At 63.8% G+C, this 109,668-nt stretch carries 118 protein-coding genes, 3 tRNA genes and 1 pseudogene (1 of these 122 running past the window's edge); 42 read left to right on the forward strand and 80 right to left on the reverse strand.

The genetic code is table 11. From position 1 onward, the window contains the following. On the forward strand, positions 1–863 hold an 863-nt coding region (locus Q0C23_RS05330), incomplete at its 5' end, for a glycosyltransferase (RefSeq protein ID WP_291511349.1). Between the two features lie 88 nt (positions 864–951). On the opposite strand, the gene Q0C23_RS05335 is transcribed toward Q0C23_RS05330, so the two are convergent. The 5 genes from Q0C23_RS05335 to trmB form a co-directional block, all read right to left on the reverse strand. Then, positions 952–2,085 carry an FAD-dependent oxidoreductase gene (locus Q0C23_RS05335; protein ID WP_291511350.1) on the reverse strand — a complete coding sequence of 378 codons (1,134 nt, stop codon included), beginning with the start codon at positions 2,083–2,085 and terminating at the stop codon, positions 952–954. A gap of 132 nt (positions 2,086–2,217) precedes the next feature. Continuing rightward, positions 2,218–2,727, reverse strand: a complete 510-nt coding sequence (locus tag Q0C23_RS05340; protein WP_291511351.1) for a hypothetical protein — start codon at positions 2,725–2,727, stop codon at positions 2,218–2,220. Beyond that, on the reverse strand, positions 2,720–3,427 hold the full coding sequence (locus Q0C23_RS05345) for an MBL fold metallo-hydrolase (RefSeq protein ID WP_291511352.1): 708 nt from the start codon (positions 3,425–3,427) through the stop codon (positions 2,720–2,722). The genes Q0C23_RS05340 and Q0C23_RS05345 overlap by 8 nt, the downstream gene beginning before the upstream one ends. 124 nt (positions 3,428–3,551) lie before the next feature. Next, positions 3,552–4,232, reverse strand: coding sequence for a Crp/Fnr family transcriptional regulator (locus Q0C23_RS05350; protein WP_291511353.1), 681 nt, complete (start codon positions 4,230–4,232; stop codon positions 3,552–3,554). A gap of 19 nt (positions 4,233–4,251) precedes the next feature. Continuing rightward, positions 4,252–4,959 (reverse strand): tRNA (guanosine(46)-N7)-methyltransferase TrmB, encoded by a 708-nt coding sequence (gene trmB / locus Q0C23_RS05355; RefSeq protein WP_291511354.1) that lies wholly within the window; start codon positions 4,957–4,959, stop codon positions 4,252–4,254. A gap of 47 nt (positions 4,960–5,006) precedes the next feature. Here trmB and purE point away from each other — a divergent pair, with 47 nt between their 5' ends. Together purE and Q0C23_RS05365 are read left to right on the forward strand one after the other, a co-directional pair. Further along, a complete protein-coding gene (purE, locus tag Q0C23_RS05360) occupies positions 5,007–5,507 on the forward strand; it encodes a 5-(carboxyamino)imidazole ribonucleotide mutase (protein WP_291511355.1) in 501 nt (166 codons plus the stop codon). Further along, the gene (locus Q0C23_RS05365) at positions 5,504–6,655 is read left to right on the forward strand and encodes a 5-(carboxyamino)imidazole ribonucleotide synthase (protein WP_291511356.1); all 1,152 of its coding nucleotides are present in this window, start codon (positions 5,504–5,506) and stop codon (positions 6,653–6,655) included. The genes purE and Q0C23_RS05365 overlap by 4 nt, the downstream gene beginning before the upstream one ends. Here Q0C23_RS05365 and Q0C23_RS05370 read toward each other — a convergent pair. The 4 genes from Q0C23_RS05370 to smpB are packed head-to-tail and all read right to left on the reverse strand — an operon-like array spanning position 6,620 to position 9,906. Continuing rightward, positions 6,620–7,195: a disulfide bond formation protein B gene (locus tag Q0C23_RS05370; RefSeq protein ID WP_291511357.1), complete on the reverse strand. Its 576-nt coding sequence runs from the start codon at positions 7,193–7,195 to the stop codon at positions 6,620–6,622. The two genes, Q0C23_RS05365 and Q0C23_RS05370, sit on opposite strands and share 36 nt — an antisense overlap. Further along, entirely contained in the window at positions 7,168–7,794 is a 627-nt protein-coding gene (locus Q0C23_RS05375; RefSeq protein ID WP_291511358.1) for a thioredoxin fold domain-containing protein, read from the reverse strand. The genes Q0C23_RS05370 and Q0C23_RS05375 overlap by 28 nt, the downstream gene beginning before the upstream one ends. Further along, positions 7,791–9,455 carry a glycosyltransferase family 39 protein gene (locus Q0C23_RS05380; RefSeq protein ID WP_291511359.1) on the reverse strand — a complete coding sequence of 555 codons (1,665 nt, stop codon included), beginning with the start codon at positions 9,453–9,455 and terminating at the stop codon, positions 7,791–7,793. The genes Q0C23_RS05375 and Q0C23_RS05380 overlap by 4 nt, the downstream gene beginning before the upstream one ends. Further along, a complete protein-coding gene (gene smpB / locus Q0C23_RS05385) occupies positions 9,445–9,906 on the reverse strand; it encodes an SsrA-binding protein SmpB (RefSeq protein ID WP_291511360.1) in 462 nt (153 codons plus the stop codon). Before smpB ends, Q0C23_RS05380 begins: the two co-directional genes overlap by 11 nt. A gap of 158 nt (positions 9,907–10,064) precedes the next feature. Here smpB and Q0C23_RS05390 point away from each other — a divergent pair, with 158 nt between their 5' ends. Both Q0C23_RS05390 and Q0C23_RS05395 read left to right on the forward strand, forming a co-directional pair. Then, entirely contained in the window at positions 10,065–11,228 is a 1,164-nt protein-coding gene (locus Q0C23_RS05390; RefSeq protein ID WP_291511361.1) for a phosphatidylserine/phosphatidylglycerophosphate/cardiolipin synthase family protein, read from the forward strand. 11 nt (positions 11,229–11,239) lie between these two features. Continuing rightward, positions 11,240–11,710, forward strand: a complete 471-nt coding sequence (locus Q0C23_RS05395; RefSeq protein WP_291511362.1) for a type II toxin-antitoxin system RatA family toxin — start codon at positions 11,240–11,242, stop codon at positions 11,708–11,710. A gap of 15 nt (positions 11,711–11,725) precedes the next feature. On the opposite strand, the gene Q0C23_RS05400 is transcribed toward Q0C23_RS05395, so the two are convergent. Continuing rightward, positions 11,726–12,067 (reverse strand): outer membrane protein assembly factor BamE, encoded by a 342-nt coding sequence (locus Q0C23_RS05400; RefSeq protein ID WP_291511363.1) that lies wholly within the window; start codon positions 12,065–12,067, stop codon positions 11,726–11,728. Between the two features lie 57 nt (positions 12,068–12,124). Here Q0C23_RS05400 and fur point away from each other — a divergent pair, with 57 nt between their 5' ends. Further along, complete coding sequence (fur, locus tag Q0C23_RS05405; protein ID WP_367273184.1) at positions 12,125–12,625, forward strand: ferric iron uptake transcriptional regulator; 501 nt, start codon at positions 12,125–12,127, stop codon at positions 12,623–12,625. Positions 12,626–12,687: 62 nt separating this feature from the next. Here fur and Q0C23_RS05410 read toward each other — a convergent pair whose 3' ends face one another. Then, entirely contained in the window at positions 12,688–12,930 is a 243-nt protein-coding gene (locus Q0C23_RS05410) for a YMGG-like glycine zipper-containing protein (protein WP_291511365.1), read from the reverse strand. Positions 12,931–13,068: 138 nt separating this feature from the next. On the opposite strand from Q0C23_RS05410, the gene Q0C23_RS05415 reads away from it, so the two are divergent. After that, entirely contained in the window at positions 13,069–13,218 is a 150-nt protein-coding gene (locus Q0C23_RS05415) for a hypothetical protein (protein ID WP_291511366.1), read from the forward strand. Positions 13,219–13,319: 101 nt separating this feature from the next. Next, complete coding sequence (locus tag Q0C23_RS05420; RefSeq protein ID WP_291511367.1) at positions 13,320–13,757, forward strand: DUF2147 domain-containing protein; 438 nt, start codon at positions 13,320–13,322, stop codon at positions 13,755–13,757. Here the strand turns inward: Q0C23_RS05420 and Q0C23_RS05425 are convergent. The 15 genes from Q0C23_RS05425 to Q0C23_RS05495 form a co-directional block, all read right to left on the reverse strand. Further along, positions 13,754–14,434, reverse strand: coding sequence for a histidine phosphatase family protein (locus tag Q0C23_RS05425; protein ID WP_291511368.1), 681 nt, complete (start codon positions 14,432–14,434; stop codon positions 13,754–13,756). The two genes, Q0C23_RS05420 and Q0C23_RS05425, sit on opposite strands and share 4 nt — an antisense overlap. Continuing rightward, positions 14,431–15,690 (reverse strand): cyclopropane-fatty-acyl-phospholipid synthase family protein, encoded by a 1,260-nt coding sequence (locus Q0C23_RS05430; protein ID WP_291511369.1) that lies wholly within the window; start codon positions 15,688–15,690, stop codon positions 14,431–14,433. Before Q0C23_RS05430 ends, Q0C23_RS05425 begins: the two co-directional genes overlap by 4 nt. Before the next feature lie 410 nt (positions 15,691–16,100). Further along, positions 16,101–17,438, reverse strand: coding sequence for a proton-conducting transporter membrane subunit (locus Q0C23_RS05435; RefSeq protein WP_291511370.1), 1,338 nt, complete (start codon positions 17,436–17,438; stop codon positions 16,101–16,103). Continuing rightward, positions 17,428–18,879 carry a NuoM family protein gene (locus Q0C23_RS05440; protein ID WP_291511475.1) on the reverse strand — a complete coding sequence of 484 codons (1,452 nt, stop codon included), beginning with the start codon at positions 18,877–18,879 and terminating at the stop codon, positions 17,428–17,430. The genes Q0C23_RS05435 and Q0C23_RS05440 overlap by 11 nt, the downstream gene beginning before the upstream one ends. Then, entirely contained in the window at positions 18,879–20,738 is a 1,860-nt protein-coding gene (gene nuoL / locus Q0C23_RS05445) for an NADH-quinone oxidoreductase subunit L (RefSeq protein WP_291511371.1), read from the reverse strand. The genes Q0C23_RS05440 and nuoL (Q0C23_RS05445) overlap by 1 nt, the downstream gene beginning before the upstream one ends. After that, the gene (locus Q0C23_RS05450) at positions 20,731–21,045 is read right to left on the reverse strand and encodes an NADH-quinone oxidoreductase subunit K (RefSeq protein WP_291511372.1); all 315 of its coding nucleotides are present in this window, start codon (positions 21,043–21,045) and stop codon (positions 20,731–20,733) included. Before Q0C23_RS05450 ends, nuoL (Q0C23_RS05445) begins: the two co-directional genes overlap by 8 nt. Next, positions 21,032–21,532 (reverse strand): NADH-quinone oxidoreductase subunit J, encoded by a 501-nt coding sequence (locus Q0C23_RS05455; RefSeq protein ID WP_291511373.1) that lies wholly within the window; start codon positions 21,530–21,532, stop codon positions 21,032–21,034. The genes Q0C23_RS05450 and Q0C23_RS05455 overlap by 14 nt, the downstream gene beginning before the upstream one ends. Continuing rightward, the gene (gene nuoI / locus Q0C23_RS05460; protein ID WP_291511374.1) at positions 21,529–22,050 is read right to left on the reverse strand and encodes an NADH-quinone oxidoreductase subunit NuoI; all 522 of its coding nucleotides are present in this window, start codon (positions 22,048–22,050) and stop codon (positions 21,529–21,531) included. Before nuoI (Q0C23_RS05460) ends, Q0C23_RS05455 begins: the two co-directional genes overlap by 4 nt. Continuing rightward, a complete protein-coding gene (gene nuoH, locus Q0C23_RS05465) occupies positions 22,047–23,009 on the reverse strand; it encodes an NADH-quinone oxidoreductase subunit NuoH (RefSeq protein ID WP_291511375.1) in 963 nt (320 codons plus the stop codon). The genes nuoI (Q0C23_RS05460) and nuoH (Q0C23_RS05465) overlap by 4 nt, the downstream gene beginning before the upstream one ends. Then, positions 23,006–25,297, reverse strand: a complete 2,292-nt coding sequence (locus tag Q0C23_RS05470) for a 2Fe-2S iron-sulfur cluster-binding protein (protein WP_291511376.1) — start codon at positions 25,295–25,297, stop codon at positions 23,006–23,008. The genes nuoH (Q0C23_RS05465) and Q0C23_RS05470 overlap by 4 nt, the downstream gene beginning before the upstream one ends. Beyond that, on the reverse strand, positions 25,294–26,547 hold the full coding sequence (locus Q0C23_RS05475; RefSeq protein WP_291511377.1) for an NADH-ubiquinone oxidoreductase-F iron-sulfur binding region domain-containing protein: 1,254 nt from the start codon (positions 26,545–26,547) through the stop codon (positions 25,294–25,296). The genes Q0C23_RS05470 and Q0C23_RS05475 overlap by 4 nt, the downstream gene beginning before the upstream one ends. After that, positions 26,547–27,044, reverse strand: a complete 498-nt coding sequence (locus Q0C23_RS05480; protein WP_291511378.1) for an NAD(P)H-dependent oxidoreductase subunit E — start codon at positions 27,042–27,044, stop codon at positions 26,547–26,549. Before Q0C23_RS05480 ends, Q0C23_RS05475 begins: the two co-directional genes overlap by 1 nt. Next, a complete protein-coding gene (locus tag Q0C23_RS05485) occupies positions 27,019–28,716 on the reverse strand; it encodes an NADH-quinone oxidoreductase subunit D (protein ID WP_291511379.1) in 1,698 nt (565 codons plus the stop codon). Before Q0C23_RS05485 ends, Q0C23_RS05480 begins: the two co-directional genes overlap by 26 nt. Beyond that, the gene (locus tag Q0C23_RS05490; protein ID WP_291511380.1) at positions 28,716–29,204 is read right to left on the reverse strand and encodes an NADH-quinone oxidoreductase subunit B; all 489 of its coding nucleotides are present in this window, start codon (positions 29,202–29,204) and stop codon (positions 28,716–28,718) included. The genes Q0C23_RS05485 and Q0C23_RS05490 overlap by 1 nt, the downstream gene beginning before the upstream one ends. Next, positions 29,195–29,554, reverse strand: a complete 360-nt coding sequence (locus tag Q0C23_RS05495) for an NADH-quinone oxidoreductase subunit A (RefSeq protein ID WP_291511381.1) — start codon at positions 29,552–29,554, stop codon at positions 29,195–29,197. Before Q0C23_RS05495 ends, Q0C23_RS05490 begins: the two co-directional genes overlap by 10 nt. Positions 29,555–29,712: 158 nt before the next feature. On the opposite strand from Q0C23_RS05495, the gene Q0C23_RS05500 reads away from it, so the two are divergent. From Q0C23_RS05500 to Q0C23_RS05515, 4 genes are all read left to right on the forward strand, one after another. Beyond that, positions 29,713–30,018, forward strand: coding sequence for a hypothetical protein (locus Q0C23_RS05500; protein ID WP_291511382.1), 306 nt, complete (start codon positions 29,713–29,715; stop codon positions 30,016–30,018). A gap of 153 nt (positions 30,019–30,171) precedes the next feature. Further along, entirely contained in the window at positions 30,172–31,023 is an 852-nt protein-coding gene (locus Q0C23_RS05505; RefSeq protein ID WP_291511383.1) for a ferritin-like domain-containing protein, read from the forward strand. Positions 31,024–31,226: 203 nt separating this feature from the next. After that, a complete protein-coding gene (locus Q0C23_RS05510) occupies positions 31,227–31,586 on the forward strand; it encodes a glycine zipper domain-containing protein (protein WP_291511384.1) in 360 nt (119 codons plus the stop codon). Positions 31,587–31,601: 15 nt separating this feature from the next. Continuing rightward, complete coding sequence (locus tag Q0C23_RS05515; RefSeq protein ID WP_291511385.1) at positions 31,602–32,045, forward strand: HEAT repeat domain-containing protein; 444 nt, start codon at positions 31,602–31,604, stop codon at positions 32,043–32,045. Positions 32,046–32,251: 206 nt separating this feature from the next. Here Q0C23_RS05515 and Q0C23_RS05520 read toward each other — a convergent pair. The 32 genes from Q0C23_RS05520 to tldD form a co-directional block, all read right to left on the reverse strand. Continuing rightward, a tRNA-Pro gene (locus tag Q0C23_RS05520) sits at positions 32,252–32,328 on the reverse strand. A gap of 13 nt (positions 32,329–32,341) precedes the next feature. Then, positions 32,342–32,803, reverse strand: a complete 462-nt coding sequence (locus tag Q0C23_RS05525) for a MerR family transcriptional regulator (RefSeq protein ID WP_291511386.1) — start codon at positions 32,801–32,803, stop codon at positions 32,342–32,344. Continuing rightward, the gene (locus Q0C23_RS05530) at positions 32,778–33,077 is read right to left on the reverse strand and encodes an integration host factor subunit alpha (protein WP_291511387.1); all 300 of its coding nucleotides are present in this window, start codon (positions 33,075–33,077) and stop codon (positions 32,778–32,780) included. Before Q0C23_RS05530 ends, Q0C23_RS05525 begins: the two co-directional genes overlap by 26 nt. Positions 33,078–33,086: 9 nt before the next feature. Next, complete coding sequence (gene pheT, locus Q0C23_RS05535) at positions 33,087–35,471, reverse strand: phenylalanine--tRNA ligase subunit beta (protein WP_291511388.1); 2,385 nt, start codon at positions 35,469–35,471, stop codon at positions 33,087–33,089. 8 nt (positions 35,472–35,479) lie between these two features. Further along, a complete protein-coding gene (pheS, locus tag Q0C23_RS05540; RefSeq protein WP_367273186.1) occupies positions 35,480–36,487 on the reverse strand; it encodes a phenylalanine--tRNA ligase subunit alpha in 1,008 nt (335 codons plus the stop codon). A 35-nt stretch (positions 36,488–36,522) separates the two neighbouring features. Continuing rightward, complete coding sequence (gene rplT, locus Q0C23_RS05545; protein WP_291511390.1) at positions 36,523–36,888, reverse strand: 50S ribosomal protein L20; 366 nt, start codon at positions 36,886–36,888, stop codon at positions 36,523–36,525. Between the two features lie 46 nt (positions 36,889–36,934). After that, the gene (rpmI, locus tag Q0C23_RS05550) at positions 36,935–37,132 is read right to left on the reverse strand and encodes a 50S ribosomal protein L35 (protein WP_291511391.1); all 198 of its coding nucleotides are present in this window, start codon (positions 37,130–37,132) and stop codon (positions 36,935–36,937) included. A gap of 9 nt (positions 37,133–37,141) precedes the next feature. Further along, on the reverse strand, positions 37,142–37,660 hold the full coding sequence (gene infC / locus Q0C23_RS05555) for a translation initiation factor IF-3 (RefSeq protein ID WP_291511476.1): 519 nt from the start codon (positions 37,658–37,660) through the stop codon (positions 37,142–37,144). Positions 37,661–37,675: 15 nt separating this feature from the next. Further along, positions 37,676–39,610, reverse strand: coding sequence for a threonine--tRNA ligase (gene thrS, locus Q0C23_RS05560; RefSeq protein WP_291511392.1), 1,935 nt, complete (start codon positions 39,608–39,610; stop codon positions 37,676–37,678). Between the two features lie 66 nt (positions 39,611–39,676). Further along, positions 39,677–39,751, reverse strand: a tRNA-Val gene (locus Q0C23_RS05565). Between the two features lie 35 nt (positions 39,752–39,786). Beyond that, positions 39,787–40,098: a DUF2818 family protein gene (locus Q0C23_RS05570; RefSeq protein WP_291511393.1), complete on the reverse strand. Its 312-nt coding sequence runs from the start codon at positions 40,096–40,098 to the stop codon at positions 39,787–39,789. Continuing rightward, a complete protein-coding gene (gene nuoN / locus Q0C23_RS05575; protein WP_291511394.1) occupies positions 40,098–41,543 on the reverse strand; it encodes an NADH-quinone oxidoreductase subunit NuoN in 1,446 nt (481 codons plus the stop codon). The genes Q0C23_RS05570 and nuoN overlap by 1 nt, the downstream gene beginning before the upstream one ends. Before the next feature lie 11 nt (positions 41,544–41,554). Further along, positions 41,555–43,039, reverse strand: a complete 1,485-nt coding sequence (locus Q0C23_RS05580) for an NADH-quinone oxidoreductase subunit M (protein ID WP_291511395.1) — start codon at positions 43,037–43,039, stop codon at positions 41,555–41,557. A 3-nt stretch (positions 43,040–43,042) separates the two neighbouring features. Next, positions 43,043–45,025 (reverse strand): NADH-quinone oxidoreductase subunit L, encoded by a 1,983-nt coding sequence (gene nuoL, locus Q0C23_RS05585; RefSeq protein ID WP_291511396.1) that lies wholly within the window; start codon positions 45,023–45,025, stop codon positions 43,043–43,045. A 1-nt stretch (position 45,026) separates the two neighbouring features. After that, entirely contained in the window at positions 45,027–45,341 is a 315-nt protein-coding gene (gene nuoK, locus Q0C23_RS05590) for an NADH-quinone oxidoreductase subunit NuoK (protein WP_004868938.1), read from the reverse strand. Continuing rightward, positions 45,338–45,934 (reverse strand): NADH-quinone oxidoreductase subunit J, encoded by a 597-nt coding sequence (locus tag Q0C23_RS05595; RefSeq protein WP_291511397.1) that lies wholly within the window; start codon positions 45,932–45,934, stop codon positions 45,338–45,340. Before Q0C23_RS05595 ends, nuoK begins: the two co-directional genes overlap by 4 nt. Positions 45,935–45,946: 12 nt before the next feature. Further along, a complete protein-coding gene (nuoI, locus tag Q0C23_RS05600) occupies positions 45,947–46,438 on the reverse strand; it encodes an NADH-quinone oxidoreductase subunit NuoI (RefSeq protein WP_291511398.1) in 492 nt (163 codons plus the stop codon). 12 nt (positions 46,439–46,450) lie between these two features. Beyond that, a complete protein-coding gene (gene nuoH, locus Q0C23_RS05605) occupies positions 46,451–47,482 on the reverse strand; it encodes an NADH-quinone oxidoreductase subunit NuoH (protein ID WP_291511399.1) in 1,032 nt (343 codons plus the stop codon). Between the two features lie 10 nt (positions 47,483–47,492). Further along, the gene (nuoG, locus tag Q0C23_RS05610) at positions 47,493–49,823 is read right to left on the reverse strand and encodes an NADH-quinone oxidoreductase subunit NuoG (protein WP_291511400.1); all 2,331 of its coding nucleotides are present in this window, start codon (positions 49,821–49,823) and stop codon (positions 47,493–47,495) included. After that, positions 49,823–51,109, reverse strand: coding sequence for an NADH-quinone oxidoreductase subunit NuoF (nuoF, locus tag Q0C23_RS05615; RefSeq protein WP_291511401.1), 1,287 nt, complete (start codon positions 51,107–51,109; stop codon positions 49,823–49,825). Before nuoF ends, nuoG begins: the two co-directional genes overlap by 1 nt. Continuing rightward, positions 51,099–51,590, reverse strand: coding sequence for an NADH-quinone oxidoreductase subunit NuoE (gene nuoE / locus Q0C23_RS05620; RefSeq protein WP_291511402.1), 492 nt, complete (start codon positions 51,588–51,590; stop codon positions 51,099–51,101). Before nuoE ends, nuoF begins: the two co-directional genes overlap by 11 nt. 4 nt (positions 51,591–51,594) lie before the next feature. After that, positions 51,595–52,848: an NADH-quinone oxidoreductase subunit D gene (locus Q0C23_RS05625; RefSeq protein ID WP_291511403.1), complete on the reverse strand. Its 1,254-nt coding sequence runs from the start codon at positions 52,846–52,848 to the stop codon at positions 51,595–51,597. Then, the gene (locus Q0C23_RS05630; RefSeq protein ID WP_291511404.1) at positions 52,832–53,440 is read right to left on the reverse strand and encodes an NADH-quinone oxidoreductase subunit C; all 609 of its coding nucleotides are present in this window, start codon (positions 53,438–53,440) and stop codon (positions 52,832–52,834) included. The genes Q0C23_RS05625 and Q0C23_RS05630 overlap by 17 nt, the downstream gene beginning before the upstream one ends. Before the next feature lie 3 nt (positions 53,441–53,443). Beyond that, positions 53,444–53,920 (reverse strand): NADH-quinone oxidoreductase subunit B family protein, encoded by a 477-nt coding sequence (locus Q0C23_RS05635; RefSeq protein WP_004868919.1) that lies wholly within the window; start codon positions 53,918–53,920, stop codon positions 53,444–53,446. Further along, positions 53,911–54,267 (reverse strand): NADH-quinone oxidoreductase subunit A, encoded by a 357-nt coding sequence (locus tag Q0C23_RS05640; RefSeq protein ID WP_291511405.1) that lies wholly within the window; start codon positions 54,265–54,267, stop codon positions 53,911–53,913. Before Q0C23_RS05640 ends, Q0C23_RS05635 begins: the two co-directional genes overlap by 10 nt. Positions 54,268–54,386: 119 nt before the next feature. Beyond that, a tRNA-Leu gene (locus Q0C23_RS05645) sits at positions 54,387–54,472 on the reverse strand. A 34-nt stretch (positions 54,473–54,506) separates the two neighbouring features. Beyond that, positions 54,507–54,917 (reverse strand): preprotein translocase subunit SecG, encoded by a 411-nt coding sequence (gene secG / locus Q0C23_RS05650; protein WP_291511406.1) that lies wholly within the window; start codon positions 54,915–54,917, stop codon positions 54,507–54,509. A gap of 6 nt (positions 54,918–54,923) precedes the next feature. Then, complete coding sequence (gene tpiA, locus Q0C23_RS05655; protein ID WP_291511407.1) at positions 54,924–55,703, reverse strand: triose-phosphate isomerase; 780 nt, start codon at positions 55,701–55,703, stop codon at positions 54,924–54,926. A gap of 67 nt (positions 55,704–55,770) precedes the next feature. Further along, complete coding sequence (gene glmM / locus Q0C23_RS05660; protein WP_291511408.1) at positions 55,771–57,135, reverse strand: phosphoglucosamine mutase; 1,365 nt, start codon at positions 57,133–57,135, stop codon at positions 55,771–55,773. A gap of 3 nt (positions 57,136–57,138) precedes the next feature. Beyond that, entirely contained in the window at positions 57,139–57,948 is an 810-nt protein-coding gene (folP, locus tag Q0C23_RS05665; RefSeq protein WP_291511409.1) for a dihydropteroate synthase, read from the reverse strand. Positions 57,949–58,007: 59 nt separating this feature from the next. Beyond that, positions 58,008–59,927 (reverse strand): ATP-dependent zinc metalloprotease FtsH, encoded by a 1,920-nt coding sequence (gene ftsH / locus Q0C23_RS05670; RefSeq protein WP_291511410.1) that lies wholly within the window; start codon positions 59,925–59,927, stop codon positions 58,008–58,010. Positions 59,928–60,037: 110 nt separating this feature from the next. Then, positions 60,038–61,483, reverse strand: a complete 1,446-nt coding sequence (tldD, locus tag Q0C23_RS05675; RefSeq protein ID WP_291511411.1) for a metalloprotease TldD — start codon at positions 61,481–61,483, stop codon at positions 60,038–60,040. Between the two features lie 231 nt (positions 61,484–61,714). On the opposite strand from tldD, the gene Q0C23_RS05680 reads away from it, so the two are divergent. The 3 genes from Q0C23_RS05680 (at position 61,715) to Q0C23_RS05690 (ending at position 67,484) form a co-directional block, all read left to right on the forward strand. Continuing rightward, positions 61,715–64,552, forward strand: coding sequence for a ribonucleoside-diphosphate reductase subunit alpha (locus tag Q0C23_RS05680; protein ID WP_291511412.1), 2,838 nt, complete (start codon positions 61,715–61,717; stop codon positions 64,550–64,552). A gap of 25 nt (positions 64,553–64,577) precedes the next feature. Further along, positions 64,578–65,702: a ribonucleotide-diphosphate reductase subunit beta gene (locus Q0C23_RS05685; protein ID WP_291511413.1), complete on the forward strand. Its 1,125-nt coding sequence runs from the start codon at positions 64,578–64,580 to the stop codon at positions 65,700–65,702. Between the two features lie 297 nt (positions 65,703–65,999). After that, on the forward strand, positions 66,000–67,484 hold the full coding sequence (locus Q0C23_RS05690; RefSeq protein WP_291511414.1) for a mechanosensitive ion channel: 1,485 nt from the start codon (positions 66,000–66,002) through the stop codon (positions 67,482–67,484). 151 nt (positions 67,485–67,635) lie between these two features. On the opposite strand, the gene Q0C23_RS05695 is transcribed toward Q0C23_RS05690, so the two are convergent. The 7 genes from Q0C23_RS05695 to Q0C23_RS05725 all read right to left on the reverse strand — a co-directional run bounded on the left by Q0C23_RS05695 (position 67,636) and on the right by Q0C23_RS05725 (position 72,622). Then, positions 67,636–68,193, reverse strand: a complete 558-nt coding sequence (locus Q0C23_RS05695; RefSeq protein ID WP_291511415.1) for a YbhB/YbcL family Raf kinase inhibitor-like protein — start codon at positions 68,191–68,193, stop codon at positions 67,636–67,638. A gap of 74 nt (positions 68,194–68,267) precedes the next feature. Further along, positions 68,268–69,059, reverse strand: a complete 792-nt coding sequence (locus Q0C23_RS05700; protein WP_291511416.1) for an SDR family oxidoreductase — start codon at positions 69,057–69,059, stop codon at positions 68,268–68,270. Beyond that, positions 69,056–69,634, reverse strand: coding sequence for a DUF3833 family protein (locus Q0C23_RS05705; RefSeq protein ID WP_291511417.1), 579 nt, complete (start codon positions 69,632–69,634; stop codon positions 69,056–69,058). The genes Q0C23_RS05700 and Q0C23_RS05705 overlap by 4 nt, the downstream gene beginning before the upstream one ends. Positions 69,635–69,646: 12 nt before the next feature. Next, a complete protein-coding gene (locus tag Q0C23_RS05710) occupies positions 69,647–70,264 on the reverse strand; it encodes a hypothetical protein (RefSeq protein ID WP_291511418.1) in 618 nt (205 codons plus the stop codon). Positions 70,265–70,315: 51 nt separating this feature from the next. Beyond that, on the reverse strand, positions 70,316–70,519 hold the full coding sequence (locus tag Q0C23_RS05715) for a hypothetical protein (RefSeq protein ID WP_291511419.1): 204 nt from the start codon (positions 70,517–70,519) through the stop codon (positions 70,316–70,318). A gap of 13 nt (positions 70,520–70,532) precedes the next feature. Next, positions 70,533–71,594, reverse strand: a complete 1,062-nt coding sequence (locus Q0C23_RS05720; protein ID WP_291511420.1) for an FAD-dependent oxidoreductase — start codon at positions 71,592–71,594, stop codon at positions 70,533–70,535. Between the two features lie 83 nt (positions 71,595–71,677). Beyond that, positions 71,678–72,622 carry a MerR family transcriptional regulator gene (locus Q0C23_RS05725; protein ID WP_291511421.1) on the reverse strand — a complete coding sequence of 315 codons (945 nt, stop codon included), beginning with the start codon at positions 72,620–72,622 and terminating at the stop codon, positions 71,678–71,680. Between the two features lie 145 nt (positions 72,623–72,767). On the opposite strand from Q0C23_RS05725, the gene Q0C23_RS05730 reads away from it, so the two are divergent. From Q0C23_RS05730 to Q0C23_RS05745, 4 genes are read left to right on the forward strand one after another with little or no spacing between them, the layout of a single operon-like run. Further along, positions 72,768–73,166: a PAS domain-containing protein gene (locus tag Q0C23_RS05730; protein ID WP_291511422.1), complete on the forward strand. Its 399-nt coding sequence runs from the start codon at positions 72,768–72,770 to the stop codon at positions 73,164–73,166. Next, entirely contained in the window at positions 73,163–73,498 is a 336-nt protein-coding gene (locus Q0C23_RS05735) for a hypothetical protein (protein ID WP_291511423.1), read from the forward strand. Before Q0C23_RS05730 ends, Q0C23_RS05735 begins: the two co-directional genes overlap by 4 nt. Next, positions 73,482–74,891 (forward strand): AMP-binding protein, encoded by a 1,410-nt coding sequence (locus Q0C23_RS05740; protein WP_291511424.1) that lies wholly within the window; start codon positions 73,482–73,484, stop codon positions 74,889–74,891. The genes Q0C23_RS05735 and Q0C23_RS05740 overlap by 17 nt, the downstream gene beginning before the upstream one ends. Continuing rightward, on the forward strand, positions 74,888–75,631 hold the full coding sequence (locus Q0C23_RS05745) for an SDR family oxidoreductase (protein WP_291511425.1): 744 nt from the start codon (positions 74,888–74,890) through the stop codon (positions 75,629–75,631). The genes Q0C23_RS05740 and Q0C23_RS05745 overlap by 4 nt, the downstream gene beginning before the upstream one ends. A 48-nt stretch (positions 75,632–75,679) precedes the next feature. Here Q0C23_RS05745 and Q0C23_RS05750 read toward each other — a convergent pair whose 3' ends face one another. From Q0C23_RS05750 to Q0C23_RS05775, 6 genes are read right to left on the reverse strand one after another with little or no spacing between them, the layout of a single operon-like run. Beyond that, a complete protein-coding gene (locus tag Q0C23_RS05750; RefSeq protein ID WP_291511426.1) occupies positions 75,680–76,273 on the reverse strand; it encodes a DUF3833 domain-containing protein in 594 nt (197 codons plus the stop codon). Further along, a complete protein-coding gene (locus Q0C23_RS05755) occupies positions 76,270–77,580 on the reverse strand; it encodes an MFS transporter (RefSeq protein ID WP_291511427.1) in 1,311 nt (436 codons plus the stop codon). Before Q0C23_RS05755 ends, Q0C23_RS05750 begins: the two co-directional genes overlap by 4 nt. Continuing rightward, positions 77,577–78,131, reverse strand: a complete 555-nt coding sequence (locus Q0C23_RS05760; RefSeq protein WP_291511428.1) for a chalcone isomerase family protein — start codon at positions 78,129–78,131, stop codon at positions 77,577–77,579. Before Q0C23_RS05760 ends, Q0C23_RS05755 begins: the two co-directional genes overlap by 4 nt. After that, complete coding sequence (locus Q0C23_RS05765; protein ID WP_291511429.1) at positions 78,124–79,341, reverse strand: cyclopropane-fatty-acyl-phospholipid synthase family protein; 1,218 nt, start codon at positions 79,339–79,341, stop codon at positions 78,124–78,126. Before Q0C23_RS05765 ends, Q0C23_RS05760 begins: the two co-directional genes overlap by 8 nt. Continuing rightward, on the reverse strand, positions 79,338–80,069 hold the full coding sequence (locus tag Q0C23_RS05770; protein WP_291511430.1) for a DUF1365 domain-containing protein: 732 nt from the start codon (positions 80,067–80,069) through the stop codon (positions 79,338–79,340). The genes Q0C23_RS05765 and Q0C23_RS05770 overlap by 4 nt, the downstream gene beginning before the upstream one ends. An 11-nt stretch (positions 80,070–80,080) precedes the next feature. After that, positions 80,081–81,394 (reverse strand): NAD(P)/FAD-dependent oxidoreductase, encoded by a 1,314-nt coding sequence (locus tag Q0C23_RS05775; protein ID WP_291511431.1) that lies wholly within the window; start codon positions 81,392–81,394, stop codon positions 80,081–80,083. Between the two features lie 249 nt (positions 81,395–81,643). Here Q0C23_RS05775 and Q0C23_RS05780 point away from each other — a divergent pair, with 249 nt between their 5' ends. The 11 genes from Q0C23_RS05780 (at position 81,644) to dcd (ending at position 91,619) form a co-directional block, all read left to right on the forward strand. After that, entirely contained in the window at positions 81,644–83,191 is a 1,548-nt protein-coding gene (locus Q0C23_RS05780) for a cryptochrome/photolyase family protein (RefSeq protein ID WP_291511432.1), read from the forward strand. A gap of 155 nt (positions 83,192–83,346) precedes the next feature. Continuing rightward, entirely contained in the window at positions 83,347–83,583 is a 237-nt protein-coding gene (gene rpmB, locus Q0C23_RS05785; protein ID WP_004868860.1) for a 50S ribosomal protein L28, read from the forward strand. A gap of 25 nt (positions 83,584–83,608) precedes the next feature. Continuing rightward, positions 83,609–83,764, forward strand: coding sequence for a 50S ribosomal protein L33 (gene rpmG / locus Q0C23_RS05790; RefSeq protein WP_004868858.1), 156 nt, complete (start codon positions 83,609–83,611; stop codon positions 83,762–83,764). A gap of 150 nt (positions 83,765–83,914) precedes the next feature. Beyond that, a complete protein-coding gene (gene hrcA / locus Q0C23_RS05795; protein ID WP_291511433.1) occupies positions 83,915–84,955 on the forward strand; it encodes a heat-inducible transcriptional repressor HrcA in 1,041 nt (346 codons plus the stop codon). A 57-nt stretch (positions 84,956–85,012) separates the two neighbouring features. Next, positions 85,013–85,594, forward strand: a complete 582-nt coding sequence (locus Q0C23_RS05800; RefSeq protein ID WP_291511434.1) for a nucleotide exchange factor GrpE — start codon at positions 85,013–85,015, stop codon at positions 85,592–85,594. A 45-nt stretch (positions 85,595–85,639) separates the two neighbouring features. Continuing rightward, positions 85,640–87,556, forward strand: a complete 1,917-nt coding sequence (gene dnaK / locus Q0C23_RS05805; protein ID WP_291511435.1) for a molecular chaperone DnaK — start codon at positions 85,640–85,642, stop codon at positions 87,554–87,556. Positions 87,557–87,619: 63 nt separating this feature from the next. Continuing rightward, on the forward strand, positions 87,620–88,759 hold the full coding sequence (gene dnaJ / locus Q0C23_RS05810) for a molecular chaperone DnaJ (protein WP_291511436.1): 1,140 nt from the start codon (positions 87,620–87,622) through the stop codon (positions 88,757–88,759). Beyond that, positions 88,759–89,586 carry a 4-hydroxy-tetrahydrodipicolinate reductase gene (dapB, locus tag Q0C23_RS05815; RefSeq protein ID WP_291511477.1) on the forward strand — a complete coding sequence of 276 codons (828 nt, stop codon included), beginning with the start codon at positions 88,759–88,761 and terminating at the stop codon, positions 89,584–89,586. Before dnaJ ends, dapB begins: the two co-directional genes overlap by 1 nt. A 34-nt stretch (positions 89,587–89,620) precedes the next feature. After that, positions 89,621–89,932 (forward strand): antibiotic biosynthesis monooxygenase, encoded by a 312-nt coding sequence (locus Q0C23_RS05820; protein ID WP_291511437.1) that lies wholly within the window; start codon positions 89,621–89,623, stop codon positions 89,930–89,932. A gap of 37 nt (positions 89,933–89,969) precedes the next feature. Continuing rightward, complete coding sequence (apbC, locus tag Q0C23_RS05825) at positions 89,970–91,046, forward strand: iron-sulfur cluster carrier protein ApbC (RefSeq protein WP_291511438.1); 1,077 nt, start codon at positions 89,970–89,972, stop codon at positions 91,044–91,046. A gap of 6 nt (positions 91,047–91,052) precedes the next feature. Then, positions 91,053–91,619 (forward strand): dCTP deaminase, encoded by a 567-nt coding sequence (dcd, locus tag Q0C23_RS05830; RefSeq protein ID WP_291511439.1) that lies wholly within the window; start codon positions 91,053–91,055, stop codon positions 91,617–91,619. Between the two features lie 23 nt (positions 91,620–91,642). Here the strand turns inward: dcd and Q0C23_RS05835 are convergent, their stop codons facing one another. The 3 genes from Q0C23_RS05835 to coaBC are packed head-to-tail and all read right to left on the reverse strand — an operon-like array spanning position 91,643 to position 93,902. Then, positions 91,643–92,191 (reverse strand): YqhA family protein, encoded by a 549-nt coding sequence (locus Q0C23_RS05835; protein ID WP_291511440.1) that lies wholly within the window; start codon positions 92,189–92,191, stop codon positions 91,643–91,645. Positions 92,192–92,197: 6 nt separating this feature from the next. After that, positions 92,198–92,650, reverse strand: a complete 453-nt coding sequence (gene dut, locus Q0C23_RS05840) for a dUTP diphosphatase (RefSeq protein ID WP_291511441.1) — start codon at positions 92,648–92,650, stop codon at positions 92,198–92,200. A 10-nt stretch (positions 92,651–92,660) separates the two neighbouring features. Continuing rightward, on the reverse strand, positions 92,661–93,902 hold the full coding sequence (gene coaBC, locus Q0C23_RS05845; RefSeq protein WP_291511442.1) for a bifunctional phosphopantothenoylcysteine decarboxylase/phosphopantothenate--cysteine ligase CoaBC: 1,242 nt from the start codon (positions 93,900–93,902) through the stop codon (positions 92,661–92,663). 11 nt (positions 93,903–93,913) lie between these two features. Between coaBC and radC the strand changes: the two genes are divergently transcribed. The 7 genes from radC to Q0C23_RS05880 all read left to right on the forward strand — a co-directional run bounded on the left by radC (position 93,914) and on the right by Q0C23_RS05880 (position 97,671). Then, a complete protein-coding gene (gene radC, locus Q0C23_RS05850; protein ID WP_291511443.1) occupies positions 93,914–94,588 on the forward strand; it encodes a DNA repair protein RadC in 675 nt (224 codons plus the stop codon). Further along, positions 94,585–94,941, forward strand: coding sequence for a diacylglycerol kinase (locus Q0C23_RS05855; RefSeq protein WP_291511444.1), 357 nt, complete (start codon positions 94,585–94,587; stop codon positions 94,939–94,941). Before radC ends, Q0C23_RS05855 begins: the two co-directional genes overlap by 4 nt. Positions 94,942–95,029: 88 nt before the next feature. Next, positions 95,030–95,383, forward strand: coding sequence for a hypothetical protein (locus tag Q0C23_RS05860; RefSeq protein ID WP_291511445.1), 354 nt, complete (start codon positions 95,030–95,032; stop codon positions 95,381–95,383). A 48-nt stretch (positions 95,384–95,431) separates the two neighbouring features. Next, positions 95,432–95,794 (forward strand): YtxH domain-containing protein, encoded by a 363-nt coding sequence (locus Q0C23_RS05865; protein ID WP_291511446.1) that lies wholly within the window; start codon positions 95,432–95,434, stop codon positions 95,792–95,794. Positions 95,795–95,899: 105 nt separating this feature from the next. Beyond that, positions 95,900–96,277 carry a DsrE/DsrF/DrsH-like family protein gene (locus Q0C23_RS05870; RefSeq protein WP_004868827.1) on the forward strand — a complete coding sequence of 126 codons (378 nt, stop codon included), beginning with the start codon at positions 95,900–95,902 and terminating at the stop codon, positions 96,275–96,277. A 5-nt stretch (positions 96,278–96,282) separates the two neighbouring features. Beyond that, entirely contained in the window at positions 96,283–96,828 is a 546-nt protein-coding gene (locus Q0C23_RS05875) for a hypoxanthine-guanine phosphoribosyltransferase (protein ID WP_291511447.1), read from the forward strand. A 3-nt stretch (positions 96,829–96,831) separates the two neighbouring features. Continuing rightward, on the forward strand, positions 96,832–97,671 hold the full coding sequence (locus tag Q0C23_RS05880; protein ID WP_291511448.1) for an S-methyl-5'-thioinosine phosphorylase: 840 nt from the start codon (positions 96,832–96,834) through the stop codon (positions 97,669–97,671). An 8-nt stretch (positions 97,672–97,679) separates the two neighbouring features. On the opposite strand, the gene gorA is transcribed toward Q0C23_RS05880, so the two are convergent. The 4 genes from gorA to mfd all read right to left on the reverse strand — a co-directional run bounded on the left by gorA (position 97,680) and on the right by mfd (position 104,496). Further along, positions 97,680–99,041: a glutathione-disulfide reductase gene (gorA, locus tag Q0C23_RS05885; protein ID WP_291511449.1), complete on the reverse strand. Its 1,362-nt coding sequence runs from the start codon at positions 99,039–99,041 to the stop codon at positions 97,680–97,682. A 69-nt stretch (positions 99,042–99,110) separates the two neighbouring features. Further along, the gene (locus Q0C23_RS05890; RefSeq protein ID WP_291511450.1) at positions 99,111–99,854 is read right to left on the reverse strand and encodes a glutathione peroxidase; all 744 of its coding nucleotides are present in this window, start codon (positions 99,852–99,854) and stop codon (positions 99,111–99,113) included. A gap of 86 nt (positions 99,855–99,940) precedes the next feature. Next, complete coding sequence (serB, locus tag Q0C23_RS05895) at positions 99,941–101,050, reverse strand: phosphoserine phosphatase SerB (RefSeq protein WP_291511451.1); 1,110 nt, start codon at positions 101,048–101,050, stop codon at positions 99,941–99,943. Then, positions 101,047–104,496, reverse strand: a complete 3,450-nt coding sequence (gene mfd, locus Q0C23_RS05900; RefSeq protein WP_291511452.1) for a transcription-repair coupling factor — start codon at positions 104,494–104,496, stop codon at positions 101,047–101,049. The genes serB and mfd overlap by 4 nt, the downstream gene beginning before the upstream one ends. 122 nt (positions 104,497–104,618) lie before the next feature. Between mfd and Q0C23_RS05905 the strand changes: the two are divergent. From Q0C23_RS05905 to Q0C23_RS05920, 4 genes and pseudogenes are all read left to right on the forward strand, one after another. Then, a pseudogene (locus Q0C23_RS05905) lies at positions 104,619–105,166 on the forward strand (2-C-methyl-D-erythritol 4-phosphate cytidylyltransferase). Continuing rightward, a complete protein-coding gene (gene ispF, locus Q0C23_RS05910; protein WP_291511453.1) occupies positions 105,163–105,645 on the forward strand; it encodes a 2-C-methyl-D-erythritol 2,4-cyclodiphosphate synthase in 483 nt (160 codons plus the stop codon). Before Q0C23_RS05905 ends, ispF begins: the two are co-directional and overlap by 4 nt. Next, the gene (gene truD / locus Q0C23_RS05915; protein ID WP_291511454.1) at positions 105,638–106,702 is read left to right on the forward strand and encodes a tRNA pseudouridine(13) synthase TruD; all 1,065 of its coding nucleotides are present in this window, start codon (positions 105,638–105,640) and stop codon (positions 106,700–106,702) included. The genes ispF and truD overlap by 8 nt, the downstream gene beginning before the upstream one ends. 84 nt (positions 106,703–106,786) lie before the next feature. Further along, positions 106,787–107,248 (forward strand): heavy metal-responsive transcriptional regulator, encoded by a 462-nt coding sequence (locus Q0C23_RS05920; RefSeq protein WP_291511455.1) that lies wholly within the window; start codon positions 106,787–106,789, stop codon positions 107,246–107,248. A gap of 100 nt (positions 107,249–107,348) precedes the next feature. Here Q0C23_RS05920 and Q0C23_RS05925 read toward each other — a convergent pair whose 3' ends face one another. Together Q0C23_RS05925 and trxB are read right to left on the reverse strand one after the other, a co-directional pair. Continuing rightward, a complete protein-coding gene (locus Q0C23_RS05925) occupies positions 107,349–107,945 on the reverse strand; it encodes a Smr/MutS family protein (RefSeq protein WP_291511456.1) in 597 nt (198 codons plus the stop codon). A gap of 6 nt (positions 107,946–107,951) precedes the next feature. Next, a complete protein-coding gene (gene trxB / locus Q0C23_RS05930; RefSeq protein WP_291511457.1) occupies positions 107,952–108,920 on the reverse strand; it encodes a thioredoxin-disulfide reductase in 969 nt (322 codons plus the stop codon). 313 nt (positions 108,921–109,233) lie between these two features. On the opposite strand from trxB, the gene Q0C23_RS05935 reads away from it, so the two are divergent. Then, on the forward strand, positions 109,234–109,668 hold the start of the coding sequence (locus Q0C23_RS05935; protein ID WP_291511458.1) for a DNA translocase FtsK. It continues 1,869 nt past the right edge of the window; only the first 435 of its 2,304 coding nucleotides appear in the window; the start codon lies at positions 109,234–109,236; its stop codon lies off the right edge, out of view.

Here is a 109,668-nt window from a genome sequence, read left to right on the forward strand (position 1 = left end):
CGGCCGCAGCGGGTGCGGCCCAGCGCCTGAACGTGTTGCGCGGTCGCGATCTGCCCGCGGGCTGGGCCGGCAAGGTCTGGGCCCAGTCCCAAGGGGTGGCGGCCGCAGGCGAGGTGCCCTGGCTCTGGTTCACGGACGCCGACATCCAGCATGGGGAGACGGTGCTGCGCCGTCTGGTGGCCAAGGCCGAGGGGGAACAGCGGGTACTGGTTTCGCTGATGGTGGAGCTGTCCTGCCGGAGTTTCTGGGAGCGCCTGTTGATCCCGGCCTTTGTTTTCTTCTTCCAGAAGCTCTACCCCTTTGCCTGGGTCAACGATCCAGGTCGGCCCCTGGCCGGTGCTGCCGGCGGCTGCATGTTGCTGCGCCGCGACGCCTTGGAGCGTGCCGGTGGGCTCGCACGCATGCGGGCTGCCCTCATCGACGACTGCACCCTGGCAGGTCTGCTCAAGCCCCTCGGCCCCATCTGGCTCGGGCTCACCCACGACAGTCGCAGCCTGCGCGCCTATCCCCGTCTGGGCGAGATCTGGTCCATGGTGGCGCGTTCGGCCTACGTGCAGCTGGAGCAGAAACCCAGCCGCCTGCTGCTGGCGGTATCGGGGATGATCTTCCTCTACCTCTGGCCACTGCTGGCCCTTGTCTACGGCGTCGTGGTCCAGGTCTGGTGGCTGTGGTTGCCCGCCCTGGCCGCGCTCTTGCTGGCCTGGCGCATGTACCTGCCAATGCTGCGTTTCTATGCGCTGCCCTGGTGGTGGGGCGTGAGCCTCTTCCCCGCCGCCTGGCTCTACACCCTCATGACGGCCGACTCCGGTCGCCGCCACTATCTGGGCCGGGGCGGCGCCTGGAAAGGGCGGCACTACTCCTGAAACGGCAGTGCCCCATACAGCCGCCTCCCGGAACGGAGCGAGCCCCGCCCGCAGGACACCCGCTGCCGCGACGATGTCGTAAAACGTACTAGGCGCGATAGTGCAGCAGATAGCGCCACTCGAAGGCGCGCTTGGCCAGGTGCCACAAGGGGCTTGGGATGACCCGCGCCTGTTCCGGGCTGCGATAGACCATGAAAGCGTTGTCGATACCGTCGACAATGCAGACCAGCTCGTTCTTGAAGCGTTTGTCCGGCGCTTCACCGCGCAGGAAACGGACGATATTGTGCGCCGCCGTTTCCGCCTGCAGATCCGCGGCATGACCCTGTTTGGGCAACCAATCCGGACTGCCCGCGTAGGCGCCGGCGTCGCCTACGACATAGACGCCGGGGAAGTCTGGGACGGCGCAATGCCCATCGGCCTGGATGAAGCCGCCGGGCGACACGGGCAGGCCGCTGGGCAGGGCGAACTCCGGTCCGGTCATGCCCGGCATGAAGAGAATGAGGTCGGCAGGGATGCGTTCCCCTTCCGTTTCTACCGCATGGTCGTGGAAGGCAAGGATCTTGTTACCCAGGTGGGTCTGTATACCTCGACGCTCCATCTCCCCCAGCAGACCCGCTACCGCCGCCGAGCCCAGCCGATTGCCGGGCTCGTGCATGGGATTGAAGAAATGCAGGCGAACCTTCTCGCGTCGCCCGCGTCGGCGCAGCCAGGTATCGATGCCAAAGAGCAGCTCAAAGATGGGCCCTCCGCGCACGGCCCCTGGCTCAGCCGGGTTGCCGGCAAACCCAAAAGCGATGTCGCCCGCTTCCAGGAGTGCCAGGCGGTCGCGAATCTGCTCCGCCGCCTCGATGCCGTCGCAGATGGCCAGCCCATGCTCGATCCCCGGCAGCTTGCGGAGAGATCGTCCGCCGGTGGCAATGAGGAGGACATCGTTGTCGATCTCCTCGCCCTGATCGCTGCGTACCCGGCGCCCCTGCGCCTCTATGGCCGTCACCCGCCCGGAGTGGAAATGGATATGATTGCGACTAAAAAAGCGATTCAGGTCGATGCGCAGTTCAGAACCCTGACGCAGGCCCGTGGGCACCCAGATGAGGCTCGGGTAATAGACGAATTCTGCATGCGGAGCGAGCACGTGGATCTCGGCATCCGGTAGTTGCCGACGTAGGTGACGGATGGCAGTGAGGGCGCCGAAGCCAGCGCCAAGTATCGTGATTCTGGTCATGTTCTGTCTCCTGATGAGCCTATGATCCAAGCCGATGCGCGAAAGCCACCCATACTCGGGTCGGCCTTCGCACTTGCGCTACCGTGTGTACCGGAGCTCGAGTTACGCACCGGAGTCGTCCCCAGCGAGGTTCTACACCAGCACGGGTCGATAATCCTCGGGCAGAGGGCTTGCCTCCTGCGCCTGAGCAAAGCCCCGCGCCGAAAAGAGGCTGACGATCTGACCGTGGCCCTGAATGAGGCGAGCGACGTTGGGGTCGTCGCTGCGCTCCTCCACCAGGACCCCATTGGGCAAAAGGGTAACCTCCATCTGCACCTTGTCGTGCTGGGCGAAGAGCTCGGCAAAGGCGGGGTCCCAGAAACGCAGGCCGAAATTCTCCTGGAGTCGCTGGTGCATGCTCGGCACGTGGTCGTGGAGCAGGCTGACCACTTCGGGATTCTCGGAGGTGGTCAGGCTGCGTATGCCCGACTCCGTCAGATGCAGCTCCCGTCGGATATCTGCGTGTAAGGCCAACAGGCGGTGGAAGACGTCCTGGTCGTGCCGATGACGCGCTTGCTTGGTACCGCCCAGAGCCATGCCGCGGCCGCGCCCGCCGCCGCGACGATCCTCTGGAAAGGTCGGGTTATGGATGGATTCAGACATGATGTTCTCTCCCGATGTCTTCGCGGCCGCAGCGCTCATTGGCAGGGACCGCGATGTGGATATGTTTGGGTTGCGCCAGGTCCAGCTGGCTCATGAGCTCGATGAACGCTTCCCGCGATTTGCCGGCCAGACGTGGGTTGCTGCGCTTTTCCTCGGCAATACAGCTGACCCAGCGTCCGTGATAATCGTGCCCGGGATAGATCAGCGTTTCCTCGGGCAAGGTAAAGAGTTTCTGGGTGACACTGTCGTAGAGCGTGCCAGCATCGCCGCCCTGGAAGTCGGTCCGTCCGCAGCCACCGATGAGCAAGGCATCGCCCGTGAAGACTCGGTCATGCCAGCGATAGCTCACACAACCGGGCGTGTGACCCGGTGTCGCCAGCACCCGGATGACATCGTCCCCCAGGACCAGGAAATCCCCATCTTCCACCTTGCGATCGGCACAGTCGGCCCCTGCTGCAGCGCTGATGACGACTTCGGCACGGGTGGTGGCGCGCAGATCGCCGGCGGCACTGACGTGGTCGGCGTGTACGTGTGTCTCCAGGGCATAGCGCAGGGTCAGGTCGTGTTCCCGCAGAATGCGCAGGATCTCGTCGCTGTGGCCCTTCACGGCATCGATGACCACGGCCTCGCGCCAGGTCAGATCTCCCAGGATATAGGTATAGGTGCTGCTCTCCTTGTCGAAAAGCTGCTTGAAAAACATGATGACGTCTCCTTTCGGTTCCGTGGCTTCCATTACTTGGATAGCCTAGCCCGAGCGGCGATCCCATGCATTGATATTTGTCAAAGTAGATCGATTTTGTCGGGTATTCCCGAAGGTGAACCCGTCAGGAGGCGCTATCCTCGCGCAGGGCTTGCGGCATCAGGATTTCCAGCGTGCCCCGAGATTCCCGCAACCAGCCGCGCCGTTTGAAATCCGCCATGATCCGGCTCACATGCTCGGTGCTGAGTCCGAGAAACTCGCCGAGGTCTTGACGAGTAAGGGGAAAGGGAAGACTGCGGTGCTGTGGGTAGGCCTCCGCCCATTGCAGCAGGAAAGTGGCCAGACGTGCTTCCGCCCGGCGCGCGCCGAGATCGACGATACGACTCTCCGCTTCTTCCAGTGCCCGCTGCCAGCGCCGGAAGATGGCCTCCCGCACCACCGGTAGGCGTTGGGACAACTGGTCGAGCTCGCGCAGATCGAGGCGGCAGAGCTTGACCGTGGACAGAGCGATGGCCGTGTGCTGGTGGCGTTGCCGGTGCAGTCCCTCGAAGCCGAACAGGTCTCCGTGGTGGAGCAGGCGGACGATCTGGGCGCGCCCATCGGCGAGGGATTTGACCAGCTTCACGGCGCCCTCGCGCAGGGTGTAGGCGCAGCAGGCGTCCTCGCCCTCGTGGTAGATGGTGGTGCCCGCCCCAAGCTCCAGATCCACCACATCCATGCCCAGGGCGCACAACTCTTCTCCGCTCAAGCCCGCGAAGATGCTGCGCTCGCGCATCGCGCAGTGCAAACAGTCGGACTTTTTCAACGCTCCTTCGGCCACCAGCTCAGTCCGAACGCTTACGAAAACGCAGGTCGAAGACTCGGTGTCCCAGTGCTTCTCCCCGACGCTCGAAGCGCGTGGGAATGCGATTCTCCGGCGGCGGGCTGAAGGCGCCGTCGGGATCGAGGTTATCGAGACTGTCGGTGGCCGAGAGGACGGCCAGCGCGTGCTCTGCGTAAGGCTCCCAGTCCGTGGCAAACTGCAGCTCGCCGCCGACACGCAACAGAGCCGCAAGCTGACGGGCCGACTCCGGCTGCAGCAGACGACGCTTGTGGTGCCGCTTCTTTGGCCAGGGATCCGGAAACTGAATGACGATAAGTGCAAACACTCCTGCCGGCAGGGTTGCGAGCCAGGCCATGGCATCGCCGTGAAGCACTCGCACGTTGTCGATGCCCTCTGTCTCCAGCCGCTGGAGCAGAGCGCCGACACCCGGAGCGTGCACCTCGGCGCCAATGCAGCCCCAATCCGGATGCCGTGCAGCAAAATGGGCGAGGTGCTCGCCATTGCCGAACCCGATCTCCAGGGCAAGGGGACGCCCATCCGTCCAGGGTGAGGTCCAAGGCTCCCGCGGCGCGATGGCCCAGCGCGGCAGGAGCTCCGTCATCGCTCGTCGCTGCGCTTGGGTAAAACGTCCTTGGCGCAGCACGAAGCTGCGCACGGGGCGGCGATCCGGCCCGGACTGCGAGGAGTTTGGCTTGAGAGAATCAGACATGCAGGGCATTATAGCGGGTTTGGGAAAAAGGCCTAAAGGAGGCAGGCATGCAATCCCCCCTGCTGGGTTTGGTCATGGGCAGCCAAAGCGACTGGGACACCCTGCAGGCGGCCGCCGAGCAGCTGGATGCTTTGGCTATCCCCTACGAGGCACGGGTGGTTTCCGCGCACCGAACCCCGGATCTGCTGTTCCAGTATGCCGAAACGGCGGCGCAGCGTGGTCTCGCCGCCATCATCGCCGGAGCCGGCGGCGCGGCGCACCTGCCGGGCATGCTCGCCGCCAAGACCCTGGTACCGGTGCTGGGGGTGCCCGTCGCCTCGCGCCACCTGCAGGGCTTGGATTCTCTGCTGTCCATCGTGCAGATGCCCAAAGGCGTGCCCGTGGCCACCTTTGCCATCGGTCGTGCCGGTGCCGCCAATGCGGCCCTCTTTGCGGCGGCTCTGTTGGCCCCGGTTCATCCCACCATTGCCCGCGCCTTGGCGGATTTCCGTCGCCAGCAGGAAAGCGCGGTTCTGGCCACCACCTTGCCGCCGTCGGCGATGCCATGATCCCTACCGGTCAGAGCCTGGGCGTGCTGGGCGGTGGGCAGCTCGGCATGTTCTTCACCCTGGCGGCGCAGCGGCACGGCTACCCCGTCTGGGTGCTGGATCCGGATCCCCGCTGTCCTGCGGCTCGCACGGCAGCGCGCCACCTCTGCGCGCCCCTGGACGATCCGGTGGCGCTTGCGGAACTCACCGAGGGCGTCGCCGCTCTCACGGTGGAGTCGGAAAACATTCCCGCGGCGACCCTTGCCCACTGCGCCCCGTGGATGCGCCCGGGGCCGGAAGCGGTGCGCATCGCCCAGGACCGCCGCCTGGAAAAATCCTTTCTGCGCGATCTCGATCTTCCCGTCGCGCCCTTCGTCGTGCTGGATGCCGGCAGTCCTGTGCCGGCCCTCGTGGACGATTTCTCTTTTCCTGCGCTTCTCAAGACGGCGCGCTGGGGCTACGACGGCAAAGGACAGGAGACCGTGGCGCGAGCCGAGGATCTGGCGCGCGCCTGGCAGGCTCTGGCGGGGGTGGATGCGGTGCTCGAAGCGCGTCTCGCCCTGGTCGCCGAGTTCTCCATCCTGCTGGCCCGGGGAGAGGACGGGATGGTGGTGTTTTACCCGGCGGCACGCAACTACCACCGCGATGGTATCCTGGACGTCACCCTGGTCAGCCCCGCAGCCCCCACCACCCTGGAGCTGGAGGCCCGACACATGGCCCTGCGGATTGCCGAGGCTCTGGATTACATCGGTGTCCTGGCCGTGGAATTCTTCGTCGATGACCGCGGGCAGGTGCTGGTCAACGAGCTGGCACCTCGACCACACAACAGCGGTCATTTCAGCCTCGATGCCAGTCTGCAGAGCCAGTTCGACCAGCAGCTGCGCTGCCTTTGCGGTTTACCGCTGGGGGATACCCGCCTGCTCAGTCCGGTGGCTATGATGAATCTGCTGGGAGATCTCTGGATACCCGGAGAGCCCGATTGGGCCGGTGTACTGGAGCACCCGCAGGTCAAGCTATGGCTTTATGGTAAGGCGCAAGCCCGCTCTCGGCGCAAGATGGGGCACCTGACGATCCTTCCCGAGAGCCTGGATGCCGCAGCCGCGACCCTTGCCGCCCTGCGGCGTCGCCTGAGTCTACCGGAGCTGCCGCCATTGGGCCCCGTTCCCTGAGGTTTTACCGGCGAGAGTCCGGGAACGGCTCCACAGCGCCCAGGCAATGAGCAGCGCCGACAGCAGAAAAAAAAGCAGGCTCCAATGGGTGATGGGCCAGCCCAGCCAGCGCGCCTGGCCAGCCACGGCGCAGGAGCCCTTGCCTGCCAAGGCGGCGGCGAGAGAGCCCGCCAAGGTTCCCGGCGCAAAGCTGGATTCCGGCAGCAGCTGTACCGCGGTACAGGCCCGTACCCGGCTCGCGGCGGCTGCCGCCAGATGCCACTGCCAGCCTGCCAGCCCTGCACCCGCGAGGCTCGCCAATACCGCACCGGACCAGCTGGCGCGACGCCAGGGCGCAGATCCCCAAAGGCCAAGCAGCACGAGGACGATCAGCAGCACGATGGCCAGGCGCTGGTAGATACACAGACTGCAGGGCAGCAGACCGCGATGGAACTGCAGCCAGAGCATGAGCCCGAGGGCGGCGGCCGCGGTCGCCGCGACGGCGATGGCTACCGCCGCCGGAGCTCGGCCCCTCAGCGTGACCCGGTCAAGGCCTTCCATTGCGCATTATTGGGTAGACCGACGACATAGTGGACTGCCCCCTTTTCACGGTAGACCAAGAACGGCACGGTCGCGGAACCCTCGGGTGCCGAACCCGGCAGCAGGGATTGTTTGCCCTGAAGAAAACGGTAGTTTCGCTCGAGAATGGGGCGCATCTTGGCCAGAGTCGAAGCGTCTGCCAAGGGTGCGGCCCCCTCCGGTCGTCCGTCTCGCACTCTAAAGCCATCCTCATTGGCTTTCAATGCCCGCAGCGGGTCCTTCGCAGCCAGGATGGAAGCGGCCTTGGCGGCGCTGTTACCGGGTATCAGATAACCCACCAGGATTAACCGCAGGCGCATCTGCCCCGCGCTGACGGGATTCTGCAGCCAGGAGAAGAGCTCGTGGCAATAGGGACAGTTGGGATCCATGAAGAGATACACCACCGGACCGCGACTGCCCTCGGCTATATAGTGGGTGTGCTCCAGGGCCTGCCAGAAGTTCAGATCCTCGTCGCCAGGCGCCGCCGCAGCGGCCGAGCTCAGAGTCGGCCCGCACAACAGGCACAGGGTCAAAAGGGCGTAAACCCAGGTGCGATGCAGATTAGGGAAGTAGGTTTTCACGGTTGAGTCTTTTCCTCATGGATACGCAGCAGGCTGATATTTTGGCGGCTATAGAGTTCGTAAGCGGTATAAAGTTCCTGGATCCGAAGGGTCCTCGGCAGCTCTTGCCGCAATGTCGACAGATCCTGCTGTGGTGTCACCAGAAAAAGCGGTCCCGGATTCTGTGCAAGTAGCCTCGGTATCTGCGCCCGAGGAGCGTCCAGCTGTGCGCAAGTCATGGCGCCGCGCCCGGCGTAAAAGAGGAAGCTCGGTTCCCACCAGCGCCAGGTGGCAAGGCTGTAGGGTCTGGAGCCCTCCAGATGACGCACGAGATAACCCATGGTGACCGAGGGCTTCAGGGCGTCCAGAGCGGGCATGGCCAGGAGAGTGAGACACAGGGTGAGCCCCACAGCGGCCGCCCCGAGACTGCCGATGACGCCCCAAAGCTTGCGTCCCTGCACAAAAACCAGCGCCAGCAGCGCCCCCAGCAGATAGGGAAAGCCCAGATAGGCCACGGAACCCAAGGGCGGGATATCCTGGGGTACCAGCCAGGCACCCAGACCCACCAAGGCGAGGCCCACCACCGCCAGCAGAGCGAGGGAAGCAAGCAACCCTGTGCGCCCGAAGGGCCGGTCACCGCTCAATGCCCCGTGGAAGCGCCAAGCCAGCAGCGCCAATAGCGGTGGGTAGGCCTCCCAGACGTAGTTGGGCAGCTTGGTGGCGCCGAGGCTGAAAAAAGCAATCCACAGGCCCGCCCAGAGCCAGAGAAAGCTCTGGACCGGTCGTTCGAAGAGCATCCCCCGCCGCGACCGCCAGCCCTCCGCCAGGGTCTGAGGCAGGAAGACGGACCAGGGCAGGAGACCGAGAAAGGTCGTCAGCAGATAGTAATAAGGGGGACCGCGATGTCCCTGCATGGCGGCCGTGTAACGTCCAATATTCTGATGATCGATGAAGCGCAGATCCCAGGCCCAGTGGGTGGCGATGCCCACCGCCAGATACCAGGGCAGGGTGATGATCAGAAAAAGCGGCACGCCGAGGGCCAGTCTGCCTTCCCGCCAGAGGTGGGGCAGATCGCGCCGCAGCAAGAGGAAAACGGTGATGATGAGACCGGGCAGGAGAAAGGCGATGGGCCCTTTGGCCAGTGTGCCAAAACCCATGGCCGCGTAGGCGATCAGGTAGTGGGCGCGGCGGTGTTCGCTCTGCAGATAACCGTGCAGCCAGGACAGGAGACTCACCGTAACGAAAAAAATGAGCAGCGGGTCGGGCACGGCAGCGCGGAAGATGATCTGGCTGTGCAAAGCCGTGGCCGTGAACAGACCAGTGAGGAGTGCTGGTCGATCGCCCAGGAAAGTCCGCAAGGACAGCATGAGATAAAGCACCAGCAGCGCTCCCAGAGCCACCGAGCCCATGCGCAGCCCCCAGGAATTCATGCCCAACAGACGCACACCTACATCCATGAGCCAATAGTTGAGAATGGGTTTGTCGGGACGCAGGTGACCGTTGAAGGTGGGCACCACAAAATTGTGGTGCGCGATCATTTCCTTCAGCGACTGGGCATTGTTGGGTTCGTCGATGTCCCAGAGGCTGGCGTCTCCCGTGTGAAAGGCCAGCAGCCAGAAGGCAAAGAGAAAGACGAGTAGCGCTTGGAAGTGGAAGCGCCGATCTCGACGCTCAGAGTTCACGGGCACCCCCTTTCAGGATCCGCGCCTTGTCGCGTTGCCACTCCCGCTCCTTGATGCTGGCGCGCTTGTCGTGGGCCTGCTTGCCCTTGACCAGCGCAATCTCGAGCTTCGCGCGTCCCGCCTTCCAGTACATGGCCAGGGGTACGACGGTGTAGCCCTTGCGTTCGATGGCACCGATGAGGCGATTGATCTCCAGGCGGTGCATGAGAAGCTTGCGCGTGCGCGTAGGGTCCGGGTGGATGTGGGTGCTGGCCGTCGGCAAGGGACTGATGTGCGCCCCGAGCAACCAGAGCTCACCCTGCTTCACGACCACATAACTGTCCTTGAGGTTCAGGCGTCCGGCCCGCAGGGACTTCACCTCCCAGCCTTCCAGGGCGATACCCGCCTCGAAACGCTCTTCGATGAAATACTCGTGTTTCGCCTCACGGTTGAGGGCGATGGTGCTGCTCATGGGCATCTCCCTTGCAAGGGCGCATTGTAACCAAAAAAATCCCCCCGCGTAGCGCCGGTGTCGATCCTCGGACATCGGCTGGCATGGGAGATCGGGATCAGGGCTGCCCAGGCTCCGGCACTTTGGTTAGGATGGCACGGTACAAGCCCGGAGATCTCATGTCCAAGCACCGCCTCAGCACTCGCCGGCTCTGGCCCCTGCCGCCTTGGCTGCCCCTGAGCGACCTGACCCTGCTCACGGAAATGGAGCATATCGCCGTCTGGTTGGAAGACACCTTGGCTCGCGCCCGGCACGAAATCCTGCTGGAGAACTACATCTTCCAGGCCGGAGCCTGGCCGGAGCGGATCTTTCGCATTCTCGTGCAGCAGGCACGCGCCGGCGTGCGCGTCTACCTGACTCTGGACGCACTTGGCAGCCGCGAGTTCCCGGCGCGCTGGGCGCGCGAGCTGGAGGCGGCGGGAGCGCATCTGCACTGGTACCATCGTCTTTCTCTGCGCGGCCTGGAGGGTCGCCTGCGACGCACGCATCGGCGTCTGGTACTGGTGGACGGGCGCTGCCTCGCCGTAGGCGGCTTTGCCATCAGCGATGCCTGGTTGTCCGGACATCCGGGCAATCGCCCCTACCGCGACGTACTTCTGGCCGGGATGGGAGCCATTGCCGGACGCGGACGGTCGCTCTTTGCTCTCGGGCTCGATAGCGATCTCCCGGCCGCAGCGGTCTCCCCGCCGGCGGCGGCCAGTCCCTGGGGTGAAGCGCGCCTCCTGGCCGGGAATCCGCCGCGCCGGATGAATGTGCGGCGCCGCTATATGGCGGCCTTCAAGCGCGCGCAGCAGAGTCTGTGGATAGCAACCCCCTACTTCAACCCCGATCCCAGGGTGCTCTCCCTGCTCTATGCGGCGGTGCGTCGCGGCGTCGACGTGCGCGTGCTGTTGGCGGGACGGATAACGGATCATCCACTTTTGCGCTTCGGTATTCAGGCGTATTATCAGAAATTGCTGAGACACGGTATTCGCGTATACGAATATGAGGGCTGTTTCCTGCACGGCAAATACGTTCAGGTGGATGGACTCTGGGCCAGTGTGGGTTCGGCCAACCTCGACTTCTTGAGTCTGTGGTTCAACCGAGAGCTCAATATGGAACTCCGCGGTGCCGTGCCGAATCTGTTGTTGCGCACCCTGTTCCTGCGCGAATTTGCCCGCGCCCATGAAATCGTTCTGGACGGCTGGGCGCGCCGCCCTTGGTGGCGTCGTCCCCTGGAGGGCATCCTGGCGTGGATCGATGGCTGGGTGCAGGCGCGTGCCATGGGTGCGCGCCGTTATTGACGAGGACCCTTATGCATCACATTCGCAAGACGGCCGTACTGCCGTACAGTGCCAGTCAGATATTCGCCTTGATCGAGGACGTCCAGGCCTATCCCAAGTTCCTGCCCTGGTGTGGCAGCACCCGCATCCTCGAGCGCAAGGAAGACGAGGTCGTGGCGGAAATCAGTATCTCCCACGGCGCCTTCGGTAAATCCTTTTCTACTCGCAACCGCTATCAGCGGCCGAAGCTGGCCGAAGTGCGTCTCGTCAGCGGCCCCTTCCGCTTTCTCGAGGGCCTGTGGCAGCTGGAGCCACAGGAAGGAGGTACGCTGGTGACCCTGGATATGCGCTTCGAGTTTGCTTCACGCCTGGTGGGCGCCTTCCTCGAACCCATCTTCAAGCAGGCTGCGGAGACCATGGTGCAGCGCTTCGCGCAGCGGGCTCGCATCGTTTACGGGCAACCCAATCTCGGCAAGATCAGCTCTTCGCCATCCCGATCCTAGCCCGCCGCTACTCCATCAGCTTTTGGGGACTCCCATGTCCTTTGCCTTGACGTCACCGCTGATGCTCTCCAGGCGATCGTCCTTGAAATGTAGCTCGATCTGCCGGACTTCGGTGCGGCCATAGGCCGGTTTGTAGCTGTAGACGTAGGTCCACTGATCGGGATGCCAGGGATCCTGGAGCATGGGAGAACCGAGAGCGGTGCGTACCTCGAGCTTGTCCATGCCCGGATGCACCTTGGCCAGCTCTTTCTGGGTGATGACGTTGCCCTGCTGAACCGCCACCCGATAGATGCTGCAGGCATCGAGCAGGAAGGCGCCGAAAGCGATGAGGATGACGAGACGAAAGAGGCTACGCATGGTCCTTGTCTTGGTGAGTAGGGTTCTCTATGCTAACCAATAGATCACACTTTGGCCATGAGTTTCATGCACAGCGATGAATTGAAAAGGGCTGGCCTCAAGGCTACCCTCCCTCGGCTCCGGATCCTGCAGATCCTCGAGAACAGCGAGAGTCGCCACCTTACGGCCGAGGAGGTCTATCGCCAGCTCCTGGACGCCGACGAAGAAGTCGGTCTCGCCACCGTCTACCGGGTCATGACCCAGTTCGAGATGGCGGGACTCGTGCGCCGGCACCACTTCGAGGGCGATCGCGCGGTCTTTGAGCTGAACGAGAGTGGTCATCACGATCACATGGTCTGTACTGCCTGCGGTAAGGTGCTGGAGTTCTTCGACGAGATGCTGGAGGCGCGCCAGCAGGCCATCGCCAGCGCGCGCGGTTTTCACCTGTCGGACCACAGCCTCTATCTGTATGGAACTTGCGTCGGCATGCAGAAAGAAGGTGTCTGTTCTCTCCCCGAAGATGGCACGACCGACACGCGATCCGAGGGTGAGGGGCCGGGTCAACCGGCAAAATCGTGAAGGCCCGCGTACACCCCGAAGGCCTCAGGGCGACGCGGACCGACGGCACGGCCCAGGTTCTGTCAGTGGTTGCTCATCAAGGCCCCGGCCGCACCGCCAGCAACGCCGCCAACGGCGGCTCCCACTGCCGGACTGCCGCCCGTGACGGCGCCCAGAGCGGCACCACCGGCGGCACCGATGGCACCGCCGCTGACCACCCGCTGCTGGGTCGGGCTCATGTGGGCGCAGCCCGACAGACCCACCAGACCCAGACTGAGTATGCCCGCATAGGCAAGGCTTCGCAGAGAAAAGGTTTTCGCATTCATGGAACCCACCTCCTGAAAAAGGTCAAAGGCTCAGAGTCTGGCAAAGGGCAGGGCGCACAGTGGTGGCGACTCGCCCCTCGCCCCACTCCTCCCAATGATTGTAGCAGGATTGCCATAAAATGTCGAAAAATTGCAACGTTGACCTGTCGGCTCACGGGCTTGGGCCTACTCAGTCTCAGTCTCAGCGGTTGTCTTCCCCTCATGGCCGCCAGCGCTGCCGGTTCCGTGGTCTACTACAATACTCCGGCGGGCAGTCGCTCCGTGGCTTCGGCAAAGGGCGGGCACTGATACAGGTCTTCGCGCTGCTTCGAAGCCGTTTGGGGAGTGAAGGCCGAAACGGTCGTGCGCACCCCTTGCGGCGCCGTGAAGGCTGGTCACGGCGCCTTCTGTTGGCTCTCCTGCTCAGCATGGGCGCGGGTCTCTCGGCCCTTCCGGCGTGGGCGAGCGACGCAAGCATCTGCGGTGTTTGGGCGACCAGCCACGGGGAGGCCTACATCCGCATCTACCGGTTTCACGGTCTCTTCGATGGCATCAGCCTGCCCAGTGCCAGCGCTTCCGTGGCGATGGCCCGGGCGCGTCACCAGCCGATCATTCTGTCGGGATTTGCCGCGGCGCCCGATCACCCGGGTGTCTACCGTTATGGACGTATCTTCGACCCGCGCAACGGCCAGCATTTTCAGGGACGACTCACCTTGGAGAGTCAAGATCGCCTGAAAGTCTACGGTTACCTCGGATTCTCCTGGCTCGGGGGATCCACTCAGTGGCGGCGCGTGGCCTCTCGTTCCTGCTCCCTGCCCGAGGAAAAGGGCTCGTCTGACCGGGGTTAGCCCATCGCCACCTGTGGCGGCTGCCGGGAGGATGATCCTTTCGACCCGTCGCTGCGCAAGTTTGCCGCGACACCATCCTGGCCGTGGCAGAAGTGCGGACGCAGGTTCCAGAAGAGCAGAGCCGGCGACGCGTGTTCATAACCCAGGCAAGAGATGCTGCCGGCATCCAGGTGCAGGTGGTCGCCAAAGGCGATGTCGAGGTCCATCCAGCAGCAGGCCAGGGCTCGCAGGATATGGCCGTGCGCGAAGCACAAGACGTGTTCGTGCCCGCGCTCCTGCCAATCTGTCAGGACTTGATGGCAGCGTCTTTGCACTGCTTCCCGGCTTTCACCCTCCGGCGCACCGCAACGAAAGATGGTCCACTGTGGCCATTCCTCGTGGATCTCCGCGCTGGTCTTGCCCTCGTAGCGCCCATAGTGCCATTCCCGTAGTGCGTCCTGAGTTTCGGCATCGGTGAATCCGGCGAGGATGGCGGTGTGGCGCGCCCGCTTGAGGGGACTCGTGTAGATGCCATCGTAGACGTGCCCGCGGTCGCGAAAGAAGTGCCACAGCGCCATGGCCTCGTCCCGCCCGGTGGGCGTAAGCCCGATATCGGTAACGGAAGTGTGGCGACCTGCGGCGGCCCATTCCGTCATACCGTGACGCACCAAGGTAATGGTGCGCAGTCCCGTCGTCAAAGATCACCCCAGTCGGGCTCAGCCAGACGGAAGCTCTCGTCCGCATATTGGTAGCGGCGCTCCCAGGGTCGCGGGGTGAGCTCCTCGCCTGTCTGCTTTACCGCCAGCACCTGGTGCAGGGCTGACCAGTTGCGCCAGAAGCCATAGGCACAGCCGGCCATGTAGATGGCCCAGATGCGATAGCGTTTGTCGCCCACCAAGGCGACGGCCTCGTCCTTGTGAGCCTCCAGGCGGCGGACCCAGTGAATCAGCGTCTGGGCGTAATGGGGACGGAGATTCTCCACGTCCAGTACCTCCAGATCCTGCCCCGCCATCTCGTGCACCACCCGCCAGAGGTGCGGTATCTCGCCGTCCGGAAATACGTACTTGTCGATGAAGTCGCTGCCGGAATGGTGGCCACCCTCATCGTCCTGCTGGCTGGCCGTGATGCCGTGATTGAGCACCCAACCGCCTTCCTTCAGCACCCGGCGGATAACGCCGAAATATTCGCTGAGGTGCTGTCGGCCCACGTGCTCGAACATACCCACGGAAACCACCTTGTCGAAATGGTCCCGTTCGGGAATGTCGCGGTAGTCCTGCAGACGGATCTCGACGCGATCTGCCAGACCCTCCCGCTCCATGCGTTCCTTGGCGTAATGATACTGGGCCTCGCTCAGAGTCACGCCTACACCCTGGATATCGTGATGCTGGGCTGCCCAGGCCAGCAGGCCGCCCCAGCCGCAGCCGATATCCAGCAGCTTTTCGCCGGGCTGCAGGTGCAGCTTGCGGCAGATGTGCGCGAATTTCTGCTCCTGAGCGAGGTCGATGTCTTCCTTCCCCGTTTTGAAATAGGCGCAGGAGTAAGCCATGTTGCGGTCGAGCCATAGGCGATAGAAGTCGTTGGAAACGTCGTAATGGTACTGGATGGACTCGGCATCCTTCTCCTTGCTGTGGGCCCTGCGCCCGAACCAGCGCGGGCGATTGCCCTCTTTCTTCTTGGGAAAGGCTCGGTTCAGACCTTCCGCCACAGCGAGGATATCCTGATAGCGACCTTCGAGACCCACCTCGCCCTCGACGTAGGCCTCGCCCAGCACGTCCAGGGCACTACCCATGAGCAGGCGGGATACCAGTTGAGACGTGCGCAGCTCTATGACCACCGCCGCCGGATCTGCAAAGCTGTACTCGTAGCCGTCCCAGAAGCGGATCTTCAGGGCTAAGGGCCGTCCGCCCAGACCTTTTTTGATGTGGTCGAGAAAATGAGAACGTAGGTCTTTCACCGTTGGCCTCCTTGTTGGATAACAAAGTCTGTCGTCTGGTGGATACAACACCTCTTTAGTCTAGACCATGAGCAAGGAGAAGAGTGCGGTCGTCGCCGTCGGCCTGAGTCTTCCAGCCCGCAGGGATAGCGAGCCATCGATCACGCTCCGGGTCTAGGCTCGCGTTCTTGCGCAGCGCATGAGGGCACTGGGAATCCGTACCAGGAGCCACGGCAGCGGCGCAGGTTCCCCAGGCGAGGTTCTGCGGAAATAGGCTCGTACAGCACGCACCAGAGCAACATCGAAGCGGCCACGGGGAGCGGGAAATGAAAAAACCGCACCTGAGAAGCCTTTCCTCCGGACTGCGCGGCAGGCGTCCCCTTGGATCGGGATAGCCCCACCCAGCGACATCGGGAGTCCAATCGGTGTTCTCAGAGCACCGTCAGTAAAGCCGGCAGGCCGATCCAACCCAGCAGCAACACGACGATCCCCAGGGCGCCGAGGTAGGACCATGAGCTCGCATGGTGCAGGACCGGGCTGCGCTCGCTCGAATCCGCGCGCCAGATGGCTGGAAGATAGTAGGCAAAGGACAGGGCACTCATGAGCGCAAGGAGGACCGCGAGGGGCCAGAGTCCGGCATGGATGGCCACCACCAGCACCCCGAGTTTGGCAAAGAAACCGATGCTCGGGGGCATACCTGCCAAAGACAGCAGGGCAAGCGCCAGTAGACCAGCAAGCACCGGCTGCCGTTGCCGCAGGACCTTCCAGGGAATGCCGTGACTATCCTCCGGCAGCACTGCCAGGGGCAGGAAACTGGCCAAGTGCATGAGGCCGTAGGCCAGCGCATAGACGGTAGCCGCGACGATCCCCAAGGGACCGGCGCCGAGAGCGGCGAGAAAATAACCAGCGTGGGCCACGGCGGAATAGCCCATGAGACGGCGGATACGCTGGCTGCGCAAGGCCAGGAGATTGCCCGCCACCATACTGATGGCGGCCAGCACCCACAGTGGGGTCGTCCAACTCTCGCTGACGCTGGCCAGATCGATCCAGGCACCGAGAATGCCCACCTTGGCCACGGCGCCGAGGAGCAGGACGATGGGTGCCGGTGCACCCTCGTAGATATCCGCCACCCAGGTGTGAAAGGGCGCCACCGCCAGCTCGAAGGCCAGCGCGGCGTAGAGCAGCAGTAGCCCCAGGTGGCTGGCAAAGCCCGTCAGCAGGCTGCCCGCCGGCGGAATCAGAGCGAGGCTGCCATTGCCGAGGAAGAGGGTCGCCACACCGAGACCGAACAGAGCCGACGCCAGACCCGCGAGCAGGGCGTATTTGGTCGCTGCTTCCAGGGCGACGCGGCGACTTCCCGGCCAGGCAAGCAGGGCAAAGAAAGGTAGCACCTGCAATTCGAGGCCGACAAAGAGTCCCAGGAGGGTCTGGCTGCTCACCAGACAGAGGGCCCCCAGAAGAACGGTCAGGGAAAGCCCCGTCAGAGCTCCCGGCAAACGCCGGGCCAGCGGATGTCCGGCGGTGAAAACCAGCACGGCGGCGGTGGCAAGACCCAGATAGGCACCCAGTACACTGGCGCTGCTGTCCCAATAGAAGCCCGCGCCCAGCGTCAGCCGCGAGTGGAAGACGGCCGCGGCTGTGAGAATGGCTGTCAGGGCGCCGAATCCCGGCGCCCAGCGTGCCAGATGTCGAGATAGATCAAAGAAGAATGCGATGATGGTCGCCGCACCCACCAGAATGAGGGGTTCCAGGCTCGCTTCAATGGCCATGCGCGACCCCTCCGAAGAGGACGGCGCTGTGGACCGGCAGCAATCCCTGGAACTGCCCAAGGAGTGGCTGTGGATCGAGACCGAGCCACAGGCAGAGCAGACCGAGAGCCCACAGGAGTGCCAGCTCGCGCCCGGCCAGATCACCGGTACCCCGGGCGATGCCCGGATTCAGAGGACCCAGCATGACGCGCTCATAGGCGCGCAGAAAGACCACCACGCTGAGCAGGATACCAAGGGCGGCGATGGCGGCCGGCCAGGGCGAGACGCGAAAGGCACCGGCCAGAGAAAGGAACTCCCCGGGGAAATTGGCAAGACCCGGCAGGCCCATACCTGTGAGGAAGAAAAACAGCATCCAGGCACCCAACTGCGGCGTCTGCCGAAACAGGCCCCCCAGCGCATCCCAGTGGCCGGGCAGGCCACGCGCCTCGAGGATGGCGATCACGCCGAAGAGACCTGCCGCCAGCACCGCGTGCGCCACCAGCAGAAACAGCGCACCGTGCACGGCCTGCTCCTGCAGTGCGAAGAGACCGATGGCGACAAGATTCATGTGGCTTACGCTAACCCAGGCGGCAAAACGACGCAGATTGGGGGCATCCAGGGCGAGAAAAGCGGCGTAGAGCGTGCCTATGGCGCCCAGAAGGATGCCGTAGGGTGCAAAATGCAGGGCTCCCAAGGGCAGCAGAGGGATGGCCCAATGGATGAGGCCGTAGGCCCCGGCGAGGACGGCGGCACCCGACAGGAGCATGCTGGCCGGCGGTGCCGCCCGTCCGTAGGCTGGCCCGGCCCAGCTATGCAGAGGAAAAAGGGGAAGTTTGACAGCAAGACCAGCGAGCATGGCAAGGAATAGCCACCAGGCGAGGTCCGGATCCGGTGCCGCTGCCGCCGCGAGGTGGGTCCAAGAAAAAGTGTAGATACCGTTTGTGTTCCCGCTGCGCAGGTAAAGGTACAGCACCGCCACCAGCAAGAGAAGCGAACCGCCCACGGTGTATAGCAGAAAGCGCAGCGCCGCAGCCCGATCCCGATCGCCGCCGATGAGGATCATCCAGGCGCCGCTCAAGGCGACGATCTCGTAAAAGAGGTAGAAGCCCAGGAAATTCTGGGAAAAGAAAGTCCCCATGAGGGCGCCGACCAGAACCAAGGCGGCGATGGTGAATCCACGGAATTCCTCCAGACGCCAGGCGAAGAGCAGAGCAAAAGGCAGCAGGGCAGCGGCCGTCACGGCCAAGGTCGCGCCGAGGCTGGAGTTCTGCAGGTACCACAGGTATCCGAGCAAGGGCAGATGGAGTGCCCGGCTGTCCGGCGTGTCCGCCCCGAACAGGACGGCGAGAGCCAGTAGCAGCTCGAACAGAGCGGCGGGTACCGCCAGGCGGTGACTGTCCTGGGCGCGCCCAGCAAGCCACAGGGCGACGAGCCAGGGCCAGAGGATGAGCGCGCTGAGCATCACAGGCCGCCCCAGAGGAGGAGCAGGAGTAGCAAGAGGCCGAAGCCCATGAAGGCCACATAACGGCTGACCAGGCCATTTTCGCCCCAGACCAGGCCCACCCCGCCCCATTGCAAGCCCTCGCGGATTCCGCCCAGGATGCCGCTACGAAAGAGCAGATGCTCCACGCCGAGGCGCAGGAACCGAGCCCCGCCGTACACCACCGGCGGCAGGAAGCGCAGCGCCACGGCATCGACATACCAGGCATGGGCCAGGAAGCCGATGCGGCTCAGACCGCGGCCCTGTCGTTCCCAGCGTGCCGCCAGATAGCCGAGCCATATCCCCACCAGTGTCACGGCGGCACCGACGGTTTCGAGGACCAGGGCCAGGTTCCCCGAGGGCTCAGGCGTCGGTCCCAGCTCGGCCCGTAGCCAGGGCAGCCAGAGGTGCGGTCCGGGCCAACCCGGCGGAAACTGCAGCCAACCGATACCGATGCTGGCCACCGCGAGGATCAGGAGGGGAATCTTCATGCCCCAGCCGAGCTGGTACGGCTCGCCCACCCTCGGCTCTCCCTCGAAGACCAGGAAATACAGGCGAAAGGCATACGCCGCCGTCATCAGTGCGGCGGCCAGCGCCAGGGCGTAGAGCAGGGCGCCATGGGGTGCAAGCCAACTGGCATCGATGATGGCATCCTTGCTGTAAAAGCCGGCCGAGATCAGAGGCACTGCGGCGAGAGCCGAGATGCCGGCAAGGAAGGTCCAGCGCAGCAAAGGCTGCTGGTTCTTGAGGCCCCCCATGTGGCGGATGTCGTGGTCCTCGGCATAGATGCTGATGACCGCACCGGCTGCCATGAATAGCAGGGCCTTGAAGCACGCGTGCACGAGCAGGTGAAAGAGGCCCAGGGCCGGTGCACCGATGCCCACCGCCAGGAACATATAGCCCAACTGACTGATGGTGGAGTAGGCCAGAACCCGCTTGATATCCACCTGGGCGAGGCCGCAGCTGGCCGCAAAAAAGGCGGTCCAGGCGCCCAGGAGGGCAATGACCCAGAGCATGCCCGGCACCGCAGCAAAGAGTGGCAGCAGGCGAATGGAGAGATAGACGCCCGCCGTTACCATGGTCGCCGCGTGGATCAGTGCCGATACCGTACTGGGTCCGGCCATGGAGTCCGGTAGCCAAAGATGCAGGGGAAACTGCGCCGATTTTGCCAGAGCCCCGATGAGCACGAGTACGCTCGCCGCCAACAGAACCGATGGCACCGGCTGTCCAGAGATCATCTGCAGCAGCCGATGGATGTCCAGGGTGTGGTACTGGGCAAAGAGCAGGAATATGCCGATGGCGAAGGTCGTGTCGCCGATGCGCGTGACCACGAAAGCCTTGCGTCCGGCCCAGGCATTTTTCTTCTGGCGGTACCAGTGGGCCACCAGGGCATAGGAGCACAGGCCCACCGTCTCCCAGCCCAGGTAGAGCAGCAGGAGATTGTCGGCCATGGTCAAGACCAGCATGCCGCCGACGAAGAGATTCAGATAGAAGTAATAACGCCGCTCGCCATAGTCCCCGGCGAGAAACTGCTGAGAATACAGGTGGATGAGGAAGCCTGCGAAGGCGGCAATGGAAACCATCACCAGACTGACGGCATCGATGCGCAGGCCGATCTCAGCGACGAAGGAGCCGACGGCCATCCAGGTCCAGACCCGATCCACCAGCTCCGGATGGGTGGCGTGTTCCAGCCATATGACCAGTATCACGACGCTGGAGAGCAGGGGCATGAGGGCCGCCAGCCTTTTGACCATGGGCACGCCCAGCCATTGGCCGAAGCCCGCGTTGATGAGGGCTCCCAGGAGCGGGAAGCCGGGAATGAGCCAGAGCCAGTCAGCCATCCCGCCCACCCCGCAAATGTCGCAAGGTATCCACACTGCTACCGCCAAAGGCTTTGCGCACGCGCAGCAGCAGCGCCAGGGTCGGTGCCAACGCCGCGCCACTCATGGCCATCAGAAAGAGAGCCAGGATCTGACCGTCGACACGCTGCCAGACAGCGCCCCCCACCAGAGCAATGACCATGGCGGCACTGAAGAGCAGCTCCACACCCAAAAGAAAAAAGATCAGGCTGCGGCGCAGCAACACCAGAGTTAGGCCTGCCAGCACCAAAGCAAAGGCAATGACGAGGGCAATATCAGCGAGATTCACGGTCGTCCTCTCCATGGTGGATGGCCAGCACCGCCCCGATCACCGCAAAGAGCAGGACGGCCAGCGCCTCCATGAGCCAGAGCCAGGGGCCAAACAGGGCTGCGCCAATCTGGGCAATGCTGAGGGGGTGTGGAACGAAGCGCGGAGCTGGCTGCGGCAAAAGCAGGAGTCCCAATACCAGGGCCAGGGCGCAGAGCAAGCCGAGTGCGGGTCCGGCACCGCGGCGAAAGCGCTGGCCCGAAGTGTTGGCCTCTCGCTCGGGGCCGAGCAACATGATGGCAAAGAGAAAGAGTACCAGGATGGCGCCGAGGTAGAGGATCACCTCCAGGGCCGCGACGAAAGGCGCTTCCAGGAGCAGAAAAAGCAGGGCCAGCAAAAGCAGCAGGATACCGAAGAGGACAGCACCGCGCATGGGCGTCGCCTCATAGGCAAGCGCCGCAAGGACCGCTATTACCAGAAGCACGAGGATCAGGGCCAGGGGCATCATGGTCGGTTGTCCAAGGGATCCAGGGGTGCGGCGGCCGCAGGCACGGCGGTGGCCGCTTCGATGCGTACACCGGCGTGATCGTAGTAGCGATAGTGCGGGTGCTTGCCAGGGCCATCGATGAGCAGGGCCTCCTTCGGGTAGACGAAGTCGGCCCGTCGCTCCTTGCCGAAGGCAAACTCGTCCAGCAACTGGATGGCCAGGGTTGGACAGGCTTCCTCACAGAGGCCGCAGTAGATGCAGCGGCTGAAATTGATGCGGAAGGCGCGGGCATAGCGACGCCCGTCGGGGCGATCATCGCCCTCCAGTTCAATGCAATGGGTGGGGCAGACCGCTGAACAGAGTTCGCATGCCACACAACGCTCGTCGCCGTCAGGGTCGCGGGTCAGGACCGGACGTCCGCGCCAGCGCGGGGCGATCTGCGGCTGTTCCTCGGGGTAGGACAGAGTCACCGGCCAGCGCCCCAACTGCCTCAGCGTCGTCCAGAAGCCCAGGACCCAGGCACGCAAGCCCAGTCTCATAGCCACCCCCAGCGCAAACCTGCGGCGACCAGCGCCGTCCCCATGAGATTCACGAGCGCCAGCGGCAGGAGCCACCGCCAGCCAAGGTGCAGGAGTTGATCGTAGCGCGGCCGCGGCAGGGTCGCCCGCAGCCAGAAGAAGCAAAAGATGAGCAGCGCGCTCTTGCCCAGCAGCCAGAGCCAGCCGGGTGCCCAGGGCCCGTGCCAGCCGCCCAGGTAGAGCAGACTGATGAGCATCGCCGTCAGCACGAGGCTCACATACTCCCCCAAAAAGAAAAAGCCGAAGGGCATTCCGCCATATTCCGTGTGATAACCAGCCACGAGTTCGCTTTCGGCCTCCGGCAGATCGAAGGGCAGACGCTCCGTCTCGGCGATGCCGGCGATGGTGAAGATGAGAAAACCCAGGGGCTGCAGCAGGATGTAGGGCAGCGACTGGGCACTGGTCATGCCCCCCAGCGAGAGGCTGCCGCTCAGAAGGACGATGGCCAGCAGGCTGAGACCCATGGGGAGCTCGTAGCTCACCAGCTGGGCAACGGCGCGGATGGCACCGTAGAGCGCAAATTTGTTGCCCGAGGCCCAGCCACCCAGAAACACCCCGTAGACATGCAGGGAGCTCAGGGCGAGGATGAAGAGCAGCCCGATCTGCCAGTCGCCGGCCCAAGAGATGTCGGGACTCAGGGGAATCACGGCAAAGGCAGCCAGGGCGCTGAAGGCCACCAGCAGAGGAGCCAGACGATAGAGCCAGGGGTCGGCAAAACTGGGCAGGAAATCGGCCTTGGTCAGCAGTTTGAGCGCATCGGCCAGGGCCTGGCCCACGCCGAGCGGACCCAGACGGTTGGGGCCCCAGCGATTCTGCAGGAGGGCCAGCACTCGCCGTTCTGCAAAGACCAGAAAGCCCGCGATACCCAACAGCAGGAATATCGTCAGGATCATGCCCAGAAGGGTCCACAGGACGCTCACGGGGCCGACTCCTCGAGCGCGTCGATGCGCTCGCCCGGGTGGTAGCCCAGATCCGAGAGATCGCTGGGGGGCAAGGCGAGCACATCCGCTGCCATGCCCGCCACCTCGACGATGGGATAGCGGCGGGTCTGCCCGTCGCGGCTGGTCAGCAGCATGGCCTGCGCTTGGGTCTGTCCCGGCGCCAAGCGCACCCCTGCCACCGGCGCCAGACTCTGCAGTTCCCCGGCGAAGCGGGCCTGTGCCTCATCGCCGTACCAATGGAAGGCACTCAGCCACCAGCGCCCCGTACCGCTGTGGGGAACGGGCACGATGCCAATGCGAAAGCGGGCGCGCAGGGCGTCGGGGATGAATGAGCCGGGATCTCCGGGCCCTGGGAGCTCGGGGCAGAGGTAATGACGATAGAACTCCAAGCGTTGATGAAAGCTTTCCAGACGACCACCGCGCTGCGCCAGCGCCTCCGCCAGGTCTCGCGGCTCCCACAGGGCTAGCTCCTCGCGCATGCCACCGGCGGGCAGGGGAAAGGTGCTGCGACTGGGATCCCAGTGGGGGTGATACTGCGCCGGCCGATAGACTCTGGCGAAGGCCTGAAACCGCCCCTCATAGTTCAGAAACACTCCCTCCCGTTCCGCCACGGCGGCCATGGGCAATTGCAGCTCTGCGGCCTCCAGGGTCGTCGTCGGCAGACAGTCCAGCAGGCTGATCCGCAGCGCCGATGATCGCTGGCGCCAGAAAGGTGCGTCGCCATCCTCCCCCAGGGGGTCCGCCGCCAGCGCCAGCAGATGGCGGCAGCGTCCGACGCGGATGGCTTCGCGCAGACGCTGGCTCTGACCATCGGTGGCGAAAAAGGCGGCGCCGCCGAGATTGGGAGCCCGGTGGGCGACGACGACCCCGGTCCCGGGGGGCAGATCCTCCTGCAGGCGACGCAGCACGTGAACGCCCGCGGGCCCCAGGGCGTCGGCGCTGGCCAGGATGACGCCGCGTTTGCCCGAGGGTAGGGCCCGGCACCAGTCGCCCGCCGCATCGACGTAGCCGTCCGGACGCAGGCGCCGTAGCTCCCCATATCGGTCCAGGGCGGTGGGCAGCACCGAAGCCAGGGTCAGCTGGGCGCCACGCCGCAGAGCCGCTTGCACGGGCAGGCGCAGACTGGGGGAGATCTCCAGGGCCTGACCGAGGATCAGGATCCGCTCGGCTTCGCCAAGTTGCCGCAGGGAAGGCGCCTGGGGCAGGGCCAGAATCTCGCGTGCCAGGGCTTCTTGCCAGGGATCCGAGAAGGCGGCAAAGGGTGCCCCATAGGCATCGGCCAGGGCGAGCCAGGCGAGGTTGTCCTGGACGTCTGCCCGTGGCGAGCCCAGAAAGCCCGTCTCCCCTTGCCGCAGGAGGTCCGTGAGTCGATCCAGCGCCTCGTCGCGCTCGATTTCCCGCGATCTCAGGCGATGCCGCCAGGGCCGGCGGCGATGGACGACGTGGCGAAAGCCGTAGCGCCCGCGATCGCAGAGAAAATACGGATTGATGTCGGGGTGGTGCCGTTGGCGGACACGCCGCAGCCGTCCGCGCGCAGCCCCCGGCGCCGTGTTGCAACCCAGATTGCAATGTGGACAGATGGAAGCGGCCGTTTCCAGGTCCCAGGGACGGAGGTAACTCGCGTGATAGACCTTGTCCGTGAACACTCCGGTCGGGCAGACCTCCGCCAGGTTGCCGGCAAAAGGACTCTCCAGGGGACCGTCGTGCAGTCGACCGAAGAACACTCGGTCGCGCGAGCCGAAGACGCCGAAGTCCTCACCGCCGGCTATGTCCTGGTAGAAGCGTACGCAGCGATAGCAGGTGATGCAGCGATTCATCTCCTGCCGAATGAGGGGGCCGAGCTGCTGACTGCGGAAGGTGCGCTTGGCATTCTCGTAGTGGCGTAGGCGATGGCCGGCGCGCACCGTCATGTCCTGCAGGTGGCACTGGCCGCCCTCGTCGCAGATGGGGCAGTCGTGCGGGTGATTGCGCATGAGCAGTTCGCTGATGGCGGCGTGTTCCCGTCTCACGTCGGACTCCGCCGTCACCAGCTGCAGACCGGCGCTGGCGGGCAGCAGGCAGGCCATCATCACCCGCGGCGGATGTTTGTCGTCGTGGGGATAGAGTTTGACGGCACATTGGCGACAGGCGCCCAGGCTGCCCAGCGCCGGGTGATAGCAGAAATAAGGCACATCCCGGTCCCGGCCCATGGCCAGCAGGGCCTCTAGAACGTTCTGTCCCGGTTGGAAGGGAATTTCCCGACCGTCGAGATAGAAATGCGCCGTCATGCCCGCCCTCCATAGGGACAGGCCTGCCCTTCGACGTGGGCGCGGAAGTCCTCCTGGAAACTCTCCAATCCCGACAACACCGGCATGAGCGCTCCCGGCGCCAGAGCGCAGAAGCTGTTGGGCGCGATCTCTGCCCCCAGACTACGAATCTTGTCGATGTCGGCCATCTCGCCCTGCCCCTGCTCGATGCGTTGCAAAAGCCACTGTATATAGGGTAGCCCCTCGCGGCAGGGTGTACAGAAACCGCAGGACTCGCGCGCGAAGAATCGGGTGGTAGCCAACAGAAAATCCACGGGACAATGTTGGTCGTCGAGGACGATGATTCCCCCCGTACCCAGCCGTGAGCCGATCTTGGCCATAGCATCGAAATGCATGGGGGTGTCGAATCGATCGGGCAGGACGAAGGGAGTCGATGATCCCCCAGGTAACACGCCGCGGATCCGCCGCCCGGACAAAGCGCCGCCGGCGTGGATTTCGAGAATCTCGCCCAAAGGAGTCCCCATGGGCAGTTCAAAGACACCGGGCCGGCGTACCGGGCCACTGACGTTGTAGAGTTTGGTGCCCACGCCCCCGTGGACCCCCAGGGCGCGCCAGGCGTCGACGCCGAGGCGCAGAATGCCGGGTAACTGGGCAAAGGTCTCCGCATTGTTGACGGTGGTGGGTTTCAGCCACAGGCCTTGCTGGGCGATGTGGGGCGGCTTCTTGCGCGGGTTGGGGCGGCGCCCCTCGATCGCGTTGAGGATGGCCGAGTCCTCGCCGCAGATGTAACGGCCCAGGGACAGATGGAGGTCCAGGCGCAGTTCGCCGGCCGGCAATCGGCACAGCCCGGCATTTTGTACTGCCGTCAACGCCCGCCGTAATACAGTGGCGCCTTCGGCATATTCGCCGCGGATGAAGACGACGGCGTACTGAACCTCGAGGGCGTGGGCGGCGATGAGCATGCCTTCGAGGATCTGGTGGGGAGCGCCGAAGAGCAGGGCGCGATCCTTGAAACTGCCGGGCTCCGTCTCATCCAGGTTACAGACGAGGTAGCGCGGTGTGGGCGCGTCGAGCCCTCGTAGACGCCATTTCACGCCCGTCGGAAAGCCCGCCCCGCCGCAACCGCGCAGACCCGAGCGCTCCACCTCGGCGATGAGTTGCGCGGGCGACATGGCCAGCGCCCGTTGCAGCCCCTCGTAGCCGCCCTCATCGCGGTAGCGACTGAAATCCGCGGGATCCTTTGCGCCGAAGTAGCGACTGAGCAGTTGCATCAACGGTGCTCCCAGCTTGCCAGCAGCGCAACCAAGGCGTCGCCGTCGAATCCGCCCACGGCATGCCCGTCCACCAGGGCCGCCGGAGCCCGATCGCAGAGCCCCAAGCAGACATGGGGGAGAATGCTGTAGCTGCCCTCTTTGGCCACTTGCCCCAGGGTCACGCCGCTGATCTCCTCGGCCTGCCGCAAGAGCGAGTCGGCCCCCGCCAGGTGGCAGGAGACGCTGTCGCAGATGCGCAGCAGATGCCGTCCTGCCGGCCGGCGCAGAACCAAGGGATAGAAACTGCAGAGCTCTTCTACCTTCACCGGGGGCATTCCCGTCTGTTGCGCCGCGTAGAGCAGGGTGTCGTCGTCGATGTAGCCCAAGGCTTGTTGCAAGAGACGCAGCACATCGCTGATGGCCGCCTCACGCTGCGGCGCCTGCCGCAGATGTGCTTCGATCTCCGTACGAACGGAGGACGGCAGACGATCAGCGATCGAGGTCGGCGAGGACATAGTCCAGGGATCCTATGGTAGCGATGAAATTGGGCAGGCTGAGACCGCGGCCGAGCTCGGTGATCATCTGCACGTGGGCGAAGGAACCGGTGCGTACTCGCAGGCGATAGGGCTTGGGGCCACCGTCGCTGACGACAAAGTATCCCAAGAGGCCGCGCGCCGACTCGCCCAGCCCCAAGGCCGAACCGGGCGGTGGGCCGAATTCGTCGGCCATCTGCTCGAAGTGGTGGATGAGGGTCTCGATGTCCAGCAGGGTCCGGTCCTTGGGCATGAGCGCCAGAGCTGCGTCGCTGGCCAGGGTCGGTCCCCCTGGGAGGATGTCCGCGAGCTGTCGCAGAATGCCGATACTCTCGCGGATTTCGGCGATGTGCAGCCAGGTCCGAGTCCAGGCGTCGCCGGCTGTGGCTACCGGCACCGTAAACTCGACACCATCGTAGAGGCCATAGGGCGCTGCCTTGCGCAGGTCAAAGGCACGGCCGGTGCTGCGCAGAAGGATGCTGGTAGCGCACCAGCGTTCCGCCTGCTCCGCTGTGACTACCCCGACGCCTTCGGTACGGGCACGAAAGATGGGGTTATCCACGGTGAGCCGTTCGCTGTCCACGAGACCTTGCTCGACCCGTTGCAGGAGTGCGAGCAGATCGTCGCGCCAGCCAGCCGGAAGATCATCGGCCACCCCCCCGATGCGGAAAAACTGCGGGTGCAGGCGACCGCCCGTGAAGCGCTCCAGAAGCTCCAAGAGCCAGGCCCGGTCACGAAAGGCGTAAAAAGCCGGTCCCATGGTGCCGAGGTCGTTGCCGTAGCTGCCCAGCCACACCAGGTGCGAGCTGATGCGGCAGAGTTCGGCGAGCAAGGTGCGAATGCCCTCGGCACGTTCCGGAACGGTAATACCCGCCAGAGCCTCGACGGCGCGCAGGTAGGGCCACTCTCCCAGGACCCCGCCCAGATAATCCACGCGATCGGTGTAGGGAATGAAATTGTGGAAGCTATGGCCCTCGGCAATCTTCTCTACCCCCCGGTGGTGGTAGCCGATGTCCGGGTCGACGGCGACGATGGTCTCGCCGCGCAGGCGCAGAATATAACGCAGAATGCCGTGGGTCCCGGGGTGATGCGGTCCGACATTGAGCACCATGGTCTCGCCGTCGTCCAATGGGCCCGCGTCGGGACTGCGCTGATATTGTTCCAGGAGCTCCTGCAGGTGGGCACGGTCGATGACGATGGCGGGCCGTTCGGTGGCGCGGATCGCTTCCTCCTTGCGCAGGGGGTGTCCTTGCCACTGGGGTGGCAGGAGCAGTCGACGAAGATCCGGGTGGCCGCTGAAATGCAGGCCGAAAAGATCGAAGACTTCGCGTTCGTACCAGTTGGCGTTGGCAAAAAGCGCCGTGACGGAAGGCGCCGTCTCCTGGCCGGCGGGCAGCGGCACGCGCAGGCGCAGAAACTCCGCCACGGCGTAATTGAAGAGGTGATAGATCAGGGTGAAGCTGCCACCCAAAGGCCTCTCGTCCACGGCCGTGAGGTCCCAGAGACAGCGATAGGGCTGCTGCCAGTCGTCGCGCAGGTAGCGCAGGCAGGGCAGCAGGCTTGCCACCGACAGCTTGAAGTCCAGACAATCGTCACAGGCGGCGGTGAAGGGTGTGGCCGAAAATTCCTTCTGCAGGGCTTCGGCCAAAAGCATCAGAGCTCCTCACGCGCCACGACCCGTGCCGGCCGCCGACGAATCTTGCGCTGCAAGAGCAGAAGCCCCTCGGTGAGCGCCTCCGGACGCGGCGGACAGCCCGGTACGTAGACGTCCACCGGCAGGATCTGGTCCAGTCCCTGGATGACGCTGTAAACGTCGTACATGCCCCCGGAATTGGCGCAGGAGCCCATGGAAATGACCCACTTGGGTTCGAGCATCTGTTCGTAGACCTCGACGATCATGGGCGCCATCTTGGCGAAGACGGTGCCGGAGCAGATGAGCACATCGGCCTGCCGCGGCGACGAGCGCAGGACCTCGGCGCCGAAGCGGGCGATGTCGTGGCGCGGCGTAACCGCTGCCACCATCTCTATGAAACAGCAGGAGGTACCAAAATTGAGGGGCCACAAGGAACCGGCCCGGCTCCAGGCGATCAGCTCATCCAGCTTACCCGCCAGCAGCGACAGCGGACCTCGGGTCAAGGCCATCGCAGAGCCCCCATCCGCCACTCGTAGACCCAGCCCAAGCCGAGAATGCCGATAAAAATCAATCCACCCACGACCGCGTCCAGGGAAAGACCGTGGAAGGCCACCGCCCAGGCGAAGAGGAAGGCGCCCTCCAGTTCAAAGACCAGAAAGGACACCGCCAGCAGGTAGAAGGCCACCTGCAATGGCGGGTGGGAGCGACTGCCGCGACCGAGACCACTTTCGAAGGGAATGTCCTGGTTCTGACCGCTTCGATGCGGACCCAGGCGCCTTGCCAGCAGGAGCAAGGCAGCGAGAATGAGGATCACGAGGATGGCAAACAGACCCACGCGCCCCCCATCGCTCCATTGCATCGGCCCTGTCCTCCCGTCGTCCCAAAATGCGCTACAGTAAAAAGTGTAGTCTGAGAACCCGGCACTGCAAGAAGACGTAGCCCCCGTTCCCAGACCGAACTACCGCACGTCGACGCTGTCGCCTGCCGCTGGTGTCGCGCAAGGCGAGGAGGTGGATTATGGAGATGTGGGAAGATCCTGCGGTGCTGGACCGCATCCTGGATTACCTCGACGCGCACCAGTTTCTGGCCAGTTTCACCAGTATGGGCGGGGTCGCCCTGCGGCAAGGCGCCCACTGCCACTGCAGCGAGCCCCGGCGTGTGGGGGACGATCTGGACCTGCGCTGTGAGGTGAGCTTCGAGGAACTCGTCGGCTACGGCGCCGCCGCAGCCCAGCGTCTGCGCCAGAGTGGCGAGGTGCATCTGCGCCTCGATGCTGCGGGACGGGTCAAGGACGCCTGGCTCTGTCGCCCCGATTCGTGCTGAACGGACTTTCGAGGCGGATGCCTCAGGGCATACTTTTTGCGCGCTTTGCCGTAGAATATTTCGGTAAAGGGCCGTGGGGCCCGGAACAGGGCAGTCGGTCATCGACTGGAGTGTGGGACTGCCTGCGAATCATCGACCGGGAGGTTGTGCGTCATGCTTTATCCGGAATTGTTCAAATCCCTTGAGGCCGCGCGCTGGAACATGGAAAAGGACATCCCCTGGGATGACTTCGACGCCGCGCTCATCACCGACGAACAATTGCAGACCATCAAGATGAACGCCATCACCGAGTGGTCGGCGCTGCCGGCGACGGAGATGTTCCTGCGGGACAATCGCGACGATTCCGATTTTTCCGCCTTCATGTCCATCTGGTTCTACGAGGAACAGAAGCACGCCCTGGTGCTCATGGAGTACCTGCGGCGCTTTGCGCCTCAGTACGTACCCACGGAAGAAGAGCTGCATCGCGTGCGTTTCGAATTCGATCCCGCTCCGGCCCTGGAGACCCTCATGCTCCACTTCTGCGGCGAGATCCGCCTGACCCATTGGTACAAGGCGGCGGCCCAGTGGCACACGGAGCCCGTCATCAAGGCCATCTACGAGACCTTGTCCAAGGACGAGGCGCGGCACGCCGGGATCTATCTCAAGTACATGCGGCGAGCCATCGATCGCATCGGCGACCAGGCCCGGCTGGCCTTCGCCAAGATCGGTGTACTGATGGCCAATACCAAGACCGCCAAGGCCCTGCATCCCACCAATCTGCACGTCAACAAGGATATGTACCCCCAGGACAGCGTGCAGAGCCATCTGCCCGATCCGGGTTGGCTGGAGCGCTGGCTCGATACCCAGATCCATTTCGACAGTATCTGGGAAGGTAAGGTGGTCAATGGCATCCTGCGCAATCTCTCGACCCTGCTGGATACCCCCATCCGCACGGCCAAGGACCTCAGTCGCTATCGCAAGGAGATGAGCACGCAGGCGCGGGACGGTCAGTTGGCTCCCAGTTGAGGCGCTCATTTCAGTCGTCGCCGTTTGGCGACGGAATTGCTCCGGTATCTCTGCTCGAGTGCCGGAAACTGCGGAAAAAAACCGACACTCTACCCCGAGAATGAAGGAACTTCGGGCTGTGGTACTGTCGGGTCTGATTCTTGCTTAAAGTCCGAAGAGCTCGACAGCGGTGTCGGTCGCTCAATCGTCCATGGAGAAGCGCAATGTTCCGTAAAATTTTTCTGGTGCTGTGTGTGGCCGGCCTCGCCGGCTGTGCCAACAATCCCTACGGTAGTCCCTATGGATACGGCTACGGCAATAACAGTGGCTTCAGCAACAATCCGACTACGGACACAGCGGCGGGAGCGGCCTTGGGCGCCGTTGCCGGTGCGGTGGTCGGTAATCAGACGGGCAGTCCGCTGGCTGGTGCGGCCATCGGCGCTGGGCTGGGTGGTCTTGCGGGCTACGCCATCTCCCGTCAGAGCCAGCAGTCCACACCCAACTGTCCTTCGGGCTACAACTGCACGCCGACCACGCCGCCGCCCAGTTGCCCGCCAGGCTATAGCTGCACTCCCAATTACTGAGCAAAGCTTGGCATTTTGAGGGAAGGCGCACACGACCCCCTGCCACCTTGGTCCAGTCTGGAGCTTGCTGCCCGTCTCCACTGGGCCCTCAGCCCCGAGCTTCCCGCCCCATATCGGCAAGCCCTGCTCAGGGAACAGTGGGTACAGACGCGCTGTTACTTTGCTCGGCGGGCCGACCTGACGCCCGCCGAGGTGGCGCACTTCTGCCAAGATCCCGACTACGTGGTGCGACTGTGCATGGCTAAGCGGCCGGATCTTTTGCCGGAGCAGGTGGAGTCCCTCTGTCGAGACAAGGATCCCAATGTGCGCTACGCCGTAGCACGCAATGCCTTGCTGACGCCAGAGCAACGCCAGCAGTTGCAGGAGGATGCCGACGAGCTCGTACGCCAAGCCGCGAAAAAAGGGCCGCGCGTGAGCCAGACGCGTTGCCGCCCGGGACAGGTGCCTTTGTACCGATAAGAGGGTACCTCCCCCATCGCTTAGCGACGCGTGGAGACTCCGGCCGTGGGCTCGCATCGTGCGCGTCCAGGGTGGCTCACAGATTTCTCCGTTGGAAGTTCGGAAGGCAGGCGCTATCCGACAGAAGATCTTCTTCAGGAAAACGTCATACTTGGGGGGGATCCGCGGTCCGGCGGAAAAAATAGGACGGGGTGCCGTGCTATGTTTGGTCGGGGCGAGAGGATTTGAACCTCCGACCACCTGAACCCCATTCAGGTGCGCTACCAGGCTGCGCTACGCCCCGCGAGTCCTGCACTCTACTTGGAACGGCCGTCGCCGTCAATCGCTCCCCGACAGAGCTGCAGCAGTTGCCCGAGCTCGTGCCGCAGAAATCGCAAGCGTTGTGGCCAGGGTGTCTTCTCGCTCGGACTCACAAGATCGTCCATTCCCAGACTGAGCTGATCCGGGTGGCTGCCAGCGTTCTCCTGGACGCGCGGTTCCTGCAAGCGATCTCGGGCGCCGTGGATGGTGTAGCCCTCGCCATAGAGCAGTTGCCGGATGGCACGGGCCAGGAGGAGGTCGTGTTTCTGATAGTAGCGGCGGTTGCCGCGTCTTTTGAGCGGGCGCAACTGCGGGAATTCCTGTTCCCAGTAGCGCAGTACGTGCGCCTTCACACCACAGAGTTGCGCCGCCTCACTGATGGAGAAGTAGCGTTTGTCGGGGATATCGGGCAGTGGTTCCAGCTTGCCCGTTTTAGCTTTGCTGCTCGGACCTGCCATTTACATAGGCCTTGAGCTTTTGGCTGGGGTGGAAGGTCACCACTCGGCGGGCGGTAATGGTGATTTCCACTCCCGTCTTCGGATTTCGGCCCGGACGGGGATTCTTTTCGCGCAGGGTGAAGTTGCCAAAGCCCGATAGCTTGACCTCTTCTCCGCGCGCCAGGGTTTCCCGGATGCTGTCAAAAAAGGATTCGACGATACCTTTGGCCTCACGTTTATTCAGGCCCATGGTATCGAAGAGCATATCTACGATCTCCGCTTTGGTCACCGCCATGTTTCACCCCTAGATGCGTAGCTGAATGGATCCCAGTGCCTGCAGTGCGGCGAGGATCCTCTCTAATTCGCCCTGTATCTCCGTCTCGGTGAGCGTTCGGTCGTCTTCCTGCAAGAGCAGTCCGACCCCGAGTCCGTAGTGTCCCGACGCCACCTGACTACCTTGATAGCGATCGAATATCCATAGTTCCCGCAAGGCGCTGCTGGCCGCCCCGCGTATCGTCCGCAGTACCTGGTCGGCGTTGATGTCCTCCGGTACCACCAAGGCCAGATCCCGACGTAGGGCAGGATAGGACGGGATGGGCCGGAACCGCGGAGTTTTGCTGTATGCGGCCAATCCTTCCATGTCTAGATAGAAGAGAAAGGCTGCCTTGTCCAGACCGTAGCTGTCCTGCCAGCGTGGGTGCAGTGCACCGATGCTACCCAAGAGCGACCCATCCAGCCAGAGGTCCGCAGACTGGCCGGGGTGCAGATTCGGGTTGCGGCTGCGCCGATATTCCAGATCCAGATTCTGCCAGTGACGGAGCAGACCTTCGACATCGCCGCGCATATCAAAGAAATCGCACCAAGGTGACGATCCCGACCAATGTTCTGGCAGGGTCGGGCCGTGTGTCACCCCGGCCAGATGCAGCCTTTGCTGAGAACCCCGGAAGATGCGGCCCATCTCAAAGAGACGTACCCGCTCTTGCTGGCGGTTGACGTTGAATTGCAGAGCCTGCAGCAGTCCGGGCCAAAGACTGCCGCGCATCACGCCCAGGTCAATGCTGAGGGGATTGCGCAGGGCGATGGGTGCCTCTTCCGGACAGAAACGCGCCTGGGCTTCTGCCGAGATAAAACTGTAGGTGATGGCCTCGTGATAGTCGCGAGCGATGAGAAAGGCACGCAGCGCCTCAAAACGCGGTTCCGCCGCGGGCGGTCGGGCCGTCAGCAGCCCCCGTGGCCGGCGCTGTGGCAGACGATCGTAGCCGTTGATTCGCGCGATCTCCTCGATGAGGTCTGCTTCGATGCGCAGATCGTGTCGATGACTGGGCGGCTGTACCCGCCAGTCCCCCTCCGCCTGAACTTCTACCATGCAACCCAGCGCCTCCAGAATCTCCCGAACGCGCTGGGCCGACGGTGCAAAGCCCAGGATGCGTTCGATCCGTCGGCTGCGTAGCGGAATCCATGGCAGATCGGGTTCTGCACCGGCAACTACGGCAGTCGCCAGCAGGGTAGTGGGAGCGTAGTCCGCCATGCTCTGCCACGTCGCCACGGCCGCCGGCTGACCCAGACGGAAGTCCACACCGCGCTCGAAGCGTGTGGCTGCTTCGGTCTGCAGGCTCAGACGTCGCGCTCGGCCCTGCACCGCATTGGCCCGAAAATACGCAGACTCCAGGACGATCCGGCGGGTATCGTCGTGCACCGCCGTGCGCTGTCCACCGATGATGCCCGCCAGCGCCACTGGCCCGTGGGCATCGGCAATGACGAGCATGTCCGGTTCCAGCATCAGGTCGCGCCCATCCAGGGCGTCCAGAACCTCGCCCGTTCGGGCCCAGCGCACGGTCAATCCGCCCTGGATGCGGTCGGCGTCGAAGGCGTGCATGGGCTGTCCCGTGGCCAGCATCTGCAGATTGAGCCAGTCCACCACCGGCGCCACCCGTCGTTGACCGCTGCGACGTAAACGTTCCCGCAGGACGTCGGGCAGGCGCGTAGGCAGGTCCTCCAGGAGCAGCGCGTGGTAGCGCGGACAGGCCTCGGCGGCGGTGGGCTCCACCGCGATCTGCAAGGCATCGCCCAGGGCCGCTGCCTGCGGCTGCTGCGGCCAGGCCGGGGTCTGGGGCTGCCAGGGACGCAGACGGCCAGCGCCCAGAGCGCAAAGGTCTCGAGCGATCCCCAGATAGGAGAAAGCATCGCCGCGATTGGGGGTGATGCCGAGGGTCAGGATCTCATCGTCCAGCCGCAGATAGGCGTGCAGTGCCTGACCCAGGGGGGCCTGCGGATCCAGTTCCAGCAGGCCGCTGCTGCCGTCGGCGAGATCCAGCTCGGCGGCAGAGCAGAGCATGCCTTCGGAACGCACACCGCGCAGCTCCGCTTCACGAATGGTGACGTTGCCGGGCAGCAGGGCTCCGGGCAGGGCAAGGGGCACCCGCTGGCCGGGATAGAGCCGGGGCGCGCCGCAGACGATCTGGCGTAGACGCCCGTCGCCACAGTCCACCTCCGCTACCCGCAGCTTCTCCGCCTGCGGGTGTGGCTGTACCGCGCGCACCACAGCGACGACGACGTCGGCAAGGCTCGGACCCGCGGGTTCGACGGCTTCCACCTCGATTCCGCCCATGGTGAGGGCATCGGCGAGACGCTGACTGCTCCAGTCGCTCTCCAGCCAGGCCTCGCGCAACCATTGGATACTGATCTGCATGGCGATCCTCAGGCAAACTGACGGAGAAAACGGATATCGTTTTCAAAGAAGAGCCGCAGATCGTTCACCCCATGACGCAGCATCGTCAAGCGCTCGACGCCAAGACCAAAGGCAAATCCCGCAAAGCGCTCGTTATCGACTCCCGCCATCTCCAGGACCGCCGGGTGGACCATACCGCAGCCCAAAACCTCCAGCCAGCCCGTCTGCTTGCACACGCGGCAGCCGCCGCCACCGCAGATGACACAGCCCACATCCACCTCCGCCGAGGGTTCGGTGAACGGAAAATAGGACGGCCGAAAGCGTACCGGCAGGTCGCTACGATTGAAGAAGGCCTGCAGAAAGTCTGCCAGGAGCCCACGCAGGTCGGCAAAATTGACGGATTCGTCCAGGAACAAGCCTTCCACCTGATGGAACATCGGGGTGTGGGTAAGATCCGAGTCACGTCGATAGACTCGCCCTGTGGCGATCATGCGCAGAGGCGGTTCGTGCGACTCCAGATAACGTATCTGCACCGGTGAGGTGTGGGTGCGCAGGACGTGGGTGTCGTCCAGATAGAAGGTATCGTGCATGGCCCGCGCCGGGTGATCCGCGGGGATGTTGAGGGCTGTGAAGTTGTGGAAGTCGTCCTCTATCTCGGGACCATCGGCCACCTCGAAACCCAGATGGCCGAAGAATTCCTCGATCCATAGCAGCGTTTGTCGGATGGGGTGCAGACTGCCATGCTGCACGGCGCGTCCTGGCAGGGTGATATCGACGCTCTCGGCGTTGAGACGTTCTGCCAGGGCTTGGCTCTCCAGTACCTTCCGACGTGCCTCAAGCCAATCTTGGACTTCGCCTTTGAGCCGATTCAGCCTCTGCCCCGCCTCGCGTCGTGCCTCGGGCTCGAGCTTGGCCAAGGACTGTATGGCCTGGGTGAGCACACCCTTCTTGCCCAGATAGTGCACGCGCAGGGCTTCCAGCGCCCGCAGGTCGGGAGCCCCGGCAATACGGTCTGCGATCTCCGTGGAGGAGGCCATGGAACTCTCGGTATCAGCCATAGCCTCGTCCCCGTTCAGGCCGCGGCGCTGTGCTGTTCCTTGGCCAACTCCACCAAGCGCGAGAAGGCGACCTTATCACGTACGGCGATATCGGCCAGCACCTTGCGGTCCAGCTGCACGCCGGCGCGCAGGAGGCCATTCATGAAGCGACTGTAGCTCATGCCTTCGGCCCGTGCTGCGGCATTGATGCGGACGATCCACAGGCTGCGGAAATCGCGCTTCTTGGTCCGCCGATCCCGATATTCATAGGTCAGCGCTTTCATCACCGCCTGATGGGCGATGCGATAGTTGCTCTTGCGTTGGCCGCGGAAACCCTTGGCACGATTCAGCACCTTCTTGTGCCGAGCGTGGGCCGTGACGCCCCGTTTTACTCTTGGCATGACTCAACTCCTCTCAACATGGATGCCTCGGGGGCACCCCAGCCCATCAGCCGTAGGGTAACATCCGCCGCAGGGCGGCCTGATCGCTGCCGGAAGTCACCATGGTGTGGCGCAGGTGACGTTTACGCTTGGTGCTCTTCTTGGTCAGGATGTGATTCAAGAACGCCTGACGATGCTTGAACTTGCCGGAGCCGGTGCGCTTGAAGCGCTTGGCGGCCCCACGATTGGTCTTCATTTTTGGCACGATACTCTCCTATTTCTTCCGTGGCGCGATCACCATCACCATCTGCCGACCTTCCATCCGTGGTCGTTGTTCAACCACCCCTATTTCCAGCAAATCTTTTTCCACACGATTGAGCACTTCCATACCCAACTCGGGGTGGGTCATCTCGCGACCGCGAAAACGCAGGGTGATCTTGACTCGGTCCCCGTCCTCCAGGAAGCGCACGATGTTGCGCAGCTTGATCTGGTAGTCGGCGTCGTCGGTACGCGGCCGAAACTTGATCTCCTTGACCTGGCTCTGCTTCTGCTTGCGCCGCGCCTCATGCTGCCGCTTGCTTTCCTGAAAACGGAACTTTCCGTAATCCATGATCCGGCAGACGGGCGGGTTGGCCTGCGGAGCGATTTCCACCAGATCCAGTTCCGCCGATTCTGCTGCCGCGAGTGCCTCGAACAGAGACACGATACCCAATTGATCCCCTTCGACGCCAATGAGACGGACCTTTGGGGCCGTGATCTCCCGATTGACGTTGACCTCTTTTTCCGTCGCGATAGTCCTACCCTCCCCCTAGCCCTGCCAATCGAGGGCGTTTTGACGGCTCTCGTCCATTGCCTTCAGCTTGGCGACCAGATCTGCAAGCTTGAGGCTCCCCAGATCCGTGCCGTCGCGACTGCGCACCGCCACTTCACCCGCCGCCTTTTCGCGTTCACCCACGACGGCAAGGAAGGGAACTCGGCGCAAAGTGTGGGCGCGTATTTTATAGCCGATCTTCTCATTTCTCAAGTCCGATTCAACCCTTAGGCCTGCACTGGCGAGGCTGGACTGAACCGTCTGGGCGTAGTCGGCCTGGTGCTCGCTGATGGGCAGGACGACGACCTGGGTAGGTGCAAGCCACAGGGGGAATTTGCCCTCATAGTGTTCGATGAGCACCCCGAAGAAGCGCTCTATGGAGCCGAAGATGGCGCGATGAACCATGATCGGGGTCTGGCGACTGCCATCTTCATCCACGTATTCCATGGCAAAGCGCTGAGGCAGATTGAAATCCAGCTGGATGGTGCTGCATTGCCACTTGCGGCCGATGGCATCCTCGATCTTGAGATCGATCTTGGGGCCATAGAAGGCACCGCCGCCGGCGTCGACCCGATACTCCAGGCCAGCGCGGTCCAGGGCCCCCTCGAGCGCACGGGTCGCCGTCTCCCAGATGTCGTCGCTGCCGACGGAGTGTTCGGGGCGGGTAGAGAGATGAATCTCATAGCGATCAAAGCCGAAGGTGCCAAGGATGTCTTGAGTGAGGGTCAGGACGCCCGCGATCTCTTCCTCGATCTGGTCCGGGCGACAGAAGATGTGGGCATCGTCTTGGGTAAAGCCGCGCACCCGCATGAGGCCGTGGAGAGCCCCGGACATCTCGTGGCGGTACACCGTTCCCAATTCCGCCCAGCGAATGGGCAGGTCGCGGTAAGAGCGCAACTTGTCCTTGTAGATCAGGATGTGGAAAGGGCAGTTCATGGGCTTCAGCTGGTAGGGCTGACCCTCGTCTTCCATGGCCTGAAACATGGAGTCGGCGTAAAAATCCTTGTGCCCCGAGGTAAACCAGAGCTGTTCGTGGGCGATGTGGGGGGTATAGAGCAGCGCGTAACCGCCCTGAAGGTGAGCCTCGCGCCAATAATCTTCGATGACTTTGCGTATCTGGGCTCCCTGGGGGTGCCAGAAGACCAGACCGCCGCCGGCATCCTCCTGGATGGAGAACAGTTCCAGTTCCCGCCCGATGCGGCGATGATCACGCCGCTCCGCCTCAGCCATCTGGGCGAGGTATGCGTCCAGGTCCTTTTGGCTCGCCCAGGCGGTACCGTAGATGCGCTGCAGCATGGGGTTGCGGGCATCGCCCCGCCAATAGGCGCCGGCCACCCGCAGCAGTTTGAAGGCCCCGAGTACCCCGGTGCGCGGCACGTGGGGCCCGCGGCAGAGATCGACGAAGTCGCCCTGATGATAGAGGGTCAAGGTTTCCTCAGCCGGGATATCGCGGATGATCTGGACCTTGTACTCTTCACCCATGTTCGCGAAGCGGGCGATGGCCTCTTCTCGAGAGACCTCCTCACGCTGCACGGGCAGATCCGCCCGCACCAGCTCCCGCATGCGCTTTTCGATGGCTTCGAGGTCTTCCGGTGTGAAACCGCGTGCATAGGCAAAATCGTAATAGAAACCGTTGTCGATGACCGGCCCGATGGTGACCTGGGCCTCCGGGAACAGATCCTGTACCGCCTGGGCCAGAAGGTGCGCGGTGGAGTGGCGCAGAATCTCGAGACCCTCGGGCGCATCCTTGGTGACGATGTGAACCTCGGCATCGGCCGTAATGGGTCGAGAAAGGTCCTGCAGCTGCCCGTTCACACGCATGGCCACGGCCGCCTTGGCCAGGCCCTTGCCAATACTCTCCGCCAGCTCCATACCTGTGACGGTGGCCGGGAACGACCGTACCGTGCCGTCGGGTAAGCGTATGTCGGGCATGCTGCCTCCAAAGAAAAAGCACCAGCGAGGAAAGCCTCCTGGTGCGGGCCCTTCTGATGCCGAATGTGGTAGGCACGGGCGGTTTCGAACCGCCGACCTCTACCGTGTCAAGGTAGCGCTCTCCCCCTGAGCTACGCGCCTGGAGAGCGCGAAGATAGCAAGCTGTCCCTGCTCCGTCAAGATTTTCTCAACAGGGGCAGGACATTGAAGCGCCAGATGAAGCCCGGGATGGCAAAGACCGCGAACATGCACAGGGCGATGACGTAGAACTCCCAGCCCTGGGGACTGAGCTGGCCGTCCAGTTTCCATTCCATACCCATCCCGATGAGTCCCGCCAAGAAATACATGGCCAGCCATTCGCCGAGGTACCAGACCAGGGACTTTTCTCCCGGCGGACCGACGATGAAGCGGCGCGAGCTCAGCCAGGGCAGATTGGCGGCCAGGAAGGCAATGAGGATGTAGATCAGCGACCAGTGCTGCAAAGACATCACAGGACTCCTTGAAGGGCATGGAAACAGGTGGCGAGCAAGGCCCCCGGCAGTATTCCAAGCAACAAGAGTGCCACACTGTTGACACTGAGTACGGCGCTGGCCAGGCCATCCCGAGCAAGCTGCGGGGCATTCTCCGGGACGGGGTCAAAATACATGACCTTGACCACACGCAGGTAATAGAAAGCGCCAACCACAGCCATCAGGATCGCAAAGACCGCCAGGGGTACATAGCCCGCCTGCACGAGAGCCTGGAAGACGGCAAGTTTGGCCGTGAAGCCCACCGTGGGCGGCACCCCGGCCATGGAGAACATGATGATGAGCATGAGCAGGGCATACCAGGGCCGACGCTGGGCGAGGCCGGCGAAATCGGCAATGTTCTCGGCCTCGAAGCCTTCTCGACTGAGCAGCAGTATCATGCCGAAACCCGCCGCCGCCATCAGTGCATAGACCAGCACGTAATAAAAGGCGCTGGCCAACCCATTGGCGTTGCCGGCGACGATGCCCAGAGACAGGAATCCGACGTTGCTGACGGTGGAGTAGGCGAGCATGCGCTTGAGATTACTCTGAGCAATGGCGACCACGTTACCGATGAGCAGGGAAGCGATGGCCAGGGCTACGAAAATCTGCTGCCAGATCTCGACCGCGCCGGCATTGCCCTGCGCCAGGATGCGGATGACCAAGGCAAAGGCGGCCACCTTCGGGGCCGTGGCCATGAACAGGGTCATGACCGTCGGTGCACCCTGGTAGGCGTCGGGAATCCACATGTGAAAGGGAGCGGCACCGAGCTTGAAGGCGATACCCGCCACCACAAAGACCAGAGCCATGGTCAACACGAAGTTGTCGGCACCGACATTGACGAGACCCTGCGCAATCTGGGCGATGTCGAGGCTTCCCGTCAGTCCATAGAGCAGCGACATACCGTACAACAGCAGGCCCGAGGCCAGGGCTCCAAGGATGAAGTATTTCAGCGCCGCTTCCACGGCCCGCGGATTGTCCCGCTGCAGGGCAACCAGGGCGTACTGGCTCAAGGCCAGCAGCTCAAGGCCCAGATACAGGGTCAGGAGATTTCCCCCAGAGATCATGATCATGCTGCCCAGCAGGGCAAAAAGCAGGAGGACGAAGACCTCGCCGCGGTACAGGCCGCGTTCGCGCAGATAGCGCGGCGAGTACAGAAGCACCAAGAGGCTCAGCAGCTCCACCGACAGTTCGGCGACGATGGTGAAGGGATCGAGGAGCAACTGGCCGGCAAAGCTGGAGCCACTGAGACCCCATTGTGCCGTGGTCAGCAGCATGGCTCCCAGAATCGTCACGACGCTCAGCACCGGCGCCAGGTGTGGACTGCGATGTCCCCAGAACAGGTCGACCAACAAGACCGCGCAAGCCATGACCAGAACCCAGATTTCCGGGATGGCAAAGGTCCAATGGTGCATGAGGGTGGGCATCGAGAGCTCCTTCAACCGGGAATCTTGCTGGCGGCCACCTGCGTCAGCAGATGCTGGACAGAGGTGTGGACGATGTCGAGAAAAGGCGCCGGCCAAACGCCCATGAGCAGGGTGAGCACCGCCAGTGACCCCAGCACCAGGAACTCCTGTGCATTGAGATCGGTCAGCGCGGCGACCTCGCGATGAATGACACCGCCGAACATGACCCGCTTGAAGAGCCAGAGGGTATAGCCGGCGCCCGTGATCAGACCGGTCGCGGCGATGATGGCAGCCCATGGGTTGACCTGATAGGTGCCCAGTACCACCATGAATTCACCCACAAAGCCCGAAGTACCCGGCAGGCCCACGTTGCCCATGGCAAAGAGCATCATGAAGCTGGCAAAGATCGGCATGACGTTAGCCACGCCGCCATAGGCATGGATATCGCGAGTGTGCATGCGATCGTAGAGCACGCCGATGCAGAGGAACATGGCCGCACTGATGAAGCCGTGGGATAGCATCTGGATGATGCCCCCTTCCACGGCCGTGGCATCGAAAACGAAGAAGCCGAGAGTGACGAAGCCCATGTGGGCGATAGAGGAATAGGCCACCAGTTTCTTCATGTCCTGCTGGACGATGGCCACCAACGCGATATAGACGATGGCGATGAGGGACAGGAGGATCATCAGCCAGGCCAGATGGTGACTGGCGTCGGGGGTGATGGGCAGGCTCAGTCGCAGGAAACCATAGGCACCCATCTTCAGCATCACGGCGGCAAGGATGACCGAGCCCGCGGTGGGTGCCTCGACGTGGGCATCGGGCAACCAGGTGTGCACGGGCCACATGGGGATCTTCACCGCAAAGGCCAGGAAAAAAGCGAGAAAGATCCAGGTCTGGGCGGCCAGACCCAAGGGCGTGTTCTGGAAGGTGAGCAGATTGAAACTGCCACCGCTGTGAAAATGCAGGTACAGGAGGGCCACCAGCATCAGCACCGAGCCCAGAAAGGTATACAGAAAGAACTTGATGGTGGCGTAGACCCGCCGCGGACCACCCCAGACCCCGATGATGAGGAACATGGGGATAAGGGTGGCCTCCCAGAAAAAGTAGAAGAGGATGGCATCCAGAGCGCAGAACACCCCGATCATCAGGCCATCCATGATCAGGAAGGCCCCCAGAAACTGCGCAAGGCGCCGATGCACGTTGGTCCAGGAGCTGATCACCACGAGGATGGTAAGAAAGCTGGTGAGCAACACAAACCACAGGGAAATGCCGTCCACCCCCAGGTGATAATCGATGTTCAGGGAGGGAATCCAGGGCACCCGCTCCACAAACTGCATGGCGGCGGTGTGGGTGTCGAAGCCCGCCAGGAGCTCCAGGGTGATGACAAAGGTCACCGTGGAGCCCAGCAGGGCCAGCCATTTGACCAGGGTGGTGCGGCGGTCGCCCACCGCCAGTACCAGGACGCCGAAGGCGATGGGCACCCAGATGGATTGACTCAACAAAGCTTGGGTCCCCACGTCTTAGCCCCTCCAGATCATGAAATAGCTCATGAACAGGACCAGGCCGATGATCATGGCAAAAGCGTAGTGGTAGATGTAACCGCTCTGCAGGCGACGCCAGGACAGGGCGGCGCGACCGATCTCCCGGGCCGAGCCGTTCACAAACCAGCCATCGATCACCCGTTCATCTCCCTGGTGCCAGAAGCGCCGCCCGAACCAGAGCGCCAGAGGTACCAGGATACCGTTGTTGAAGGCGTCGAAACCGTATTTCTGACGCAGGATCCAGGAGAAGGGCGTCAGGATGCGGCTGAGACTCGCCGGTACACCGCCGCGCCAGGCATAGAAATAGGCCGCCAGGGCAATACCCAGCAGGGCCAGCCAGAAAGGCCAGGCCGTCAGACCCTCGAGCACGAAGGCCGAGGCGCCCTGCCAGTGCGCGGAGATCTCCGCCACGGTGTCCAGACTCGGCCGAATGGTCAAGGAGCTGTCGAGAAAGTGCCCGAGCCCCACCGGCCCGATGTAGGCCCAGCCGGCGTAGACCGCCGGCACACTGAGGGCGAGCAGGGGCAGGGTGATGACCCAGGGCGATTCGTGCAGGTGTGCCCGGGTATGTTCGTCCATCCGCGGCGCACCGTGGAAGACCAGAAAGAACATGCGAAAAGTGTACAAGGCCGTAACCACTACCCCCAGGATGAGGAAGACGTGGGCCCAGCCAGCGCCGGGGATCCGGGACAGACCCACGGCCTCGATGATGAGATCCTTGCTGAAGAAGCCGGAGAAGGGCGGTATACCCGCCAGTGCCAGGCTGCCGATCAGGAAAGTGAGGTAGGTGATGGGCATGTAGCGGCGCAGACCCCCCATCTTGCGGATATCCTGTTCGTTGGCCATGGCGTGGATGACCGAGCCTGCGGCCAGAAAGAGCAGTGCCTTGAAGAAGGCGTGGGTCATCAGATGAAAGATGGCCGCCGAGAAGGCCGAGGCCCCGAGTGCCGCCGTCATATAGCCCAACTGCGACAGAGTGGAGTAGGCGATGATGCGTTTGATGTCGTTCTGCACGAGACCGATAAGCCCCATGGACAGGGCGGTGATGGCGCCGATGAGAAGAATGACGGAGAGCGCCGTGGTGGACGCCTCATAGATGGGCGACATCCGCGCCACCATGAAGATACCGGCCGTCACCATGGTGGCGGCGTGGATCAAGGCAGAGATGGGGGTTGGACCTTCCATGGATTCCGGCAGCCACACGTGCAGCGGCACCTGAGCCGACTTACCCATGGCGCCGATGAAGAGCAGAATGGCGATCCAGGTCAGTACCGACCAATGGTGGCCGGGAAGGATCTCCACCGTCTGGCCCACGAGACTGGGGACCGCGGCGAAGACGGTGCGATAGTCGAGGCTGCCGCAATAGTGATAGACGGCGGCAATTCCCAGGAGAAAACCGAAGTCGCCCACACGGTTGACCAGAAAAGCCTTGAGCGCCGCCTGATTGGCGCTCTCGCGGTTGAACCAGAAACCGATGAGCAGATAGGAGACGAGTCCCACCGCTTCCCAACCGAAGAAGAGCTGCAGGAAGTTGTTGCTCATCACCAGCATCAACATGCTGAAGGTGAACAGGGCGATGTAGCTGAAAAAGCGCGCATAGCCTGGGTCGCCGTGCATGTAGCCGATGGTGTAGATGTGCACGCACAAAGACACGAAGGTCACCACCACCAGCATTAGCGCCGTAAGACTGTCGATATCAAAACCAATGGAAACGGGCAGATTCCCGAGCACACCCCAGGTATAGACATTGCCGTAAAAGCCGATGCCCTGAGTGCTCTGCCAAAGGACGTGCAGCGACAGGAAAAAAGACAAGGCGACGCCGAGAATGGGAAACCAGTGGGCCCGTTCCTGCAACTTCCAACCGAGAAGACCGGCGATCAAAGCGCCTGCGAGCGGGGCGAGCGGGATCAGAAGATAGACAAAGAGAGGGTTGAGCCCATGCAGCCATTGGAAAATCCACATACTAGCCCCGTAATTCGTCGATGTCGTCTACGTTGATGCTGTGACGCTTGCGGAAGTACACCACCAGGATAGCCAGACCGATGGCCGCCTCGGCCGCGGCTACCGTCAGGATGAAGAACACGAAGATCTGTCCTTCGAGATTGCCGAGATAGCGGGAAAAAGCCACGAAATTGATATTCACGGCGAGCAGCAGGATCTCGATGGCCATGAGCAGGATGATGACATTCTTGCGATTGAGAAAAATACCGACCACACCGATGGAAAAGAGCAGGGCGCCCAGTATCAGCCAGGCCGCAAGGGTGGGCTGGCCACTCATGGCCGCGGCCTCCGCAAGTCCACGAGGCGCAGTCGCTCGCTGACCTTCACCGCCAGCTGGCGACCGATATCCTGGGTCTTGCTCTGGGGCCGCCGCCGCAGAGTCAGGGCAATGGCGGCAATGATGGCGATGAGCAGGATCACGGCGGCGATCTCAAAGGGATACAGATAGTGCGTGTAGAGCAGTTCGCCCAGAGCCCGGGTGTTGTCCGCGTCGGCCGGCACGGCCCCGGGGGCGGGGATGTGCCCCAGGGGCGCGGTCCAGAACACGGCGGCGAGCTCCAGCACCCCCAGGATGGCCACCGCAAGCCCCAAGGGCAGGTAGTGCAGAAAGCCCTCCTGCAGGCGCGCGAGATTGATGTCCAGCATCATCACCACGAACAGGAAAAGCACCATCACCGCGCCCACGTAGACGAGGATCAGGATCAGGCCGAGAAACTCCGCCCCCAGAAGCAGAAACAGCGCCGCGGCGTTGAAGAAGGCCAGCACCAGATACAGGCTGGCGTAAACCGGATTGCGGGCGGTGATGACCAACAGCGCCGACAGCAGCAGAACGGCCGAAAACACATAGAAAAGCAGGGACGTTACCGACATCCGCCCACTCCCTCAGCGGTAGGGGCGGTCAGCCGCCCGATCTTCGGCCAGCTGCCGTTCCAGACGGTCGCCGTTGGCCAGCAGCCGATCCTTGTTGTAGAGGAGTTCCGAGCGTGTCTCGGCATGATAGTCCAGGACCCGGCTCTCGACGATGGAGTCCACGGGACAGGATTCCTCGCACAGCCCGCAGAAGATGCACTTACTGAGGTCGATGTCGTAGACCGTGGTACGGCGGGTACCGTCGGCGCGTTCCTCGCCACGGATGGTGATGGCCAAGGCCGGACAGACCGCCTCACAGAGCTTGCAGGAGATGCAGCGCTCCTCGCCGTTCTCGTAGCGCCGCAGCGCGTGCAGCCCCCGAAACCGGGGTGATTGCGGCGTTCTCTCCTCGGGATACTGCACCGTGAACTTGCGGCCGAAGAAATAGCGCCCGGTCAGCTGCATGCCACGCAGGAGCTCGGTCAGGAAAAAGCTTTGGAACCACTGTTTGGGACGTATCTGCATGGTGGCTTCTCTCTAGCGCAAGAGGCTTCGTAACGGCGTTTCCAGGGCAATGCCGATGACCACGATCCAGGCGATGGTCACCGGGATGAACACCTTCCATCCGAGCCGCATGATCTGATCGTAACGATACCGTGGAAAAGTGGCACGAATCCAGAGAAAGACGTAGAGCAGGAAGGCGGTCTTCAGCAACAGCCAGACGATGCCCGGCACCCAGGTAAAGGGCGCAATGGCCAGTGGCGGGTACCAGCCGCCCAGAAACAGCACCGAGGTCAGGATGGAGACGAAGATCATGTTGGCGTATTCGGCCAGGAAAAAGAGGGCAAAGCCCATGCCCGAATACTCGACGTGAAAACCGGCGACGATCTCCGACTCACCCTCGGCGACATCGAAGGGGGCGCGATTGGTTTCGGCTACCCCCGAGATGAAATACACCAGGAAGAAGGGAAACAGGGGCAACCAGTACCAGGACCAGAAGCCCCCCCCAGCCTGCGCCTCAACGATCTTGCTGAGATTCAGGCTCTGGGCCACCATCAGCACCCCCACCAGGGCGAAGCCCATGGCGATTTCGTAGGCGACGAGCTGGGCTGCGGCCCGCATGGCGCCCAAGAAGGCATACTTGGAGTTGGACGCCCAGCCGGCGACGATGATTCCATAGACGCCAAGACCGGCAACCGCCAGTACATAGAGCAGCCCGGCATTCATGTTGGCGATGGCGACATCGGGACCGAAGGGTACCGCAGCCCAGACCAGCATGGCCGGCACGAAAGCCAGCACCGGCGCCGTCAGAAAGAGGAAGCGGTTGGCATTGGTGGGGATCACCACTTCCTTGAAGAGCAACTTCAAGGCGTCGGCGATGGGCTGCAGCAGGCCGCGGAAGCCCACCCGATTGGGCCCGAGTCGAATCTGCATGTAACCGATAACCTTGCGTTCCGCCAGCGTCAGGTAGGCAACGGCAGCGAGCAGCGGAACCAGGACGAAAACGATCTTCAGCAGGGACCAGAGAGCCGGCCACCAGGGGGTCGAGGTGAGATGGGCAAAGACCATGAACGCTCCTTCAGATCGCCTGCCGGCTGGACGCACGACCCACGGTACAGGAGCTCTGCAGGCCGCCTAAGGCGACACTCTCGGCGGTACCCAGGGGGAGCCACAGGCAGCCTCGCGGCACACTGGCGTCGGCCTGTACCGGCAGGGTCACCACCGGTCGTCCCGCCCGGCGCAGTTCGATCACGCTCCCAAGCCCCCGTGCCTGGAGATCTTGCGGATGCATGCGGCAGACGGCAGGACGTCGCAGCGGCGCGGCGCGCCGGACCAGGGGATCGGCGGTGTAGATGGTCCAGTCACCCAAGAGGCGCAGATGCCCTTCGGGCAGCGGCGCGGCCGCTTCCGGGGCCAGCTCTGGAAACGCGGCAAAGGCAGGCACGTCCAGAGGAAAATCTCCCAAAGCGCCTTGCCAGGCCGACTGCACCTCATCCAGATCGTTGAAGGCAAGGCCCGCAACTCCCAGATGATCCGCCAGCACACGCAGAACCTTCCAGCCGGGCCGCGCCTCACCGGCGGGCTTCACCGCAGCGCGATAGCTCTGCAGGCGTCCCTCGTTGTTGATGAAGCTGCCGGCGCTCTCGGCCCAGCTGGCCAGGGGCAGGAAGACCTGGACCTGCTCCGGCAGGTTGCCGGTGAAATGTCCCAGGGCGAGCACGAACTCGGCTTCCTGCAAGGCCTGTTGTGCCGCTTCCACGGCCAGACTGTCGTACTCCGGCTCGACACCGTAGAGCACGAAAGCCTTGTGCGCTGTGGACCAGCTGGGTGTGCGCTGACCCGGTACGGTCTCGCCCCCCGGGCGGCGGTGAGGGACGCAACCCAGGAGCCAGGCACCGGCGGCGTTGCCGGCATTGGCCAGCCAGCCCAGTCGCGCCCCGGCCGCCGTGGCCACGCCCTGGATCGCCCGCAGCAGCTCGGCCGCTTGGGGATGCTGCAGGGCATCGTTGCCGATGAGCAGCAGGGGATCCTCTGTCTCGCGCAGGGCCGTGGCCAAGCGTGCCAGCGCCCCTTCCTCGGCCCGTGCCGTAGCGCCCTGCAGCAGTTCCTCCAGGCGCCGGTAGGTACCCAGGTCGTCCCCCGTTTCCGGACAGAGTCCCTGCACTGGAAAATTGAAGGGCCGTAGCACCGTGTCGATGGCATAGATCGTGGCGCCAGCAAGGGCCGCCTTGCGCAGGCGATGGTTGGTCAGAGGCTGCTGTTCCCGGGGGAAGGCGTGGCAGAGGAGGATGGTGCGCTCCCGCTCCAGATCCTCCAGGCTCATGTTGAGGGCGGGATAGAGCGGCATGGCCGCGTCGGCGCGGAAATCCGTCTGCCGCAGGCGATGCTCGATATGAGTCACCCCCAAGGCCCGGAACAGGGCCTGAAAAAGAAAGAGCTCCTCATTGCTGCTCTCGGGAGAGATGAGGGCGGCAATGGCCTCGGGACCGTGCTTACGGACGACGCTCTCGAGCCCCCCCGCCGCCGCTTGCAGGGCCTCGCCCCAGCTTGCGGCCTGCAGACGGCCGTTGACGCGCAGCAGCGGCGTGAGGCCCCGGTCCTCGGCGCTGAGGCCGGCGTAGGCAAAGCGACCCTTGTCGCAGATCCATTCTTCGTTGACGCTCTCGTTGGCGCGCGGCAGTACCCGCAGCACGTCCTTGCCAAGACTCTGCACATCGGTGTTGCAGCCCGTGGAACAGTGGGGGCAGAGGCTGGGAGTGTGCTTCAGTTCCCAGGAGCGCGCCTTGTAGCGAAAGGGTTTACTGGTCAGGGCACCGACGGGGCAGAGGTCGATCATGTTGCCCGACAGTTCCGAGGATACGGCCTTGGACACGTAGGTGCTGATGGCTTCCTTCTCACCGCGACCCACCACCCCCAGCTCCATGACGCCGGCAATTTCCTGGCCAAAGCGCACGCAGCGGGTGCACTGGATGCAGCGGGTCATTTCCGTGGCAATGAGCGGACCGATATCCTTGTCCGCCACCACCCGCTTCTCTTCCTGGTAGAAGCTGTGGGGATTGGCGTAGCCCATGGTGATGTCCTGCAGGGGGCACTCACCCCCCTGGTCGCAGACCGGGCAATCCAGCGGGTGATTGATGAGCAGGAACTCCAGGACACCCTGCTGCGCCGCCTTGGCCTTGGCCGAACGGGTCTGGATCTTCATACCGTCGGCGCAAGGGGTGGCGCAGGCGGGCAGGGGCTTCCACTGCTTTTCCACATCCACCAGACACATGCGGCAATTGGCGGCGATGGACAGCTTGGGGTGGTAGCAGAAGACCGGGATGTAGATGCCCAGCTGCCGCGCCGCCTCGAGGATGGTGGTGCCGGCGGCGACGTCCAGCTCCCGGCCATCGATCTCGATGTGTGGCATCAGGCAGCCCTCCGCTGTCCCACCAGACACTGCCCGTGCCGGATGTGGTGCTCGTACTCCTCACGGAACAGCTTGATGGAGCTCACCACGGGCGCCACACCGCCATCGGCCAGGGCGCAGATGGTGCGACCCTCGATGCGTGAGCCGACATTGAGGAGCAATTCGATATCCTGGGCCCGACCTTGACCGTTCTCGATGCGGTGCATCACCCGCCAGAGCCAGCCCATGCCCTCGCGGCAGGGTGTGCACTGGCCACAGGACTCGTGCATGTAGAAGCGGGCAATACGCTCCACCACGCGGACGATGCAGACGCTGTCGTCGATGACGATCACCGAGCCAGCCCCCAGGGCCGAGCCGGCCTTGGCGATGGAGTCGTAGTCCATGGTGCAGTCCATCATGGTATCGCCGGCGAGCATGGCGGTGCTGGTGCCGCCAGGGATCACCGCCTTCAGACTCCGCCCTGGGCGCAGGCCGCCCGCCATCTCCAGCAGTTCCGGAAAGGGCGTGCCCATGGGCACCTCGTAATTGCCGGGACGCTGCACGTGACCCGTGACCGAGAAAATCTTGGTGCCGCCGTTGTTGGCTTTGCCGAGTTCCAGAAACCACTGGCCGCCGTGGACGATGATGTCCGGTACCGAGGCAAAGGTCTCGACATTGTTGATGGTGGTGGGGCGACCGTAGAGGCCATAGCTGGCCGGGAAGGGCGGCTTGAACCGGGGCTGGCCCTTCTTGCCTTCCAAGGCCTCCATCAGCGCCGTCTCCTCGCCGCAGATGTAGGCACCGGCGCCGCGATAGACGTAGAGATCGAAGGAAAAGTCCTGGCCCAGGATGCGCTCGCCCAGAAAGCCGGCGGCATAGGCCTCTTCCAGGGCCGCCTCGACCCGCCGGATGGGCTCGATGAACTCGCCGCGAATGAAGATGTAGCCGGCACGGGCACCCATGGCGTAGGCACCGATGATCATGCCCTCTATGAGTCGGTGCGGCTCATAGCGCATGATGTCGCGGTCCTTGCAGGTGCCGGGTTCTCCCTCGTCGGCATTGCAGAGCAGATACTTGGTGCCCGACACTCCCTTGGGCATGAAACTCCATTTGAGACCCGTGGGGAAGCCTGCGCCGCCGCGTCCGCGCAGGGCCGAGGTCTTCATCTCGGCGATCACCTGCTCTGGGGTGACCTGTTCGCTGAAGATCTTGCGCAGTGCCTGATAGCCGCCCGTCGATTCGTAGACCGACAGGCGATGGGAATCCGGGATGCCGCGATTCTTGAGGGTAACGCCGTTAACGTACATCGCTCGATCCTCCGCGCAGTTGCTCGATGAGGGCATCGATGCCCTCCGGGGTCAGACGTTCCAGGTATTGGTCGCCCAGATGCAGGACCGGGGCGTCCTTGCAGGCACCCAGGCACTCCACTTCCTGCAGGGTGAACAGTCCATCCGCCGTGGTTTCGCCGATGCCGATGCCCAGGCGCTTCTGCAGGTGCGCCAGGATATCGTCGGAACCGTTGAGAAAGCAGGAAACGCTGCCGCAGACGCAGAGCTTGTGCTTGCCCACGGGTTTCAGGTCGTACATCGTGTAGAAGGTGGCGACCTCGAAGGCCTGGATACTCGGGATCTCCAGAACCTGAGCCACTTCCTCGATGAGTTCCGTCGGCAGCCAGCCGTGTTCTTCCTGGGCGATACGCAGGGCCGCCAGGAGAGCAGAGCGGGCTTGATCGGCCGGATACTTGCGCCGTTCGGCAGCGATGGCAGCGAGAGCTTGATCGGAGAGCATGGCCTTACCTGTCGATTTCGCCGAAGACGATGTCCATGGTGGCGAGGATGGCCACCACGTCCGCAATCATGTGACCCCGGGCCATTTCGTCCATGGCCGCAAGGTGCGGGAAACCCGGTGCCCGGATTTTCATGCGATAGGGCTTGTTGGCCCCATCCGAGACCATATAAATGCCGAATTCGCCCTTGGGCGCCTCGACGGCGGCGTAAACTTCGCCGGGTGGCACCGCCATGCCCTCGGTGAAAAGCTTGAAGTGATGGATCAGGGCCTCCATGCTGGTCTTCATGGTCTCGCGCGGTGGTGGCGCGATCTTGTAGTCGTCGACGATGACGGGCCCGGGGTTGCGCCGCAGCCAATCCACGCACTGAGCGATGATGCGGTTGCTCTGGCGCATTTCGGCGACGCGCACGAGATAGCGATCGTAGCAGTCTCCTTCCTTGCCCACGGGGATGTCGAAGTCCAGATCGGCGTAGGCGGCGTAGGGTTCGCTGCGGCGCAGATCCCAAGCGACCCCGCTAGCCCGCAGCATGGGACCGGTGAATCCCAGGGCGATGGCCCGCTCCGGACTGACCACGCCGATGCCGACGGTGCGCTGCTTCCAGATGCGGTTGTCCGTGAGCAGGGTCTCGTATTCGTCCACATAGCCCGGGAAGCGCCGCGTGAAATCCTCGATGAAATCCAACACGCTGCCCTGGCGGTTGGCATTGAGCTCCGCCAGGCGCCGGGCATCGCGATAGGGCGAGGGCTCATACTGGGGCATGCGCTCCGGCAGGTCACGATACACCCCGCCCGGACGGTAATAGGCGGCGTGCATGCGCGCCCCAGAGACCGCCTCATAGACGTCCATGAGGTCTTCCCGCTCACGGAAACAGTACAGGAACACACTCATCGCACCGACGTCCAAGGCGTAGGCCCCCAGCCACAGGAGGTGGTTGAGGATGCGCGTGATCTCGTCGAACATGGTGCGGATGTACTGGGCGCGGATGGGTATCTCCACCCCGAGGAGCTTCTCCACCGCGCGACAATAGGCGTGCTCGTTGCACATCATCGAGACGTAGTCGAGACGATCCATGTAGGGCAGGTTCTGCAGATAGGTCTTGTGCTCCGCCAGCTTTTCGGTGGCACGGTGGAGCAGACCGATGTGCGGGTCGGCCCGTTCGATGACCTCACCGTCCAGCTCCAGGACCAGACGCAGCACGCCGTGGGCCGAAGGATGCTGCGGCCCGAAATTCATGGTGAAGTTATTGATTTCCGGCATCGTAGCGCCCCTCCTCACCGATCCGCAGTATCCGCGGCACCACCACCCGCTCTTCCGTGCGGGTGGGCTCGTACACGACCCGACGCTGATCGGCGTCGTAGCGCATCTCCACCGTCCCCACCAGGGGAAAATCCTTGCGGAAAGGGTGTCCCACAAAACCGTAATCCGTCAGAATCCGCCGCAGATCCGGATGACCATCGAAGAGGAAACCAAAGAGATCGAAGGCTTCGCGCTCGAACCAGTTGGCCGCTGGCCAGATCTCTACCGCCGAAGGCAGGATCGGCAGTTCCTCATCCAGATACACGCGCACACGCAGGCGACGGTGGTGATGGAGAGAGAGCAGGTGATAGACCACGGCAAAACGCGGCCCAGTCCAGGCGCCTTCGCCGTACTCGGAGTAATCCACTCCGCAGAGGTCGATGAGCTGCTGAAAGTCGCAGCGCGGGTCATCGCGCAGAAAACGGAGACTCTCGAGCAGGCCGTCCCGCTCCAGCTCCACGGTCAGCTCACCACGATCCACCCGACTGTGGCGCAGTCGCTGCCCCAACTCCGCCAGAGGGATCTGGCTGGTATCGTCGATGCTTTCGCTCATCGTTCACCTGGCAATGGTGTTGGTGCGACGGATCTTCTTCTGCAGCTGGATGAGCCCGAAGAGCAGGGCCTCTGCCGTGGGTGGACAGCCCGGCACGTAGACATCCACCGGCACGATGCGATCGCAACCGCGCACCACACTGTAGGAATAGTGGTAGTAGCCGCCGCCATTGGCACAGGACCCCATGGACACGACCCAGCGGGGTTCCGGCATCTGGTCATAGACCTTGCGCAGGGCTGGCGCCATCTTGTTGACGAGCGTGCCGGCGACGATCATCACATCCGACTGCCGGGGGCTCGGCCGAAAGATGATGCCGAAGCGATCCAGGTCATAGCGCGCCGCTCCCGCATGCATCATCTCTACCGCACAGCAGGCCAGGCCAAAGGTCATGGGCCACAGCGATCCGGTGCGACTCCAGTTGACTACGGTATCGATACTGGTGGTGACAAAGCCCTTCTCGAGAACGCCCTCTATTCCCATTCCAGCGCCCCCTTCTTCCACTCGTAAATGAAGCCCACTACGAGGATGGCCAGGAAGATCATCATCGCCACGAAGCCCGTCATGCCAATGGCATCGAAGACCACGGCCCAGGGAAAAAGAAAAGCGATTTCCAGATCGAACAGAATGAAAAGAATGGCGACCAGGTAATAGCGCACATCGAATTTGACGCGAGCGTCCTCGAAGGCCTCGAAGCCGCATTCGTAGGGAGAGAGTTTTTCACTGTCCGGCCGTTTGGGACCCAGGTTGGAGCCCAGCCACAGCGGTATGACGCCCACCAGCAGAGCGACCAGCAAGAAAATGAGTACGGGTAGATAGTGATCCAACATCCGCTACACCCCTCCGCCGAATTCCGGACTTCACCAGGAAGTCATAAAATAATTTTTATCTGTATAATCAACGCTGTGGAAAAGCCCAGAGACAAAAAAACAGCCACTTGGGCTGTGTTTGGTGCCGAAGGCCGGACTCGAACCGGCATGGCTTGCGCCGCCGCCCCCTCAAGACGGTGTGTCTACCAGATTTCACCACTTCGGCTATGACACAAATGTCTCATGCTCCAAGACCAAGGTCAAGGCTTGGGGGCGCTCTGCGTGGATGCGGACGGGACGGCGGCAGAGCTGCTGACCGCGGGCGCTGCAGGGGCACCGGCAGCCGTATTCTTGCTGACATTTGGGGCGGCTGTAGCGGCCGCGGAGCTGGCCGGCGCCGACGCCGCCGGAAGGGCAATGCCGGAGCTGACGGAACGACTGGCGTGATCGGAAAGGTAGGCGAGTCCCAGGCTATTGAGGAAGAAGAGTGCACCCACCACGGCCGTGGTGTGACTCAGGAAATTGCCGGCACCGCGTGCGCCGAAGACCGTCTGGGAGCCGCCGCCGCCGAAGACGGCGCCGATATCCGCGCCCTGGCCTTTCTGGATCAATACCAGACCTACCAGTACCACGCAGATGATGACTTGCAGAATCAGGAGAAAATCGTACATGTCGCTTCAAACTCCTCGGCCGACGCTGTGGGCGGCCCGACAGATCTGGATGAACTCACCGGCCTGCAAAGAGGCGCCACCCACCAGCCCGCCGTCGATATCCTCAGCGGCAAAAAGGGCGGCAGCGTTGTTGGCCTTGACGCTCCCGCCGTAGAGGATGAGCAGCTTCTTGGCCAGGGCCTGGGCATGCTCCGCCACGACGGCGCGGATGAAGGCGTGCGCCTCCTGTGCCTGCTCCGGCGTGGCCGTCTGGCCGGTGCCAATGGCCCAGACTGGCTCGTAGGCGATGACAACATGAGGCTGATGGCCGCTGCCCTGGTGTTCCAGCACCGGGGCTAGTGCCTCGATCTGGCGCCGCAGTACTTCAGTAGTCTTCCCATGTTCCCGTTCGGCTCCCGTCTCGCCGACGCAGATCACCGGGATGAGACCGGAATGCAGGGCGGCCTGAGCCTTGCGCAGCACGACGGCATCGCTTTCGCCAAAGAGCGCGCGCCGCTCCGAGTGGCCCACCAGAACATAGCGACAGCCCATGTCTCGAAGCATGGAGCCAGAGATCTCGCCGGTGTAGGCGCCCTGGTTTTCCCAGAAGAGGTTCTGTCCACCCCAGCGTAGGGCAGTCCCTTTGGCCACCTGAGATACCGTGTGCAGGAGTGTGAAAGGCGGAAACAGCACGACCTCAGGTACGGTGGGCTCGAGTCCCGCGTCCAGGATGGACTGTGTGAGATGGTGGGCATCGGCACTGAGCCCGTGCATCTTCCAATTTCCCGCTACCATGATGGGGCGCACGCGTCGGTTTCCTCTTATCGCTATATCCTGATCAAGGGGCCGAGTGTAAAGGCTCCGCCCAGGGTGGTCAATTTGCCGCACAGACTCCGGTGCGTTCGCGGTGGAGCTGCATGAGTTGATCGCTCAGGCGGCTTGCCACGGCTTCGGCGGTCGCCCGATCCGCAGCCTCCACCATGATCCGCAGGAGCGGCTCGGTGCCCGAGGGGCGCACCAGCAGACGTCCCCGTTGCCAGAGCTCGGCTTCGGCCTGAGCGATGGCTGCCTGCACCGCGGCGTCCTTGAGGAACTCGCGGGCGGAGGCGATGGGTAGACTGCGCAGGATCTGCGGCGCCAGGCGAAAATCGCCACGCAGGACGTGCAGGGGCTGACAGCGCCGCTGGACGATGGCCAGCACCTGCAAAGCGGCGAGGATGCCGTCGCCGGTGGTATTGGCGGGAGTGATGATGTGACCGGAAGACTCGCCCCCCAGGGGGTAGGAGAGCGCACGCATCTGCTCCAACACGTAGCGATCGCCAACGGCCGCCCGCACAAAAGGCACCCCCCACTGGGCGAAGGCCTGTTCCAGGGCCAGATTGCTCATCACCGTACCCACTACCCCGGGCAGCTGGCCGGTCTCCCGCATCTCGCGCGCCAAAAGCCAGAGGATGCTGTCGCCGTCCCAGAGTTCACCCTCGCCGTCTACCAGCAGCAGGCGGTCGCCGTCGCCATCGAAGGCGATGCCCATGTCGGCGCCGCTGGCTACCACCTGACTGCGCAGAAGCTCCGGCGCGGTGGAGCCGACCTCGTCGTTGATATTGAGGCCATCGGGATGGACGCCGATAGCCTCGATCTGGGCACCGAGCTCGGCGAACACCATGGGTGCGACCTTGTAGGTGGCGCCATGGGCACAATCCAGCACCAGCCGTAGACCGCGCAGATCGAGATCGCCCGGAAAGGTGGTCTTGCAGAATTCCACATAGCGTCCGGCGGCATCGTCCACACGCCGCGCCTTGCCCAGGCGGTCGGCGTCGGGCAGGGTCAGGGGCAGGGTCATGCGCGCCTCGATGGCCTCTTCGATCTCATCGGCAAGCTTCAGGCCGTCGCCCGAAAAGAACTTGATGCCGTTGTCGGGAAAGGGATTGTGGGAAGCGCTGATGACGATACCGGCATCGGCCCGCAGGGTGCGCGTGAGATAGGCGATGGCGGGCGTGGGCAAAGGCCCCACCAGGAGGACATCTACCCCCGCAGCGGCAAGACCGGATTCCAGGGCGGACTCCAGCAGATAGCCGGACAGGCGGGTATCCTTGCCGATGACGACCCGTGGTCGCCCTGGGGCGCCGGCGGTGAGCACGTGCCCCGCTGCCCAACCCAGACGAAGTACCCACTCGGGATGCATGGGCAAATCGCCCACGCGCCCGCGAACGCCATCGGTGCCAAAAAACTGTCGTGCCATGCCTTATCCTTTTTTGGGGTTCGGGTCCAGATCTGCGTCGAGGGCCGCCCACACGCGCAGTGCCTGTACCGTAGCCCCCACGTCGTGTACGCGCAAGATGGCCGGTCCGATCCGCGCCCAGATCCACAGGGCTGCAGCGACGCTACCCGGGTCGCGTGCCGAGGGCTCTGTCACACCCGTGAGGCTGCCGATGAAGCCTTTTCGGGAAACGCCGATGAGCAGAGGAAACCCGAGTTCGCGCAGGGCGTCCAGGCGGTGCAGCAGGCGCAGATTGCCTTCCAGATCCTTGGCAAAGCCGATACCGGGATCCAGCACGATGCGCTCGGCGGCGATACCGGCGGCGCGACAGACGCGCACGCGCTCGGCCAGAAAGTCGCGGATGTCCATCACCACGTCCGAATAGTGGGTCTGTCCCTGCATGGTCTGGGGCGTTCCGCGCCGGTGCATGAGGCAGACGTCGAGACCGAGTTCGGCCACGGTGCGTAGGGACTCGGGATCGTCGCGCAGGGCGCTGACGTCGTTCATCATGCACGCCCCCAGGGCGTGCGCGGCACGCATGACGCGGGCCCGGCGGGTATCGATAGAGATCGGGAGGGGAACGCTGGCCGCCACCGCCTCGACGACGGGCAGAAGGCGCGCCATTTCGGTTTTTTCGTCCACTACCGGAGCGCCCGGGCGGGTGGATTCGGCACCGATGTCGATGATGTCGGCTCCCTGCTCGAAAAAGCGGCGGGCGCAGGCCACGGCGGCATCCACCGTCGTGTATCGGCCGCCGTCCGAGAAGGAGTCGGGGGTGGCATTGAGTATGCCCATAACAGAAGGGCGCTCCAGCCACCGGGAGCGCCCTTGGGCGGGATCCGCCACCGCCATGCCTATACCGGGCGTTCTCCCGGATTCAGGTTCGGCATCCCACTCGCGCCGGCATTGCCCACGCTGTCGGGCTGGTTGCTGACGGCCGGACTGCTGCCGGAGCTGTCTGCCGGCGGCCGCGGATCACGTCCGGCCATGATGTCGTTCACTTGGTTGGCGTCCAGGGTCTCGAAGCGCAGCAGGGCCTTGGCCATGATTTCGACCTTGTCGCGGTTCTCCTCGATGAGGTTACGCGCTACCTGATAACGCTCCTGGATGATGTTGCGTACTTCGGCATCCACGGTCTGCGCTGTCTGCTCCGAAACGTTGCTGTGCTTGGTGACTTCCCGACCGAGGAATACCTCCTCTTCCTTCTCGCCGATGACCATGGGACCAATCTGGGACATGCCCCACTGGGTCACCATCTTGCGCGCCAGATCCGTGGCCCGCTCGATGTCGTTGCCGGCACCGGTGGTCATCTGGTTGAGGAAGACCTCTTCGGCAATGCGTCCGCCCATGAGGATGGAGATGTTGTTGAGGATCTCCTGCCGCTCGTAGTTGAAGCGATCTTCCGTGGGCAACTGCATGGTCAGACCCAGAGCACGCCCACGCGGAATGATGGTGACCTTGTGCACCGGATCGGTACCGGGTAGGAGCTTGGCGACCACCGCGTGCCCCGACTCGTGGTACGCCGTGGTCTCCCGCTGCTTGTCGCTCATGACCACCGACTTGCGCTCGGCGCCCATCATCACCTTGTCCTTGGCGTCCTCAAAGTCGCGCATGTCCACCAGCCGCTTGCTCTTGCGCGCCGCCATGAGGGCCGCCTCATTGACGAGGTTGGCCAGATCCGCACCGGAGAATCCTGGGGTGCCGCGGGCGATGATCTTGGGATCGACATCGGGCCCGACGGGTACCTTGCGCATGTGCACCTGTAGGATCTGTTCCCGTCCGCGGATGTCAGGGAGGGGCACCGTGACCTGGCGGTCGAAGCGGCCGGGACGGAGCAGGGCGGGGTCGAGCACATCGGGCCGGTTGGTGGCGGCGATGACGATGATGCCCTCCGTACCTTCGAAGCCGTCCATCTCTACGAGCAACTGGTTGAGGGTCTGCTCGCGCTCGTCGTTACCGCCGCCCAGACCCGCACCACGCTGCCGTCCAACGGCGTCGATCTCATCGATGAAGATGATGCAGGGCGCGTGCTTCTTGGCCTGCTCGAACATATCGCGCACGCGCGAGGCACCGACGCCCACGAACATCTCGACAAAATCGGAACCGGAGATGGAGAAGAAGGGTACTCGCGCCTCACCGGCAATGGCTCGGGCGAGCAGGGTCTTGCCCGAACCGGGCGAGCCCATGAGGAGCACACCCTTGGGAATGCGACCACCCAGGCGCTGGAACTTTTGCGGGTCGCGGAGGAAGTCGACGATTTCCGCCAGTTCTTCCTTGGCTTCCTCCACCCCCGCCACATCGGCGAAGGTGATCTTGTTGTTCTCTTCCGTGAGCATGCGGGCACGGCTTCGACCGAAGCTCATGGCCCCGCGGCCGCCGGCACCACCGCCCCCCATCTGGCGCATGAAGAAGATCCAGACGCCGATGAGCAGCAGCATGGGGAACCAGGAAATGAGAATGGAAAGCAGCAGCGACTGACCTTCCGGCGGCTTCACGTCGATCTTGACTCCGGCGGCCAACAGCTCCTTGACCAAGCTACTATCGTCCTTGGGAGCGTAGACACTGAATTTTTGCCCGGAGCTGAGCGAACCCGTGTAGTGATTGCCGTCGATGGTGACGTCCGCCACCTGCCCCTGCTTGATGCTACTGACGAAGGTGGAAAAGTTCATGGCCTGGGCCGGCGCTTTCGTGCTCGTATTGAGATTCTGAAAGACCAGCATCAGGATGACGCCTATGGCCACCCAAAGCAGTACATTCTTGAAAACGTTATTCATGTATTCACCTCCCCCGCAGGGAGCTTAGACGGGGTAAAAACCCCGGACATTGGTCAGTGTATCCCGGCCACTCCAAGCTGACAACCGAAACCAGAAAGTCAAGACGGCTTTCAACCCTGTGTCCCACCCACCGTAAGATCGCGAATTTTCAGGGTCGGCTGACCCACTCCCACGGGTACGCTCTGGCCGTCCTTGCCACAGGTACCCACCCCGGTATCCAGTTGGAGGTCGTTGCCTACCATTTCAACCCGGGTGAGCACGTCGGGACCGTTGCCGATAAGGGTGGCGCCCTTGACGGGCTGGGTGATGCGCCCGTTCTCGATGAGGTAGGCCTCCGAGGCCGAGAACACGAATTTGCCGTTGGTGATGTCCACCTGACCGCCGCCAAAGTTCACCGCGTAGAGCCCCTTCTTGACACTGGCGATGATCTCTTGCGGATCACGGTCGCCGGCACGCATGTAGGTGTTGGTCATGCGCGGCATGGGCAGGTGGGCGTAGGATTCGCGGCGTCCATTGCCTGTGGAGTGGGTGCCCATGAGACGGGCATTGAGGGTATCCTGCAGATAGCCCTTGAGGAAGCCATCCTCGATGAGCACCGTGCATTGAGTCGGTGTGCCCTCGTCGTCGACATTGAGGCTGCCGCGCCGCCCGGCGAGGGTACCGTCGTCCACTACGGTGACCCCTGGAGCCGCCACCCGCTCACCCACGCGGCCACTGAAGGCGCTGGTGCCCTTCCGGTTGAAGTCGCCCTCCAGGCCGTGGCCGATGGCCTCGTGCAGCAGGATGCCCGGCCAGCCCGGTCCCAGCACCACCTCCATGCTACCGGCCGGCGCATCGCGCGCCTCCAGATTCACCAGAGCCTGGCGAACGGCCTCGCGTGCGTAATGTTCGGCGGCCCCACCCGCGAGGAAGCTACGATAGTCGCTGCGGCCCCCGCCGCCCGCCGTGCCTTGTTCACGCCGCCCACCGGACTCGACGATGACCATGACATTGAGGCGCACCAGGGGGCGGATGTCCGCCGCCATGCTGCCGTCCAGGCGCGCGACCAGCACCGCCTCGAAGCGGGCACTCAGGCTGGCCATCACCTGGACCACGCGCGGATCCGCGGCCCGCGCCGCCGCCTCCACCCGCTCCAGCACGGCGACCTTCTCCTCGCTGGACAGATCGGCGAGGGGGTCGACGGGAGGGTAGAGATCCAGACCCTGCCGCCGCTGCCACACCAGGGCGCGCTGCTCGCCACTGTGGTGGACGATGGCGCGGGCCGCCTCGGCGGCACTCAGCAGGGCGTCCACCGCGATTTCGTCGGAGTAGGCCAGGCCCTGGCGCTCCCCCTGGATGGCGCGGACACCCACACCCTGCTCGATGTGGTGCGAGCCGGATTTGACGACGCCCTCCTCGAGACTGAAACCCTCGCTGCGGCTGTATTGAAAGTAGAGGTCGGCATCGTCCAGAGCCCGCCGCGACAGCTGGGCAAAGACCCGCTCCAGCGCCGACTCACCGATGTTTCCGGGAGCGAACAGGGTGGCCTTGGCGATTTCGAGGGCGGATTCGGACATGTGCGGATTCTCCTGAGCAGGCTTCGCTCCCAGTATGCACCTCCCAGCAATCTAGAACAAGTATAGAACTATTCGATGTCGCGATCGTGGGGCCGGCTTTTCGCCCACAGCTTTTCCCGGAGTCATCAACCGCCTTATCCACACAATATCTAGTTGACAGAAAAGATCAGCAGACTATATTTAGTTCAGAACCCCCCAAGGTCCCGTGCAGAACCCAAGGAGATTGTCCCCATGCCCTCGCCCGTTCGCAGTGCCCAGTCTGAAGCTCTCGAAGTCCCCGCCGACCTGGGTCGGTATCGGGTCATCCGGCGCAACGGTAGCGTCGTCCCTTTTGATGCCAGCAAGATTCACGTCGCCATGACCAAGGCCTTTCTGGCCGTGGACGGGGGGGCGGGAGCGGCCAGCGCACGGGTGCGCGATCTGGTCACCCGGCTCACGGAGCAGGTGGTAGAGACCTTGCAGCGGCGCCAGCCGGGTGGCGGGACGCTGCACATCGAGGATATTCAGGATCAGGTGGAACTGGCTCTGATGCGCGCCGGCGAGCACGAGGTGGCGCGGGCCTACGTCCTGTACCGGGAGGAGCGGGCGCGGGAGCGGGCGCAGAAACGGCAGGCCAGCCCGGCCGAGGCGGCGGTGTTGCGGGTTCGCCACGGCGACGGGCAGGAGCGGGTCCTGGACATGGAGCGCCTGCGGCAGGTGATCGGTGAGGCCTGCAGCGGTCTAGGAGAGGCGGTATCCGTGGAAGCCATCCTGCATGCCACCCAGCGCAACCTGTACGACGGCATCACCGAGGAGGAGCTCTTTCAGGCGCCCATTCTGGCCTGTCGGGTGCTGATCGAGCAGGACCCTGCCTACGCTTATGCCACCGCACGCCTGCTTCTGGATCGCATCCGGCGCGAGGTGCTGGGCGAGCCGGCTACCCAGGCCCAGATGAGCGAGCGCTATCCGGAGTACTTCCGCGACTATCTGCGCACGGGCATTCAGCACGAACTCATCGATCCGCGTCTGGCGCAGTTCGACCTCGATCGTATCACCGCGGCGCTGCGCCCCGAGCGGGATCTGGATTTTCAATACCTGGGTCTGCAGATTCTTTACGACCGCTACTTTCTGCACGTGCGCGAGCGGCGCATCGAGCTGCCCCAGGCCTTCTGGATGCGAGTGGCCATGGGGCTGGCATTGGAGGAGATCGATCGGGAGGAGCAGGCCATCGCCTTCTATGAGGTGCTGTCGCGCTTCGAGTTCGTGAGCTCGACACCCACCCTCTTCAACGCCGGTACCCTGCGCCCGCAGCTGTCCAGCTGCTTCCTGACGACGGTGGCGGACGATCTGGACGGCATCTACGAGGCCATCAAGGACAACGCCCTGCTGTCCAAGTATTCCGGCGGCCTGGGCAACGATTGGACCCCGGTGCGGGCCCTGGGCTCCTATATCAAGGGCACCAACGGCAAATCTCAAGGGGTGGTGCCCTTCCTCAAGGTGGTCAACGACACCGCTGTCGCCGTCAATCAGGGCGGCAAGCGCAAGGGGGCCGTCTGCGCCTATCTCGAGACCTGGCACCTGGACATCGAGGAATTTCTGGAGCTGCGCAAGAACACCGGCGATGACCGGCGCCGCACCCACGACATGAATACGGCCAACTGGATCCCGGATCTTTTCATGGAGCGGGTGCACAGCGATGGTCCGTGGACGCTGTTCAGCCCCAACGAGGTGGCGGACCTGCACGATCTCACGGGCCAAGCCTTCAAGGAGCGGTACGAGCACTACGAGCGGCTGGCAGACGCCGGCGAGATCACGCTGTTCAAGCGCCTGCCGGCCTTGCAGCTCTGGCGCAAGATGCTGACCATGCTCTTCGAGACGGGACACCCCTGGATTACCTTCAAGGATCCCTGCAACCTGCGCAGCCCTCAGCAGCACGTGGGGGTGGTGCATAGCTCCAACCTCTGCACCGAGATCACCCTGAATACCAGCGACAAGGAGATTGCCGTCTGCAATCTGGGCTCCGTCAATCTGGTGGCGCACCTGCGGGCCGATCTGCCCGACCAGGGTTTGCGAACGGAGGCCAGCGCCGAGGAGCTCATGGCGCTGATGGACACGGACAAGCTCGCCCGTACGGTGCGGGTGGCCATGCGCATGCTGGACAACGTCATCGACATGAATTACTACGCCGTTGCCAAGGCGCGCAATTCCAACCTGCGTCACCGTCCCGTGGGCCTCGGTCTCATGGGCTTCTCCGATGCCCTGTTGGCCCTGCGCATTCCCTATGCTTCCTCGGCAGCGGTGGAGTTTGCCGACATCAGTCAGGAGCTCATCAGCTATTACGCCATAGACGCCTCGGCGGACCTCGCTCGTGAGCGCGGAAGCTACCGCAGTTTCCCCGGCTCCCTATGGAGCCAGGGCATCCTGCCCATCGACAGCATCGAGCTGCTGGCCCGTGGTCGGGTCGCCGGCGTCGAGGTGGACCGCAGCCAGCGTCTGGACTGGCAGAGTCTGCGTACCAAAGTGATGGGTGGCATGCGCAACAGTAACTGCCTGGCCATCGCCCCCACTGCGACCATCTCCAATATCGTCGGCGTAAGCCAGGGGATCGAGCCCATTTACCAGAACCTCTACGTCAAATCCAATCTGTCCGGAGAGTTCACCGTGGTCAACGCCTATCTGGTGCGAGACCTCAAGGCCGCGGGTCTTTGGGACGAAGTCATGGTCAACGACCTCAAGTACTTCGACGGCTCGGTCACCCCTATCGACCGCATTCCCGCGGCGCTCAAGCCCCTCTACGCCAACGCCTTCGAGATCGATCCGCAATGGCTGGTGGAGGCGGCGGCGCGGCGCCAGAAGTGGCTGGACCAGTCCCAGAGCCTCAACCTGTATTTTGGCCAGCCTTCGGGCAAGAAGATCGACGAGACCTATCGCCTGGCCTGGCGTCGTGGTCTGAAGACGACCTACTACCTGCGCTCCCTGGGAGCGACCGCGGCGGAGAAGTCCACGGTGAGCAAAGGTGTGCTCAATGCCGTGCCCGGACAGTTGAAGGCCTGTGCCATCGAAGATCCCGGCTGCGAAGCCTGTCAGTGAACTCATACGACCAGGAGCATCGACCATGTTGAATTTTGAAGAACCCAGCCGTCCCGATCCCTTGCGCGTGATGCCTCCCTATCAGGACCATCCGGGTCTCGGCGCCGACGGCGGCGTTGCGGCGCAGAGTTTCGAGCGGGTGCGCGCCGAGGACAAGCGCATCATCAACGGCAGCGCCGATGTCAATCAGCTGGTGCCCTTCAAGTATCAGTGGGCCTGGGACAAGTACCTGGCCGCCTGCGCCAACCACTGGATGCCCCAGGAAGTGCAGATGGCCCGGGACATCGCCTTGTGGAAGGACCCGAAGGGTCTGACCGAGGACGAACGCCGCATCGTCAAGCGTAACCTGGGCTTTTTCACCACGGCCGACAGTCTGGCCGCCAACAATATCGTCCTCGGTACCTATCGTCACATCACCGCACCGGAGTGCCGCCAGTATCTGCTGCGCCAGGCCTTCGAGGAGGCCATTCACACCCACGCCTATCAGTACATCGTCGAGTCTATCGGTCTGGACGAAGGCGAGATCTTCAACATGTATCACGAGGTGCCCTCCATTCGGGCCAAGGACGAATTTCTCCTGCCCTTCATCCAGACCCTGACGGATCCGGCCTTCCGCACCGGTACGCCGGAGAACGATCAAAAGCTCTTGCGTTCCCTGATCGTCTTTGCCGCCATCATGGAGGGCACCTTCTTTTACGTGGGCTTCAGCCAGATCCTGGCCATGGGTCGGCAGAACAAGATGGTGGGTGCGGCGGAGCAGTATCAGTACATCCTGCGCGATGAGTCCATGCACTGCAATTTTGGTATCGACCTCATCAATCAGATCAAGGTGGAAAATCCGGGATTGTGGAGCGAAGCCTTCCAAGACGAGATAGTGGCTCTGATCCGCAAGGGCGTAGAGCTGGAGTGCGCCTATGCCGACGATACCATGCCCCGCGGAATCCTCGGTCTGAATGCGCCGATCTTCAAAGACTACGTCAAATATATCGGCAATCGTCGCCTGCAGCAGTTGGGACTGCCAGCGCAATGGCCGGGCATCCAGAACCCTTTCCCCTGGATGAGTGAGATGATGGACCTCAAGAAAGAAAAGAACTTTTTCGAGACCCGGGTGACGGAGTATCAGACGGGCGGAGCGCTGAGCTGGGATTGAAATCGTAGAAATAATAGGGTCGTCCTGTCGCTGATCCGCCAGGACGGCTCACTCGCCTGCCTCCTAGCACCGGCTCACCTGCGGTGCATTTCTATAGGTCACGCCAGTCTCGCTTGTGCCCATAGGCCAGACCTCCCGATGTCTGCAGACGAGACGGACACACCCTCCCGAGGACGAGCGTAGCCATATCGCGAATAATAAATCTTGAGCTACATTGGTCTTTTGTTTGCTCAGAAGTTCATACTCTATTAGCATAAGCAAACAGTGCGTTTTCAACGGATAATATCTGGAGGAAGCATGAACGTAACTGCGTGGCTGCAAAATCTGGAGGCACAGTTCCTTGCCGTCGTGCCGGGCATCATCGGTGCGGCCGTAATCCTCATCATCGGTTGGATCCTTGCGAGCATCGTTCGATCGGGGGTGCAGCGCCTTCTGCACGCCCTCAAGCTCAATGAGCGTATGCGCGGCGAAGGAGAAGAGGCATCCCGGGCTTTCGACGTCGTCGGCCTCGTGGGTGCTTTGGTGTATTGGCTGATCCTGCTGCTGGCGCTGGTGGGTGCGCTCGGGGTGCTGCACGTGGACGCCGCCATCGTGCCTCTGGACCGGATGCTGAGCAAGGTGACCTTCTACCTGCCCGATCTTTTTGCCGGCCTGGTCCTCGTCGGCATCGCCTACGTCGTCGCCAAACTGGTGCGCAGTCTGAGCCTCAAACCACTCTCCATGCTGCGCCAACGGCACCTGGGTGAAGGTACATCCCCGGAACTGGAGAATGCCCTGGCCAACGTGCTCTTCTGGCTGGTGATATTGTTTTTCCTGCCGGCCATCCTGGGTGCCCTGCGCATCGACGGCGCCATCACTCCCGTGCAGGAGATGACGGCAGGCCTGCTCGCGGCCGTTCCTCGCATCTTCGCTGGCCTCGTCATCGCCGTGGTAGGTTGGATCATCGCGTCCATCCTGCGGGCCCTGACCCGCAATCTGGCGACGGCCTTGGGTGTGGACCAAGCGGCGGCAAGAATGGGTATAGAACCACGCCGTAGCCTGGCCCACAGCCTGGGGACCCTGGTGTTCATCGTCGTCTTCCTGCCGGCCCTCATCGCCGCCCTGCAGGCCCTGCACATCGACGCCATCAGTCAGCCCGCCACGCTGATGCTGCAGGAGTTCTTCGTCGCCCTGCCACACATCCTGGCCGCTATCCTCATCCTGCTGGTGACTTGGTTCGTTGCCCGCTTCATCGTCGGGGTCATCGCCGAGCTCACGGCTGGCGCTGGCCTGGACCAGCTGCCCCAGCGCGTCGGACTGGGACATCTGTTCTCGGAGCAGAACTCGGCGTCGCGCGTATTGGCTCGCGTGCTCTTTTTCTTTGCCATGCTGTTTGCCACCACGGCCGCGGCCGAGCAACTGGGTTTCACGGCGGTGGAGCACCTGGTCGCCCTCTTCATCAACTTTGCCGGGCAGATTCTGCTGGGTAGCGTCATCCTCATGGTGGGCTTCTGGCTGGCGAGTCTTGCACAGCGCAGCATTGCCCAAAGTGGCGAGGGCAATCGCACGCTCTATGCCGAAATTGCGCGTTTTGCCATCCTCGGCCTCGTGCTCGCCATGGGACTGCGCGCCATGGGCATTGCCGACGACATCGTCAATCTGGCCTTTGGCTTGACCTTGGGTGCCGTGGCCGTGGCCGTGGCCCTGTCCTTCGGCTTGGGTGGCCGTGAGGCTGCGGGCAGGTTATTGAACCACTGGCTGGATCGACTGCTGAAGCGCAGCGACGATCCGGGCAATTCCTGATCTTCGCAGGCGCCACGGCTTCCCGGTGGTGGCCGGGGTCGTCCTGTGGAGCACCGTGCATCGTTCACAGCGAACCGGGAAAAACACGGGGCCGGCGCTCACCGCGCTGGCCCCGCTCATGGTGACCGATCTCGGGCACCGGTCCTGAGACTCAGGTCTTGACCGGAGCGTCGGTGTCCAGGGCGAAGTGTCCTGAGAACTCGGCGTGATCGAGCACGTGACTCAGGGGATGCAGCTCCCGGGCACGGGCGTCGATGGCTGGCGGTGGAGCCAGATCCTCGGGTGGATGGTGGCCTCTCAGCGCCTGCTTGACGGCATCCCAATCGGCACCCGCCGGCAGGCCCAGACTATCCAGATCCGTTGCCAGCAAGACAAAGTCGTAGTGTTGCAGAGTACGTTCGGCACTGGCCTCGGGCGCTCGGTAGCGGGTTTCGCCGAAACTGTTGCGACCAAGCTTCGCCCCGTCGGGCAAGGGCCCACCCTCGTGGATGCCTTCTACCGTTGGCGGAATATCGTAGACCAGCCAGAAGATCCGTTCCTCGGGTTTCGCCTCACGATGCTCCATGAGCAGCACGAGGCTGCGCGTCTGCGGGGGCAGATGCTGCCAGAAAATGGGCGGGGTCACCCCGGCGCCGGGCTGGGTGAAGCGTTGGGGGATCCAGTCGCCCGGATCGATTCCGGTACTGAACACTTTCATCTCTACGGCCATACGGGATCTCCTTTTTTACAGGAACACCCCTTCAGTCTAGACGAGAGATGACGATTGTGCCGATGTGTCCGTCCCTAGAGTCCGGTGGCGCGGCGAATGAGGGGGAAATACCAAGAGTAGGGTAGACAGCGCAGCCAATGAAAGCGACGGGTAAAGGCTTTGGGGAAATGGATCTCGAAACTCCGACCCTCCAGCCCACGCAGCAGCAATTGTGCCGCTGCCTCGGGCTGCAGGAGGTGGGGCATGGCAAAATCGTTCTGCGCTGTGAGGGGAGTGGCGACAAAGCCCGGATGGATGACCTGCACACGTAGGCCGCGCGGCTCGAGGTCAAGGCGCAGGATCTCCGCAAAATGGGTGAGGGCCGCCTTGCTGGGACCGTAGTAGAGGGATTTGGGTAGGCCGCGAAGACCTGCCACGCTGGAGGTCAGGGCAATATGGCCCGCGCCCGCCTCGAGGAAACTCGGCAGCACGCAGGATACCGTGCGTAGCGCCCCCAGGTAATTGATATCGAGGATATCCCTGGCCCTGCCCACGTCCAGCTCCCAGGACCGTGCCGGCACGTAATTGCCGGCCAGGTAGAGCAGTAGGTCAATGCCGCCCCAGGCCTCACGGATACGCTCCCAGGCGACGGCTACGCTTTCGTCCGAGCGGACGTCCATCGCCACCGCCAGGTGTGCGTTTGGAGCCGGATCCTGTGCGCCTTGGGAAAACTCGGTGCGGAGCGCATCCAAGCTATCCTGGCTGCGCGCACTGATGGCAAGTTGGGCGCCGGCGCGGGCCAACTCACGGGCGCAGGCGGCACCGATACCGGAACTCGCGCCCACCAGCCAGCAGCGCTTGCCACGCCAGAAGGAGGGAGAACTCATCGGATGGTCTCGCCCGAACGTGGGTACTGAGCCATGGCGGCACGGTTGTCGGGGGTGTTCTCTAGCCGGTGTATCTCGATGCTCACCTCGCCGATATAAAAGCCGAGAAAGAACATCCGGGTGCGATTGATCACGTGATCGGCGTCGATAAGGTACATCCAGTCGTCGGCACGGAGTTTGTAGAACTTGCCGCCCACGGGCTGACGCACCACATAGCGCCAGTGCATCGCGTAGCCGAGACTCTCGCCTTTGGCCTCGCCGACGATATCGCCAGCGCTCCCCTTGGCCGTGCCGACAAAATGACCGTGATCTTCCAACTCCAACTGCCAGAGGCGTTCCGCTGTCGTGGTCTGACCGCGGTCGTCCAGAAACAGAAAGCGTTCGCTGAGGCTGCCGCGCTCGCCCTGCCAGGTACCCAGCAGATGCATCACGAAACGATTGCGCACGCGCCCCGAGCGATCCTGAAAGATCCCCGTCGCAACACTCGGCCCATCGAAGAACTGGTCGAGGCGGAATTCCGGTGAGGAATTGCCGTAGGGGCGCAGTCTGCTGGAATAGCTCTGGGCTTCGCTCACGTCGGACTCTCCTCAGGACTGAGTTACCACTTTGTAGCGCAAGACGGCACGCCGATGCCTCGGCAGATTGATTTTCGCGAGGACGCCGAGAGCCGCCGCCGCCGCCACGGCGATGGCCGCGGCATTGACGCTGAAAAGCTGCGTGCCGCTTTCGTCCCGACCCAAGACGAAAAGTAACTGAAGTAGATAGGCGAAGGGAAGATAAATGGCGAGAGCGGTGACAAAAAAGCGCTCCCACTGCCGATGATTCTGCATGAGCCAGCGAAATTCCAGAACACCGGCGCCGATCAGCCAGAGGCTCGCCATGAGGAGCAGGCTCGCCAATGCAGCACCCGTGACCAGCCCCAGAAGCACGCTGGCACCGAAGGCGATGTCGGCGCTGGAACGCCAGATGAGGCCTCGAACGGCGCTCAGGGGCTGCTTTCCTGCTAGCGTGTGGCGCAGGCAAAAGAGCCCGTGGCCCAGATTGTAGCTAGCGAAGAATCCTAGGGTCAGGGGCAGCCACTGGTTTGCCCAGAGCAGGACCGCCAGGGCGTAGGTCACAAGGAAGGCCGCCCGCAAGGCAAGGAAGCTCGGGCGGCACAGGATCCAGCTCGTTGCTTGTCCGTGCCATTTTTCGGTAGACGTCATAAAGTCCTCCTGAAAAAAAGGGGAGCATGCGCTCCCCAAAGGCCACCAGAATCAACGTTTGAAAGCTTTGGTCACCGGCACTGCCGCGCTCCTCTCGGCGAGAGTCCATTGAGCAGCCCGGGATAGCGAAAGCATGAAGAGAATCAATCCGCTCATCAGCCACAGAGGCTCGGCGGGGCTGCCGACGGCCATGAACACCAGGGCCGCCACGAACCACGCCAGGGCTTGGAGCAGATAGCTTCTGCGTATATCCATGGCGAAATCCTCCTCAGGCGTTGACGGCGACGGCCGCCGACTGGTACAGATCCGCCACGGCACGGGAGCCGGCGGACTGACCCTGAGCGATGGAGTCGTCGATGGTTTCCGGGCCCGTGGCTGCGCCGCAGACGTAGATGCCCTTGCGGGTCGTCCCCTGACTGTTGGTGTACTGCTCGGCGCGGTCGATGAAGCCGTGCTTCTCCAAACCGATGCCGAAAACCTTGGCAATCTCGGGATTGAGCGCATTGGGATCCATGCCGATGGCGTGCACCACCATGTCCATGGGGATGACGATGGGACGCTTCACCAGGGTGTCCTCACCCTTGACCAGCAGACGACCGTCCGGGGACTTGGTCACCTCGGCGATACGCGCCTTGACGAACTTGGTCTTGTACTCTTCCTGGCTCTTCCAATAGAACTTGTCTTCGTAGAGCCCAAAGGTGCGGATGTCCATGTAGTAGATGAACACATCGGTGCTCGGCGACAGCTCCTTGATCTCCATGGCGAGGTTGGTGGAGACGGTGCAGCAGATCTTGGAGCACCACTCACGCCCGATCTGCCGGTCCCGCGAACCCACACAGAGGAGGATGGCCACCCGCTCGGGGACGCGCCCATCCGAGGGACAGCGAATCTGCCCGGCACCCACCATCTGCTCCATCTGTGTGGTGGTGAGCACGTCCTCGTAGGTACCGAAGCCCCACTCCGGCTTATTGATGGAATCGAAGTGGGTGAAACCCGTGGCCAGCACGATGCTGCCCGCCTCCACCTGCTGCCCGTTGCTCAGGTGCGCCGTGAAGTTGCCGGCCTCACCGTCCAGCTGCGTCACCTTGGTGGACTTGTGGATGCTGACGTTACCATTGCCATCCACGCGGCTGACCATGCGGCCGATGGCATCCTTGGCCCATTCTCCAGAGGGCACCAGCTTGGCGTAACCGGAAATGATGGGCGCGCCACCGAGGACGTCCTCTTTCTCGACGATGACCGCCCTCTTGCCCATGGCCGCCACCGTAGCCGCCGCCGACAGGCCCGCCGGGCCCGCACCTACTACCAGAACCGTGTCTTGATGTGCCATGAAGAGTTCCTCCGTTTCCGTCACAAGGAAAGTGTAGGACTCCTCCGGGACAGTGTCAATGGTATGTACTATACAAAATGCGGTCAGCTCAGATTGCCTGGATTCCAATGCTCGACCGCGCCCAGCAGGTCCTGGAGCCGAGAAAAACAGGGGCCTGGATACTCCTCCTTGAGTTCGGTGGCGCCGCTGCCGCTGAGCCAGAGACTGATACTGGGCGGGATATTGTCCTGTATCTGTTTAATCCATTGCCGACTGTCGCCATTCACCGAGGCGGCGGATATGGCCAACTGCAGCACGTGGACAGGACAGTGCCGCAGACAGGGAAGAATGTCCTCCAGCGGCGGCTCAGGGCCGAGGAACAGCACGTCCACGCCCTTGCCCAGCAGCAGGACGCGCGTCATCTGTACTTCCAAGGGGCGGCCTTCCCCAGGGAGGCTCATGAGCAGGATCCGCAGGCTGTCGTCTGGCGCGGGCGGGATCTGCGCTGCGGCCAGTTCCAGAGTCTCCAGAAGGAGTTCCTGGGCGGCCCGCTCGGCAAAGGTGGGCAGGCTCTGGTCCAGGCGGCTGCGTGCCATGCGAAGCAGCAACGGCGCTGCCAACTCCATGACCCAATTCTGGGCGCCATCCCGAGCCAGCTCCTGGCGCAAGAGGTGACGCAGGCTACGCAGATCGATGTCCGTGAGAGCCTTCCAGGCCTTGTCCAAGGCTGGATTGGCACGCGGGCTGATAGCGGCTGGGGAGGGAATTTCACGCAACAGGCGCTCCAGCCGCTGCGGCTCTGCCCCCACCACGAAACCGGGACGGTAGCCAGCGTTGAGTAGACGGTTGATGTCGTGCAGGCGCTGGATCTGACTGCGGCTGTACAGGCGGTTGCCGGCGGCATCCCGGGTCGGCACCGGAAAGCCGTAGCGCCGTTCCCACATGCGTAGCAGTTCCTTGGAGATGCCCGTCTCCTGCTCCACCACGCTGATGGGGAACTGGGGCTGTTCTTCCAGGGGGACGGATTTCGGTGTATTCGTTTTGTCCAAGACGATACCTTGACATTGCGTGTGGGCGGGTTACCCTTCGCTCATGATCCCCATTGTACCGAAGCTTGGACAAAAATGGCACAACCCGATCTGAGAGCTGGCACTTCGGTCTTGGTCTGCTCGTGCGAGTGATGAGCCTGTGTCCATGAAAAGCTTTGTTCCACAAGCCATAATGGAGCATCTGGACAGTCTGAACCAGAGCCTGGCCGATCAGCAGAGCTTCGGTATCATCGGCTTGGACGTCCAGGCCATAGTACGAATCTTCAACAAGGCGGAAGAGCGCCTCAGCGGATTGCCCGCCAGCGAGGTGCTGAATCGATCCTTTTTCGATGAAGTGGCGCCTTGTACCGCCAGCCGCCTTTTTCGGGGACGTTTTCGCGCAGGTCTGGAGCGCGGCAGTCTCGATGAGCATTTTTTTTACACCTTCACCTATCGAATCCGACCCGTTTCGGCCCACATCCACATGCTGTACCGGCCAGCCCAGAGCCCTTTGGTCTTTCTTTTCGTCGACCGTGTCATACCCTTGTTCGAGGATCTCGGATGAACGCTGCCTTGGAAGTATCCGGTACCAAGCTCGACGATTTTCTGGATTGGGTGGAGATCCTGCGCGCCCAGAACTTCCACACCGAAGATCTGGAGACGGAGCAGCAATTCCTGGCCTACCTGGTTCTGCGCGGTGTCTGGCACCTGCTGAACAACGCCTATCAGGGCGATGGCCGGGGGTTTTTAACCGTCGAGCAGACTCGTGGCCTGCAGGAGGTAGACGCGCAGATTGCCGAGCTGGAGCGGCAGCTGCCGCCCGGAGCGGTCACAGAGGTGCGAAGCTGCATCGCGCGACTGCTGCGCCTAGTGGACGAGCATGAGCACAGCGACTAGGCAAGCGCTCCTGCAGAGCCTCGAAGCGGGTCTGCATTCGGGCTTCGCCATGGAGTGGCAGGCCCCCGATCCCGCTGCGGGGATTCGCATTTGGCCCGGTCCGGCACTCTGGGCCTGGGCTCGGCGCCTGGCCAGCGCATGGCGGCGACCGTCCCTGCCCCAACGCCCGCGGGTGGCGGTACAGGTGCCCAATAGCCCCTTCTACCTGGCCGCCATGATCGCCACCTGGATGCTGGACGGTATTTTCTGCCCGCTGCCGGCCTGGCGCGGCGAACAGACGGCCATCGCCTTGGACGCACTGCGGCCCGATCTCTTCCTGAGGCATGCGGGCGGGAGCCTGGAACTGCAGCGCGGGGAGCGCGCCGATAGGGCAATTGCCGACCCCGCTGATCTGGCCCTGATGCTGTGGACCTCTGCCAGCCTGCACGCACCGCGCGTCTTCGGTCTCAGTCACGCCGCGCTGGGCTGGCAACTCCACAGCCACCTGCCTTTGCTCGCGCTGCAGCGTGACAGCCTCGTCCGCAATTGTCTGCCTTGGACCCACGTCTTTGCCGGAGTCCTGGAACTGCTGCCGACCCTTGCCAGTGGCGCGAGCCTGCGGGTGGCCCCCCTGGCCAGTTTTCGTCAGGAGTCCTTCACCCACCTCTTCGTCGTACCGCGAGTGGCAGCACTGCTCCAGGATAGCCAGATCCGCGCCTTGGCTGGCGGTATCGTCGGGGGAGCTCCCATTGCCGCCGAGCTGGCAGAGCGTTTGCGCGGCAGCGCCCTGCGCGTGGGCTACGGACAGACGGAGGCGGGTCCGGGAATCTGTCTTGGAGATCCGGGAGACTTTCGTCCGGCCTTCCTTGGACGAAGCCTGGTGGAGGCGGAACAGCGTGGGGGGACGCTGCACTATCGTTCACCCGGTCAGGCTCTGGGAGAATGGCGTGCCGGCCGTTGGCAGCCGATCCAGCACGACGGCTGGGTGGACAGTGGCGACCGCGTGCGGTGCGACGATGATGGCGGTTGGTACTGGTTGGGACGGCGTGATGCGCGTTTCGTCCTGGCCGATGGCCGCAACGTCGAGCCAGAGCTCGAGGAGTTGCGTCTGCTGGGGCAGTATCCTGAGCTCGCCACACTGGTGCTGGGTGGCCCTGGCGCCCGCCACTCCCTGGCTCTGGCGAGGTTGCAGCCAGACCTTACGGCGCAGGGGGAGGCATCCTTGCGACGACGCTGGCACGAGCCCTACCCGCTGCGCATTGCCAGCGACGGTTTTTGGGATGCTTACCTGGGTCCCAGCGGTAAAGTTCAGCGCGGTAAACTCTACGCGCGTTGGCAGGGGATCGTCCGGGGCGACCGAGATGTGTGCACAGGTCATGGAAATTACGCGGCACTGGAAGAGGGTCGAGCATGAACAAAGGCAAGCTGTTGATCACGGGCGCCAGCGGCGCATTGGCGCAAGTCTGTATACCCATGGCCCAGGCTCAGGGCTGGGAGGTTCTGGCCGTGAGTCGCGCAGTCCAGCCGACCACGGCGACGATGGACACGCGCTGGTGGCGTGCCGATGTGTCGCAGATGGATGAGGTGGATGGCCTCTTCAAGGCCCTGCAGGGCGAAGACGCCGTCCCCGACGCCCTCCTGCACCTGGCCGGTTCCTTTCTCTTGGCGGGCCTTGGTCAAACCTCGGAACTGCAGTATCGGCAGTGCCTGAGCGCCAATCTGGATTCGGCCTTCTTTACCTTGCGCGCCTTCGTCGCCGCTCGTCGCAGGGCCGGCGGTGGGGGTGCTGCAGTTTTTGTGTCTTCGGTTGTGGCCGAGATCGGGGTGGCCTTTCACGAGGCGGTGGCAGCGGCCAAGGGGGGCCTGGAAGCCATGGTTCGGGCAGCCGCCGCGACTCACGCCCGCGACGGTATCCGTATCAATGCCGTTGCATCCGGGCTCATGGACAGCCGGGCGGCGGCGCACCTGCTGCGCAACCCGCAATCGCGGGAGTTGGCAGCCAAACAGTATCCCTTGGGTGGCCTGATCCCGCCGGAGCAGGTAGCGCGCATGTTGCTGACGCTGGTCGATCCGGACAATGGCCAAATTACCGGCCAGATCCTCCCCGTCGATGGCGGTTTCACCGCCATCCGCCCGCTGGTTACTGGAAGCTGAGACCGAAGGAGCCGGAGCCCCCGTCCGCGTATTCGGGGGGGCGCTCCGTTATTTCTCCTGCGACACCATGGCGCGATTGGCGGCGGTGTCCGGGAGCTTATGCATCTCCAGCGTGATTTCGCCGGCGTGTATGCCATACCAGGTGACGTCGGTGCGGTCGATGACGACATTGGGCTCGATCATGTACATCCAGTCGTCGGCGTGGAGATTATAGAAACTCTTGCCAACCGGTTGCTTGACGTCGTAGCTCCAGTGCAGGGCAAAACCATAGGCCTTGCCCGAGGCGCTCTTCACATCTCCCGCTGAGCCCTCGGCCGTACCAGTGAATTCGTGATCGTTGACCTCCGTCAGGTGCCAGGTGCGGTTGGCGTAGGTCTTCTTGCCGTCCGGATCGATGTAGGTGAAATGCTCCACCAGGGTTCCCTGATTGCCCTCCCAGGTCCCCATCATGCGCACCACGAAACGATTGACGGCCTTGCCCGAGCGGTTCTGGAACATGCCGGTCGCGATCAGGGGGCCGTTGAAGAATTCCTTGAGACGGAACTTGGGCGTGGTGTGGGCGTAATCCTTGGGTACGGTAGCGCAGCCGGACAGGGCGGCGATGACGGCAACACCGAGGACGACTTTGCTTGCGGTTTTCATGAGGCGACTCCCTTCTTGAGTACGGTGATGTTTCGGATTTCGACGGCTCCCAGCTCCATGAGCAGGATGGCCGCCACTTTGATGAGCGCGGGCACGATGGCGTAGGCGACGCTGAGCAGCCAAAGGTGCACGCCGGGCCGGAAACCGGACCACTGCAGAAGCGGCAGAATGATACCGGCACCCAGGGCGGTGGCGGCCTTGGCCACCCAGTTGAAGAGGCCAAAATAGTTGCCCGCACGTGCGTCGCGATCGTGGTCGGTGTGATCGGCAAGGATGCTGGGCGGCAGCGCCTGATCGGCGCCCAGGGTGAGGCCCGTGAGCACACAGATGACACCATAGGCCCAGGCGTCGCCAGGCCCCAGGAAGACGGCGCTGGTAAAGGCTAGGGTGCTGAGGAGCATGGCGGCAGACCAAGTGCGGGCCTTGCCGAGCTGGGTCGAGAGGGCAAGCCAGACCGGCATACCCAAGGCACCGGACAGGAAATAAACCAGGAGAAAGAGCGGTGCGAGAAGCTTGGTGTGCAGGATCTCGTCCACAAAGAAAAAGAACAGGGTTGCGGCGACGGCATTGCCCATCTGCGACAGGGTGTATACCCCCAGCAGCCGGCGCAGGGCCGGCCGGCGCAGGGGCTCGTAGAAGGTCCACCAGGGTTTGCGATTGCCGGACACCGGTCGGCGCATCGTGGGCCTCCACAGAGGTAGAAAGGCCAAAATCAGGGTCAGCGCAAAGATGAGTACGAAGATCTGAAGGCCAGCTTCGGCGCCGTAGCGTCTTTCGAGAAACTGGGGCAGAGCCGCCGCCAGCAGCACCCCCACCAAGGCTCCCGCCTCGCGGGCGGTGGTGAGCCAGGTGCGGCCGTTGTAGTCCCGGGTAAGTTCTGCTCCGAGGGCCTGATAGTTGAGGCTGGTGAGGCTATAGGAGACGTAGAACAGCGTCAGTGCCAAGGCCAGACTCCAGACCAGGCCGATCTGCTGCCAGGGCTGAAACAACAGGAAAAAACCGAGGACCATGCCCGGTATGCCCGCCAGGATCAGGCGCAGTCGACTGCCGACGGCTTCGGCCCAGAGATCGCTCCAATGGCCGATGAGGGGATCGAGCACGGCGTCGGCCAGGCGCAGCACCAGCAGGAGTCCTCCCAGCAGAGCCAGGGAGAGCCCGTACTGCGTGGCATAGAGGTGCGGGATGAGGAGGTAGACCGGCAGAGCACCGAAAGCCAGGGGCAGGCCCAGCGGCGCATAGGCCGCCAGCAGGCCCGCGGCGGGCCGTCCGGCAAGCCAGCCAGGGTGCCGCTGCCGATCCCTGTTCACGACTCCCCCAGCAGGGCCTTGCGAAGCTCGGGGACGGGTGTTTTGGGGCTGAGCCAGATACTGAAGAAGGCGGGGCCGAAGCTCGGATCGTCGATGCGGCTGTACACCTTGCCGTTGAAGAAGAACTCGGTGTACTGACCGGGAACACAGAGTCCCACCAGCACATCGCCGCTTTTGACGCTGGGAAAGGCCCGCTCCAGATCCTGCGCCCAGCGTGCCTCCTGCGTCCGCATACCCGGGTTGAGCTTGAGCATCTCCTTGAGGGAGGTACGGGCCAGCTCGGCCGCGCTGAAATTACGCTCGTAGCGGATGGCCAAGGCAAAGGGTCGCTCCGGCGAGTAGCCGCTGCCGGTAACGTAGAGGGCGGCATCGTAGACACTGAAGAAGAGCCAGTTCAAGTGTCCGGCGCCCAGCAGATGCAGACCCTCCACCTGCGCCGCCGCGCGTTCGGGCAGGGGGACGGAGACGCTGGCCAGGGCGTCCAGAGGAATACCCAGTGTCGCGGTCAGCAGCAGTATGCGCGCGAGACGCTTCCAACGATGATCAGGCATGGGAGAGCGTCCACTGGCCGACGTCCAGTTCTTTTTCGGCGAAGCCTGCCTCGCAGTAGCTGAGATAGAACCGCCACAGTCTACGGAAAGCGGCATCGAAGCCCAGCGCAGTCAGGGCCTTGGTCTCGCGATCGAAGGATTCCCGCCAATGCTTGAGGGTCAGCGCGTAATCGAGACCGAAATCCAGACGCCCCAGCACCTGCAATCCCGCCGCCGCGAGGCTTTGGGAAAAGCGGGTGGGGGAGGGCAGCAGACCTCCGGGGAAGACGTATCGGCGGATGAAATCGGAACCGCTGGCGTAACGCTCGAAGCGCTCGTCGCGGATGCTGATGGTCTGGATTACGGCTCGCCCGCCGGGCTGCAACAGTTGGTGGACCTGGCCGAAGTAGGTGGACCACCACTCTCGGCCGACGGCCTCGAACATCTCGATGGAGACGATGCCATCGTAGCGGCCAGCTTCGTCGCGATAATCCTGGTAGTGAAAGCTGGCCAGCCCATCCAAGCCCAGACGAGCGATGCGCTGCTCGGCATATTCCCGCTGTTCCCGCGATAGGGTGAGACCGCGCACGCGATAGCCTTGGCGGGCGGCGAGCTCAGCGAAGCCCCCCCAACCACAACCGATCTCCAAGATCTCCGCACCGGGGCGCAGTTGCAGGGCGTCCAGGACCGCCTGATATTTGGCTCGCTGTGCGTCCTCCAGGCTCTGCTCACGATCGTTGCCGTAGTAGGCGCTGGAATAGGTCATGCTCGGGTCCAGCCAGAGAGCATAGAAATCGTTGCCGAGGTCGTAGTGCTGGGCGATGTTGCGGCGACTGCCCTTGCGGCTGTTGCGACGCAGCAGCTGGTCGGCCAGCCAGTACAGGCCGCGCCGGGCCCAGTGACCCTGGATGCAGTCCTCGAGCAGATGGCGATTGCGCAGGGCCAGGCGGATCAGGGCGGTGAGGTCCGGGCTGTCCCAGTCACCGTCGCGATAGCTGCGACCGAAACCGATGTCGCCGTCGCGCAGCGTGGCAGCCACCGCCGCCCAGTCGTGGATCTGCCACTCGGCTTCGAGCCCGGCGGCCTGACCCCGGAAGGTCCAGATCTCGCCGGCTGGCCCGCGCACCGTCAGCTGGCCTTCCGGCAGCCGTTCCAGGAGGTTGAAGAGCAGACGTGCCGAGGCGGGTAGACGCGTACTGCGCCGCGCCGGGGTCGCGGTAACGGTATTCATGAACTGATCTCCTCGGAAGGGGGAACGGGTTTGCTATGAAAGGGGACGCGGGCGCGCCACAGTTTCAGCGCCTGCCAGTGGATGCGCCCGGTAACGGCCAGGGTCATGAGCGGATAGCGTCCCACACTGCGCCAGACCGAGCTGCGATCGAGGTTCGTGCGCCGCCCTGCCAGTTGAGTGATGAGCAGCACCTTGCCGGCATCGTCCAGGTAGTGGATGTCGGCCCGAAAGTGCTGGTCGTCGAGGGCGAAGCGGAAGCGATATCGGCCCTCCACCGCAAAGAAAGGCGAGACGTGGAAGACCTTGCGGGCTTCGATCCAGTCCTGTGCCGCGATGGCCCGGCGGTCGTCGTGGGCAACGAGGTAACTGTGGTGCTCACCGAAGGTATTGTTTACCTCCGCCAGCACCCCACGCAGGACGCCGTCGGCATCCAGACCCAGCCAGAAGCTGACGGGTTTGAAGGTATATCCCCACAGGCGGGGGTAACAGACCAGCACGACCCGTTCCGCGACGATGCCGTGTCGGGAAAAGATCTCCTGAATCCAGGGCAGGAGCGGACTGCCGTCGCGGGCGCCATGATCCTCGGTCCGAAACCGTACTGGACAAAAACCGGACAGGATTCGCCGTACCGCGGCCTCGTCCTGCAGATCAAAGCTCAGGTGGAATCCGCCGTAACGAAAGCCCGGCCGCCGCGGCTGCAGACGCCGATGCACGACCTCGCTCGTCAACCACGCTCCTTTCACAACGCCGGCTGTGGACACAAAATCTCCTGTGCTGCTGCGTTGGAGTGGGCCGCATCCTGCCAGGGTGCAGCGATTCCCAAGGCATTGGCGACGGCGACGGCGCTGCGCAGGCCGTCCTCGTGAAAACCATGACCGAGCCAAGCGCCAGCGAAGTAGAGACCGCCCTCGCCCTGCCGCGCGCGCAGGCTTTCCTGGGCTTGCAAGGCGGCGCGGTCAAAGACCGGGTGAGCATAGTCGATCCGACGCCAGACCAGACTTGGATCGGGATCGCGCTCGGGATTGAGGGTGACGATGATGGGCTCGTCCACCCCCAGGGGCTGGAGGCGATTGATGAGGTAGCTTACGGCAACGGCGCGAGCGCCGTCGCGCTGCTCTTCCTGATGAAAGTTCCAGGCGGACCAGGCGGCCTCACGCCGCGGCAGGAAACTGCGGTCGTGGTGCAGCCAGGCGCGGTTTTCTTGGTAGCGTATGGCGCTCAAGGCCGCTGCGGTATCGGGCCAGGCGTCTCCCACCAGTGTTGCGGCTTGGTCGCTATGTACGGCGCAGACGACGAGGTCGAAATGTTCGGAGTCGGAGCCGGTGTGGACCCGGATCCCGCCATCGGGAGCAGGCTTCAATGCGGTGACGGGTTGCCCGAGGCGAACATCGGGCAGCTGCGCGAGGATGCGCTGCACGTATTCGCGGCCGCCGCCGCGCACGGTGCGCCACTGCGGCCGATGGAAGACGTTGAGCAGACCGTGGTTCTCATAGAAACTCAGCAGGGAGCGGGCGGGATATTCGGTCATCTGGGCCACGGGGCAGGACCAGATGGCAGCTGCCATGGGCAACAGATAACCCTCTCGAAACCAGGCTCCGTAGCCACCGCGGTCGAGGAATTCACCCAGACTGCAGTCCTCCGCCGGAGAGCGCAGCCAAGCCTTGGCCCTGCGGTTGAAGCGCAGGATGTCGCGCAGCATGATCCAGAAGCGGGGTCGTGCCAGGTTGCGTCGCTGGGCGAAGAGGGCGGCGAGGTCCGTGCCGCTCCACTCGAGATCCCACTCGCGGATGCGCACGCTGAAGGACATATTGCTGGGAGCCGTCTCCACGCCGAGCTCGGCGAAGAGCCCGAGCAGGTGCGGATAGGTCCAGTCGTTGCACACCAGAAAGCCCGTATCCACGGGGATATTCCGCCCTTCCCAGGGCACGTCGACGGTGTGGGTGTGGCCACCGGGGCGGGAGTCCGCCTCGAAGAGGGTCACGTGGTGATGCGGACGCAAAAGCCAGGCGCTCCCGAGACCTGCTATACCGCTACCGATCACTGCTACACGCATTCTGTCGCTTCCTCTCGCTGCGAGAGCTCGTCTGCCGCTCCACAACTTGGCTTTACGCAAAGATGGCGAGTGCGGATGCCGATACTCCCTCTGGTGGACTCTGTTCTGGTAATGTCGCACTTATGTATAGTACAAAAACCCGTCAAGGTGCAAGGGAGTGTTGCGCCGCTCGCTTCGTCGCCTGGTTCCAGGGGCCGGGGGTGCGGGCCATCGTTGCCGGCAGATGGGTGCTGCCCAGAGGAGAAAGTCGTGCCAAAACCGTTACGCCGTCTCGTGCTGCTGTTGGGAGACCATCTGGACCTGCACAGTCCCCATCTGGCAACGGTGGATCCCGAACGGGATCTGTGTCTGCTGGTGGAGGCGCGCTCCGAGTCGCAGGGGGTCTGGTCCCACAAGGCACGCATCGCCCTCTTCCTGGCGGCCATGCGTCACGCCGCCGAGGCTCTGCGGCAGCGCGGTCTGCGCGTGGAGTACTGGGCGCTGGGGCAGCACCCCTACGACGATCTGGTCGGGGCCGTGGCGGCCGCGCTACAGCGTTTTGCGCCTCAGCGCCTGGCCCTGCACGAGCCGGGCACCTGGGCGCTGGCGCAGGGGCTGCGGGAGACGGCTGCAGCCGCTGGGGTGGCGTACGAGCTGTGGCCCGCGACCCCCTTTCTCTTCCCGCTGCGCGAATTCGAAAGCTGGGCCAAAGGGCATCGCCAGCACCGCATGGAGTTCTGGTATCGCCATGCGCGTCGGCTTACGGGGATTCTCATGGACGGCGAGGAGCCACAAGGCGGGCGCTGGAATTTCGATAGCGACAATCGCGGCAGCTTCGGTAAGGCCGGTCCGGGTGCGCTGCCCGAGCCTCTGGCCTTTGCGCCAGACGCCACCACCGGCGAGGTGCTGGCCACCGTAGAACGGGAGTTCCCGGGCCACCCCGGCAGCCTCAAGCACTTCGACTGGCCGGTCACCATGGCCGAGGCCGAAGCGGCCCTGGGGGATTTCATCACCCACCGTCTGCCGAGTTTCGGTCGCTTTCAGGATGCTTCCTGGCCCGGCGCGGTCTGGCTCTATCATTCGCGCCTCTCCGCTGCCATGAATCTCGGGCTGCTGCACCCGCAGAAGGTCATCCAGGCGGTATTGGACGCGCACGCCCAGGGTCATGCGAGCCTCGCCGCCACCGAGGGCTTCGTGCGCCAGATCCTTGGCTGGCGGGAATTCGTGCGCGGAATCTACTGGCGCTATATGCCCGACTATCTGCAAGAGAATGCGCTGGGGGCGACCTTGCCCCTGCCGCATTTCTACTGGACGGCCGAGACCGAGATGGCCTGTCTTCGCGATGTGCTGCAGCGAACTCTGGACTACGGATATGCCCATCACATCGAGCGCCTCATGGTCACGGGCCTGTTCGCGCTACTCCTCGGCGTGGCACCACAGGCGATCCACGCTTGGTACCTGGCCATCTACGTGGACGCGGTGGAGTGGGTGGAGCTGCCCAACGTCCTCGGCATGTCGCAGTACGCCGATGGTGGGCGGGTGGCTTCCAAGCCCTACGTGGCCAGTGGCCGTTACCTCGCGCGCATGACCGGACACTGTAACCGTTGCCCCTACCGGCCGCAGGAACGTGTGGGCAGTACGGCCTGCCCCTTCACCACCCTGTACTGGGATTTTCTCATCCGCCACGCGGAGACCTTTGCCCGCCACCCGCGCACGGCCCTGCAATGGAAGCACCTCGAGTCCCTGGACGCGCCCACCCGCAGTGCGATTGGGGAGCGTGCAGAGCAGCTGAGAACGGCTTGGGCGAAGGGTGTCTGAAGAGGCCACCGCGCACAGACGCGCTGGACGTCGGGCCCGACGGAATAGTTTCCCACTTTCCGGCTTGGTATCCGCAGATCCCGAGGCTGCGCAGGGGGCTGGCACGCGCAGCGGTGCTGTGATATAAAGTGCCCCTTTTTCAGAGGGATGTTGCCATGTCCAGAGTATGCAAGATCACGGGCAAGAAGCCCATGGCGGGAAACAATGTTTCCCACGCCAACAACAAGACGCGCCGTCGTTTCCTGCCCAATCTCCAGTACCATCGCTTCTGGGTGGAGAGCGAGCAGCGCTGGGTGCGGATGCGGGTGAGTACCAAAGGCATGCGTACCATCGACAAGAAGGGTATCGACGTGGTGTTGGCCGAACTGCGCGCCGCGGGCGAGAAGATCTAAGGGAACCGGACTCAGGAGCTCCATCATGCGCGACAAGATCAAACTGGTGTCCACCGCCGGCACGGGACACTTCTACACGACCAACAAGAACAAAAAGACGACTCCGGACAAGCTCGAGTTCATGAAGTACGATCCCAAGGCACGCAAGCACGTCGCCTACCGGGAAGACAAGATCAAGTAACCGGCACCAGCGGGCCGCGGGGCCCTGCCGCAGTAGCTTTGCTCGTGCTGCCTTGCTTTGGTACAGTGTTAGCACTCACGCGGATCGAGTGCTAAGGGCTGTACACTGGGTGTAGCCCGCACCAAGCGTTGACTCGGCGGGGAGGTTTTTATGGCTTTGGATGCTCGCGCCCAGCATCTCCTCAAACAGCTCATCGAACAGCACATCGCCAGCGGCGTGCCCGTAGGCAGCCGTCAGCTTGCCCGGGATTCGGGCCTGCAGATCAGTGCCGCGACGGTACGCAATGTCTTGGCGGACCTGGAGGACGAGGGGCTACTCATGGCGCCGCACACTTCGGCCGGACGTGTGCCCACCCGGGCGGGATATCGTTTTTTCGTCGATTCGCTCCTGCAGACGCTGCCAGTGGCGCCTGAGGCACGTCGCTTGGTGCTGCGACGCATCGGCGAGCACATTCCCGACACCGACGAGGTTTTGCACGCGGCCACCGAGGTGCTCTCGAGACTCACCCGCATGGCCGGCTTCGTCCGTGTACCCCGGCGCGCGACCCGGATCCTTCGGCACGTGGATTTTCTCGCCCTGCGCGAGCGCGAAGTGCTCGCCATCTTTGTCACCGATCGCGGCGATGTGGAAAATCGGCTCATCCGTCTGGAGCAGTCTCTGGATCAGAGCCAATTGGCCCAGGCCGCCAACTACTTCAATGCCACCTACGGCGGCAAGCCGCTGCAGGAGATTCTTTGGCAGTTGCAGCGCGACCTGCAGGAAAACCGCGACGAGCTCGATCGCATCCTGCGCAATGCCATGGAACTGGGTGAGGAAATGCTCGATGCCGACGCCGAGCGTATCCTCATCGAAGGGGAGTTGCAGCTCCTGGATCTGCCGGACTTTGCCGATAACGAGCGACTGCGGGAGCTTCTACAGGCGGTGCGGCGCAAACGCGATCTGGTGCATCTCCTGGACCAGAGTGTGCGTGGCAGCGATGTCCGCTTGTTCATCGGCGAGGAGTCCGGTTACGCCCCTCTGGCCGACTGCAGTGTGGTGGCGGCGCCCTATAGCGTCGATGGTGAAGTGGTGGGCGTGATCGGTGTCATCGGTCCCATGCGCATGCCCTATCACGAGATCATTCCGCTGGTGGACGGCACGGCGCGGGCGCTGGGCAAGGCGCTTTCCTCGGAGTTGCCGGGTCACCCTTGAAATAGCGGCGGACGCGCCCCATATCTGACGCGGAGCAAGACAAGGAGCAGTTTGGCCATGACAGAAGCGGAACGGCAGGATCAGCAGGAAGAGGACAAAGAGAAGACGACCGCAGGTGATGGCGGTGAGGACGCGAGTCCCGCCGAAGAGACCAACTGGCGGGAACAGGCGGAGCAGTATCGCAACGATTACCTGCGCGCCCTGGCCGATATGGAGAATCTGCGCAAGCGGCTGGAGCGGCAGATGGAGGACGCGCGCAACTACGCCGTGGAGCGGTTTGCGCGGGAGCTCCTGCCGGTGGTGGACAGCCTGGAGTTGGCCCTGTCCACCCCGGTGGCCGGCGGCGAGGGAGTGGCGCAACTGCGCCAAGGTCTGGAGAACACCCTGAGCCTGTTCTTCCAAGCCCTGGCCAAGGCAGGGGTGGCGCCGGTGGAGGCCGATGCCGCGCGTTTCGATCCCCACCGCCACCAGGCCATTGCCATGGTCGAGGCAGAGGGGGAGCCCAACCGCATTTTGGCCGTGCATCAGAAAGGCTATGTCATCCACGATCGCCTCCTGCGTCCGGCCATGGTCACCGTGGCCAAGGCCGCCAGCGGCGAGTCCGGCCGAGACCCGAGTCCCGGCAGCCAGGATCAGTAACAGCATTCGGATCGGTAATCCATTCAGAAATCAGGAGACAGACACATGGCAAAAGTCATCGGCATCGATTTGGGCACGACCAATTCCTGCGTGGCCATCATGGAAGGGGACAAGGTCAAGGTCATCGAGAACAGCGAGGGCAAGCGCACCACCCCTTCCATCGTCGCCTTCACGGAGGAGGGCGAGGTCCTGGTGGGCGAGGCCGCCAAGCGGCAGGCCGTCACCAACCCCGAGAATACCATCTACGAGGTCAAGCGCCTGATCGGACGCAAGTTTGACGACCCGGAAGTGCAGAAGGATATGAAGCACGTCCCCTACAAGATCGTCAAGGCGGACAATGGCGACGCTTGGGTCGAGGTGCGCGGCAAGCGTTATTCGCCGCAGCAGATCTCGGCCTATATCCTGCAGAAGATGAAGAAGACGGCCGAGGATTATCTGGGCGAGACGGTGACGGAGGCGGTGGTGACGGTGCCGGCCTACTTCAACGACGCCCAGCGCCAGGCCACCAAGGATGCCGGCCGCATCGCCGGTCTCGAGGTAAAGCGCATCATCAACGAGCCGACGGCGGCTGCCCTGGCCTTTGGCGAGGACAAGAATCCGGGCGACAGCAAGATCGCGGTCTATGACCTGGGCGGCGGGACCTTCGACATCTCCATCATCGAGATTGCGGAGCTGGACGGAGAGCATCAGTTCGAGGTGCTTTCCACCAACGGCGACACCTTCCTGGGCGGCGGCGATTTCGACAATCGGGTCATCAACTATCTGGCGGATTCCTTCAAGGCCGAGTCCGGCATCGACCTGCGTAACGACCGCCTGGCCATGCAGCGCCTCAAGGAGGCCGCGGAAAAGGCCAAGATCGAGCTGTCCTCGGCGCAGCAGACCGATGTCAATCTGCCCTTCATCACGGCCGACCAGAGTGGCCCCAAGCACCTCAACATGAAGCTGACCCGGGCCAAGCTGGAATCCCTGGTGGAGGACCTCATCGACCGCAGCATGGCACCCTGCCGGGTGGCCATGAAGGACGCTAGCCTGTCCACGGGACAGATCACCGATGTGATCCTGGTGGGCGGCCAGACCCGCATGCCCAAGGTGCAGGAGAAGGTCAAGGATTTCTTTGGCAAGGAGCCGCGCAAGGACGTCAACCCCGACGAGGCGGTGGCCATCGGTGCGGCGGTCCAGGGTGCGGTGCTCTCGGGCGCCAAGAAGGACGTGCTGCTCATGGACGTGACTCCGCTGTCCCTGGGTATCGAGACCCTCGGTGGGGTGATGACCAAGCTCATCGAGAAGAACACCACCATCCCGACCCGCAAGTCACAGATCTTCAGTACGGCGGAGGACAATCAGTCGGCGGTGACGGTGCATGTGCTCCAGGGCGAGCGCGAGCTGGCGCGGGACAACAAGTCCCTGGCCCGCTTCGATTTGACGGACATTCCGCCGGCGCCACGCGGCGTGCCGCAGATCGAGGTGACCTTCGACATCGACGCCAACGGTATCCTGCACGTCTCGGCCAAGGACATGCAGACCAACAAGGAGCAGTCCATCAAGATCACGGCGAGCTCTGGTCTCAGTGAAGAGGAGATCCAGCGCATGGTCAAGGAGGCCGAAGCGCACGCTGCCGAGGACAAGAAGGCCCGTGCCCTCATCGAGGCCCGCAACGAGGCGGACGCCAGCATCCACGGCGCGCGCAAGGCCCTGAGCGAACATGCCACTGCCCCCGAAGCAGAAAAGGCCAAGGTCAACGAGGCCATTGCGGCGGTGGAGACAGCGGTCAAGGGCGAGGACGTGGAGGCCATCAAGGGTGCGGTGGCTACCCTCGTGGCGGCTATGTCCACCCTGCTGCAGCATGCCGGTGCCAGTACCGCTGGCGATGGTGCGGGCGCAAGTGCCGGCGCCGGCGGTCAGGCCAAGAACGACGACGTGGTCGAGGCGGAGTTCGAGGAAGTCCAGGACAACAAGAAGTAAGTCTCTGGGAAACCGTGAGGGGAGGCGGGTCGGCCTCCCCTTGCCCTTTATGGAAACAGGTGCATGGCCAGCAACAGAGATTATTACGAGTTACTGGAAGTCAGCCGCACGGCGGACGACGGGGAGATAAAGAAGTCCTACCGGCGTCTTGCCATGCGCTACCACCCGGACCGCAACCCCGGCGACGCTCAGGCGGAGGAGCGCTTCAAGGAGATCAGTGAGGCCTACGAGGTACTGTCGGACCCGCAGAAACGGCAGGCCTACGACCGCTTTGGTCACGCTGGTGTCCAGGGCGGTGCGGGCCAGGGCTTTGGCGGCTTCGGCGCCGGAGGCTTTGCCGGCGGTGGCTTTGGCGACATCTTCGGTGATCTCTTCGAGCAGGCTTTCGGGCGCGGTTTTGCCGGGCGCGACCCCGGCCGCGGCGCAGATCTGCGCTACGAGCTGGAGCTCAGCCTGGAGGAGGCCGCCCAGGGCAAGACCGTCACCATCTCGATCCCCAGTTCCAGTGTCTGCGACAGCTGTGGCGGCAGCGGTGCCAAGGCCGGCAGCAGCACCGTGGAGTGCAGCACCTGCGCCGGTCGCGGGCAGGTACGCATGGTCCAGGGTTTCTTTTCCGTCACCCGCCCCTGTCCGGACTGCGGCGGCTCCGGTCGGGTGATCAAGGAACCCTGTCCCCAGTGCAACGGGCACGGGCGGGTGCGCAAGACTCGCAGCATCGAGGTCAAGATTCCGGCGGGTGTGGACACGGGCGATCGCATCCGCCTCGCTGGCGAGGGGGAGGCGGGTGAGCGCGGCGCCCCGGCGGGGGATCTGTTCATCGAGATCCGCGTGCGTCCGCACCCCCTCTTTGAGCGGGATGGCGACGACCTCCATTGCACCGTGCCCGTGAGCTTCACCACCCTGGCTCTGGGGGGAGAGCTGGAGATTCCTACCCTCACCGGCCGTGCCCGGATCCAGGTCAATCCCGGCACTCAGTCAGGGACCGTGTTCCGACTCCGGGGCAAGGGCGTGCAGGGGGTGCGCAGCAAGCTCGCGGGCGACCTGCACTGCCGTCTACAGGTAGAGATCCCGGTCCACCTCTCCGCTCGTCAGCGGGAACTCCTGCAGGAGTTCGCCGACGAGCGTGGCGAAGAGGTGCAGCATCCGCAGCAGGAGAGCTGGTGGAACAAGGTGAAGGACTTCGTGGATCGGATGGGCTTTTGATGGGCGCGCCGCGGGTTGCCATAGATGCAGTGGCGGGCAAGATGGGGCGGGCGTTGGTCGCTGCCTTGGCGGAGCATCCGGAGCTGCGACTGGGCGCGGCCATAGGCCGGCCCGGCGCGTCCTATCTGGGCGAGGATGCGGGCCGGCTGGCCGGGGTGGGGGAGCTGGGTGTCGCCGTGTGCGACCGTCTGGACGCGGTCCTGGACGACTTCGACGTGCTCATCGAGTTTGCGCCGGCGGACGCAGCGCTGGGACATCTGCGCCAAGCCGCAGCCCGAGGGCGGGCGGTGGTGCTGGGGAGTACGGGTTTCAGCGCTGAAGCGCAGGCAGAGATCGACTCCCTGGCGCGATCCATCGCCCTCGTTCAGGCCCCCAACATGAGTGTCGGGGTCAACGTTCTGCTGGCCTTCCTGCCGCAGATGGTGGAGGCTCTGGGTGCTGGCTACGATGTGGAGATTCTGGAGGCGCATCACGGGCAGAAGCGCGACGCGCCCTCGGGCACGGCGCTGCAGCTGGGGCGCGCGGTGGCGGCAGGCCGCGGTGTAGAGCTCGATGCCGTGGCCTGCTGGGACCGCAATGGCGTGAGCGGACCGCGGCAGCCCGGTTCCATCGGGTTTGCCAGTCTGCGGGCGGCGGACGTGGTGGGCGAGCACAGTGTCTGGCTGGCGGGGGCCGGGGAGCGTCTGGAACTGACCCATCGCGCCGGCAGCCGCCGCAACTTTGCCGAGGGCGCGTTGCGGGCGGCGTCCTGGCTGCAGGGACGCGGCCCGGGCCACTACGATATGCAGGATGTCCTTGGTCTGCGGACCGCGGCTCGCGTAAGATAAGGGTACACTGAAATGTCGTCGGGAGATCGAGACCATGCACTACGTTGTCGCCAACCGGGTTCCGGTTCGCACCGAGTATCGTCAGGATTTTGAGGAGCGTTTCCGTCGCCGCGCCGGTGAGGTGGAGAAACAGCCCGGCTTCGTGCGCATGGAAATACTGCGCCCCGTTGACGACAATGGAGTCTACGTCGTGCTGACCCACTGGGAGAATCGCGAGGCCTTCCAGAACTGGATGCGCAGCGACGACTTCAAGGCAGCACACCAGAATCCGCTGCCCAAGGAAGCCTTCGGCGAGGGCGGCGGGATCGAGCAGCACGAGGTCATCATCAGCGCCGGGAAGTCTTGAGGCCGCCGGCAAGGCCGCAGGGTCGGGGAGTCGAGCTATGAGTGCATTGCAGAAGGAAGCGGTGGAGCAGTCCCTGAAAGGCATCACGGACCCCTATCTGAACCGGGATCTGGCCAGCGCCAAGGTGCTCAAGGGCGTAACCGGCGACCGCGTCGAGATTGAACTGCCCTATCCCAGTGTCGGCGTAGCAGCGGAGCTTGGTGAGCGTATCGCCGCCCAGATCCAGCGGGATACGGGCAGCAAGGCCACGGTGCAGGTGAGTCATCGCATCCAGTCGCACCAGGTACAGCGCGGGGTGAAGCTCCTGGACGGCATCAAGAACATCATCGCCGTCGCCTCGGGTAAGGGCGGGGTCGGCAAATCCACGACCTCCGTCAATCTGGCCCTGGCCCTGGCCCAGGAAGGGGCGGCCGTGGGCATCCTCGATGCCGACATCTACGGTCCCAGCCAACCGCGCATGCTTGGTATCTCCGGCAAGCCCACCAGCAAGGACGGCAAGAAGATGGAGCCGCTGGAGGGCCACGGCATCAAGGCCATGTCCATAGGCTTTCTCATCGACGAGGAAACGCCCATGGTCTGGCGTGGACCCATGGTCATGCAGGCCCTGGAGCAGTTGCTCTCGGATACTCGCTGGGGTGAGCTGGACTACCTGGTCATCGACCTGCCCCCGGGCACCGGCGACACCCAGCTGACCTTGGCCCAGAAAGTGCCGGTCTCGGGTGCCGTGATCGTCACGACTCCTCAGGACATCGCTCTGCTGGATGCACGCAAAGGACTGAAGATGTTCGAGAAGGTGGGAGTTCCCATCCTCGGTATCATCGAGAACATGAGCTTTTACATCTGTCCCAAGTGTGGCAACGAGGACGATATCTTTGGGCACGGTGGCGGTGCCCTCATGGCCGAGCAGTATGGGGTCGAGCTGCTCGGTGCCATACCTCTGGATCGGCGCATCCGCGATGAGGCCGACAATGGTGCACCGACGGTGGTGGCGGCACCGGACTCGCCCCTGGCCAAGATCTACCGGGAACTGGCCCGCCACACGGCGGGGCGCCTGGCCCTGCAGGCGGTGGATCACAGCCACAAGTTCCCGAACATCGTCGTCCAGAATCGCTGAGGGGCCATGAGCATCAAATCCGACCGCTGGATCCGGACCATGGCCGAGGAGCGGGGCATGATCGAGCCCTTCTCGCCGCAACAGGTGCGGGAGGTGGATGGGCGTCCCATCATCTCCTACGGCCTGTCCTCCTACGGCTACGACATCCGTTGTGCCAACGAATTCAAGGTGTTCACCAATGTCCGTAGCGTCATTGTCGACCCGAAGGATTTCAGCGCCGACTCCTTCGTGGATTTCGAGGGAGATACCTGCATCATCCCCCCCAATTCCTTTGCCCTGGCGCGCACCGTGGAATACTTTCGCATTCCGCGCAAGGTCTTGACCATCTGCCTTGGCAAGTCCACCTACGCGCGCTGCGGCATCATCGTCAACGTGACGCCCTTCGAACCCGAGTGGGAGGGCTACGTGACCCTGGAGTTCTCCAACACCACGCCGCTGCCCGCAAAGATTTACGCCAATGAGGGGGTGGCCCAGGTGCTCTTCCTGGAGTCCGATGAGGTCTGCGAAGTCTCCTACGCCGATCGGCGAGGCAAGTATCAGGGCCAGGCGGGGGTTACCCTCCCCCGCGCCTGAAATCCATGGGGCAGCAGCCTCCGTCAGTGTCCGTCGCTGCCGTGCGTGGTGCCTGAGGCGCGGTGACTCAGATAGAGGGCGAGCGCTACCAAGGCAATGCCGATGGCGAGGTAGAGCAGGTCAACGAAAGAGCGCGCGTGCATGGCGAGGGAGCGCTCGAAGAAGCTTACCACCAGGATCATCAGAATGACCTTGGCCAAACGATCCTTGAGTTCGTCCAGGCTACTGATGAAGAGCACCCGGGAGCCCTTGCTCTCGCCAGCGATATCGATCTTGCTGATGAAGAGCTCGTAGAGGCCCAGAGAAAAGATCAGCAGGATGGTGGCCAGGAGATAACCGTCGACGATGCTCACGGCATGGGCGACGATTTCGGCGTGCAGGTCGCTGCGCTGCTCTGTCGACAGTGCGCTGTCGCCATAATGGGCGATGTGCTGCAAAAGGGTCCAGGCGTCGACCGAAGTCATGTAGAAGACACCAAAAGCTACCAGAAGGCTGGCGATGACGGCAAAGAGAACGACGAAGCGGGAATTCCAGAGGGCCCATTCGAAAATGCGTTCCAGGGGATTGTTCATCGTGCTTCACAGGCTCCCGGTGCTGCCAAAGCCGCCCTCGCCGCGCGTGCTGGGCGCGAATTCGGCTACCTCCCGCAACTGCGGCCGCAAGACGGGGACGAGAATCATCTGCGCTATGCGCTCCCCCACCTCGATGCATTGCCGCTCGCGGCTGCGATTCCACAAAGAGATCTTTACCGGGCCTTGGTAATCGGCATCGATGAGGCCGACCAGATTGCCGAGGACGATGCCCCGATGACCCAGGCCCGAGCGAGGTAGCAGGAGGGCGGCGACACCGGCGTGGCCGATGTGCATGGCAAAACCCGCCGAGACCAGGGTCGCTTCACCCGGTTCGAGTTCCAAGGGCGCCTCGATGCAGGCGCGCAGGTCCATACCGGCGGCTTCCGGACTGGCGTAGTGGGGCAGAGGCCAGTCGCGGCCGAGGCGCGGGTCGAGAATGCGGATGTCCAAGGTTTCCATGGTTGGTCCTTCAGCGTAGGCAAGGGTCGAGAGCACGCAGCAGGGCGCGGGACAGGCAGAGCTTGTCTTGCAGCGGCAAGGACGTGACGCGCTCGCCGCAGACGAGGGTACAGGCGTTTTCGTTGCCACCCATCGCACCCTCGGATACGTCGTTGACGATGGCAACGTCCGCGCCTTTGGCTCGCAGTTTCGCCGCGGCGGAGGCGATGTCCGGGGCCGTCTCCGCCGCGAAGGCGACGATACGCCGCGGCCGGTGTGGGCTCTCGTGCACCGTCGCGACGATATCGGGGTTGGCGATCCAGGCCAGGCTCTCTCCCAACTCGCCCTTGCGGCGCTTGTGTGCATGGCTCGTCGTCGGCCGGTGGTCGGCGACGGCGGCGTTGGCGAGGAACAGATCGTAACGCCCGCCTTCCAGGATGCGCAGGATGGTGGCGAGCATCTCTTGGGCCGAAACCACGTCGTGGCGCTGCACTCCGAGGGGTGTGGGCAGGGCGCAGGGACCGGCCACCAGCACTACTCGGGCGCCCCGTTCCGCCGCTGCCTGGGCCAATGCAAAGCCTTGTCGGCCGCTGGCGCGATTCGTCAAAGCGCGGACCGGATCGATGGCTTCCCAGGTAGGGCCGGCACTCACGAGGACTCGGCGCCCGCGCCAATCCTGGGGGCCGAGGCCCAGGCGCAGATGCTCGACGATGCGGGAGGGCTCGGCCAGACGACCGGCGCCGTTCTCGCCGCAGGCCAATACCCCCTGCTCGGGGTCGATGAAATAGGCGCCATCGGTCCGCAGCTGGGCCACGTGTCTTTGCGTCGCCGGATGCTCCCACATCGCCGTGTTCATGGCGGGGGCCAGATAGCGGGGAGCGCGGCTGGCGAGGGCGACGGTGCTGCCGAGATCGTCGGCGAGGCCGAGCGCGAGTTTGGCGAGGCCGTTGGCGGATATGGGGGCATAGAGCAGGGCGTCGGGCCAACGGGCGAGACGGATGTGGTCCATGGCCGCCTCTTCCTCGGCGGCGAAGAGATCTTGGCGCGGCGCCTCGCCGCTCAGCGCCTGGAGGGTGAGGGGCGTGACGAAGCGGCTGGCAGCGGCGCTCAGAACGCAGCGCAGTTCCGCTCCCTCCGCCCGGAGGAGGCGGACGATTTCCGGGCTTTTGTAGGCGGCGATGCTGCCGCCAACGAGCAGCAGAATGCGCTTGCCATGGAGTGGTGCGTTACAGTTCAATGGCGCGGAGACGGTCATGAGCCGCAGTGTACGCAAGGAGGGAGCAGATGACTATCCGCGATTGGCCGGCCGCTGAGCGGCCGCGGGAGCGCTTGTTGGAGAAGGGGGCGGGGAGTCTGTCGGATGCCGAATTGCTGGCGATCTTCCTGCGGGTCGGGGTGCGCGGGCAGAGCGCCGTGGATATGGCGCGAGGCCTTTTGCAGCATTTCGGTGGTCTGCGCGGCCTGCTCACGGCGAGTGCCGTCGAATTCTGCGCCGAGAAGGGTCTGGGGATGGCCAAGTACGCCCAGCTGCAGGCGGTGCTGGAGATGGGCCGTCGCCACATGGCGGAAAGCTGGCAGCGCGGGGAGGCTCTGGACTCACCGCGGCGAGTCGCGGAGTATCTGCGCCTGATCCTGCGGGATCGCAGCCGCGAGATCTTCCTCGTGCTCTTTCTGGACAATCGCCACCGAGTGCTGCGTTTCGAGGAACTCTTCCAGGGCACCATCGACGCCACCAGTGTCTATGTCCGCGAGGTGGCCAAACGCGCCCTGGAGCTCAACGCCGCGGCCCTCATCGTCGCCCACAATCACCCCTCCGGTGTAGCCGAACCGAGCCTCGCCGACCGCCAGCTCACGCGGCGTCTGGAACAGGCGCTGGAGCTCCTGGACATCCGTCTTTTGGACCACTTCGTGGTGGGGGAAACGGAAGCCTTATCCCTGCGCGAGGACGGTGGTTGGTGAACAAGAACGAGCCCTTGTGGCGGCGCTCGCGCAATGCCGTGCGCGGCTTCTTGCGGGCCGTCGCCGAAGAGCGCAGCCTGCGCACGGAGCTGATTGCCAGTGTCGGTGCCGTCCTGCTGCTCCTGCTCTTGCGTGCAGCCCCGCTGTGGTGGGCGCTGACCACCGTGCTCATCGCCGCGATCCTTGCCGCCGAGCTTCTCAATACCGCCATCGAGACCCTTGCCGATAGGGTGAGTCCGGAGCTGGATCCTCTCATCGGTCGCGCCAAGGACTTTGCCGCCGCCGCCGTGCTGGTGCTCAGCGTTGCGGCACTGCTGGTGACGGTCCTCCTGCTCTGGACCCAACTGGGGTGACGTCGGGAGGGTGGCGAGGCAAGTTTTACGCTGGCAGCCTCGCGCCGCTATACTGAACGACAAAAGGACGGAAAAAGGCGGAAAAAGCATGGGCACCAGTACTGCGCTGACCATCATTGCTGTTTGCATGTTGTTGATCCTGCTGATTCTGGCGGTCACGGCGGGGGTTGTCGTGCGAACCTTTCTGCGTCTGGAGCGGGTGTTGGCGCGCGTGGAGCAGGACCTGTCGCCCGCCCTTTTCGAGCTGAAGACGGCGGTGCACCAGGTCCAGCATCTTATCAAGCTCGGCGGTCGGCAGGTGGAGCGGGTGGATGCGAGTCTCCGTTATGTCGATCGGGAGCTGCGGGAGACGGTCGATACCCTGGTGCTGCCGGTGCGTGAAATCGGCCTATGGTATCGTGCCTTGCGGGTTGGCCTGCGTTATTTCTTCCGGCGTCGCTGAGAAGCCGCGCCGTTCCGGTAGGGTTTTGTCAACGAAGGAGTGAGATCCATGCGAAATGCCGAAGGTTTTATCCTGGGAGTGGTGGTGGGTGCGGTGGGTGCACTGTTGTTGGCACCGGCCAGTGGCGCTGAGACGCGCGGAGAACTGCGGCGTGCCTTGGAGCGCGGCCGGGAGCAGCTGGAAGATCTGCAGGAGGCGGCGGAGGAGCGCATCGGGGCCTTGCTGGAGGAGATTCAGGAGAAAACCTCGCAGCTCATGGATGCTGGCGGCGACCTGGTGGAGGCCAAGCGCCAGGATCTTCAGGAGGCCATCCGGGTGGCCAAGCGTGCCTTGGCCGAAGAGCGTGAAATTCTGCTGCGCTCCAGCCGGCAGCGGCGGATGGCAGAGCTGGATGGCGGTCGGGACGACTGAGCTCGCGTTCCATGGCGCATTTTATGCGCGAATCAATCAATTCATGGTGCATCCCGGCGTTGCCGCCGTTAATATGGGCGGGATTTTTCAGGCAAGGAGTAGAAAATGGCAGATAAATTGTTGATGGTCATGGTCAATACCGATCCCGCCAACCCCCAGGAGCTGGGTGCGCCCTTCTTCCAGGCGACCGTGGCCGCGGCCATGGACTTCGAGGTGGAAGTGGTGCTGACCGCCCGTGCCGGCGAACTCGCCAAGAAGGGTGTGGCCGAGAAGATGCACGTCATGCCCGGCAGCCCCAAGAGCGTCTACGACTTCATCAAGGACGCGCACGAAGCGGGTGTCAAGTTCTTCGTCTGCACGCCTACCCTTGAGCTCTGGGATGTGGACAAGGATGGTTTGATTCCGGAGATCTCGGATGTGGTCGGTGGCGCCTACGTCATTGAGCAAGCCATGGATGACGATGTCGTAACCTTCACCTACTGAAGTCCATGCATCCGAGTCACCTGGGTCCCGCCGAGCAGATCTATCCGGCGGCGGAGGTGGAAGCGGCCATCCAAAGGATGGCCGTTGCTATCACTAGAGATCTTGAGGCCGGTGCCCTGCATCGACCGGTGGTCGTGCTCTGTGTGCTCTCGGGTGCGGTGGTCGTGGTAGGACAGATCCTGCCGCACCTGCACTTTCCCCTCTATCTCGACTGCGTACAGCTCAGTCGCTACGGTGCCGAGACCCGCGGCGGAGACCTCGTCTGGGGGCTGCAGCCCCGGGCCGACCTGCGCGGTGCAACGGTCCTGCTGATAGATGACATCCTCGATGAGGGACTCACCCTGCTGGAGCTGCAGGATTTCTGCCGCAAAGCCGGCGCGGCCGATGTGCGCTCGGCGGTGATGGTGCGCAAGAGCCGACCGCGAGAGCGGGAGGTGGTCGTCGATTATGTAGGCCTGGAAGTGCCGGACCGCTTCGTTTTCGGCTACGGGCTGGATGCGCGCGGTCTGGGACGCAATGCTCCGGGCATCTTCGCATTGACGGAGGATTGAACCTTGGGCATCGTCGGTATCATTGGCGGTAGTGGTCTGACCCAGCTGAAGAATCTCGAAATCCTGTGGCGCCGGGTCGTGCGCACGCCTTACGGCGAGGCCTCGGGCCCGCTGACCTTTGGACGCTTGGCAGGACAGGAAATCATCTTCCTCGCGCGGCACGGCTATGGTCACACCATTCCACCTCATCGCGTCAATTACCGTGCGAACATCTGGGCGCTTCATCACGCCGGGGTGCGGCACGTCATCGCGGTAGGCGCGGTGGGGGGGATCGCCCCGGCCATGGTGCCTGGAGCCCTGTGTGCCCCGGACCAGCTCATCGATTACACCAGCGGGCGTCCCAATACCTTTTACGAGGGTGGCGACAGTTCCGTCATCCACGTCGATTTTTCCGAGCCCTACTGCGCGCAGATCCGTCAGCGTTTGCTGGAGGCCGGTGCAGCCATCGCCCAGCCCGTTATCGACGGCGGTACCTACGCCATCACCCAGGGGCCGCGGCTGGAGACAGCGGCGGAAATCCGCCGCATCGAGCGGGACGGGGGCGACATCGTCGGCATGACGGGCATGCCCGAGGCGGTTCTGGCGCGCGAAATCGGTCTGTGCTATGCCCCCCTGGCCTTGGTGGTGAATCCCGCCGCCGGCAAAAGCGCCGAGCCCATCACCATGGCGGCCATCGACCAGGTCATGCACGAGGGCATGGAGCGGGTGCGCCAGGTGCTGGCGGCGACGGTCCCGCTCCTCGCCCAATGTCCCGACTGCGATTGTGGCCTGGCCGTCGGACCCGAGGCGCTGCAGCGTCTGCACCACTCCCTGTTCAAACAGCCTGCTGTCCAGGAGCGCTGAGCCGGCGCTCAGCGCATCGTGACAAATTCCTCTGCGCTGGTGGGATGTATGGCGATGGTGTCGTCGAAGTCGCGTTTGCGCGCACCCATGCGGATGGCTACGGCAAAGCCCTGCAGCATCTCCTCGACCCCGTCGCCCAGGGCGTGCAGACCGACGATGCGCTCTTCGGCGCCGACGGTGACGAGCTTCATGTGGGTGGTCTGGGGATGTTCTCGGTCCAGCGCCCGCAGCAGCGGGGTAAAACGGCTGCGATAGACGCGCACGCTGTCTTCGCCGTACTGCTCCTGCGCCTCATCCTCCGTCAGGCCGACGGTGGCGATGGGCGGATGGCTGAAGATCACGGTGGGGGTGAGGCTGCTGTCCAAATACCGATCCGGCTGGCCACCGAAGAGCCGATCGGCCAGGCGCCGTCCCGCGGCAATGGCGACGGGGGTGAGTGCCGGTGCCCGGGTCACATCGCCCACGGCGTAGATACCTTCGACGCGGGTATTCTGATAACGGTCGACGGGCACGTAGCCCTCCTCATCGGGATAGACTCCGACCTCCGCAAGGTTCAGATCGCGGCTGCGCGGGCGCCGACCCACGGCCCAGAGGACGGTGTCCAGCCCCTGTAGGCTCTCGCCGTCGGCAAAGTGCAGGGCAAGGCCGTCCGCGTCCCGGGCAAGACCTGCCACCTGCCGCTGCGGCAACAGGGTGATTCCTGCGCCTGCCATGGCTTCCATCAAGCCCTCGCGCAGCATGGCATCGAAGCCGTTGAGAAAATGCCGGCGCCGCATGACCAAGGAGACCCGACTGCCGAGACTCTGCAAGAGCCCCGCAAGCTCCACCGCAATGTAGCCGGCGCCGACCACGGCGACGTGGCGGGGCTGGGTTTCCAGGGCGAAGAAACCGTCGGAATCGAGGCCCAGTTCAGCGCCTGGGAGCTCCGGCCGGACAGGCTCACCCCCGGTAGCAATGAGGATGTGAGGAGCCTGCAGGATCACCTGTGCGTCCACGCGCACGCGCTGCCCACTCAGCAGCTGGCCGAAGCCACGAAAGAGCCGAACGCCGTTCCGGGTCAGACCTTCGGCATAACGGCCGTTGAGGTAGGCGATATAGTCCTGCCGACGCTGGTAAAATTCGGGCCAGCGAAACTCCGGTGCCTCGGCTTGAAGCGCATAACTGCGCGCCAGCCGTGCGCCTTCGGCCAGGTGCGCGGCGTTCCAGAAAAGCTTTTTGGGAACGCAGCCTACGTTGACGCAGGTGCCCCCCAGAGGTCCCGCGGCCACCAAGGCGACGCGTGCCCCATAGCTGGCGGCGCGGTTGGCGCTGGCGATGCCGCCGCTGCCGCCGCCGAGGACGATATAATCAAAATGGTGCTCATCGGGCATTTGGATGTCCCCTGTTTTGAAGAAGATGGCTGCCTAGAGGATGAGGGGGGGCGAGAGCCCCCTCTTGCCTTACTGGGCGCTCAGATAGCGGGCCAGATCGTCAGCGCCGCCGATGTGGCGGCCACCGATGAAGATCTGCGGCACCGTGGAACGGCCGCTGACGGCGCGAATGCTGCGAGAGCTGATACCGGTACCCATGCCCGTGCGGATTTCCTCGTAGACGAGCCCCCGATCCTGGAGCATCTGCTTGGCGCGGGCGCAGTGCGGACAGCCTTCCCGCGTGAACAGCGTGATGAATTCCGGCTCACGGGCCTCGGGATTGATGAAGCGCAGCATGGTGTCGGCATCGGAGACTTCGAAGGGGTCACCGGGCTTGTCGGGCTCGATGAACATCTTGGCCACGATGCCATCGCGTACCAGCATGGAATAGCGCCAAGAGCGCTTACCGAAGCCCAGATCGTGCTTGTCCACCAGCATCCCCATGCCGGCCGTAAACTCGCCGTTGCCGTCGGGAATGAGGCGAACGTTCTCGACGGCAAGCTCCTTGGCCCAGGCCTCCATGACGAAGGCATCGTTGACGGAGATGCAAAGGATCTCGTCGATGCCGTTCTCGCGGAAGGTCGGCGCCAGCTCGTTGTAGCGAGGCAGGTGGCTGGAAGAGCAGGTGGGGGTGAAGGCGCCGGGCAGCGCGAAGACCACAACATTGCGGCCGCTGAAGAGTTCCCTGCTGCTGACGTCGCGCCACTGATTGTTTTCGCGGGTACGGAATACGACCTGTGGGACGGGCTGGCCTTCTTTGTTAGCGAGTTTCATGACATGCTCCTGTGACGGTGGTATAAAACACGTCTTAGTTTATATTGTGTCTAAACCGCTTGCAAGGGCTGCAAGCGTGCCCCCTATCACCAGCCGAGAAAGGCGATGGCGCTGTCCAACCCGCCGTGACGAATCTGAAAGTCGGCCTGGGCGCGAACCGTCGCCTTGGCGTGGTAGGCGATCCCGACCCCGGCCTTACGCAGCATGGGCAGGTCGTTGGCGCCGTCACCGATGGCCACACAGCGCCCGGCATCGACGCCCACGGTGATGGCCAGGAGTTCCAGGATATTGGCCTTGGCCTCGGCGTCGATGATGTCGCCCAGTACGGTCCCGGTGAGCTTGCCGTCGCGGATCTCCAGGGTATTGGCAAACTGGTAGTCCAGATCCAGGGACTCCTGCAGGTGGCGAGTGAACTGGGTGAAGCCACCGGACACCACCGCGGTCTGCACCCCGTGACGCTTGGCGGCGGCGATGAGCTCGCGGGCGCCGGGATTGAGCTGCAGGCGATCGCGGATGACGGCGTCGATGGCGCTGGCAGGGGTACCGGCCAGCAGGCGGGTGCGTTCGATGAGGGAGCTGCGGAAATCCAGTTCTCCGGCCATGGAGCGTTCGGTGATGGCGGCGATCTGACGTTTGAGACCGAGGTGCTCGCCCAGCTCGTCGATGCACTCGATGCTGAGCAGAGTGGAGTCCATGTCGCTCACCAACAAGCGAAAATGCTCCGGCGACCAGAAGGGCGCCAGCGCGGCATCGGTAGCCAGGCCCTCCATGGCTTCGGCCAGACGGTGATTGCCCAAGGGGAGGGACAGCTCCGGCCCGAAGATTTCCAGCACCAACACCTTGCCCTGGGCCTCCATCACCCGGGCGGGCAGGAAGCCCTGCAGCTTGAGGGCCGTCAGCGCGCGCCGCAGGGGTGTGGCCGAGGCCTCGCCCTGCAGGACCAGGCGCAGCCGGATCTCGCCCGGGTCCGTCGGTGTCCAGAAGAGTTCACGCCCCTGGGCAAGGCACTGGCGTGCCAGCTCGTCCAACACCGGGCTGAGCTCGCTCACGGACACCGGCAGCTCCCAATCCTGTAACCAGCATTCCCAGACCTCCCGTTGCTCCAGGTGGCCCTGGACGATACTGCCGAGGATGGCGGGCAAGGGCATGGGACCGACAGCGGCGGGGCTCAGGATCGCAAGGCGGGTACTGCTCATGGCGTTCTCCTCAAGGACTGGATGAGTTTCAGGGTAGCTTCGCAGCGGGCTTCGCCGTCGGGCAGCGGCCGGCGCCAGCGCAGCACCTGTTCACCCTCCAGACGATATTCCGTGGGCTGTTGTTGCAAAAGGGCGATGACCTTTTCGGGGGCGACCTGGTGCGTTTCGGAAAATTCCAGACGGGCGCCGGCGGGGCCGGCATCGATGGCCACCACACCCATCTCCTGCGCGACCAGACGCAGATGGGTCTGGCAGAGCAGGGCGCGCAGCTCCTCGGGGATGGGGCCAAAGCGGTCGATGAGCTCTACCAACAGTTCGCCGATTTCGCTGGCCTGGCGGATCTTGGCCAAGCGTTTGTAGAACTGCAGGCGCAGATGCACGTCGGCGATGTAGCTGGCTGGGATGAGCGCGGCGATGTTGAGGTGGATACGTGGGCCTTCGGCACGGCTCTGGGCCAGGCTCTGGGGATCACGGCCAGCGCGGATGGCATCCACCGCCTCGTTCAGCCACTCCATGAAGAGGGTGAAGCCCACCTCTTCCATGTGTCCGCTCTGGGCATCGCCCAGCAGCTCGCCAGCGCCGCGGATCTCCAGATCGTGACTGGCCAGGGCAAAACCCACGCCCAGATCCTCCAGCGACTGGATGGCGTCCAGCCGCCGGCGGGCGTCCTCGGTCATGGCCCGCGGGTCGGGAGTGAAGAGGTAGCAATAGGCGCGCTGGTGCGAACGCCCGACGCGACCGCGCAGCTGGTGCAGCTGGGCCAGCCCGAAGCGGTCGGCGCGGTCGATGAGCATGGTATTGGCGCTGGGATTGTCGATGCCCGATTCGATGATGGTGGTGCACAGCAGTATATCGAAGCGCTGGTGGTAGAAATCCAGCATCACGCTTTCGAGCTCCGCCTCGGGCATCTGCCCGTGAGCGATACGCAGGCGCGCCTCGGGGACCAGCCGGCGCAGGGTGGCGGCACTGCGCTCGATATCGCGCACCTCGTTGTGCAGGTAGTAGATCTGGCCACCGCGATGCAATTCCCGCTGACAGGCCTCGCGCACCAGCTCCTCGGAGAAGATCTGGACGAAGGTCCGCACCGGCTGGCGCCGTTCCGGCGGTGTGGCGATGATGGACAGATCGCGCAGCCCCGCCAGGGATAGATTGAGGGTCCGGGGAATGGGGGTCGCCGTCAGGGTCAACACGTCCACCTCGGAGCGTAGGGCCTTGATCTGCTCCTTCTGGCGCACGCCAAAGCGGTGCTCCTCGTCGAGGATGAGCAGACCCAGATCGTGGAACTGCACGTCGCGGCTCAGCAGGCGGTGGGTACCGATGATGATCCGGATCGCGCCCGACGCCAGTGCCTGCAGCACTTCCCGCCGTTCCCGCGCATTCTGGAAGCGCGACAGCACCGCCACGCGGATGGGCAGGCCGGCAAAGCGGTCGCGGAAGTTTTCGAAATGTTGCTGGGCGAGCAGGGTGGTGGGGACGAGCACCGCGACCTGAGCGCCGCTGGCCGCCGCGAGAAAGGCCGCGCGCAGCGCTACCTCGGTTTTGCCGAAGCCGACATCGCCGCAGATGAGACGATCCATGGGCCGCGCCTTGGTCATGTCGGCCAGGACCGCGTCGATGGCTGCCTGTTGATCCGGTGTTTCCTCGAAGGGAAATCGGGAGACGAAATCCCAGTAGCGCTCGTCCGGAGGCGGAAAGGCGCGTCCAGGGCGGGCCGCGCGGCGCGCGTAGATATCCAGGAGCTCGCTGGCGGCATCCACGGCCTTGGCCCTGGCCCGTGCCTTGGCCTTGTCCCAAGACCGACTGCCAAGGCGGGTCAGTTCCGGTTCGTCTACGCCGTTGCCGATGTAACGCGCGATGCGGTCCAGGTGATCCGCAGGGACGTAGACCAGATCGCCGCCGGCATACTCCAGGACGACGTATTCGTTGACGTCCCCTTGGGCCACGAAAGGTGTCTCGAGGCCGCGGAAACGGCCGATGCCGTAGTCCTCGTGGGTGACGGCGTCGCCGGCCTGCAGTTCACCAAGATCGCGGATCAGGTGTTCCTGACTGCGCCGCCGGGCGCTGTGGCTGCGTCTTTGAGCAAAGATCCGATCGCCGAAGATCTGCGCCTCGGATATGAGGGCGCGTTCGATCCTGCCGCCACGCATCTCCAGAAGGCCTCTTTCCAGCGGGGCGACGGCCAGAGCGATGGGGCCCTTGGCCTTCAGGAAGCTGGGCCAATCGCTGCAGCGCTCGGGGGTGTGGCCGCGCTGGCGGAGATGCTCCGCCAGGGCCTCGGCGCGACCCGGCGACTCGGCAGCGATGAGGGCGCGGGCGCCCGCAGGCAAGCCGGCGAGAAAGGTGTCCAGGCCCGCCAAAGGCTGATCCAGATCGGCCTGCAGCGGGGGGGGTGCCGCCAGCGGCAGAGCCTGAGCCGTCGTCCCCGAGCCTTCCGCCAGGCGCCCGCGCAGCGACAGGTCCGCTTGCCAGGTGGCGGCGTCCCACAGCAGTTCCTCGGGGCTGAGGAGCGGGTGCGCTGGATCGTGCCGGTGTTCCTCGTACCGCTCGTGCCAGTCGGCGCGGACCTGTGCCTCTGCCTCGGTCAGACCTGGGGGCGTGAGGACCAGGGTGTCGCGGGGGAGGAAATCCCAAAGTTTGCCGGGTGCTTCAAAGAACAGCGGGAGATAGTGTTCGGCGCCCGCGGGGACCGTGCCTTGGCTGGCACGCCGATAGATTTCGGCCCGCTGCGGATCGCCGCTGAAACGGGCCCGAAACCGGGCACGGAAGGCTTGGAGAGCGTCCGCGTCCACCGGCACCTCGCGCGCCGGCAAGGTCGTGACCTGGTCCACCGGCTCAAGGCTGCGCTGGCTCTCGGGGTCGAAGGAGCGGATGCTTTCCACTTCCTGGTCGAAGAGTTCGATGCGGTAGGGTACGGCGCTGCCACTGGGGAACAGATCGATGATGCCCCCCCGCCAGGCCAGCTCGCCCGGCTCCGACACCTCCGCCACGGCGCGATAGCCGGCATCCACCAGACGCTGGCGAAAACGCGCGGGCTCGAGGTGATCGCCGCGGCGCAGGACGAGGGCATGCTGATCCAAGAAGCTGGCCGGCGGCAGTTTTTGCAGGGCGGCGGCCACCGAGGTCACGCACAGACCGCGCCAACGGGGCAAGGCCGCCAGGGTCGCCAGCCGCGTGGCGGTGGCCTCTGCCGGCGGACTGAGCCGATCGTAAGGGAGGATGTCGCGATCGGGAAAGACCAGTGCCTCGCCCCATTCCGGAGCAAAGAAACGCCATTCCCGCACCCAGACATCCAGCTCTCGGGCACTGCTGACGATGGCCAATATCGGCCGCTGCCAGCGCTCCATGGCCTGGGCGGCGAGCCACGGTCCCGCCGCGCCCAGCCATGGACTGAAATGCTGGACGCTCCCCGGACCGGGCGCGGCGCCCAAGGATAACTCTGCTCCCAAGCCGATGCTTCCCCACGTTGAAGGGGGTCAGTCTATAAGGGGACCGCGAAAACTGCAAAATGCCGGGCGTCGAGTTATCATCGGGATTCGTGGCGCAGCCAAAGCGAGGACGGGGAAAGCGGATGGACAAGATCTGGACGGTCATCCCGGCGGGGGGACGCGGGCAGCGCTTTGGTTCGGCCCAAGCCAAGCAGTATCAGAGCCTGTTGGGGCGTCCGGTGTTGGCGCACGCCATCGCCTCTTTTCTAGGCGAGGAGCGCATTGCCGGGGTGCAGCTGGTGCTGCCGGGCGCCCCTGCCTGCGCAGCCAAGACCTGCACGCCCTCCTCGATGCCCTCCCAGAGAGTCCCCAGGGTGCCCTGCTGGCCGTCCCGGTGGCCGATACTCTCAAGCGGGAAGAGGCCGGTCATAGCCTCGGAACCGTCGATCGCCACCACCTCTGGCGCGCCCTCACACCCCAGGCTTTTCCGCTGGGATCCTTGCTCTCGGCCCTGACCCACGCCAAAAAGCAGGCCCTGCCCATCACCGATGAGGCCTCCGCCATGGAGCAGGAGGGCTGGCGGCCGCGCCTCATTCGGGGGCACAGCGACAACCTCAAGATCACCTACCCCGACGATCTCGAGCTGGCGGCCGCCATCCTCGCCGCTCGTGAGATGGGAGGTGCCGCGTGAGCGAGCTGCGTATCGGACACGGCTTCGACGTCCACGCCCTGGTGGCGGATCGACCGCTCATTCTCGGCGGTGTCCGAATCCCCTTCGACCTGGGCCTTGCCGGCCACTCCGACGCCGACGTTCTCATCCACGCCATCTGCGACGCGCTCCTGGGTGCGGCCGCCCTTGGCGATATCGGCCGCCATTTTCCCGACACGGACCCGCGTTTTGCCGGCGTCGACTCGCGCATCCTGCTGCGCCACTGCCGCGAGCTTCTGGCGCAGCGAGGCTGGCAACCCGTCAACGTCGATGCGACGGTGGTCTGTCAACGCCCGCGCCTGGCTGGGCACATTCCCGCCATGCGGCAGAATCTTTGCGCGGACCTGCAGCTCGATGAGGATCGGCTCAACATCAAGGCCACCACCACGGAGCATCTGGGCTACACGGGTCGAGGCGAGGGCATTGCCACGCACGCCGTCTGCCTGCTGTCCCATGTCTAGCGGCCCGGAACGTCTGTATCCCGCTCGGGACGCAACTCTCGGCGGGCTGCTCCAGCGGGGGCCGGACACCTTCTTTGTCGAAGAGATCCTGCCTTTTCGCCCCAGCGGGGTCGGCGAGCACGTATTCCTGCAGATCGAGAAAGCGGGTCTCAACACCGAGGAGGTGGTGCGCCGCATTGCCCGCCACGCCAAAGTCCAGCCCCGCGACATCGGCTATGCCGGTCTCAAGGATCGCCACGCACGCACCCGCCAGTTCTTTACCGTGTCTCTGCCCGGCAAGACAGAGCCGGACTGGTCGGCGCTGGAAGACCGGGAGCTGCGCATCCTCCAATGCAGCCGACACGACCGCAAGCTGCGCCGGGGGGTACACCTGGGCAATCGCTTTCGCCTGTCCCTGATGGTGCAGCACGGCAGTCGCGAGGACTGGGAAGCGGCTCTGTCTCAGCTGGGACAGCGGGGTTTCCCCAATTATTTTGGGGCGCAACGCTTCGGCCACGGTAACCTGGCGGCTGCCGCCCGGCTCCTGGCGGGTACCGGCCGGCGACCGCAGCGTGGGCAGGTGGGTCTGCTCTGGTCCACGGCGCGATCGGCCCTGTTCAATGCCGTCCTCGCCGAGCGTGTGCGGGATGGCAGCTGGCAGCACCTGTTGCCCGGCGAGCGCGTGCAGCTGGAAGGTTCGCACAGCCATTTCGTGGCCAGCCCGGAGGGTGCGGACTGGCCATCCCTGGAGGCGCGCCTGTGCGCCTGGGATCTGCATCCCAGCGGTCCTCTGGCCGGTGCAGGTACCGATGGGCCCGTAGGAGACGCGGCGCGTGCGGAGCAAGCCGCATTGGCGGCTTGGGTGGGGCCGCCGGAGTTTGCCGAGAACGGTCTGGTCTGGGCCGATCGTCTTGCCGGACAAGGACTGCGCGCCGCGCGTCGGGCGCTGCGTTGCCGTACGCAGGACAGCTCCTGGCAGTGGCGTGATGCAACCAAGCTGGAGATCGAGTTTTTCTTGCCCGCCGGGAGTTTTGCCACGGTGTGTCTGGAGGCTCTAGGCGTGCAGACACAGGGCTGAGTGATGCGGGCATGTGCTTTGATTTTGCAGAACGCTTTACGATAAACTACAGGCTGTTGTCCAGCTAATTACAGGAAGGGAGTCATGAACAATCACGTGACCATTGGGCGTCTGGCGCGCGAGGCAGGACTGGCGGCGGAAACCCTGCGCTACTACGAGCGCATCGGCCTCATCCGGCCGGTGCAGCGCACACAATCCAACTACCGACTCTACGACAGCGAGGCGGAGTCGCGTCTGCGGTTCATCCGTCGTGCACAGAATCTCGGTTTTTCCCTCACCGAGATCAAGGAGCTGCTGGATCTCAGCCATCAGCCCGAGAGCGACATGGCGACGGTCAAGGCCCTGGCGGAGCGCAAGATCGGCGACATCGATCGCAAGATCGCCGACCTGCAGCGTATGCGCGATGCCCTGGCGCACCAGGCCGAACGCTGTCCTGGTCACGGACCCGTGGAACATTGTCCCATTCTTGCCGCCCTGGCCGAGGCGGATGGGGAGATGCCCAGCCGGAGCAAGTGGGAACCGGCGGATTCGCTGCAAGTGCGCTGAAGGCGCCAGCGGGCTGCGTTCGCCGATCCATCCGTCAGAGCCGCTTCCGGCCCTGGGCAGATGGGCACGCTGCGATCGTAGATCTGGCACCTGCGGGCAGTCAGCGCTTTCGGGTGCCGCGTCCCAGCAGCACGCGCAGGGCGCCGCTGCCGCCTTCGGCTGGGTGCGCCTGAGTGAAAGCCAGAACCTCCTGACGGCGCATCAGCCACAAGCCTACCAGGCGCTTCAGGACGGGCATCTGCCCGGGAGAGCCCAGGCCCTTACCGTGGATGATGCGCACACAGGTCAGGCGTTGGCGACGCGCATCCTGCAGAAACTGGGCCACGGCCAGCCGCGCTTCTTCCGCTATCAGACCGTGTAGGTCGAGATCGCTCTGGGTCCGAATCCGTCCCCGACGCAGATCGCGCAGCAGCCCTTGGGGCAGCCCCGGTCGCAGGAACACCCACTCATCGCCATTGAGCCAGGCCATGTCTTCCGGGGAGGGCTTGTCCAGGGCCGCGATGACCGCCAGTTCGTCGGCCTCTCGCTGGCGAGCCTCCGGCGGCGGCGGGGCCGGTCTTGGCGGTGGTTCTGGAGCGGAGAAGGGACGTACCTTGCCGAGGCTTTCTCGGAACAGCGCGCACTCATCCGGCGTCGGCCCTTCGCCCGGGACGACCGTGTCTGCAGATCGGGCCTTGGGCCTGCGTCTGCCACTCACGGCCCATCACTCGCTGGGATTTTCCAGCCAGCGCTCCGCATCGAGGGCGGCCATGCAGCCGCTGCCGGCACTGGTGACCGCCTGGCGGTAGACGTGATCCTGCACGTCGCCGGCGGCGAAAACGCCCGATACACTGGTCATGGTGGCCAGCCCATCGCGACCCCCCCGGGTGATGAGGTAACCGCTATCGTCCATGTCCAGCTGACCCCGAAAGATATCGGTATTGGGCCGATGGCCGATGGCGATGAATACCCCCATGAGCTCGAGCTCGCGGGTCGCCTCGCCGTCGCGCTCGCGTATGCGCAGGCCCGTTACTCCATTGCCGTCGCCGAGGATCTCATCCACCACGTGGTTCCACACGACGGTGACATTCTCCTTGGCGAGCAGTTTGTCCTGCAGGATCTTTTCGGCGCGGAACTTGTCGCGCCGATGGATCACCGTGACGTGGCGGGCAATGTTGCTGAGATAAAGGGCCTCTTCGACCGCCGTGTTGCCACCGCCCACCACCGCGACGTCCTGATTACGATAGAAAAAACCGTCGCAGGTGGCGCAGGCCGATACGCCCTTGCCGCGATAGCGGTCTTCGCTGGGGAGTCCCAGGTACTTGGCGGAAGCGCCGGTGGCGACGATGAGGGCATCGGTGCGGTAGCAGTGTTGATCGCCGCTGAGACGAAAGGGACGCTGGCTGAGATCCACCTGGTGGATGTGATCGAACAGGATCTCCGTATCGAAGCGGCGCGCCTGCTTTTCCAGTTCGGCCATGAGTTCCGGTCCGAGAATCCCTTCCGCCGCCCCCGGCCAGTTGTCCACATCCGTCGTGGTCATCAGCTGGCCGCCGGGCTCCATGCCCTGTACCAGCACCGGCCGCAGGTTGGCGCGCGCAGCGTAGATGGCCGCCGTATAGCCTGCGGGCCCCGAACCGAGGATCAAGAGCCGGGATGCCTTTTCATCGATGACTGCCTGCTTCTCGCTCATCTGTTCTCTGCTCGCCTCGAAATCCGTGAAGGCTTGAGCATAGCATCGAGCGGCGGGAGTGTCAGTCGAACCGGGTTCTGGTACCCGCCGCGCCGCCCACTTTACCTGCCGCTGCTGCGGCGCCGACCCAAGCACTCGGCAACTCTTGCGGCCACATCCCCAGCGGACTTGCAAAGCCTCGAGCCAAGGCTTGACAGCCTAGACAAGCTCCTTTAGCGTCCGAGCGATGCCCAGTGTCAGCTCCGACGCCGCCCGGTCCAAAACGCGCAAGGGTGCTCCGGCACCGCGGGGGGGCTTTGTGCGACTCTCGGCCTTGCGCAGAGCCGAATTGTGGCTCTTGGTCCTCGGTCTTCTGGGTGCTTTCACGGCCATGTCCGTCTACAGCTTCCACCCCCTGGACCCCAACTGGTTCAACAGCGGGCGGGGGGACGGGGTGCGCAACCTCGGGGGTACGGCGGGGGCCAATCTCGCCGATGTCCTGATCCAGCTGCTCGGCGTGGCCGCCTGGATCGTGCCCGGACTGGTTCTGTACTGGGCATGGGGTCTGGCCCGTCAAGTTTTTTGGCAGCGGCGTTTTCCCTGGTGGCGACCGGTCGCCATGCTGCCCCTGCTGGCGACGGTATCCACCATGGCAGCGCAATTCTGGCCGGCCGCTTCCTGGCCTTTTCCCAGCCAGAGTGCCGGTGGTCTCCTGGGTGGGGCGCTGCTCTCGGTGCTCCTGCCCAGTATCGGCGTCGGCGGTCTGCTC

The sequence above is a fragment of the Acidithiobacillus sp. genome (genome assembly GCF_023256195.1).
Classification (GTDB): Bacteria; Pseudomonadota; Gammaproteobacteria; order Acidithiobacillales; family Acidithiobacillaceae; genus Acidithiobacillus_A.

Excerpts from the sequence above, each read along its gene's own strand:
- trmB (WP_291511354.1), bottom strand. The coding sequence starts at position 4,959 with ATGTCTGATTCTCTCAAGCCAAACTCCTCGCAGTCCGGGCCGGATCGC.
- Q0C23_RS05485 (WP_291511379.1), bottom strand. The coding sequence starts at position 28,716 with ATGCTTTTGGCCGAAGCCCTGCAGAAGGAATTTTCGGCCACACCCTTC.
- Q0C23_RS05730 (WP_291511422.1), top strand. The coding sequence starts at position 72,768 with ATGAAAAGCTTTGTTCCACAAGCCATAATGGAGCATCTGGACAGTCTG.
- Q0C23_RS05695 (WP_291511415.1), bottom strand. The coding sequence starts at position 68,193 with ATGGCCGTAGAGATGAAAGTGTTCAGTACCGGAATCGATCCGGGCGAC.
- Q0C23_RS05685 (WP_291511413.1), top strand. The coding sequence starts at position 64,578 with ATGTTGAATTTTGAAGAACCCAGCCGTCCCGATCCCTTGCGCGTGATG.
- secG (WP_291511406.1), bottom strand. The coding sequence starts at position 54,917 with ATGTACGATTTTCTCCTGATTCTGCAAGTCATCATCTGCGTGGTACTG.
- trxB (WP_291511457.1), bottom strand. The coding sequence starts at position 108,920 with ATGAGCGAGAAGCAGGCAGTCATCGATGAAAAGGCATCCCGGCTCTTG.
- Q0C23_RS05525 (WP_291511386.1), bottom strand. The coding sequence starts at position 32,803 with ATGGCAGGTCCGAGCAGCAAAGCTAAAACGGGCAAGCTGGAACCACTG.
- Q0C23_RS05505 (WP_291511383.1), top strand. The coding sequence starts at position 30,172 with ATGCTTTATCCGGAATTGTTCAAATCCCTTGAGGCCGCGCGCTGGAAC.
- thrS (WP_291511392.1), bottom strand. The coding sequence starts at position 39,610 with ATGCCCGACATACGCTTACCCGACGGCACGGTACGGTCGTTCCCGGCC.
- truD (WP_291511454.1), top strand. The coding sequence starts at position 105,638 with ATGTCTAGCGGCCCGGAACGTCTGTATCCCGCTCGGGACGCAACTCTC.
- Q0C23_RS05640 (WP_291511405.1), bottom strand. The coding sequence starts at position 54,267 with ATGTTGGATCACTATCTACCCGTACTCATTTTCTTGCTGGTCGCTCTG.
- Q0C23_RS05490 (WP_291511380.1), bottom strand. The coding sequence starts at position 29,204 with ATGGCCTTGACCCGAGGTCCGCTGTCGCTGCTGGCGGGTAAGCTGGAT.
- smpB (WP_291511360.1), bottom strand. The coding sequence starts at position 9,906 with ATGAGCAGCACCATCGCCCTCAACCGTGAGGCGAAACACGAGTATTTC.
- nuoI (WP_291511398.1), bottom strand. The coding sequence starts at position 46,438 with ATGCAGATACGTCCCAAACAGTGGTTCCAAAGCTTTTTCCTGACCGAG.
- Q0C23_RS05570 (WP_291511393.1), bottom strand. The coding sequence starts at position 40,098 with ATGTCTTTGCAGCACTGGTCGCTGATCTACATCCTCATTGCCTTCCTG.
- Q0C23_RS05920 (WP_291511455.1), top strand. The coding sequence starts at position 106,787 with ATGAACAATCACGTGACCATTGGGCGTCTGGCGCGCGAGGCAGGACTG.
- nuoK (WP_004868938.1), bottom strand. The coding sequence starts at position 45,341 with ATGAGTGGCCAGCCCACCCTTGCGGCCTGGCTGATACTGGGCGCCCTG.
- nuoI (WP_291511374.1), bottom strand. The coding sequence starts at position 22,050 with ATGAGACTGGGCTTGCGTGCCTGGGTCCTGGGCTTCTGGACGACGCTG.
- nuoN (WP_291511394.1), bottom strand. The coding sequence starts at position 41,543 with ATGCCCACCCTCATGCACCATTGGACCTTTGCCATCCCGGAAATCTGG.
- Q0C23_RS05720 (WP_291511420.1), bottom strand. The coding sequence starts at position 71,594 with ATGGCACATCAAGACACGGTTCTGGTAGTAGGTGCGGGCCCGGCGGGC.
- Q0C23_RS05800 (WP_291511434.1), top strand. The coding sequence starts at position 85,013 with ATGACAGAAGCGGAACGGCAGGATCAGCAGGAAGAGGACAAAGAGAAG.
- Q0C23_RS05715 (WP_291511419.1), bottom strand. The coding sequence starts at position 70,519 with ATGGATATACGCAGAAGCTATCTGCTCCAAGCCCTGGCGTGGTTCGTG.
- Q0C23_RS05395 (WP_291511362.1), top strand. The coding sequence starts at position 11,240 with ATGCATCACATTCGCAAGACGGCCGTACTGCCGTACAGTGCCAGTCAG.
- Q0C23_RS05745 (WP_291511425.1), top strand. The coding sequence starts at position 74,888 with ATGAACAAAGGCAAGCTGTTGATCACGGGCGCCAGCGGCGCATTGGCG.
- Q0C23_RS05775 (WP_291511431.1), bottom strand. The coding sequence starts at position 81,394 with ATGCGTGTAGCAGTGATCGGTAGCGGTATAGCAGGTCTCGGGAGCGCC.
- Q0C23_RS05475 (WP_291511377.1), bottom strand. The coding sequence starts at position 26,547 with ATGCAACTGCTCAGTCGCTACTTCGGCGCAAAGGATCCCGCGGATTTC.
- rpmG (WP_004868858.1), top strand. The coding sequence starts at position 83,609 with ATGCGCGACAAGATCAAACTGGTGTCCACCGCCGGCACGGGACACTTC.
- Q0C23_RS05740 (WP_291511424.1), top strand. The coding sequence starts at position 73,482 with ATGAGCACAGCGACTAGGCAAGCGCTCCTGCAGAGCCTCGAAGCGGGT.
- Q0C23_RS05410 (WP_291511365.1), bottom strand. The coding sequence starts at position 12,930 with ATGAATGCGAAAACCTTTTCTCTGCGAAGCCTTGCCTATGCGGGCATA.
- glmM (WP_291511408.1), bottom strand. The coding sequence starts at position 57,135 with ATGGCACGACAGTTTTTTGGCACCGATGGCGTTCGCGGGCGCGTGGGC.
- Q0C23_RS05680 (WP_291511412.1), top strand. The coding sequence starts at position 61,715 with ATGCCCTCGCCCGTTCGCAGTGCCCAGTCTGAAGCTCTCGAAGTCCCC.
- Q0C23_RS05835 (WP_291511440.1), bottom strand. The coding sequence starts at position 92,191 with ATGAACAATCCCCTGGAACGCATTTTCGAATGGGCCCTCTGGAATTCC.
- nuoG (WP_291511400.1), bottom strand. The coding sequence starts at position 49,823 with ATGCCACACATCGAGATCGATGGCCGGGAGCTGGACGTCGCCGCCGGC.
- dnaK (WP_291511435.1), top strand. The coding sequence starts at position 85,640 with ATGGCAAAAGTCATCGGCATCGATTTGGGCACGACCAATTCCTGCGTG.
- Q0C23_RS05500 (WP_291511382.1), top strand. The coding sequence starts at position 29,713 with ATGGAGATGTGGGAAGATCCTGCGGTGCTGGACCGCATCCTGGATTAC.
- Q0C23_RS05345 (WP_291511352.1), bottom strand. The coding sequence starts at position 3,427 with ATGTTTTTCAAGCAGCTTTTCGACAAGGAGAGCAGCACCTATACCTAT.
- purE (WP_291511355.1), top strand. The coding sequence starts at position 5,007 with ATGCAATCCCCCCTGCTGGGTTTGGTCATGGGCAGCCAAAGCGACTGG.
- Q0C23_RS05700 (WP_291511416.1), bottom strand. The coding sequence starts at position 69,059 with ATGAGTTCTCCCTCCTTCTGGCGTGGCAAGCGCTGCTGGCTGGTGGGC.
- Q0C23_RS05510 (WP_291511384.1), top strand. The coding sequence starts at position 31,227 with ATGTTCCGTAAAATTTTTCTGGTGCTGTGTGTGGCCGGCCTCGCCGGC.
- rpmB (WP_004868860.1), top strand. The coding sequence starts at position 83,347 with ATGTCCAGAGTATGCAAGATCACGGGCAAGAAGCCCATGGCGGGAAAC.
- hrcA (WP_291511433.1), top strand. The coding sequence starts at position 83,915 with ATGGCTTTGGATGCTCGCGCCCAGCATCTCCTCAAACAGCTCATCGAA.
- Q0C23_RS05625 (WP_291511403.1), bottom strand. The coding sequence starts at position 52,848 with ATGCCGGAAATCAATAACTTCACCATGAATTTCGGGCCGCAGCATCCT.
- radC (WP_291511443.1), top strand. The coding sequence starts at position 93,914 with ATGACTATCCGCGATTGGCCGGCCGCTGAGCGGCCGCGGGAGCGCTTG.
- dapB (WP_291511477.1), top strand. The coding sequence starts at position 88,759 with ATGGGCGCGCCGCGGGTTGCCATAGATGCAGTGGCGGGCAAGATGGGG.
- fur (WP_367273184.1), top strand. The coding sequence starts at position 12,125 with ATGAGTTTCATGCACAGCGATGAATTGAAAAGGGCTGGCCTCAAGGCT.
- Q0C23_RS05690 (WP_291511414.1), top strand. The coding sequence starts at position 66,000 with ATGAACGTAACTGCGTGGCTGCAAAATCTGGAGGCACAGTTCCTTGCC.
- Q0C23_RS05335 (WP_291511350.1), bottom strand. The coding sequence starts at position 2,085 with ATGACCAGAATCACGATACTTGGCGCTGGCTTCGGCGCCCTCACTGCC.
- pheT (WP_291511388.1), bottom strand. The coding sequence starts at position 35,471 with ATGCAGATCAGTATCCAATGGTTGCGCGAGGCCTGGCTGGAGAGCGAC.
- apbC (WP_291511438.1), top strand. The coding sequence starts at position 89,970 with ATGAGTGCATTGCAGAAGGAAGCGGTGGAGCAGTCCCTGAAAGGCATC.
- Q0C23_RS05765 (WP_291511429.1), bottom strand. The coding sequence starts at position 79,341 with ATGAATACCGTTACCGCGACCCCGGCGCGGCGCAGTACGCGTCTACCC.
- Q0C23_RS05495 (WP_291511381.1), bottom strand. The coding sequence starts at position 29,554 with ATGCAATGGAGCGATGGGGGGCGCGTGGGTCTGTTTGCCATCCTCGTG.
- Q0C23_RS05875 (WP_291511447.1), top strand. The coding sequence starts at position 96,283 with ATGCATCCGAGTCACCTGGGTCCCGCCGAGCAGATCTATCCGGCGGCG.
- nuoL (WP_291511396.1), bottom strand. The coding sequence starts at position 45,025 with ATGTGGATTTTCCAATGGCTGCATGGGCTCAACCCTCTCTTTGTCTAT.
- Q0C23_RS05750 (WP_291511426.1), bottom strand. The coding sequence starts at position 76,273 with ATGAAAACCGCAAGCAAAGTCGTCCTCGGTGTTGCCGTCATCGCCGCC.
- Q0C23_RS05630 (WP_291511404.1), bottom strand. The coding sequence starts at position 53,440 with ATGAGCGAAAGCATCGACGATACCAGCCAGATCCCTCTGGCGGAGTTG.
- Q0C23_RS05890 (WP_291511450.1), bottom strand. The coding sequence starts at position 99,854 with ATGAAACTCGCTAACAAAGAAGGCCAGCCCGTCCCACAGGTCGTATTC.
- Q0C23_RS05470 (WP_291511376.1), bottom strand. The coding sequence starts at position 25,297 with ATGACGGCGCATTTCTATCTCGACGGTCGGGAAATTCCCTTCCAACCG.
- gorA (WP_291511449.1), bottom strand. The coding sequence starts at position 99,041 with ATGCCCGATGAGCACCATTTTGATTATATCGTCCTCGGCGGCGGCAGC.
- serB (WP_291511451.1), bottom strand. The coding sequence starts at position 101,050 with ATGAGCAGTACCCGCCTTGCGATCCTGAGCCCCGCCGCTGTCGGTCCC.
- dcd (WP_291511439.1), top strand. The coding sequence starts at position 91,053 with ATGAGCATCAAATCCGACCGCTGGATCCGGACCATGGCCGAGGAGCGG.
- Q0C23_RS05760 (WP_291511428.1), bottom strand. The coding sequence starts at position 78,131 with ATGCCTGATCATCGTTGGAAGCGTCTCGCGCGCATACTGCTGCTGACC.
- Q0C23_RS05735 (WP_291511423.1), top strand. The coding sequence starts at position 73,163 with ATGAACGCTGCCTTGGAAGTATCCGGTACCAAGCTCGACGATTTTCTG.
- Q0C23_RS05635 (WP_004868919.1), bottom strand. The coding sequence starts at position 53,920 with ATGGGAATAGAGGGCGTTCTCGAGAAGGGCTTTGTCACCACCAGTATC.
- Q0C23_RS05595 (WP_291511397.1), bottom strand. The coding sequence starts at position 45,934 with ATGTCGGTAACGTCCCTGCTTTTCTATGTGTTTTCGGCCGTTCTGCTG.
- tldD (WP_291511411.1), bottom strand. The coding sequence starts at position 61,483 with ATGTCCGAATCCGCCCTCGAAATCGCCAAGGCCACCCTGTTCGCTCCC.
- Q0C23_RS05820 (WP_291511437.1), top strand. The coding sequence starts at position 89,621 with ATGCACTACGTTGTCGCCAACCGGGTTCCGGTTCGCACCGAGTATCGT.
- Q0C23_RS05530 (WP_291511387.1), bottom strand. The coding sequence starts at position 33,077 with ATGGCGGTGACCAAAGCGGAGATCGTAGATATGCTCTTCGATACCATG.
- dut (WP_291511441.1), bottom strand. The coding sequence starts at position 92,650 with ATGGAAACCTTGGACATCCGCATTCTCGACCCGCGCCTCGGCCGCGAC.
- Q0C23_RS05480 (WP_291511378.1), bottom strand. The coding sequence starts at position 27,044 with ATGTCCTCGCCGACCTCGATCGCTGATCGTCTGCCGTCCTCCGTTCGT.
- pheS (WP_367273186.1), bottom strand. The coding sequence starts at position 36,487 with ATGGCCTCCTCCACGGAGATCGCAGACCGTATTGCCGGGGCTCCCGAC.
- folP (WP_291511409.1), bottom strand. The coding sequence starts at position 57,948 with ATGGGCATACTCAATGCCACCCCCGACTCCTTCTCGGACGGCGGCCGA.
- dnaJ (WP_291511436.1), top strand. The coding sequence starts at position 87,620 with ATGGCCAGCAACAGAGATTATTACGAGTTACTGGAAGTCAGCCGCACG.
- ftsH (WP_291511410.1), bottom strand. The coding sequence starts at position 59,927 with ATGAATAACGTTTTCAAGAATGTACTGCTTTGGGTGGCCATAGGCGTC.
- Q0C23_RS05860 (WP_291511445.1), top strand. The coding sequence starts at position 95,030 with ATGGGCACCAGTACTGCGCTGACCATCATTGCTGTTTGCATGTTGTTG.
- Q0C23_RS05390 (WP_291511361.1), top strand. The coding sequence starts at position 10,065 with ATGTCCAAGCACCGCCTCAGCACTCGCCGGCTCTGGCCCCTGCCGCCT.
- Q0C23_RS05365 (WP_291511356.1), top strand. The coding sequence starts at position 5,504 with ATGATCCCTACCGGTCAGAGCCTGGGCGTGCTGGGCGGTGGGCAGCTC.
- Q0C23_RS05400 (WP_291511363.1), bottom strand. The coding sequence starts at position 12,067 with ATGCGTAGCCTCTTTCGTCTCGTCATCCTCATCGCTTTCGGCGCCTTC.
- nuoF (WP_291511401.1), bottom strand. The coding sequence starts at position 51,109 with ATGTACGTTAACGGCGTTACCCTCAAGAATCGCGGCATCCCGGATTCC.
- Q0C23_RS05440 (WP_291511475.1), bottom strand. The coding sequence starts at position 18,879 with ATGCTCAGCGCGCTCATCCTCTGGCCCTGGCTCGTCGCCCTGTGGCTT.
- Q0C23_RS05710 (WP_291511418.1), bottom strand. The coding sequence starts at position 70,264 with ATGACGTCTACCGAAAAATGGCACGGACAAGCAACGAGCTGGATCCTG.
- Q0C23_RS05370 (WP_291511357.1), bottom strand. The coding sequence starts at position 7,195 with ATGGAAGGCCTTGACCGGGTCACGCTGAGGGGCCGAGCTCCGGCGGCG.
- rplT (WP_291511390.1), bottom strand. The coding sequence starts at position 36,888 with ATGCCAAGAGTAAAACGGGGCGTCACGGCCCACGCTCGGCACAAGAAG.
- Q0C23_RS05340 (WP_291511351.1), bottom strand. The coding sequence starts at position 2,727 with ATGTCTGAATCCATCCATAACCCGACCTTTCCAGAGGATCGTCGCGGC.
- Q0C23_RS05870 (WP_004868827.1), top strand. The coding sequence starts at position 95,900 with ATGGCAGATAAATTGTTGATGGTCATGGTCAATACCGATCCCGCCAAC.
- nuoE (WP_291511402.1), bottom strand. The coding sequence starts at position 51,590 with ATGCTCTCCGATCAAGCTCTCGCTGCCATCGCTGCCGAACGGCGCAAG.
- nuoH (WP_291511399.1), bottom strand. The coding sequence starts at position 47,482 with ATGGTCTTTGCCCATCTCACCTCGACCCCCTGGTGGCCGGCTCTCTGG.
- Q0C23_RS05455 (WP_291511373.1), bottom strand. The coding sequence starts at position 21,532 with ATGATGCCCCTGGCCCTGATCCTCGTGCTTCTGGTAATAGCGGTCCTT.
- nuoL (WP_291511371.1), bottom strand. The coding sequence starts at position 20,738 with ATGGCTGACTGGCTCTGGCTCATTCCCGGCTTCCCGCTCCTGGGAGCC.
- Q0C23_RS05435 (WP_291511370.1), bottom strand. The coding sequence starts at position 17,438 with ATGGCCATTGAAGCGAGCCTGGAACCCCTCATTCTGGTGGGTGCGGCG.
- Q0C23_RS05865 (WP_291511446.1), top strand. The coding sequence starts at position 95,432 with ATGCGAAATGCCGAAGGTTTTATCCTGGGAGTGGTGGTGGGTGCGGTG.